Origin of the sequence: Nocardia sp. NBC_00508 (assembly GCF_036346875.1) — a bacterium.
Taxonomy (GTDB): domain Bacteria; phylum Actinomycetota; class Actinomycetes; order Mycobacteriales; family Mycobacteriaceae; genus Nocardia.
In genome coordinates this window covers 4,007,299-4,121,882 of record NZ_CP107852.1, presented here as the reverse complement: position 1 = coordinate 4,121,882, position 114,584 = coordinate 4,007,299, and the positions used below count along the sequence as shown (strand labels likewise).

At 68.3% G+C, this 114,584-nt stretch carries 107 protein-coding genes, 1 tRNA gene, 1 pseudogene and 2 riboswitches (1 of these 111 running past the window's edge); of the genes and pseudogenes, 39 read left to right on the top strand and 70 right to left on the bottom strand.

The annotated features are described in order from the left end of the window. Positions 1-48 precede the first annotated feature (48 nt). Positions 49-1,287 (top strand): XRE family transcriptional regulator, encoded by a 1,239-nt coding sequence (locus OHA40_RS18295; RefSeq protein ID WP_330228143.1) that lies wholly within the window; start codon positions 49-51, stop codon positions 1,285-1,287. Next, a complete protein-coding gene (locus OHA40_RS18290; protein WP_330228142.1) occupies positions 1,284-2,177 on the top strand; it encodes a phosphotransferase enzyme family protein in 894 nt (297 codons plus the stop codon). The genes OHA40_RS18295 and OHA40_RS18290 overlap by 4 nt, the downstream gene beginning before the upstream one ends. 97 nt (positions 2,178-2,274) lie before the next feature. On the opposite strand, the gene dmpG is transcribed toward OHA40_RS18290, so the two are convergent. From dmpG to OHA40_RS18270, 4 genes are read right to left on the bottom strand one after another with little or no spacing between them, the layout of a single operon-like run. Continuing rightward, positions 2,275-3,312 (bottom strand): 4-hydroxy-2-oxovalerate aldolase, encoded by a 1,038-nt coding sequence (gene dmpG, locus OHA40_RS18285; protein WP_330228141.1) that lies wholly within the window; start codon positions 3,310-3,312, stop codon positions 2,275-2,277. A 12-nt stretch (positions 3,313-3,324) separates the two neighbouring features. Beyond that, positions 3,325-4,239 carry an acetaldehyde dehydrogenase (acetylating) gene (locus OHA40_RS18280; RefSeq protein ID WP_330228140.1) on the bottom strand — a complete coding sequence of 305 codons (915 nt, stop codon included), beginning with the start codon at positions 4,237-4,239 and terminating at the stop codon, positions 3,325-3,327. A 10-nt stretch (positions 4,240-4,249) separates the two neighbouring features. Continuing rightward, entirely contained in the window at positions 4,250-5,035 is a 786-nt protein-coding gene (locus tag OHA40_RS18275) for a 2-keto-4-pentenoate hydratase (RefSeq protein ID WP_330228139.1), read from the bottom strand. A 1-nt stretch (position 5,036) separates the two neighbouring features. Beyond that, entirely contained in the window at positions 5,037-6,662 is a 1,626-nt protein-coding gene (locus OHA40_RS18270) for an FAD-binding protein (protein ID WP_330234250.1), read from the bottom strand. Between the two features lie 114 nt (positions 6,663-6,776). Here OHA40_RS18270 and kstD point away from each other — a divergent pair, with 114 nt between their 5' ends. Together kstD and OHA40_RS18260 are read left to right on the top strand one after the other, a co-directional pair. After that, entirely contained in the window at positions 6,777-8,477 is a 1,701-nt protein-coding gene (kstD, locus tag OHA40_RS18265) for a 3-oxosteroid 1-dehydrogenase (protein WP_330228138.1), read from the top strand. Positions 8,478-8,672: 195 nt separating this feature from the next. After that, positions 8,673-9,539, top strand: coding sequence for a MaoC/PaaZ C-terminal domain-containing protein (locus tag OHA40_RS18260; protein ID WP_330228137.1), 867 nt, complete (start codon positions 8,673-8,675; stop codon positions 9,537-9,539). A 90-nt stretch (positions 9,540-9,629) separates the two neighbouring features. Here the strand turns inward: OHA40_RS18260 and OHA40_RS18255 are convergent, their stop codons facing one another. From OHA40_RS18255 to zapE, 6 genes are all read right to left on the bottom strand, one after another. Beyond that, a complete protein-coding gene (locus tag OHA40_RS18255; RefSeq protein ID WP_330228136.1) occupies positions 9,630-10,091 on the bottom strand; it encodes a hypothetical protein in 462 nt (153 codons plus the stop codon). Then, positions 10,088-11,362: a DUF58 domain-containing protein gene (locus OHA40_RS18250; protein ID WP_330228135.1), complete on the bottom strand. Its 1,275-nt coding sequence runs from the start codon at positions 11,360-11,362 to the stop codon at positions 10,088-10,090. Before OHA40_RS18250 ends, OHA40_RS18255 begins: the two co-directional genes overlap by 4 nt. After that, positions 11,359-12,321, bottom strand: a complete 963-nt coding sequence (locus OHA40_RS18245) for an AAA family ATPase (protein ID WP_330228134.1) — start codon at positions 12,319-12,321, stop codon at positions 11,359-11,361. The genes OHA40_RS18250 and OHA40_RS18245 overlap by 4 nt, the downstream gene beginning before the upstream one ends. Before the next feature lie 29 nt (positions 12,322-12,350). Further along, positions 12,351-12,848, bottom strand: a complete 498-nt coding sequence (locus tag OHA40_RS18240; protein ID WP_330228133.1) for a hypothetical protein — start codon at positions 12,846-12,848, stop codon at positions 12,351-12,353. A gap of 70 nt (positions 12,849-12,918) precedes the next feature. Further along, a complete protein-coding gene (locus OHA40_RS18235) occupies positions 12,919-13,866 on the bottom strand; it encodes a DUF4129 domain-containing protein (RefSeq protein ID WP_330228132.1) in 948 nt (315 codons plus the stop codon). Positions 13,867-14,015: 149 nt separating this feature from the next. Continuing rightward, positions 14,016-15,038 (bottom strand): cell division protein ZapE, encoded by a 1,023-nt coding sequence (gene zapE, locus OHA40_RS18230; RefSeq protein WP_330228131.1) that lies wholly within the window; start codon positions 15,036-15,038, stop codon positions 14,016-14,018. Between the two features lie 62 nt (positions 15,039-15,100). Between zapE and OHA40_RS18225 the strand changes: the two genes are divergently transcribed. Continuing rightward, positions 15,101-15,721 carry a TetR/AcrR family transcriptional regulator gene (locus OHA40_RS18225; RefSeq protein ID WP_330228130.1) on the top strand — a complete coding sequence of 207 codons (621 nt, stop codon included), beginning with the start codon at positions 15,101-15,103 and terminating at the stop codon, positions 15,719-15,721. 51 nt (positions 15,722-15,772) lie between these two features. Here the strand turns inward: OHA40_RS18225 and OHA40_RS18220 are convergent, their stop codons facing one another. From OHA40_RS18220 to OHA40_RS18190, 7 genes are all read right to left on the bottom strand, one after another. Beyond that, a complete protein-coding gene (locus OHA40_RS18220) occupies positions 15,773-16,207 on the bottom strand; it encodes an NUDIX hydrolase (protein WP_330228129.1) in 435 nt (144 codons plus the stop codon). A gap of 110 nt (positions 16,208-16,317) precedes the next feature. Then, positions 16,318-17,520 carry a lipid-transfer protein gene (locus OHA40_RS18215; protein ID WP_330234249.1) on the bottom strand — a complete coding sequence of 401 codons (1,203 nt, stop codon included), beginning with the start codon at positions 17,518-17,520 and terminating at the stop codon, positions 16,318-16,320. Between the two features lie 22 nt (positions 17,521-17,542). Then, positions 17,543-17,956 (bottom strand): MaoC family dehydratase, encoded by a 414-nt coding sequence (locus OHA40_RS18210; protein WP_330234248.1) that lies wholly within the window; start codon positions 17,954-17,956, stop codon positions 17,543-17,545. A gap of 8 nt (positions 17,957-17,964) precedes the next feature. Continuing rightward, positions 17,965-18,900 carry a bifunctional MaoC family dehydratase N-terminal/OB-fold nucleic acid binding domain-containing protein gene (locus tag OHA40_RS18205; protein ID WP_330228128.1) on the bottom strand — a complete coding sequence of 312 codons (936 nt, stop codon included), beginning with the start codon at positions 18,898-18,900 and terminating at the stop codon, positions 17,965-17,967. Between the two features lie 18 nt (positions 18,901-18,918). Next, on the bottom strand, positions 18,919-20,154 hold the full coding sequence (locus OHA40_RS18200) for an acyl-CoA dehydrogenase family protein (protein ID WP_330228127.1): 1,236 nt from the start codon (positions 20,152-20,154) through the stop codon (positions 18,919-18,921). After that, a complete protein-coding gene (locus OHA40_RS18195; protein WP_330228126.1) occupies positions 20,139-21,203 on the bottom strand; it encodes an acyl-CoA dehydrogenase family protein in 1,065 nt (354 codons plus the stop codon). Before OHA40_RS18195 ends, OHA40_RS18200 begins: the two co-directional genes overlap by 16 nt. A 25-nt stretch (positions 21,204-21,228) precedes the next feature. Next, positions 21,229-23,337 (bottom strand): acyl-CoA dehydrogenase, encoded by a 2,109-nt coding sequence (locus OHA40_RS18190; RefSeq protein ID WP_442944060.1) that lies wholly within the window; start codon positions 23,335-23,337, stop codon positions 21,229-21,231. A 189-nt stretch (positions 23,338-23,526) separates the two neighbouring features. Here OHA40_RS18190 and kstR point away from each other — a divergent pair, with 189 nt between their 5' ends. The 7 genes and pseudogenes from kstR (at position 23,527) to OHA40_RS18155 (ending at position 32,574) form a co-directional block, all read left to right on the top strand. After that, the gene (kstR, locus tag OHA40_RS18185; RefSeq protein WP_330228124.1) at positions 23,527-24,177 is read left to right on the top strand and encodes a cholesterol catabolism transcriptional regulator KstR; all 651 of its coding nucleotides are present in this window, start codon (positions 23,527-23,529) and stop codon (positions 24,175-24,177) included. Between the two features lie 256 nt (positions 24,178-24,433). Continuing rightward, positions 24,434-27,007 carry a trehalose-phosphatase gene (gene otsB, locus OHA40_RS18180; protein WP_330228123.1) on the top strand — a complete coding sequence of 858 codons (2,574 nt, stop codon included), beginning with the start codon at positions 24,434-24,436 and terminating at the stop codon, positions 27,005-27,007. A gap of 218 nt (positions 27,008-27,225) precedes the next feature. After that, on the top strand, positions 27,226-28,050 hold the full coding sequence (locus OHA40_RS18175; RefSeq protein ID WP_330228122.1) for a metal ABC transporter solute-binding protein, Zn/Mn family: 825 nt from the start codon (positions 27,226-27,228) through the stop codon (positions 28,048-28,050). Positions 28,051-28,054: 4 nt separating this feature from the next. Then, positions 28,055-28,939: pseudogene (locus tag OHA40_RS18170) on the top strand (metal ABC transporter ATP-binding protein); the annotation flags it as partial. 491 nt (positions 28,940-29,430) lie between these two features. Next, the gene (locus OHA40_RS18165) at positions 29,431-30,300 is read left to right on the top strand and encodes a metal ABC transporter permease (RefSeq protein WP_330228121.1); all 870 of its coding nucleotides are present in this window, start codon (positions 29,431-29,433) and stop codon (positions 30,298-30,300) included. 238 nt (positions 30,301-30,538) lie between these two features. Next, a complete protein-coding gene (locus OHA40_RS18160) occupies positions 30,539-31,711 on the top strand; it encodes an acyl-CoA dehydrogenase family protein (RefSeq protein WP_330228120.1) in 1,173 nt (390 codons plus the stop codon). Positions 31,712-31,764: 53 nt separating this feature from the next. Then, the gene (locus OHA40_RS18155; protein WP_330228119.1) at positions 31,765-32,574 is read left to right on the top strand and encodes an enoyl-CoA hydratase/isomerase family protein; all 810 of its coding nucleotides are present in this window, start codon (positions 31,765-31,767) and stop codon (positions 32,572-32,574) included. 200 nt (positions 32,575-32,774) lie between these two features. On the opposite strand, the gene OHA40_RS18150 is transcribed toward OHA40_RS18155, so the two are convergent. The 6 genes from OHA40_RS18150 to carD form a co-directional block, all read right to left on the bottom strand. After that, positions 32,775-33,083 (bottom strand): DUF4190 domain-containing protein, encoded by a 309-nt coding sequence (locus OHA40_RS18150; protein WP_330228118.1) that lies wholly within the window; start codon positions 33,081-33,083, stop codon positions 32,775-32,777. Between the two features lie 651 nt (positions 33,084-33,734). Next, positions 33,735-34,715, bottom strand: a complete 981-nt coding sequence (gene rlmB / locus OHA40_RS18145; protein ID WP_330228117.1) for a 23S rRNA (guanosine(2251)-2'-O)-methyltransferase RlmB — start codon at positions 34,713-34,715, stop codon at positions 33,735-33,737. Beyond that, positions 34,716-36,122, bottom strand: coding sequence for a cysteine--tRNA ligase (gene cysS, locus OHA40_RS18140; protein WP_330228116.1), 1,407 nt, complete (start codon positions 36,120-36,122; stop codon positions 34,716-34,718). A gap of 64 nt (positions 36,123-36,186) precedes the next feature. After that, positions 36,187-36,654, bottom strand: a complete 468-nt coding sequence (gene ispF, locus OHA40_RS18135; RefSeq protein ID WP_330234247.1) for a 2-C-methyl-D-erythritol 2,4-cyclodiphosphate synthase — start codon at positions 36,652-36,654, stop codon at positions 36,187-36,189. 2 nt (positions 36,655-36,656) lie between these two features. Beyond that, entirely contained in the window at positions 36,657-37,445 is a 789-nt protein-coding gene (gene ispD / locus OHA40_RS18130; RefSeq protein ID WP_330228115.1) for a 2-C-methyl-D-erythritol 4-phosphate cytidylyltransferase, read from the bottom strand. Positions 37,446-37,447: 2 nt separating this feature from the next. Then, complete coding sequence (gene carD / locus OHA40_RS18125; protein ID WP_011206964.1) at positions 37,448-37,936, bottom strand: RNA polymerase-binding transcription factor CarD; 489 nt, start codon at positions 37,934-37,936, stop codon at positions 37,448-37,450. Positions 37,937-38,350: 414 nt separating this feature from the next. Between carD and OHA40_RS18120 the strand changes: the two genes are divergently transcribed. Further along, positions 38,351-39,100 (top strand): hypothetical protein, encoded by a 750-nt coding sequence (locus OHA40_RS18120; RefSeq protein ID WP_442943747.1) that lies wholly within the window; start codon positions 38,351-38,353, stop codon positions 39,098-39,100. Positions 39,101-39,716: 616 nt separating this feature from the next. Continuing rightward, on the top strand, positions 39,717-41,114 hold the full coding sequence (gene radA / locus OHA40_RS18115) for a DNA repair protein RadA (RefSeq protein ID WP_330228114.1): 1,398 nt from the start codon (positions 39,717-39,719) through the stop codon (positions 41,112-41,114). Between the two features lie 16 nt (positions 41,115-41,130). Here the strand turns inward: radA and OHA40_RS18110 are convergent, their stop codons facing one another. After that, complete coding sequence (locus tag OHA40_RS18110; RefSeq protein ID WP_330228113.1) at positions 41,131-41,781, bottom strand: hypothetical protein; 651 nt, start codon at positions 41,779-41,781, stop codon at positions 41,131-41,133. 125 nt (positions 41,782-41,906) lie between these two features. After that, positions 41,907-42,530, bottom strand: a complete 624-nt coding sequence (locus OHA40_RS18105) for a carbonic anhydrase (protein WP_330228112.1) — start codon at positions 42,528-42,530, stop codon at positions 41,907-41,909. 99 nt (positions 42,531-42,629) lie between these two features. Here OHA40_RS18105 and OHA40_RS18100 point away from each other — a divergent pair, with 99 nt between their 5' ends. Next, positions 42,630-43,541, top strand: a complete 912-nt coding sequence (locus tag OHA40_RS18100; RefSeq protein WP_442943746.1) for an A/G-specific adenine glycosylase — start codon at positions 42,630-42,632, stop codon at positions 43,539-43,541. Between the two features lies 1 nt (position 43,542). On the opposite strand, the gene OHA40_RS18095 is transcribed toward OHA40_RS18100, so the two are convergent. After that, complete coding sequence (locus OHA40_RS18095; RefSeq protein ID WP_330228111.1) at positions 43,543-44,139, bottom strand: dihydrofolate reductase family protein; 597 nt, start codon at positions 44,137-44,139, stop codon at positions 43,543-43,545. A 60-nt stretch (positions 44,140-44,199) separates the two neighbouring features. Then, positions 44,200-44,949, bottom strand: coding sequence for an alpha/beta fold hydrolase (locus tag OHA40_RS18090; RefSeq protein WP_330228110.1), 750 nt, complete (start codon positions 44,947-44,949; stop codon positions 44,200-44,202). Between the two features lie 58 nt (positions 44,950-45,007). Between OHA40_RS18090 and mhuD the strand changes: the two genes are divergently transcribed. The 4 genes from mhuD to OHA40_RS18070 all read left to right on the top strand — a co-directional run bounded on the left by mhuD (position 45,008) and on the right by OHA40_RS18070 (position 47,150). Further along, the gene (mhuD, locus tag OHA40_RS18085) at positions 45,008-45,322 is read left to right on the top strand and encodes a mycobilin-forming heme oxygenase MhuD (protein ID WP_330228109.1); all 315 of its coding nucleotides are present in this window, start codon (positions 45,008-45,010) and stop codon (positions 45,320-45,322) included. 151 nt (positions 45,323-45,473) lie between these two features. After that, positions 45,474-45,624: riboswitch (cobalamin riboswitch) on the top strand. 30 nt (positions 45,625-45,654) lie between these two features. Continuing rightward, a complete protein-coding gene (locus OHA40_RS18080) occupies positions 45,655-45,849 on the top strand; it encodes a CbtB domain-containing protein (protein ID WP_043685997.1) in 195 nt (64 codons plus the stop codon). Continuing rightward, the gene (locus OHA40_RS18075) at positions 45,840-46,631 is read left to right on the top strand and encodes a CbtA family protein (RefSeq protein WP_330228108.1); all 792 of its coding nucleotides are present in this window, start codon (positions 45,840-45,842) and stop codon (positions 46,629-46,631) included. Before OHA40_RS18080 ends, OHA40_RS18075 begins: the two co-directional genes overlap by 10 nt. Positions 46,632-46,667: 36 nt before the next feature. After that, on the top strand, positions 46,668-47,150 hold the full coding sequence (locus OHA40_RS18070; RefSeq protein WP_330228107.1) for a hypothetical protein: 483 nt from the start codon (positions 46,668-46,670) through the stop codon (positions 47,148-47,150). A gap of 59 nt (positions 47,151-47,209) precedes the next feature. Here the strand turns inward: OHA40_RS18070 and OHA40_RS18065 are convergent, their stop codons facing one another. The 3 genes from OHA40_RS18065 to OHA40_RS18055 form a co-directional block, all read right to left on the bottom strand. Next, positions 47,210-47,650 carry an OsmC family peroxiredoxin gene (locus OHA40_RS18065; RefSeq protein ID WP_330228106.1) on the bottom strand — a complete coding sequence of 147 codons (441 nt, stop codon included), beginning with the start codon at positions 47,648-47,650 and terminating at the stop codon, positions 47,210-47,212. 346 nt (positions 47,651-47,996) lie between these two features. Further along, positions 47,997-48,317, bottom strand: a complete 321-nt coding sequence (locus tag OHA40_RS18060) for a DMT family transporter (protein ID WP_330228105.1) — start codon at positions 48,315-48,317, stop codon at positions 47,997-47,999. A gap of 1 nt (position 48,318) precedes the next feature. Continuing rightward, positions 48,319-48,966 (bottom strand): FMN-dependent NADH-azoreductase, encoded by a 648-nt coding sequence (locus tag OHA40_RS18055; RefSeq protein WP_330228104.1) that lies wholly within the window; start codon positions 48,964-48,966, stop codon positions 48,319-48,321. 106 nt (positions 48,967-49,072) lie between these two features. Here OHA40_RS18055 and OHA40_RS18050 point away from each other — a divergent pair, with 106 nt between their 5' ends. Beyond that, complete coding sequence (locus OHA40_RS18050; protein ID WP_330228103.1) at positions 49,073-49,702, top strand: TetR/AcrR family transcriptional regulator; 630 nt, start codon at positions 49,073-49,075, stop codon at positions 49,700-49,702. A gap of 69 nt (positions 49,703-49,771) precedes the next feature. On the opposite strand, the gene OHA40_RS18045 is transcribed toward OHA40_RS18050, so the two are convergent. Beyond that, positions 49,772-50,635, bottom strand: coding sequence for an ABC transporter permease (locus OHA40_RS18045; RefSeq protein ID WP_330228102.1), 864 nt, complete (start codon positions 50,633-50,635; stop codon positions 49,772-49,774). Then, positions 50,632-51,534, bottom strand: a complete 903-nt coding sequence (locus OHA40_RS18040) for an ABC transporter ATP-binding protein (protein WP_330228101.1) — start codon at positions 51,532-51,534, stop codon at positions 50,632-50,634. The genes OHA40_RS18045 and OHA40_RS18040 overlap by 4 nt, the downstream gene beginning before the upstream one ends. Positions 51,535-51,835: 301 nt before the next feature. Here OHA40_RS18040 and OHA40_RS18035 point away from each other — a divergent pair, with 301 nt between their 5' ends. Together OHA40_RS18035 and OHA40_RS18030 are read left to right on the top strand one after the other, a co-directional pair. Further along, on the top strand, positions 51,836-53,341 hold the full coding sequence (locus OHA40_RS18035; protein WP_330228100.1) for a sensor histidine kinase: 1,506 nt from the start codon (positions 51,836-51,838) through the stop codon (positions 53,339-53,341). A 205-nt stretch (positions 53,342-53,546) separates the two neighbouring features. Continuing rightward, the gene (locus OHA40_RS18030) at positions 53,547-54,254 is read left to right on the top strand and encodes a response regulator transcription factor (RefSeq protein ID WP_330228099.1); all 708 of its coding nucleotides are present in this window, start codon (positions 53,547-53,549) and stop codon (positions 54,252-54,254) included. Between the two features lie 96 nt (positions 54,255-54,350). On the opposite strand, the gene OHA40_RS18025 is transcribed toward OHA40_RS18030, so the two are convergent. From OHA40_RS18025 to ftsH, 20 genes are all read right to left on the bottom strand, one after another. After that, positions 54,351-54,995, bottom strand: a complete 645-nt coding sequence (locus tag OHA40_RS18025; protein ID WP_330228098.1) for a vWA domain-containing protein — start codon at positions 54,993-54,995, stop codon at positions 54,351-54,353. Positions 54,996-55,119: 124 nt separating this feature from the next. Next, positions 55,120-57,675 carry an ATP-dependent Clp protease ATP-binding subunit gene (locus OHA40_RS18020; RefSeq protein WP_330228097.1) on the bottom strand — a complete coding sequence of 852 codons (2,556 nt, stop codon included), beginning with the start codon at positions 57,673-57,675 and terminating at the stop codon, positions 55,120-55,122. A gap of 307 nt (positions 57,676-57,982) precedes the next feature. Further along, positions 57,983-58,906, bottom strand: a complete 924-nt coding sequence (locus OHA40_RS18015) for an esterase/lipase family protein (protein ID WP_442943745.1) — start codon at positions 58,904-58,906, stop codon at positions 57,983-57,985. Between the two features lie 88 nt (positions 58,907-58,994). Further along, a complete protein-coding gene (locus OHA40_RS18010) occupies positions 58,995-59,588 on the bottom strand; it encodes an anthrone oxygenase family protein (RefSeq protein ID WP_330228096.1) in 594 nt (197 codons plus the stop codon). A gap of 132 nt (positions 59,589-59,720) precedes the next feature. Next, positions 59,721-60,371: an FHA domain-containing protein gene (locus OHA40_RS18005; RefSeq protein ID WP_330228095.1), complete on the bottom strand. Its 651-nt coding sequence runs from the start codon at positions 60,369-60,371 to the stop codon at positions 59,721-59,723. Between the two features lie 180 nt (positions 60,372-60,551). Next, the gene (locus OHA40_RS18000) at positions 60,552-60,911 is read right to left on the bottom strand and encodes a histone-like nucleoid-structuring protein Lsr2 (RefSeq protein ID WP_330234243.1); all 360 of its coding nucleotides are present in this window, start codon (positions 60,909-60,911) and stop codon (positions 60,552-60,554) included. A 116-nt stretch (positions 60,912-61,027) separates the two neighbouring features. Further along, a complete protein-coding gene (gene lysS / locus OHA40_RS17995) occupies positions 61,028-62,527 on the bottom strand; it encodes a lysine--tRNA ligase (protein ID WP_330234242.1) in 1,500 nt (499 codons plus the stop codon). A 249-nt stretch (positions 62,528-62,776) separates the two neighbouring features. Continuing rightward, entirely contained in the window at positions 62,777-63,199 is a 423-nt protein-coding gene (locus OHA40_RS17990; protein ID WP_330234241.1) for a rhodanese-like domain-containing protein, read from the bottom strand. Positions 63,200-63,207: 8 nt separating this feature from the next. Beyond that, complete coding sequence (locus tag OHA40_RS17985) at positions 63,208-63,804, bottom strand: cysteine dioxygenase (RefSeq protein ID WP_330228094.1); 597 nt, start codon at positions 63,802-63,804, stop codon at positions 63,208-63,210. 181 nt (positions 63,805-63,985) lie between these two features. After that, positions 63,986-64,783 (bottom strand): type III pantothenate kinase, encoded by a 798-nt coding sequence (locus tag OHA40_RS17980; protein ID WP_330228093.1) that lies wholly within the window; start codon positions 64,781-64,783, stop codon positions 63,986-63,988. Between the two features lie 17 nt (positions 64,784-64,800). Next, entirely contained in the window at positions 64,801-65,220 is a 420-nt protein-coding gene (gene panD, locus OHA40_RS17975; protein ID WP_063022203.1) for an aspartate 1-decarboxylase, read from the bottom strand. 13 nt (positions 65,221-65,233) lie between these two features. After that, on the bottom strand, positions 65,234-66,217 hold the full coding sequence (gene panC / locus OHA40_RS17970; RefSeq protein ID WP_330228092.1) for a pantoate--beta-alanine ligase: 984 nt from the start codon (positions 66,215-66,217) through the stop codon (positions 65,234-65,236). Next, entirely contained in the window at positions 66,217-67,146 is a 930-nt protein-coding gene (locus OHA40_RS17965; RefSeq protein WP_330228091.1) for a Rossmann-like and DUF2520 domain-containing protein, read from the bottom strand. The genes panC and OHA40_RS17965 overlap by 1 nt, the downstream gene beginning before the upstream one ends. 155 nt (positions 67,147-67,301) lie before the next feature. Next, positions 67,302-68,234 carry a DUF6779 domain-containing protein gene (locus tag OHA40_RS17960; protein ID WP_330228090.1) on the bottom strand — a complete coding sequence of 311 codons (933 nt, stop codon included), beginning with the start codon at positions 68,232-68,234 and terminating at the stop codon, positions 67,302-67,304. A gap of 70 nt (positions 68,235-68,304) precedes the next feature. Next, entirely contained in the window at positions 68,305-68,781 is a 477-nt protein-coding gene (locus OHA40_RS17955) for a DUF3180 domain-containing protein (RefSeq protein ID WP_330228089.1), read from the bottom strand. Beyond that, positions 68,778-69,314: a 2-amino-4-hydroxy-6-hydroxymethyldihydropteridine diphosphokinase gene (gene folK, locus OHA40_RS17950; RefSeq protein WP_330228088.1), complete on the bottom strand. Its 537-nt coding sequence runs from the start codon at positions 69,312-69,314 to the stop codon at positions 68,778-68,780. Before folK ends, OHA40_RS17955 begins: the two co-directional genes overlap by 4 nt. A gap of 209 nt (positions 69,315-69,523) precedes the next feature. Continuing rightward, entirely contained in the window at positions 69,524-69,961 is a 438-nt protein-coding gene (gene folB, locus OHA40_RS17945) for a dihydroneopterin aldolase (protein WP_330228087.1), read from the bottom strand. After that, positions 69,958-70,866, bottom strand: coding sequence for a dihydropteroate synthase (gene folP / locus OHA40_RS17940; protein ID WP_330228086.1), 909 nt, complete (start codon positions 70,864-70,866; stop codon positions 69,958-69,960). The genes folB and folP overlap by 4 nt, the downstream gene beginning before the upstream one ends. A gap of 197 nt (positions 70,867-71,063) precedes the next feature. Beyond that, positions 71,064-71,675, bottom strand: a complete 612-nt coding sequence (folE, locus tag OHA40_RS17935; protein ID WP_330234240.1) for a GTP cyclohydrolase I FolE — start codon at positions 71,673-71,675, stop codon at positions 71,064-71,066. A gap of 280 nt (positions 71,676-71,955) precedes the next feature. Next, entirely contained in the window at positions 71,956-74,349 is a 2,394-nt protein-coding gene (ftsH, locus tag OHA40_RS17930; RefSeq protein ID WP_330228085.1) for an ATP-dependent zinc metalloprotease FtsH, read from the bottom strand. Between the two features lie 515 nt (positions 74,350-74,864). Between ftsH and OHA40_RS17925 the strand changes: the two genes are divergently transcribed. Next, positions 74,865-75,806, top strand: coding sequence for a hypothetical protein (locus OHA40_RS17925; RefSeq protein WP_330228084.1), 942 nt, complete (start codon positions 74,865-74,867; stop codon positions 75,804-75,806). 163 nt (positions 75,807-75,969) lie between these two features. Here OHA40_RS17925 and OHA40_RS17920 read toward each other — a convergent pair whose 3' ends face one another. After that, positions 75,970-76,839, bottom strand: coding sequence for a DUF1266 domain-containing protein (locus OHA40_RS17920; RefSeq protein WP_330228083.1), 870 nt, complete (start codon positions 76,837-76,839; stop codon positions 75,970-75,972). A 164-nt stretch (positions 76,840-77,003) separates the two neighbouring features. Between OHA40_RS17920 and OHA40_RS17915 the strand changes: the two genes are divergently transcribed. Continuing rightward, positions 77,004-77,267 (top strand): DUF2277 domain-containing protein, encoded by a 264-nt coding sequence (locus OHA40_RS17915; protein ID WP_067469180.1) that lies wholly within the window; start codon positions 77,004-77,006, stop codon positions 77,265-77,267. Between the two features lie 10 nt (positions 77,268-77,277). Here the strand turns inward: OHA40_RS17915 and OHA40_RS17910 are convergent, their stop codons facing one another. Continuing rightward, entirely contained in the window at positions 77,278-78,588 is a 1,311-nt protein-coding gene (locus tag OHA40_RS17910; RefSeq protein WP_330228082.1) for a PucR family transcriptional regulator, read from the bottom strand. 186 nt (positions 78,589-78,774) lie between these two features. Between OHA40_RS17910 and OHA40_RS17905 the strand changes: the two genes are divergently transcribed. From OHA40_RS17905 to OHA40_RS17895, 3 genes are all read left to right on the top strand, one after another. Beyond that, on the top strand, positions 78,775-80,400 hold the full coding sequence (locus OHA40_RS17905) for an aldehyde dehydrogenase family protein (RefSeq protein ID WP_330228081.1): 1,626 nt from the start codon (positions 78,775-78,777) through the stop codon (positions 80,398-80,400). Then, positions 80,397-81,230 carry an SDR family oxidoreductase gene (locus OHA40_RS17900; protein ID WP_330228080.1) on the top strand — a complete coding sequence of 278 codons (834 nt, stop codon included), beginning with the start codon at positions 80,397-80,399 and terminating at the stop codon, positions 81,228-81,230. The genes OHA40_RS17905 and OHA40_RS17900 overlap by 4 nt, the downstream gene beginning before the upstream one ends. 433 nt (positions 81,231-81,663) lie before the next feature. Continuing rightward, entirely contained in the window at positions 81,664-82,551 is an 888-nt protein-coding gene (locus tag OHA40_RS17895) for a LysR family transcriptional regulator (RefSeq protein WP_330228079.1), read from the top strand. A 15-nt stretch (positions 82,552-82,566) separates the two neighbouring features. On the opposite strand, the gene OHA40_RS17890 is transcribed toward OHA40_RS17895, so the two are convergent. Continuing rightward, complete coding sequence (locus OHA40_RS17890) at positions 82,567-83,994, bottom strand: amidase family protein (protein ID WP_330228078.1); 1,428 nt, start codon at positions 83,992-83,994, stop codon at positions 82,567-82,569. 260 nt (positions 83,995-84,254) lie between these two features. Between OHA40_RS17890 and OHA40_RS17885 the strand changes: the two genes are divergently transcribed. Genes OHA40_RS17885 through OHA40_RS17875 form a run of 3 tightly spaced genes read left to right on the top strand, consistent with a single transcriptional unit; the run spans position 84,255 to position 90,378 of the window. Further along, positions 84,255-86,804, top strand: coding sequence for a serine/threonine-protein kinase (locus OHA40_RS17885; protein ID WP_330228077.1), 2,550 nt, complete (start codon positions 84,255-84,257; stop codon positions 86,802-86,804). Further along, positions 86,801-89,665, top strand: coding sequence for a protein kinase domain-containing protein (locus OHA40_RS17880; RefSeq protein ID WP_330228076.1), 2,865 nt, complete (start codon positions 86,801-86,803; stop codon positions 89,663-89,665). The genes OHA40_RS17885 and OHA40_RS17880 overlap by 4 nt, the downstream gene beginning before the upstream one ends. Then, entirely contained in the window at positions 89,662-90,378 is a 717-nt protein-coding gene (locus tag OHA40_RS17875; RefSeq protein WP_330228075.1) for a cyclase family protein, read from the top strand. The genes OHA40_RS17880 and OHA40_RS17875 overlap by 4 nt, the downstream gene beginning before the upstream one ends. Before the next feature lie 2 nt (positions 90,379-90,380). Here the strand turns inward: OHA40_RS17875 and hpt are convergent, their stop codons facing one another. The 4 genes from hpt to dacB all read right to left on the bottom strand — a co-directional run bounded on the left by hpt (position 90,381) and on the right by dacB (position 94,860). After that, positions 90,381-90,935: a hypoxanthine phosphoribosyltransferase gene (gene hpt, locus OHA40_RS17870; protein ID WP_330228074.1), complete on the bottom strand. Its 555-nt coding sequence runs from the start codon at positions 90,933-90,935 to the stop codon at positions 90,381-90,383. A gap of 54 nt (positions 90,936-90,989) precedes the next feature. After that, positions 90,990-92,078, bottom strand: coding sequence for a tRNA lysidine(34) synthetase TilS (gene tilS, locus OHA40_RS17865; protein WP_330228073.1), 1,089 nt, complete (start codon positions 92,076-92,078; stop codon positions 90,990-90,992). 198 nt (positions 92,079-92,276) lie between these two features. Continuing rightward, entirely contained in the window at positions 92,277-93,386 is a 1,110-nt protein-coding gene (locus OHA40_RS17860) for a zinc-dependent metalloprotease (protein WP_330228072.1), read from the bottom strand. A 13-nt stretch (positions 93,387-93,399) separates the two neighbouring features. Continuing rightward, complete coding sequence (dacB, locus tag OHA40_RS17855; protein ID WP_442943744.1) at positions 93,400-94,860, bottom strand: D-alanyl-D-alanine carboxypeptidase/D-alanyl-D-alanine endopeptidase; 1,461 nt, start codon at positions 94,858-94,860, stop codon at positions 93,400-93,402. A gap of 197 nt (positions 94,861-95,057) precedes the next feature. Here dacB and OHA40_RS17850 point away from each other — a divergent pair, with 197 nt between their 5' ends. After that, a complete protein-coding gene (locus OHA40_RS17850) occupies positions 95,058-95,549 on the top strand; it encodes an inorganic diphosphatase (protein ID WP_330228071.1) in 492 nt (163 codons plus the stop codon). Positions 95,550-96,139: 590 nt separating this feature from the next. Here the strand turns inward: OHA40_RS17850 and OHA40_RS17845 are convergent. Next, positions 96,140-96,961: a crotonase/enoyl-CoA hydratase family protein gene (locus tag OHA40_RS17845; protein WP_330228070.1), complete on the bottom strand. Its 822-nt coding sequence runs from the start codon at positions 96,959-96,961 to the stop codon at positions 96,140-96,142. A 197-nt stretch (positions 96,962-97,158) separates the two neighbouring features. Here OHA40_RS17845 and OHA40_RS17840 point away from each other — a divergent pair, with 197 nt between their 5' ends. The 3 genes from OHA40_RS17840 to OHA40_RS17830 all read left to right on the top strand — a co-directional run bounded on the left by OHA40_RS17840 (position 97,159) and on the right by OHA40_RS17830 (position 98,621). Then, positions 97,159-97,473: a 2-oxo-4-hydroxy-4-carboxy-5-ureidoimidazoline decarboxylase gene (locus OHA40_RS17840; protein WP_330228069.1), complete on the top strand. Its 315-nt coding sequence runs from the start codon at positions 97,159-97,161 to the stop codon at positions 97,471-97,473. Between the two features lie 54 nt (positions 97,474-97,527). Beyond that, positions 97,528-98,004 (top strand): YbaK/EbsC family protein, encoded by a 477-nt coding sequence (locus OHA40_RS17835; protein ID WP_330228068.1) that lies wholly within the window; start codon positions 97,528-97,530, stop codon positions 98,002-98,004. A 65-nt stretch (positions 98,005-98,069) separates the two neighbouring features. After that, the gene (locus OHA40_RS17830; protein ID WP_330228067.1) at positions 98,070-98,621 is read left to right on the top strand and encodes a flavin reductase family protein; all 552 of its coding nucleotides are present in this window, start codon (positions 98,070-98,072) and stop codon (positions 98,619-98,621) included. A gap of 72 nt (positions 98,622-98,693) precedes the next feature. Here OHA40_RS17830 and OHA40_RS17825 read toward each other — a convergent pair whose 3' ends face one another. Next, positions 98,694-100,013 (bottom strand): aminotransferase class V-fold PLP-dependent enzyme, encoded by a 1,320-nt coding sequence (locus tag OHA40_RS17825; protein WP_330228066.1) that lies wholly within the window; start codon positions 100,011-100,013, stop codon positions 98,694-98,696. A gap of 47 nt (positions 100,014-100,060) precedes the next feature. Continuing rightward, positions 100,061-100,174: riboswitch (SAM riboswitch) on the bottom strand. A 442-nt stretch (positions 100,175-100,616) separates the two neighbouring features. Here OHA40_RS17825 and OHA40_RS17820 point away from each other — a divergent pair. Both OHA40_RS17820 and OHA40_RS17815 read left to right on the top strand, forming a co-directional pair. Next, a complete protein-coding gene (locus OHA40_RS17820) occupies positions 100,617-104,528 on the top strand; it encodes a Pls/PosA family non-ribosomal peptide synthetase (protein WP_330228065.1) in 3,912 nt (1,303 codons plus the stop codon). Then, positions 104,528-105,874: a M1 family metallopeptidase gene (locus OHA40_RS17815; RefSeq protein WP_330228064.1), complete on the top strand. Its 1,347-nt coding sequence runs from the start codon at positions 104,528-104,530 to the stop codon at positions 105,872-105,874. Before OHA40_RS17820 ends, OHA40_RS17815 begins: the two co-directional genes overlap by 1 nt. Here OHA40_RS17815 and OHA40_RS17810 read toward each other — a convergent pair whose 3' ends face one another. The 3 genes from OHA40_RS17810 to OHA40_RS17800 all read right to left on the bottom strand — a co-directional run bounded on the left by OHA40_RS17810 (position 105,875) and on the right by OHA40_RS17800 (position 107,107). Then, positions 105,875-106,063 (bottom strand): hypothetical protein, encoded by a 189-nt coding sequence (locus tag OHA40_RS17810; protein ID WP_330228063.1) that lies wholly within the window; start codon positions 106,061-106,063, stop codon positions 105,875-105,877. It abuts the gene before it with no gap. A 28-nt stretch (positions 106,064-106,091) separates the two neighbouring features. Further along, positions 106,092-106,568: a DUF2752 domain-containing protein gene (locus tag OHA40_RS17805; RefSeq protein WP_330228062.1), complete on the bottom strand. Its 477-nt coding sequence runs from the start codon at positions 106,566-106,568 to the stop codon at positions 106,092-106,094. Between the two features lie 152 nt (positions 106,569-106,720). Continuing rightward, positions 106,721-107,107 (bottom strand): glyoxalase superfamily protein, encoded by a 387-nt coding sequence (locus tag OHA40_RS17800; RefSeq protein ID WP_330228061.1) that lies wholly within the window; start codon positions 107,105-107,107, stop codon positions 106,721-106,723. A 153-nt stretch (positions 107,108-107,260) separates the two neighbouring features. On the opposite strand from OHA40_RS17800, the gene OHA40_RS17795 reads away from it, so the two are divergent. From OHA40_RS17795 to OHA40_RS17785, 3 genes are all read left to right on the top strand, one after another. After that, positions 107,261-108,313 (top strand): alpha/beta fold hydrolase, encoded by a 1,053-nt coding sequence (locus tag OHA40_RS17795; RefSeq protein ID WP_330228060.1) that lies wholly within the window; start codon positions 107,261-107,263, stop codon positions 108,311-108,313. Positions 108,314-108,513: 200 nt separating this feature from the next. Beyond that, on the top strand, positions 108,514-108,987 hold the full coding sequence (locus OHA40_RS17790) for a hypothetical protein (RefSeq protein ID WP_330228059.1): 474 nt from the start codon (positions 108,514-108,516) through the stop codon (positions 108,985-108,987). 121 nt (positions 108,988-109,108) lie between these two features. After that, positions 109,109-109,531, top strand: a complete 423-nt coding sequence (locus tag OHA40_RS17785) for a PPOX class F420-dependent oxidoreductase (protein ID WP_330228058.1) — start codon at positions 109,109-109,111, stop codon at positions 109,529-109,531. A gap of 643 nt (positions 109,532-110,174) precedes the next feature. Here OHA40_RS17785 and OHA40_RS17780 read toward each other — a convergent pair. The 6 genes from OHA40_RS17780 to OHA40_RS17755 form a co-directional block, all read right to left on the bottom strand. Further along, on the bottom strand, positions 110,175-110,606 hold the full coding sequence (locus OHA40_RS17780; protein ID WP_330228057.1) for an AMP-binding protein: 432 nt from the start codon (positions 110,604-110,606) through the stop codon (positions 110,175-110,177). Between the two features lie 52 nt (positions 110,607-110,658). Beyond that, positions 110,659-111,117, bottom strand: a complete 459-nt coding sequence (locus tag OHA40_RS17775; RefSeq protein WP_330228056.1) for a DUF6069 family protein — start codon at positions 111,115-111,117, stop codon at positions 110,659-110,661. Positions 111,118-111,276: 159 nt separating this feature from the next. Then, on the bottom strand, positions 111,277-112,995 hold the full coding sequence (locus OHA40_RS17770; RefSeq protein WP_330228055.1) for a CocE/NonD family hydrolase: 1,719 nt from the start codon (positions 112,993-112,995) through the stop codon (positions 111,277-111,279). Between the two features lie 282 nt (positions 112,996-113,277). Beyond that, entirely contained in the window at positions 113,278-113,895 is a 618-nt protein-coding gene (locus tag OHA40_RS17765; protein WP_330228054.1) for a TetR/AcrR family transcriptional regulator, read from the bottom strand. A gap of 504 nt (positions 113,896-114,399) precedes the next feature. Continuing rightward, positions 114,400-114,472: transfer RNA gene (locus OHA40_RS17760), tRNA-Thr, on the bottom strand. Between the two features lie 62 nt (positions 114,473-114,534). Continuing rightward, on the bottom strand, positions 114,535-114,584 hold the 3' end of the coding sequence (locus OHA40_RS17755) for a DNA polymerase III subunit delta' (RefSeq protein ID WP_330228053.1). The gene runs 1,156 nt beyond the window's last position; 50 of the gene's 1,206 nt are visible here — the last part of the coding sequence; the start codon falls outside the window, past its right edge; it ends in the stop codon at positions 114,535-114,537.

Sequence of the window (114,584 nt, the reverse complement as noted above, 5' to 3'; positions counted from 1 at the left end):
CAGCGGCGACGTGAGGCGATGCCGTCACAAATTGATCCCGGTCGACCGATGAGCCGTGCCGAGTTCGCCGAGGCGGTCAACAAATACCTGTGGCGAATGCATGGTCAACGGCGAGAGCTCGATTCGCACACCATCGCACGATACGAACGAGGCATCGTCCGATGGCCGAATGCGAACTATCGCGAGGCCTTTCGCGCGGTACTGCAGTCCACGGACGCCGAACTCGGCTTTGTACCGTCGCGGCGCCGACGCGCGTCCACAAGGCAGCCCGACAGCACTCTGGCCGTAGATCTGTTCAGCCCGTTCGATCCCAACGCCAACCCTTTCCTCTGTATCGACCGCAGGCCCTCGGACGGCAAACCCGTTGAGCGGGTCGGTTGGAGCGAAGTCAAGGCGATCGAGGACACCACCAGAGCAGTCGCATCGGCAGAGAATCTGCGTGGTGGCGGCTCAGTCAGTGTCGCCGCGGGTAAACAGCTCGGGCAGGTTCTCCGGCTGCTGGATGGACGAGCGGAGCCTGTTACCCGCCGCGCTCTGCTAGAAGCCATCGGCAACCTGAGCAGTGTCGCGGGGTACGCGGCTTTTGACGGCGGCGACATCCAACTGGCCGAGCGGCGCTTCCGACTCGCGCTGTGGTGCGCCGACGCCGCCGGATCATGGGAATTGCGTGCCAGCGTGTTAGCAGACCTCGCACGGAAGACTGCTTACGTCGGCAATGCCGACGGCGCTCTGTCGCTTATAGAACTCGCGCGGGTCCGTTCCGATCGCCTCTCCGCGACCGCTCGAGCGATGCTCAGCGCGCTCCGCGCCCAGTTCCTCGGCGCGATAGGTCGCATCGACGAAGCCCTCAGCGAAGTCCAACGGTCCGATGAGCATCTCGCGGAGCGCAGGCCAGAGACCGACGCGCCGTGGCTCTGCTACTACGACCGAGCCGAACACCTCGGCAGTACCGGCAAAGCTTTGATTTCTGTCGCGAGGGCTCGGAGGCGCATAGAACCAGCCGCACAACGCATTCGAGAAGCTGTGGCGCTTCAGGGACCGGACTACCCTCGTTCGCGCACTTTCTCTCTCACCCGGTTGGCGACGCTCACCATGGAACTCGACGACCCCAGAGAGGCATCGGCGATAGGGCTCCAAGCGGTCGAACATGCCTCGACCTTCAGCTCATCCCGCATCAGGAACGAACTCCGCGCACTGGCCGCCGCAACCGCGCCACGTCGGCGTATCAGCGCCGTAGCCGTGCTGCACGATGCCATCGCCAATTCGTCTGCGATGGAGTCACCATGAATTCGACACGCGCAACCATCTCCACGGACGAGATCTTGGCGGGGGCAGCGACAGCAAGCGGACTCGAACTTGCTGGCGCAGAACTGATCCGCGACGGCTCACATGCGATCTACCGTTTGGCCGGAGGGATCGTCGCCAGAATCGGCGCACCGAGCAGCCTCGAAGCGGCGATACGTGAGGTACGTATCGCTCAGTGGCTCAATGACTCTGGAATACCGGCAGTCGAACCGATGGCTTTCCTGCCACAAACGGTAGTGGTTCATGACCGCCCCGTCACCTGGTGGCACCGCATCCCAGACCACAGGCCTGCAACGCCAGAGGAACTCGGCTCGATGCTGCGCAACCTGCACGCCTTGTCACCACCGCCTGAACTCGAACTTCCCACATACGATCCGTTCACCGGTCTCTGCAACCGACTTGCACTGTCGAGCACACTCGACGAGGACGACAGGGAATGGCTACTCCACCATCACAATGAATTGCGCACGCGATACGACACACTGCCGAAGCCCGATCCACTCACTGTGATCCACGGCGACGCCTGGCAAGGCAACCTGGTAGTGCCCTCCTCCGGCGTCCCAAGAGTGCTGGACCTCGACAAGGTCTCGCTCGGCCTACGCGAATGGGATCTCATCCAACTCGCAGTCGACTACACAGACTTCAATCGCATCTTCGAGGACGATTACCGTTCCTTCGTCTCCGCTTACGGCGGATACGACGTCACCTCCTGGCCCCACTTCCGGCTGCTGGCCGACATCCAGGAGTTGCGCTGGCTGGGGTTTGCCGTGGCCCGAGCAGAGGACTCCCGCGCTGCCGCTCAGCATGCGAAGCACAGGATCGAATGCCTGCGAGGGCAAGTGCCTCGTCCCTGGACGTGGACTGCGCTGTGAGCCGCTGTGGTGCTGATCTCGTGACGCGGGCAGCCCGAGGTCAGACGTAAACCGGCCGCGAACGGTGGCTTCCGTTCGCGGCCATGCGGTTCGCCGGTCAGGCGGAGACTGTCGCCTTCTCCCGCTGCAGTTCCAGGGCGATGTCGATGAGCTGGTCTTCCTGGCCGCCGACGAGTTTGCGCTTGCCCGCGCGGACGAGCATTTCGGCGGCCGAGACGCCGTAGCGCTCGGCTTGGCGTTCGGCGTGCTTGAGGAAGCTGGAGTAGACGCCCGCGTAGCCCATCATCAGGGCTTGGCGGTCCAGCAGGCATTCCTGGGGCATCGCGGGCCGGACCACGTCTTCGGCGGCGTCGGCGATGGCGAAGAAGTCGATGCCGGTCGTGATGCCCAGCTTGTCGCACACGCCGACCAGCGCTTCGACCGGCGTATTGCCCGCGCCCGCACCGAAACGACGTGCGCTGCCGTCGATCTGGGTGGCGCCGGCGCGGATGGCGTAGACCGAGTTGGCGACGGCCAGATCGAGGTTCTCATGACCGTGGAAACCGACTCGAGCGTCCCCGCCGAGTTCGGCGACCAGCGCGGCGACCCGGTCGGAAACCTGCTCCAGGACCAATGCTCCGGCGGAGTCGACGATATAGACACACTGGCAACCCGCGTCGGCCATGATGCGCGCCTGCTCGGCCAGCACCTCCGGCGGCTGGGTATGCGACATCATCAGGAAGCCGACCGTCTCCAGCCCGAGTTCGCGTGCGAGGCCGAAGTGCTGGATCGACACGTCGGCTTCGGTGCAGTGGGTAGCGATGCGGCAGATGGACGCGCCGTTGTCCTGGGAGATCTTGATGTCTTCCTTCACGCCGACGCCCGGCAGCATCAGCACGGCGATCTTCGCCCGCTTGGCCGTCTCGGCGGCGATGGTGACCAGTTCCTGTTCCGGCGTCTTGGAGAAGCCGTAGTTGAACGAGGAGCCCCCGAGTCCGTCGCCGTGGGTCACCTCGATCACCGGCACGCCCGCGCCGTCCAGCGCGGCCACGATGTCGCGGACCTCGGTGGCGGTGAACTGGTGGCGCTTGTGATGCGATCCGTCGCGCAGCGAGGTATCGGTGACGCGGATGTCGAGTTCTGCTGAATAGGCCATGTCGAAAGCTCCTTACACCCGGGCCGAGACGATTTGTTCGGCGATGACCTCGCCCACCTGCGTCGCGGCGGCGGTCATGATGTCGAGGTTGCCCGCGTACGGCGGCAGGAAGTCGCCAGCGCCCTCCACTTCGACGAACACCGAGACCTTGGCCATGCCACTGGACACCACCGACGGCTTGTCGAACTGCGGCTCGTTGAGCAGCCGGTAGCCGGGCACGTACTGCTGGATGTCGGCGACCATCCGGTGGATGGAGTCGGCGATCGCGTCGGTGTCGGCGTCCTCGGGGATGGCGCAGAAGATGGTGTCGCGCATGATCATCGGCGGCTCGGCCGGGTTCAGGATGATGATCGCCTTGCCGCGCTGCGCCCCGCCGATGGTTTCCACGCCGCGGCTGGTGGTCTTGGTGAACTCATCGATATTCGCGCGGGTGCCCGGTCCCGCGGAGACCGATGACACCGACGCGACGATCTCCGCATACGGCACCGGGACGACCCGCGACACCGCGGCGACGATGGGGATGGTCGCCTGTCCGCCGCAGGTGATCATGTTGACGTTCGGCGCCTCGAGGTTGGCGCCGACGAGGTTCACCGGCGGCACGACGGCGGGCCCGACGGCGGCGGGTGTGAGATCGACGGCGCGGATGCCCGCTTCGGCATAGCGCGGTGCGGCGGCGCGGTGCACGTACGCCGAGGTGGCCTCGAAGATCAGGTCCGGCAGTTCGGACTGTCCGAGCAGCCAGTCGACGCCCTCGTGCGAGGTCTCCAGCCCCAGCCCGCGGGCCCGCTTCAGACCTTCGCTGTCCGGGTCGATCCCGATCATCCAGCGTGGCTGGATCTTCGCCGAGCGCAGCAGTTTGTAGAGCAGATCGGTACTGATATTGCCGGACCCGACGATCGCGGCGGTGACGGTCCCGTTGGCGGACACGACAGCCTCCCTAGGTGAATTGCAGACGGACAGAACCGAGTCCGGCGAACTCGGCGTTGAATGCGTCGCCCGGACGGGCGTCGATAGCGCGGGTGCACGAGCCGGGCAACACGATGTCACCGGCTTTCAGCCGGACACCGAAGCTCGCGACCTTGCGCGCCAGCCAGGCGACCGCTATCACGGGATCGCCGAGCACGGCGTCGCTGCGGCCCTCGGCGACCACCTCGCCGTTGCGGGTGAGCACCGCGTCGATCGCCTTGACGTCGACGTCCGCAGGCGCGACGCGCTGGGCGCCGAGCACGAAACCGGCGGAAGACGCGTTGTCGGAGATGGTGTCGGCCAGGCCGATGTTCCAGTCCTTGATCCGCGAGTCGATCAGCTCGATCGCGGGTGCGAAGGCGACCGTGGCGGCGAGCACGTCCTCTTCGGTGCACTTCGCGCCGGGCAGGTCGGCGCCGAGCACGAAGCCGACCTCCACCTCGACCCGGGGGAACAGATAGCGGCCCGCTTCGACCGGAACGTCCTCGTAGACTTCCATTTCCGCGAGCAGATGCCCGTAGTCGGGCTCGTCGACGCCCATCATCCGCTGCATGGCCTTCGAGGACAGACCCACCTTGTGCCCGACCACGCGGGCTCCGCTGTCGAGCCTGCGCCGGATGTTGATCAGCTGGATCTCGTAGGCGTCCACCACGTCGATATCGGGATATCTGGCGATCAGCGGATCGATCGGCACCCGTTCGCGCTCGGCGCGCTCGAGTTCGTCGGCCAGTTCGGTTCGTACCGCGTCGGACAGCACGCTAGTTTCCTTCCACAGTTGCTTGATCGAGCGCCGAGACCTGCTCGCCAGCCGCGGACCGGCCGGCCCTGCGGCCGGAGAAGACGCAGTCGGCCAGCGACAGACCGCTGACGTAGGACTCGGAGCAGATGCCGATCGCGGTGCGCCCTGCCGCGAAAAGGCCCGGAATGTCCTCACCCTCGGTCGATTCGACCGCGCCGGTGCGCTCGTCCACGACGACGCCGCCGAGGGTGAGCATGGGGCACGGATTGGTCAGGCTCGGTTTGATGCCCACATCCAACAGCCAGAACGGGCCGGTGCGGACCGGTTCGGTGAACTCGGCGGGCTTGCCCACCGGATCGGGCGCGCCGGTCTCGATCGCGGTGTTGTGCGCCTCGACCGTCGCGCGCAGCCCGGCGGGATCGATGCCCGCCCTGGTCGCGGCTTGCTCCAACGTGGCGCCGCGAATCGCGGTGCGCCGCATGGTCTCGAACTGCCCGCGCTGGAACCAAGCGCCCTGCTTGCCGATCTGCCCGATCGCGGAGCGCATCAACGCGTTGTCGGCCAGCAGCCAACCCTTGCCGCCGTGTTCGGTGATCAGCGCGTGGCCGACCGCGGCGCCGTAGCGTGTCTCGTCGATGACCCGGCGACCGGAGGCGTCCACCAACAGCGCACCGGTGAAAGAGCTCGGTGGCAGGAGGAACCGCCATGCGGAGACATTGTCCATGCGGTCGACAGCCGCGCCCGCCTGCTGTGCCATCAGGATGCCGCTGCCGTCGTCACCGGTGGTGCCGAGCGCGAGACCGCCGCGGTAGGCGGGCGCGTATTGCCGCACCATGTCCCGATTGGCGATGAACCCTCCGGCGCTGACCACCACCCCGCGCCTGGCCATGACACGAATCGTGCTGCCGTACCGGCGTTCCAGCCGAGCCAACCGCTGTTCCATCGCCCGCCGCAGCGGCGGGTAGTAGATGCCCGGCTTGGCCGCGATATTCGCCATGCGGGTGTAGCGGTCGCGCACGCGGCCGGGGGCGTCACGCAACGTCCGGCATTCCACGCCGATCACCGCACCGGTGCCGTCGGTGATCAACCGGGTTACCCGCGTGAGTGTTTCGACGCGCACGCCGAGCCGCGACGCTGCGGCGGCGAGCGGCCCGGTGAGCTTCTTGCCCGAGGTGCCCCTGCCCTTCACCCGATGTCCGCGCTGAGCGGCCGGGATATCCCGGAACGCGCCGGAGATCTCGCTGCCGGAGTAGTACAGGTAGTAGCGATCGTTCGGATAGGAGGTCTTGTACGGGCACAGCGAGGCTTCGAACGGAACGCCGTGTCCCTTCAGCCACTCGATCAGTGCCGGGCTTTCATCGACGAACCGGCGCAGCGTCTCGGGCGTCACCGCGGCGCCGACCTCGCGCTCCAGATACGCGTACATCGCCTCCGGAGTGTCCTCGACTCCCGCCTCCCGCTGCACCGACGTGCCGCCGCCCGCGTAGATGATGCCGCCGGACAGCGCCGACGCACCGCCTCCCGCGAACCGCTCCAGCACGAGCACCTGCGCGCCCGCCGCGGTCGCCTCCAGCGCGGCAGCCGCACCCGCGGCGCCGTATCCGACCACGACAACGTCGGTGGCCAGGTCCCATTCGAGGCCCATGTCCTTATCTCCGGTCTGAAACTGAAACAAGTTTCCTCGACAAATAGCACGTCGAGCAAGACTTCTGCCACACAACATAGACCAATGGCGCGTCTATTCTATAACGTGTTCTACATGAATGATCGGGAATACGACGTGGTGGTGGTCGGCAGCGGCGCCGCCGGCATGACCGCCGCCCTCACCGCCGCCCAGCACGGGCTGAGCGTGGTGGTCATCGAAAAGGCCGCGCACTACGGCGGGTCGACCGCCCGCTCCGGCGGCGGCGTGTGGATCCCGGGCAACAAGGCGCTGCGCGCGTCCGGTCGGCCCGACGACCGCGAGGACGCACGGACCTACCTGCACAGCATCATCGGTGACGTCGTACCCAAGGAGCGGATCGACACCTACATCGACCGCGGCGCCGAAGCCTTCGACTTCGTGCTCGACCACACGCCGCTGAAGATGCGCTGGGTGCCGGACTACTCCGACTACTACCCCGAGGCACCCGGCGGCCGTGCTGCGGGACGCTCGTGCGAACCGAAGCCGTTCAACGCCAAAGTGCTCGGCGCGGAGCGCTTCAATCTGGAGCCGCCCTACAGCAAGACGCCGCTGAACGTCGTGGTCACCCAGGCCGATTTCAAGCAACTCAACCTCATCCGGCGGCATCCGCGTGGCATGCTGCGCGCCATGCGGGTCGGCGCGCGCACCACCTGGGCTCGGCTCACCGGCAAGCATCTGCTCGGCATGGGACAGGCGCTGGCCGCCGCGCTGCGAAAGGGTCTGCTGGACGCGGACGTGCCGCTGCTGCTGAACACCCCGCTGACCCGGCTGATCGTCGAGGCCGATCGAGTCACCGGCGTCGAGGCCGAACACGAGGGCGAGACCGTCCGCTTCACCGCCCGCTACGGCGTGGTGCTGGCCAGCGGCGGCTTCGAGCACAACGCGGAGATGCGGCACGCCTACCAGCGCGAGCCCATCACCACCGAGTGGACCACCGGCGCGCCCGCCAACACCGGCGACGGCATCAATGCCGGTCTCGAACTCGGCGCGGCCGTCGACATCATGGCCGACGCCTGGTGGGGGCCGACCATCTTCAAGGGCGGCAGGCCCTGGTTCTGCCTGGCGGAGCGCAATCTGCCCGGCTGCGTCATCGTGAATGCCGACGGCGAGCGTTTCGGAAATGAGTCCGCTCCTTACGTCGAGGCCGTGCACACCATGTACGGCGGCGAATACGGCCAAGGTGATGGTCCCGGCGAGAACGTGCCCGCCTGGCTGGTGTTCGACCAGCGCTACCGCGACCGGTACATCTTCGCGGGGCTGCAGCCCGGCCAGCGGTTTCCGTCCCGCTGGATGGAAAACGACCTCATCGTGCAGGCGCCGACGCTGGCCGCACTGGCCACCCGGATCGGTGTGCCGGAGCAGAAGCTGGCCGCGACCGTCGCACGTTTCAACGGCTTCGCGGCCACCGGCGTGGACGAGGACTTCCACCGCGGCGACAGCGCCTATGACAGGTACTACGGCGACCCCACCGTCAAGCCGAACCCGTGCTTGGCGGCGCTGGTGCAGGGACCGTTCTACGCGGCCCGCATGGTGCCGGGCGATCTCGGCACCAAGGGCGGCCTGGTCACCGATACCGCGGGCCGGGTGCTGCGGGAGGACGAGACCGTCATCGAGGGCCTGTACGCCTCCGGCAATGTCAGCGCCCCGGTGATGGGCCACACCTACGCAGGTCCCGGCGCCACCATCGGCCCCGCCATCGCCTTCGGCTATCTGGCGGTGCTGGACATCGCCGAGCGCAAGAAGGAACAGCCCGCCGCGGCCACCGCCGGGGCGTGAGGTGATGCCGAGTCGACGGCCAGCCAGATCTGGCCGTGGCGAAATCGTCCCGTGGAGCGGACCGAGCAGAGCAGAGCCGATGTCATGGCTCGCAGGATTGATCGGTGGCGGCAGGTCCTCGACCCGAAGATCCGGTGCCTCCGCGCGCTGCACAGGCGACCCGGATTCGTCCACAATCATGCACAAGGAGTTCTGATGCCCATCGACCCGAAGATCGCGCTCGGCGCGCAACTGCCCAGCCGGGAATTCGCCTGGACGCCGTCGGACGTACAGCTCTATCAGCTCGGCCTCGGTGCGGGTTCGCGCTGGACCGACCCTGCTGAACTGCGCTACCTCGACGATCGGGAACCGCAGGTGCTGCCGACCTTCGCGACCGTCGCACCGACGCTGCACGAGACCGAGCCGCCGAAGGTGAGCTTTCCTGGCATCGATATCGATCTGGCGAAGGTGGTGCACGGCCACCAGGAGATCGAGGTGCACCGTCCGATCCCGGCCGCGGGCAAAGCGACCAGCACCGGCCGGATCGCGGAGATCTGGGACAAGGGCTCGGCGGCGGTGGTTGTCCAGGAGCACACCGTCACCGGTTCCGACGGAGCGCCGCTGTGGACGGCGCGGTCATCGATCTTCGCCAAGGGCGAGGGCGGCTTCGGCGGCGAGCGCGGACCCAGCAGCAAGTCCGAGTTGCCCGACCGCGCACCGGATTTCGACGTCACCACGCCCACGCTGCCGCAGCAGGCGCTGCTCTACCGGATGTGCGGGGACCGCAACCCGCTGCATTCCGATCCCGAATTCGCCCGCGCGGCCGGCTTTCCCGCGCCCATCCTGCATGGGCTGTGCACCTACGGCATCGTCTGCAAGACCGCGACCGACAGCGTGCTGGACGCCGACGCGAGCCGGGTCACCGGTTTCCGCGCCCGATTCGCGGGCGTGCTCTACCCGGGCGAAACGATCCGCACCCGAATCTGGCGCGAGGACGACGCACTGACCATCGCGGCCACCGTCGCCGACCGCGACGACGCACCGGTCCTCAGCGACGTCACCCTGCGATTCCGGGCCGCCTGACCGGCTCCCACGGAACGCGGGGCAACCACGCGGACGATCTACCCGCGGACCGCCTCGCGACCCGGCAGAATTGCGCAGATTCGGCGGGCGTCAGGCTCCGCCGGACGGCCGGAGGTCGCGGTCGCCGGGTCCGCGACGGGCTGCCGCACCCTGGATCACCAGGGCGAACAGCACCACGATCAGGATCGGCGCCACCAGGGGCACCCAGGAGAGGTGCAGTGGAATCAGCCCGGCGCCGACCGCCACCACCGCGAAGCCGACCGCGCCGACCACGGATGGGATGGTCGTGGGCACCACCCCGTGCGGCGCGGTCACCGTCGCGGCATTGAGCAGATAGGTCGTGGCCACCAATCCCGTTGCGGCGGAGGCGAGTATCCCCGCGTCGTCGAACGCGAGCACGCCGAGCGCCAACAACACCGCGCACACCGCCAGCGGCCGGTACCACCAGCCGAGCGCGACGAGGATCAGGGCGGGAACGCCGACCCATGGCTCCAACAGCGCCACCGACGCCACCAGCAGCAGCCCGGCGAGTACGGCGAGAAATCTGGTCATCGGCGCACCCGCACGCTTCTGCGGTGCTCCGGGAGCACCCGCATGATCTGGTCCAGGCGGGCGTCCAGCGGCCACGCCACGATGTCGACGCCGACGGTGCCCATGTCCCGGTACATCGCGGCGCGCTCGAGCTGCCACATCTTGGCCAGGATCGGGTCGAGATCCTCGCGGAACGGGGTGCCGCGCAGGACATCCACCACGACCACCACGTGCCCGCGCTTGCGCAGATCGATCAGCGCGAGCGCGAACTGGGTGTCCAGCAGCGTGGAGAACGCCACCACGATCGCACCGATCGGCACGGCCGCGTGCGGCGCCAGGGTGCCGGTGGTCGAAATGTGCTCATCGCCGACGCCGAGCACGGTGTCGACGATGCGGTAGAACTGGCGGCGTCCGATATCCGGCCGAAGCCAGCGTGGTGCCTGGCCCAGGCACACCACCGCGGTCCGGTCGCCCGCCTGCAACGTCGACTGCACTACCTGCGCCGCGCCGCGCACCGACAACTCCAGCGAGTCGGTGGCCGGCCCTGGCGCCTGCTGCGAGGTGTCCACCAGCACGACGACATCCGCGGAACGATTGGTCAATCGCTCGGTGACGTAGAGCCGACCGCGCCGCGCACTCACCGGCCAGTTCACGATGCGCAACTGGTCGCCGGGCGCATAGGCGCGGATGTCGGCGTACTCGACGCCAGGGCCGTGCCTGCGGGTCAGGTGGGTGCCGAGCCGCTCGGGAAGCTCGGTGCGCGGCAAGCGCATTCGCTGCGGATCGGTGATCGGGTAGACGAACAGCTGCCCTGCGGGCAACACTGCCGTCGCGATCGCGAGTCCCGCCGGGCTCAGCGCCGACACTCGCACCGAGACCGGGTAGCGGCCCCACCGATCCGCCGTGAGCGCCAGGCGCAGCCCGGCGGGCGCGACCCCGGAATCGACGGCCTCCTCGATTCGGAGACCGAGCCCGGGCAGGCTCTCCGGCTTCAGTCGCAGCAGCGCATGCCCCTTCTCGACGAAGGCGGCGACGGTGAGCTCCACCTCCTCGGATTCGAAACAGCGCAGCGTGCCGCCGCCATCGATCTGAATCCTGGTCGAGGACTGCTGCCACCGCGCGGTGGCCAGCACGCCGAGCAGCGGCGCGGCGAACACGACCAGCTGCCACCTGCCGAGGATGACCGCGAGCACCAGGGCCGCCGCCGCGCACACCGCCAGCATGAAGACCAGCGGTGCGGGCCGCCACCGCAATTCGGCGTCGACCGCGGAGCTGGCGTCGCGATGTCTCATGTCACGCTGGCGCGCGGGACCGGCAGACGGCGCAACAGTTCGGTGATCACATCCTCGCCCCGAATCCGGCGTACCCACATCTCCGGGCGCAGCGTGATCCGGTGCGCCATGGCCGGAACGGCCAGCGCCTTCACGTCTTCGGGGACCACATAGTCGCGGCCGAGCAGCAGCGCCCGCGCCCTGGACATCTGCACGAGGTCGAGTTCGGCGCGCGGGCTCGCGCCGACCTCGACCTGGGGATGTCCCCTGGTCGCCGTGGCCAGCGCGACGACGTAGCCGACCACGTCGGGGTGCACTGTCACGTATTCGACCGACTGCCGCATCTCCATCAGGCCGTTCGCGTCCACGACCTGGTTGACCTGCGGCTGCTGCGCGCCGCGCTCCAGCCTGCGCCGGATCATCCGGGTCTCGTCCTTTTCGGACAGGTAGCCCAGCCGCAGCTGGATGGCGAACCGGTCCAGCTGAGCCTCCGGCAGCGGGTAGGTGCCCTCGTATTCGATCGGGTTGTCGGTGGCCAGCACGACGAATGGCTGCGGCAGCACGAAGGTCTCGCCGTCGATGCTGACCTGCCCCTCCGCCATCGCCTCCAGCAGTGCGGCCTGCGTCTTCGGCGGCGTGCGGTTCACCTCGTCGGCGAGCAGCACGTTGGTGAACACCGGCCCGCGCCGGAAGGTGAACCGGCCGGAGGACATGTCGTAGATGGTCGACCCGAGCAGGTCGGCGGGCAGCAGGTCGGGGGTGAACTGTACGCGGGTGAACTGCAACCCGAGTGCTGATGCGAACGACCTCGCGATGAGCGTCTTGCCGAGTCCGGGCAGGTCCTCGATCAGCACATGTCCGCCGGACAGCACCGCGATCATGATCAGCTGCATCTCGTCCTGCTTGCCGACCACGACCCGGGACAGCTCCCGGAGCACGGCCTCGCTGCGCTGGACGGTCACATCCATCGGCATCGTCATTTGTGTACTCGCACTTGCCTCAACCCATTTCACATTCTCTGCAGGCGGCTCAGGATCTCGTCCAGCGCCGCGCGTCCCGGTGCCCTGCTGGTCTGATCACGTAACGCCGAATTGGCCGGATCCACCCATCGCCACAGTTCGGGGCCGAATTGGTGGATACCCGCCGCCTCGACCGCCCTGCGGTTCTTCGCCATCCGCTGACCGGTGGACAGCTCGAACTCCTTGGCCAGCAACGGACGCAAGTGGCGGTCCCACTCGGCGCGGGTGCCGTCCGCGCGGTCGGCGAGCATCTGCGCCCTGGCGTGCCAGCGCCGCAGCATTTCCGCCGGACCGTTGTCCATATCCTCGATCTCGGGTTCGTCCCAGCCGTCGAAGCGGTCGAGTAGTGACCAGACCAGCCAGGCCATCGCCATCGCCATCGGGATACCCGCGGCGATCAACAGCAACCCGCGTGCTCGCTCCACGGCCACCAGCTCGACAACCGCGACGGCGAACACGCAGGTGATCACGGCCGCCCACCGGATCATGCGGTGTCCTCTCGTGCACGACCGGGTGCCCTGCGTCTGGACGCGAGCTGCCGGCTCCTGGCCCGATCGATCACGCAGGCACCTCCCCTTGCAGGTCGGCGAGCACGATGCGCAGCAGCTGCTGAGCCCGCATGCGCTGCCATTCGAGCATGGCGTGCGGGCTGAACCTGGCCTCCTCGAAGAGCGCGACCAGCTCGCGCGCGGACGCGTCGTGCAGCGCGCCTCGTTCGAACGCGCGGGCCAGCACCTCCATCGGGGTGTCCGAGATCAGCGGAGCGGCGGACCGGTCGGTGGCGAGGCCGCGCTCCATCGCGACATAGCAGGCGATGATCGCGGTGCGGGGGTCCTGGCCGGGCGCGTTCATCGCGGCAAGACCCATCTCGGCCGCGCGTGCCAGCGAGTCCACCACGGTGGGCGACGCCTGGGCGCCGGACCCCGGTGCGGGCACGGGTTTGCGCCGGGCAGCCATCGTTACCACGACCAGACCGGTCAGGGCGACCGTCACCAGCCCTGCCGCGGCTATGCCGGTCAGCACCAGCGCCATCCCGGTCAGTTCCGACGAACTCTGGCCGGGGTCGGTCGGCGCCGGTGTCCCGAACTCCGGCGGGGCTCCGGTGGTGGTGGCCGGCGCCGCCGGAGGCGCGGGTGCGGTCGAGCTGCCCGCGCCGATGAAGTAGATCGCGGACGCGGCGGCGACCAGCAGGGCGAACATCGCCAGCGCCCCCAGCACCGCCGAGCCAACGCGACCGAGACGCCACTGCTGGCGCTCGGCCTCGCGTTCCGGCTCGGGCATGGCAAGCGGTAGGCGGTGCTGGCTGGCGATCACACCCGCCAGCAGGATCACCATCGATACGGTGAGCAAGACCGGCATGAGCGCGACCGACACCGCGGACGGAGCACGCCGTTGCGGCTCCGCTTCGGTAATTCCTGGGATGTATCCGTGCAGGGCAATGACGGCAAGAGCCAGCAGCGTGATCAGCACGATCACGCGCGATATCGGCGCTCGCGCCCGGGTCACTGCGTTACCACCACATCTGAGTACTGCACAAAGCAGCCACATAGTTACATGCCGGGCGGTTCGCTCGGGATGGAATCGAATACTTCGGAGTTCCTCCTCTTAAACCGCGCCTGCAGTGGGGACATCGCAGTGCGTCGCGGGAATGGCGACTACCCGGCCACGGCTGGCGCAAGTTGGGACAATTCACAAAGTCGGCTCTCTAAACGTGAGATATCCGGCAATCCATGCACGTCCCGAACCAACTCGTGCAGCGGCGCGGACGCGACCACGGTGAGTTCACAATCGGCGTCATAGAGAACATCGATCACGTTCACCAACCGCATCGCCTGATCCGGCGGAACTTCGTTCAGCAGTGGCACATCTCGGATTTCCCAGCACCGATAACGTTGGGCAAGTTCAACATAATCGGCCGCGGACGTTGGGACACCGCACAGGTCGGCGAAGTCGATGACAAGGCCGTCATCGGCGGCAATGGCGCGTAATCTCCGTGCGCCGATGAATATCTCGACCGCATGGTCGTTCTTCCGCACCGCATCAGAATTATCTGCGCCGCCGGAGAGCGCAGCCTGGTCACCGCGCGGCGTGCACCGGCCTGGGTCCAGGATGTATCGCCCGGCTGCGAATCCCGCTCGGGAATCCTTGCGGGAGCTCAGAGCGCGATAGTCGATCGGACCATCGACCGACACCACGTCCATGTGCGCCAGAATGCGTTCGATCGTCGGCACGAACCGGTCGTGGAACAGCGGATTGGGCAGCAGCTGATGCGGGGGGTAGTTCGAGGTCACCACCAAGACGATGCGACGGGCGAGCAAGGTGTCCAGCAGCCGCGCGATCAGCATCGCGTCGCCGACGTCGTGCACGTGGAACTCGTCGAAGCAGATCAGCAGGGCATCGCCGAGCAGCGCGTCCAACGCGGCATCGATCGAGCCGGATTCGTGTGCCGCGGCGTGCAGTCGGGCGAAGAACTGGTGAAAGTGATAGCGCCGCTTACGTTCCGAGGTCACCTCGGCGAAGAATCGGTTCATCAGCATCGTCTTGCCGCGCCCCGGCCTGCCGTGCAGGTAAACGCCGCGATGGCGCCGGATCGGCTTGCCGCGCCGATCGAGCAACTCCTGCAACCGCGTCGCCGTACGCGCCTGGTCGGCATCGCATTCGATCACCTCGGGTTCCATGACACCTCCTCGTCCTCTACATTTGTAGAGGGCCGGTCGAGTGGCGGCCAGGAAAGGTGATCATGTCCACAAGCGACCGGCGCGTGCTCCTCGTCGACACCGCCATCGACCTCATCGCGACCAAAGGAATCCGTGCACTCACCCACCGCGCGCTGGACACCGCACTCGACCTGCCCGCCGGTTCGTGCTCCTACTACTTCCGCACCAGACGCGCACTGCTCGAAGCCATCGCTGACCGCATCGCCGAACGCTCACGCGCCGACTTCACCGCCGCCCGGCTCGGCACCCCCACCCCGGAGGCATCCGGCACGGACGGCCTGGACTCCCGCGGCGCATTCGATCCCGACCTCGTCGCGCGGGCAATCGCCGTGTGGGTCGATCGGCTCCTCGCCGACCGCTGCAACCACCTGCTCGCCCGCCACGCGCTGCTCGCGGAACTACGCTCGGACCCCGAGCTGCGCGCCCGGCTCGCGCACGGCTTGTTCTCGGTCGAGCACGCACGAGAACTGTTCCGCACCACGGCTTCCGCCGATCCGCAGACCGCCGCCGCCGACTTCGTGGCTGTGCTGGAGGGCGCGGTCTTCGACCGTTTCACCGGCAACCGCACCCATCTCACACCCGGCAGCCAGGCCAGCGTGGATCAGCTCACGAACCTGCTGGTGGTGTACCTGCGCGCCCGTTGAGCGATTCGGCAGCGCTCGCCCGGCACAGCAATGCCGCCGGCTCGATCCTCGTCACCGCCAACCGCGTTCGGAATACCTCGCTCCGCGGGCGCGCCCACGAATCGCCGTCAGCGGGTACTCGATGATGTCGTCCGGCAGCTCGTCCAGCGGAAACCAGCGCAGCTCGTAGCAGTTGTCCGGCTCCCGGTTGACCGGCTCGCCGCCCCACCGCGACGTCTCGAAGAACAACCCGAGCCGTGCTTCCCGACCGGCCGCGATCACATGGGCGACGTGCAGGAATCTCAGGTCGTCCGGATCGATATCGACCCCGGTCTCCTCACGCGCCTCCCGCACCGCCCCAGCCGTCGCCGACTCTCCCGCCTCCAGCCTGCCCGCCGGGAGATGCCACCGTCCGTCGAACTCGTCCGCGCTGCGCCGCCTGCTCAGCAGCAGCTCCTCGCCGCGCAGCAACAGAACGTGCACATCCACCAGATGCCGATCCGTCACCGCCTCAACCTAACGCTCGGTGCTGCCCTCCCGACGCACGTGACACCTCCACTGCGCCGCCTCGCACCCGCCGTGACAAGCGATCCGGCTCAGGTGCGCGAGGACGGCGACTACTCGGCGTGGGCGGACAGGACCAGGCCGGAGGTCGGTACGCCGGTGCCGGCGGTGACCAGGATGTTCTCCAGGTTCTCGACCGGGTTGACCGAGGTGCCGCGGATCTGCCGGACGGCTTCGGCGATGCCGTTCATGCCGTGGATGTAGGCCTCGCCGAGTTGTCCGCCGTGGGTGTTCAGCGGCAGCCGTCCGCCGATCTCGATGGCGCCGCCGGCGATGAAGTCCTTCGCCTCGCCGCGTGCGCAGAAGCCGAGTTCCTCCAGCTGCATGAGGACGAACGGGGTGAAGTGGTCGTAGAGGATAGCGGCCTGCATGTCCTCGGGACGCAACCCGCTCTGCGCCCACAGCTGGTCGCCGACCAGGCCCATCTCCGGCAGACCGGTCATGGCGTCCCGGTAGTAGCTGGTCATCACGTATTGGTCGGCACCGGAGCCCTGCGCGGCCGCGGCGATCACGGCGGGCCGCTGCGGCAGGTCGCGGGCGCGCTCGACGCTGGTGACCACGATCGCGACGCCACCATCGGACTCCTGGCAGCAGTCCAGCAGATGCAGCGGCTCGGCGATCCAGCGGGAATTCTGGTGATCCTCGAGCGTGATCGGTTTGCCGTAGAAGAAGGCGGCCGGGTTCACCGCGGCGTGCTTGCGGTCGGCGACCGCGACGCGTCCGAAATCCGCGCTGGTGGCCCCGTAGACGTGCATGTAGCGCCGAGCGACCATCGCCACCTGCGCCGCAGGTGTGCCCAGCCCCTGCGGATAGGCCCAGCCCGCGTCGATGCCCGACGAGGTGGGCGCGGCGGCCAGCGCCGTGGAGAACTGCCCGAACCGCGACACCGAACGCTCGTTGAACGCGCGATAGGCCACCACTACGTCCGCGATGCCGGTGGCCACCGCCATGGCGGCCTGCTGAACGGTGGCGCAGGCCGCGCCGCCGCCGTAGCCGATATGGCTGAAGAAGGTCAGCCGCGGAATCCCGGCCGCCCTTGCCACCGCGGCCTGGGTATTGGTGTCCATGGTGAACGTGGTCAGGCCGTCCACGTCGGCCGCGGTCAGGCCCGCGTCCGCCAGCGCCGCGCTGACCGCCTCGGCGGCCAAGCGCAGTTCGCTGCGACCGGAATCCTTGGAGAAATCGGTGGCGCCGATGCCGACGATGGCCGCGCGGCCGGAAATATGCCCACCCGTCGCCCGGCCGCCACCCCTCATCGAATCGCTGCGCGATGCCGCCTCAGTCATCATCAGCCCTCCGCAACGCGATGACGGCCGTGGCCGTGATGTGATCGCCGAGGCTGTCCTTGCCGACCACGTCGATGTGAATGTCGTCGTCTTCCAGCGCGGTCACCGTGCCGGTGAGGGTCAGCGTGTCCCCCGCGTACAGCGGCACACCCAGGCGCAGCGCGAGCGACTTCACGATCGCGCGCGGACCGGCCCAGTCGGTGACGAAGCGCTGCACCAGGCCGGTGTCGGTGAGGATGTTGACGAAGATGTCCGTGGAGCCGCGCGCGACGGCCTTGTCCCGGTCGTGGTGCACGTCCTGGAAATCCCTGGTGGCCAGGGCGGTACTGATCACGAAGGTCGGATCGGCGGTGATCACCAGTTCGGGCAGCACGGTGCCGACCCGCACGTCGACCGGAGCGGTCATGCTGTCTGTCATCGGACCGCCTGCCAGATCGGTAGCGTCGCCTCGTCGTCCAGCTTCTCGAAGCCCACCTCGACCGGCAGGCCGACCCGCACCTCGGCGGGGTCGATACCGCGCAGTTCCCCGAGCATGCGCACGCCCTCCTCCAATTCGACCAGCGCGACCACGAACGGCAGCTGCCGCCCTGGCACCTTCGGCGCATGGTGCACGACGTAACTGAACACGGTGCCACGCCCGGAGGCGACCACGTAATCGGTCGGCTTCGACTTGTCCTGCCAGATGGCCGGAATCGGCGGATGCCGCAGCGATCCGTCCGGCAGCCGCTGAATCCGCAGCTCGCCGACCTTTGTGCCCTCCCAGAAGAATTCGGTATCCAGGGAAACCAGGGGCTTGACCCGCTCACCTGGGGCAGGTTTCGGCGCCGCGGTGCCGGGCGCGAACTTCAGCAGCCGGAACAGCATCTCGGCGACCACTTCGTCACCGACGCGCCAGGTGGTCTGGAAGGTGACGAACCAACCCTCTCCCAGCGCGGTCCGCTTCGGGCCGCGGATGTCCGAAAGCCTGCTGGTGACCGAAACCTGTTCGCCGACATTGAGATAGCGCTGGTAGGTCTGCTGACAGTCGGTGGCGACCACGGAGGTGTAGCCCGCGGCGTCGAGCAGCTCGGTGGCCGCGCCCATGGGGTCGTCGGCGGGCCGGGAACCCGCGAGCCCGAACATGGTCCACACCTGCGCCATGGCGGGCGGGGCGACGACGCCGGCATGTCCCGCGGCGCGAGCCGCCGCCTCGTCGACATAGATGGGATTGGCGTCCCCCAGGGCCTCGACCCAGTTGCTGATCATCGGCTGGTTCACCGGATCGCGCCCGAAACGGGGCGTGCACTCGCCCGCCGCCCTGATGGCCTCGGCCGCGGCGATAATCGCTTCCGGAGTAGTGGTTTCCGGCACGCGCGACTCCTTCACTGATTATCGGGGTACTCGCGGCAACCGCAGTCCGGACGAGGCGACCAGCTCGCGCATCACCTCGTTGACGCCGCCGCCGAAGGTCACCACGAGGTTCTGCTTGGTCCTGCGGTCGAGCCAGGTGGATAGCTCCGCGGTGTCCGGTTCGGCTGGATCGCCGTAGCGGCCGACGATCTCCTCGGCGAGCCTGCCCGCCTCCTGCAGCGACTCGGTGGAGAAGACCTTGGTGGCCGACGCGTCGGCGATCACCTGCGCCTGGTCGCCGTCCGCAGCGGCGGTCGCGACGGGCCCGGAGGCGGTAGCGGAGCGTGACCACGCAGGGCCCCGCGAACGCCGCCCATCGGACGCAGCGGCCACCTGCCAGTTCAGCAGTTCGTTCAGCCGGACCATGGCGTGTATGCGTCCGAGGGAGCGCCGCACGTCGAGCTCGCCGAGCACGCCGCGCGACTGCGCCCAGTCGCGGACCCGGTCGTAGAGCTGCTCGATCTTGCCGGACGGACCCAGGCTCACCCGCTCGTGGTTGAGCTGGGTCGTGATCAGCTTCCAACCCTCGTTCTCCGCACCGACCAGCATGTTCGCCGGCACTCGCACGTTGTCGAAATAGGTCGCGTTGGTGTGGTGAGCGCCGTCGCAGGTGATGATCGGCGTCCACGCGTAGCCGGGATCGGTGGTGTCCACGATCAGGATGGTGATGCCGCGGTGCCGCGACTCCGCGGTGCCGGTGCGGCAGGCCAGCCAGACGTAATCCGCCTCGTGCGCGCCAGTGGTGAAGATCTTCTGCCCGTTGACGATCCAGTCCCCGGACTCGTCGCGCACCGCGGATGTGCGCAGCGACGCCAGGTCGGTGCCTGCCTCGGGTTCGGAGTAGCCGATCGCGAAATGGATATCACCGGTGAGGATTCCGGGCAGGAACTTCTGCTTCTGTTCCTCGGTGCCGAACTGCTGCAGCGTCGGGCCGACCGTCAGCAGGGTGACCAGCGGAAGCGGGACATCGGCCCGGACCGCCTCGTTGAAGAAGATCTGTTGCTCGACCGGCCCGAAGCCCTGGCCGCCGTACTCCTTCGGCCAGCCGACGCCGAGCCAGCCGTCGCGTCCCATCCGCCGCACCACCGCGCGGTAGGCGTCGCCGTGCCGGTTCACCGCCATCTCGGCTTCCTCCTCGGGAGTCACGAGATCGGCGAAATACGCGCGCAAATCGTCGCGTAGCCGGCGCTGCTCGGCGGTCAGGTCGATGTACATCTTGTCCCCAAACGATCGAGTCGGAACGACGCGCCGCCGAGCCAGCGGGCGATGTCCTTGGCCTGCGAGTAGTAGCGATGCATCGGGTGGGTCACGTCGACGCCGAGACCGCCGTGCAGGTGATGACACTTCTGCATGGCCGTCGGCAGTTCCGCGGCCACGGTGTAGGCCAGGATCTCCAGATCGTCGTCGGTGCGCTCGCGGTGCAGCTGACTCGAATCGTTCTGGGCAAGCGCCCAGTTCGCCGACGCCGCGGCGACGTGCAGGGTGCGCGAGACCACGTACAGGTCGGCGATCTGCTGGGCCACCGCCTGGAACTGCGCCAACGGCCTGCCGAACTGGTTGCGGGTACGCAAGTGCTCGGCGGTCAGGACGATCGCGCCCTTGAGCAGTCCGTCGGCCACCGAGCCGATCGAGGCCAGCGCCAGCCGGTGCAGATCGCCCAGTCCGGTCGACCACAGCTGGCCGACGGGAATCTCCACCTGGTCCAGCACCACGGTGCATTCGGGGACACCGCCCGAGACCGGTGTCGGCGTCATGGTGAGGCCCTCCGCATCCGCGTCGACAAGCGCGATACCGGAGTTGGTCGGCACGAGCAGCCAGCGGGCCTGCTCGGCGTAGGGCACGGCGATCTTGCACCCGGTTACGCGCACCGTCTTGCCGCTGGTGACCGCGATGGTCTCCGGCTTGTCGATGAACGGCCCCGACGGTTCGCTCAGCGCCGCCGTGAGCACCGTGCCCTTGGCGACCTCGGGCAGCACCTGCTCCTGGACGGTCTCCGGCGCGGAGGCCACCAAGGGCAGCACGCCGAAGCCGAGCGTCGGAAGGGCGGGCACCGCGACCGCGTCCATAGCCAGCTCGGTGAGCAGCACCGACACCTCGAGCAAACCCATACCGTCGCCACCGTGGCGCTCCGGTAACGGAACGGCAAGCAGGCCGGAGTCGACCAATCTCGGCCACAGCTCCATATCGCGTGCGGGTTCGTGCTCCATCAAGCTCACGACGACTTCGGCCACCGCATCTTGGCCCTCGTCCCTGGTGAAATCCACGCTTTTCTCCCAGTTGTCTCGATGACTAGTTATCCGCGTCACGAGGCAGCCCCAGAATCCGCTCACCGGCCACGGTGAGCAGAATCTGCTCGGTTCCACCAGCGATCGATAGACAACGCGTGAGCAGGAATTCCTTCGCCACATCGGCATCCTGCGCGCCGATGGGCCCTGCCGTCTCGACAGCGAATTCCGCGACCGCCTGGCGGTGGCGCACCCCGACCAACTTCCGTACGCTACTCTGCGCGCCGGGATCCGCGCCCACCAGCACCTTCAGCGTGGCGCGTTGCTCGAGCAAAAGTCCGGCTATCGCCTCCGCGACGAATCCGCCGAGCCGGTCGTTCACCAGTTCCGCGCCGGGACCCGTTGCGGGCGATTTCGCGATCAGCTCCTCGAGTACCGGTCCGATGCCATTGCCGCTCATCGCGACCCGCTCGGTCGACAAGGTCGAGCGGGCGATTTTCCATCCGTTGTTCACGGCGCCGACCACGCAGTCGTCCGGTACGAATACGTCGTCGAGAAAGACCTCGCTGAATCGAGCCTCGCCGGTGATCTGCACCAGCGGGCGGATCTCGAGTCCGGCGCTGTGCATGTCGACCAGGAAATAGGTGATTCCGCGATGCTTCGGGGCGTCTGGATCAGTGCGAGCCAAACAAATTCCCCAATTCGCTTTGTCGCCCAGCGAAGTCCATACCTTTTGCCCGCGCAACAGCCAACCGCCGTCCACCTTTTTCGCGGTGGTGCGCAGTGCGGCCAGGTCCGAACCCGCCTCGGGTTCGCTGAACAACTGGCACCAGACCACATCGCCGCGCAGGGTCGGCCAGGCGAACCGGTCGATCTGCTCCGGTGCGCCGTGCTGCAGCAGCGTGGGGATCGCCCAGCCGCCGATGGCCAGGTCCGGCGCGGCGACCCCGGCGCGGCGCAGTTCCTCGGAGATCGTCAGGCCGGTCATGGGATCGGCGGCGCGTCCATAGGGCCGCGGCCAATGCGGCATGACCAGTCCGGCCTCCACCAGCGCCGCACGCTGCCGATCGGCGGGCAGCGCCGCGATCCGCGCGACCTCCGCGGCCAGTTCGTGCGCGTTGTCGCCGTCCATGGCGGCCGTGGTTTCAGCGGCGAAGACCCGGTCGGCGCCGGTGGTGCGCCGCACACCCTGACGGGTCAACTCGGTGACCCGGGCCCGCCAGCGCGCCGAACCCCCGAGCAGCTGGCGCAGCGCCACGGCCCGGCGCAGGTAGAGGTGCGCGTCGTGTTCCCAGGTGAAGCCGATCCCGCCGAGCACCTGGATGCAGTCCTCGGCGGTCTCGACCGCCGCGTCCAACGCGATCGCGGCCGCGATGGCGGCGGCGATCGGCAGTTCCTCGCCGCCCTCGTCCACGGCCGCGGCGGTGTCGCCGGCGACAGCGCGGATGAGTTCGGTGCGGCACAGCATCCACGCGCAGATGTGCTTGACCGCCTGGAACGATCCGATCTTGCGGCCGAACTGCTCCCGCACCTTGGCGTACTCGACCGCGGTTTCCAGGCACCAGCCCGCGAGACCGGCCAGCTCGGCGACGACCAGCGCGACGAGCAGATCCCTGGCCGGATGCGGCGCGACGAACACCCGCTCGGCGGGCACGCGCAGGTCCACGCAATGCACCCGCGCCAGCGGCGTGCTCGGATCCAGCGGCGCGAGCGGTTCCACCCGGAGACCCTCGGCGTCGGGCGGTACCAGGCACCAGCGCTGCCCGTGCGGGAGCTCGACCGAGAGCAGTACCGCGGTGCCCGGCGCGGCCCCGAGCACCGAATCCCAGGTACCCGTGAGCAACAACGCGTCGCTTGCGGCGGGTACGCTCACCGTCGAACCGACAACGAAGTCGAGCGCGACACCGCAGGGCTGGTCCTCGTCGAGGTGCCCCGCGGTGATCAGATTGGCCAAAGCGGTTGCGAGCACAGGGCCGCCGACCAGATCGTGCGCCGCCTGCTCCATCAGCACGGCGAGATCGGCGACCGAGCCGCCCGCGCCGCCCGCATCCTCGTCCACCGCGACGCGGAAGATTCCGAGCTCGGCGAGCGCGGGCCAGTAGGCACGCCAGAAGTCGGCCGAGCCGGTCCGCATTGTTGCAATTGGACGGACCGACGCCGCCCATCCGCGCATCGACTCCTGAACGGCTTTATGCTCGTCAGTGGTGGCGATGGTCACACTCCATACCGCCTTTCCGGCGTGACTCCCACACCTAGAACATGTTCTAATATCCTAGCCGGGCGGAAGTCAAGAGACCATCGCCGCAGCGGCAGATCGCGTACGCAGCCGACGAAACGACGTTTCCGGAAAGGACTTTCATCGATGGCCAGTCCGTCCCGTTCGCAGCCAGCCGACCCGAGCGAGGCACGGCCCGCCGCAACGGTCACCACGCTCAGTGAGGACGAACTGAGCTCGGCGGCGCAGCGCGAGCGGCGCAAGCGGATTCTGGACGCGACCTTGGCACTCGCCTCCAAAGGCGGCTACGACGCGGTCCAGATGCGGGCGGTGGCCGAGCGCGCCGACGTCGCGGTCGGAACGCTGTACCGGTATTTCCCGTCGAAAGTGCACCTGCTGGTCTCGGCGCTCTCACGCGAATTCGAGCAGATCGAGGGCAAACGCAAGCCGCTTGCCGGACAGACTCCGCAGGAGCGCATGCACCTGCTGCTGACCCAGATCACCCGGATGATGCAGCGCGACCCGCTGCTCACCGAGGCCATGACCCGCGCCTTCATGTTCGCCGACGCCTCGGCCGCCGCCGAGGTGGATCGCGTCGGCAAGGTGATGGACCGCGTGTTCGCGCGCGCCATGAACGATGGCGAGCCCACCGAACGGCAGCTGGCCATCGCACGGGTGATCAGCGATGTGTGGTTGTCGAATCTGGTCGCCTGGCTGACCCGCCGCGCCTCGGCGACCGACGTCACCGAACGCCTCGAACTGACCGTCGACCTCCTGCTCGGTGAACGCAACCAGTAAAGGACGGCGCGCAACGTCAGCGCATATCGAGCGAATTCGACGCCCGGTCGCCACGCCGGGCTCGAATTGCCCCTGTAGTGCGACGAAGCTCACCCGCCCGGTTACCGTTGCCGTTAGCTGGGCGGATCTCTTGGACGCGAGTTCAGCAGGTATGTTGGCGTGCGCACGCGGACCGGCGTGCTTCTGTGCGGCGAATTCAACCCAGTATTGTTTTGGCCGCCCCCTGAAAAAATCCTCCGATCACTAGGTTGGATGCGTGAGCGCACAGGATCTGCCACTGGAACTTCGCCGTGCACTGTCGACGGTCGCGCGCGTGCCACGGCTGCTGGTCGCATCGGACTACGACGGGACACTCGCGCCCATCGTGTCCGACCCGACCAAAGCCTTTCCCCATCGGGAATCGGTGAGCGCGTTACGGGCACTCGCCGGCCTCACCGGAACTACTGCCGCCGTGATCTCCGGGCGCGCGCTGCGAGATCTCGCGGCCCTGTCCCGTCTGCCCGTCGAAGTGCAACTGATCGGCAGCCACGGCTCGGAATTCGACGTGGGCTTCGTCCACGCGATCGACAACGACGCCAAGCACCTGCTCCAAGAACTGCAGACGGCCCTCAATCAAATCGCCTCGGACAATCCCGGGGTCACGGTCGAGATCAAACCGGCCAGCGTGGCGCTGCATGTGCGCAACGCGAGCCCCGAGATCGGGCATCGCGCGCTGTCGCAGGTCCGGCTGGGCGCGGCCTGCTGGTTCGGCGTGCAGGTCACCGAGGGCAAGGCCGTCATCGAGCTGGCCGTGGTGCAGACCGACAAGGGCACCGCGCTGGACACCGTGCGACACCAGGCGGGCGCGTCGGCCGCGGTGTTCTTCGGTGACGACGTCACAGACGAAAAGGCGTTCCGGGTGCTGTCAGGCCCGGACGTCGGCATCAAGGTCGGCGACGGCGAGAGCCTGGCGAAGTTCCGGGTGGACAGCACCGAGGCCGTGTCCTACGCGCTGGCCTACCTGCTCGAGGAGCGGCGCACCTGGCTGGCCGGTGCGAGCGCGCCGCGCATCGAGCGGCTGACCATGCTGGCCAGCCCACGTTCGGTCGCGCTGCTCACCCCGGACGCGACGGTGACCTGGTTCTGCCACCCGGAACCGGATTCGGCCGGGGTGTTCGCACACCTGCTCGGCGGTCCACAGGGCGGTCACTTCACCATCGAGCCGGAGCGGCCAGGGCTTCCGCTCTCGCAGCGCTACGTCGACGGCACCATGACCGTCGAAACCCGGTGGGCCAGTTTGCAAGTCACCGACTACCTGCCGCACGATGTCGCGCCCACCCGCACCGATCTGACCAGGGTGATCACCGGCGACGCGAAGGCTGTGGTCACCTTCGCCCCGCGGCCGGAGTTCGGTCAGGTTCCGGTGAACCTCGAAGCGCAGGAGGGCGGGTTGCGGGTGTACGGCACCAACGATCCGATCGTGCTGCGCTCGCCCGGCGTGCGGTGGGAGATCGTCTCCGACGGGACCCACGAGTCCGCACGAGCCGTGGTGGACCCCGCACGCGGCCCGATCGTGCTCGAATTGCGCTGCGGCACCCACGATCTCGAGCCCGCCCCGACCAATGAGCCGCAGCGGCGACGCCAGGCGGAGCGCTACTGGTCGGAATGGGCCGCGCAGCTCGCGCTGCCCCCGCTGAAGCCCGACCTGATGAAGCGCTCCGCGCTCACCCTGCGCGGTCTGGTGCACGCGCCCTCCGGCTCGATCCTCGCCGCCGCTACCACCTCGCTGCCCGAGGACATCGGCGGCGTGCGCAACTGGGATTACCGCTACTGCTGGCTGCGCGACGCGGCGCTGACCGCGCAGGCGCTGGTCTCGCTCGGCTCGCTGGCCGAAGCGGAGGATTTCCTCGGGTGGGTGCACCAGGTGCTGGAGACCATTCCCGGACCCGAGCGCCTGCACCCGCTGTACACGCTCTACGGCGAGACGCTGCCGCCGGAGGCATCGATCGACCAGCTCCCCGGCTACGCGGGCTCGCGCCCGGTGCGCGTCGGCAACGCGGCGAACATGCAGGTGCAGCTGGACGTCTTCGGTCCGATCGTCGACCTGATCGCGACTCTGGCGCACGCCAGGGAGCTGCGGGGTGTCACCGATCCGGCGGGCGTGCTGCCGGACGCCGACTGGGAACTGGTGTGCGCCATGGTCGCCGCCGTGCAGCGGCGCTGGCAGGAGCCCGACCACGGCATCTGGGAGATCCGCGGCAACCCCCGCCACCACGTGTATTCGAAGGTGATGGGCTGGCTGACCATCGACCGGGCACTGACCCTGGCACAGAAGTTCGATCGCGAGATCGACCCGGCCTGGGCGGTACTGCGCGACACCATCGCCGACGAGGTGAAGGCCAAGGGCTGGAACGACGAGGTGCAGTCCTACACCGCGGCCTACGACGGCACCGACCTGGACGCGGCGACCCTGCACATCGGGCTGAGCGGCCTGATCGATCCGTCCGACCCGCGCTTCGCGGCGACGGTCGTGGCGACCGAGGCCGAGCTGCGCAGCGGTTCGACCGTGTACCGCTACCACCACGACGACGGTCTCCCCGGCGGCGAGGGCGGGTTCCACCTCTGCGCGGCCTGGCTGGTCGAGGCGTACCTGCTGATCGGGAAGCGCTCGGACGCCGAGGCGCTGTTCGCCCAGCTGGTCGACGTCGCAGGCCCGACCGGACTGCTCAGCGAGGAGTACGACCCGGTGGCCGAACGCTCGCTCGGCAACCACCCGCAGGCCTACAGCCACCTCGGCCTGCTGCGTTGCGCGCAGCTGCTCGGACAGCCGGTCGAGGCCGCGCTGGTCTGAGGAAGCGAATCGCCCGAGGGCCCGCGAACGAGGAATCGTTCACGGGCCCTTCCTTTTTGGAATCCATGTGGGGCGTCGCATCCTACCGGTTGACGTGCTTGCTAGAGTTAAACGGTAACGATTTCCATTATGATCTGCCGGACTGCCAGGAGTACTCCCACGTGAACACCCCATTTGCCATGAGATGCGCAGGCCTCGCCGTGGGAGTCGCCTCAGCCATGACACTCGTCGCCTGCGCCGGCTCGACCGACCCGGACCGGCCCACCGTTGTCGCCTCCACCGACGTCTGGGGCGATATCGCCGCCGCCGTCGCCGGGCCCGACGCGACCGTCCGATCGCTGATCACCGATCCGTCCGCCGACCCGCACTCGCATGAGACCTCCGCCGTGGAGTCGGCCGAGCTCAGCGACGCCGACCTGGTGATCTACAACGGCGGCGGCTACGACGATTTCGCCGAGAAGGCGGTGGCCGGAACGAACAAGCGCACCGTGGACGCGTTCGCCGCCCGAGTCGACCAGAGTGACGACAACGAGCACGTCTGGTACGACGTGCGCACCGTCGGCGTGGTGGCCGATGGGATCGCGACCCAACTCGGCGAACTGGACCCGGACAAGGCCGGGGCCTACGCCGAGCGCGCGAAGGCCTTCAAGGACCGGCTCGCCGCGGTGACCGCCATCACCGGAAGGCTCGCCGCCGAGCGCCCGAAGACGCCGGTGTTGCAGACCGAACCGCTCGCGCACTACCTGCTGGTCGCCGCCGGACTCGAGGACGTGACCCCGGATGAATTCCAGGAGGCCGTCGAGCAGGAGACCGACCCGGCACCCGCGGCCGTCGCGGCAACCCAGGACCTGCTCGCCGGCAAGCGGGTGCGCGCGCTGATCTACAACGCGCAGACCCAGGACAAGATCACCAAGGACCTGCGTGGCACCGCGCAGAACGCGGGCATCGCCGTAGTCGAGCTGACCGAAACCTTGCCGGACGGCGTGGATTACATTCAGTGGCAAACGAAAAACGCGCAGGCGCTTGCCACCGCGTTGGGCTGAGTACATGAGCGAGCGAACAATAGGCACAGCCGAGGGAGCAGCCCTGACCGAGCACACCGACCGGGGGCAACGGCGGCGATCTGGTCGCGAGAACGGCTCGGCCGCTGTGCGGCTGGAAGCAGCCCAATTGTCGTTCGGCGATCGAACTCTCTGGCAGGGGCTGGATCTCACCGTCGCGCCGGGCGAATTCGTCGCCGTTCTCGGGCCGAACGGATCGGGCAAGACCTCCCTGCTGAAGGTGTTGCTCGGCCAGCTCGGGCTCAGCGCGGGTACGGCCCGGATCGCGGGCTCCCCTGCTCGCACCGGCAATCCCGACATCGGGTATGTGCCACAACAGAAGACGATCGACGCCGGGGTACAGCTGCGCGGCGTCGATCTCGTCGGTCTCGGCGTGGACGGGCACCGCTGGGGGCTGGGGCTGCGCTCCCGCGCCGAACGCAGACGCAAGGTGGCCGCGGCCATCGCCGACGTCGGCGCGCAGCATTTCGCGTACGCGCCACTGGAATCCATGTCCGGCGGCGAGCAGCAGCGCCTGCGGGTGGCGCAGGCGCTGGTCGGCGATCCGAAGGTGCTGCTGTGCGACGAGCCGCTGCTGAGCCTGGACCTGGCCAACCAGCGACTGGTCGCCGACCTGATCGATCGGCGGCGACGCACCCACGACACCGCGGTTCTTTTCGTGACGCACGAGATCAATCCGATTCTGCCGCTGGTCGATCGGGTGCTGTACCTGGTCGACGGGCAATTCCGGATCGGGACACCGGACGAGGTGATGACCTCGGCGGTCCTCTCCGAGCTGTACCGGACCGAGGTGGACGTGCTGCGGGTGCGGGGGCGTCTGGTAGTCGTCGGCACCGGCGACACGATGGACGCGCTGGGCACCGCGGGCGGGCATTGCCACGGTGCGGCGGGCGACGGGTTCGCGCCCGGTGTATCAGCATCGGAGGGCGCCTTGCCGTCCGGCGCCGCCGGTGCGAGCGATCCGGTGTCACCCAGTGCCACGTCCAGCCGCCCGGAACCTGGCGATCCGAGCACCGACGGCGCTACCCCGGCGACCGACGCCGAAAATTCGGCCACCCCGGCACCGAGCGACTCGGCGACGGATAACGCGCCTACGAGCGATTCGGCGACCGCCGGACGGACAGCCGCTTCCGCGAGCCCGGGCGATCCGGCAACCAACAACGCCACGTCCACACGACCGACGACGAGCGAGGCGGCATCAGCCAACGGGAAATCGGCGCGCCCGGCGCTCGATGACACCGCGACCGCCGGGACTGCTTCGGTTGGCACAGCGCTGCCGGTTTCCGCCACTAGGGCGGCCGATCTGATCGACGGCAGCGCCACCCCGTCGACGGCGCATCCCGACCCGAGCGGAGCGCGCTCGTGATCGACAAGCTTGCCAGCGTCCTCACGAAGATGCTGGACTTCGGCACCACGGCGAACCTGCTGTCCTATGGCTTCGTGCAGCAGGCACTGCTGGCCGCGGCGCTGCTCGGTCTGCTGTCCGGGGCGATCGGGCCGCTGATCATCAGCAGGCAGATGTCCTTCGCCGTGCACGGCACCAGCGAGCTGTCGCTGACCGGCGCCGCCGCGGCGCTGCTGGCCGGTATCGGGGTCGGCCTGGGGGCGATCGCGGGGTCCGTGGTTGCGGCGGTGCTCTTCGGTCTGCTTGGAGCCCGTGCGCGGGAACGCGATTCGGTGATCGCGGTGGTGCTCTCGTTCGGGCTCGGACTGTCGGTGCTGTTCCTGTGGCTGGGGCCCGACCGCGCGGGATCGAAGTTCTCGCTGCTGACCGGCCAGGTGGTCAGCGTCGGCAACAACGGCCTCGGGCTGCTGGCCATCTGCACAGCGGGGGTGCTCGCGGTGCTCGCGTTCGTCTACCGTCCGCTGCTGTTCGCCAGCTCCGATCCAGAGGTGGCGGTGGCGCGCGGGGTGCCGGTGCGGGCGCTGTCCATCGTGTTCGCCGTGCTGCTCGGGATCACGGCGGCGTTCGGCGTGCAGATCGTCGGGGCGCTGCTGGTGCTCGCGCTGCTGATCACTCCGGCCGCCGCCGCGGCCCAGCTCACCGCGAATCCGATGCGGGCCACCCTCCTCGCCGTGCTGTTCGCCGAAGTGGCCGCGGTCGGCGGCATCCTGCTGTCGCTGGCGCCCGGCGTCCCGGTCTCGACGTTCGTCACCACGATCTCGTTCCTGATCTACGTCGCTTGCCGCGTACTCGGGACCCGCAACCGCCGACTCGCGCGCGCCCGCTGACCGCCTTCGCGGCACAACACAGCGGCCCCGCAGCGTATCGGCGCGCCGCCGGGCGGGTGCGGAGGTATCAGCCCGCGGGCAGAGCGATCAAGACTCAGACCGGGTATCAGACGGCATCCCGCGCAGCTCAGATATCATGCAGCGCCCGAGGACAATTTTGATGGCAGCCGCCTTCAGTCCCTTGCCGCGGGTTTCGTATGCTCGACCCATCGCGCCCCCGAACGAATGGTGACCAACGATGATCGACTTCGCGATTCCCGCCGAACTCGCCGCCGAACGCGACCGAGTCCGCCGATTCGTCATCGACAAGATCGTCCCGTACGAGCGGGACGCACGCCTCACCGCGCACGGCCCGACCGACGATCTGCGCCAGGAACTCGTCGAACTCGCCCGGGCCGAGAAGCTGCTCACCGTGCAGGCGCCCGAATCACTCGGCGGACGCGGGCTGTCCCACCTCGAGCAGGCGGTGATCTACGAGGCTGCGGGCTGGTCCACGCTCGGCCCGATCGCCATGAACTGCGCGGCGCCGGACGAGGGCAACATGTTCCTGCTGTCCAAGGTCGCCGATCCCGAACAGGTGCGGCGCTACCTGGCTCCCGTGGTCGCCGGACAGCAACGCTCGGTGTTCGCCATGACCGAGCCCGACGGCGCCGGATCCGACCCGGCCCAGCTGGCCACCGAAGCCACCTTCGACGGCGAGAACTTCACCATCAACGGCCGCAAATGGCTGATCACCGGCGCCAACGGCGCGAAGACCTGGATCATCATGGCCCGGCTCGCATCCAACCCGCATCTGCCCGAGGGCCCCACGCTGTTCCTCACGGATGGCGACCAACCCGGCGTTGTCATCGAACGCACGATGAACACCATGGACCGCAACTACGTCGCCGGACACGGTGTGGTCCGCTTCGACAACCTGGTCCTGCCCAGGGAAGCGCTGCTCGGCGAGGCCGGCCAAGCGCTGCGCTACGCCCAGCTCCGGCTGGCGCCGGCTCGCCTGACCCATTGCATGCGCTGGCTCGGCGCGGCCGAGCGGGCACAGAGCATCGCGGTGGAACACGCGCGCACCCGTACCGCGTTCGGCAAGCCGATCGGCGAGCACGAGGGCGTGTCGTTCATGCTGGCGGACAACGAGATCGCGCTGCACCAGTGCAGGCTCACCATCTGGCACGCGTGCTGGCTGATGGACAACGGCGCGAAGGCGCGGCACGAGAGTTCGATCGCCAAGGCGTTCGTCTCCGAGGAATTGTTCAAGGTCGCCGATCGATGCGTGCAGGTACTCGGCGGCATCGGCATCAGCGACGAGACCGTCGTCGAGATGATCTTCCGGGACATGCGCGCATTCCGGCTCTACGACGGCCCCACCGAAGTGCACAAATACGCCATCGGGCGGAAGGTCCTGCGGGGATAGCAGAAGATTTCCGGCCTGGGGTCAACCGCCCCGGTCGGCTAACATCCTGTGGCATGAGTTCGGAACTGCACGTCGATGTCTCCAAGGGCGTCGCCGTGCTCACGCTCAACCGGCCCGCTCAGCAGAACGCCTTCACCCCCACGTTGGCCGCCGAATTGGGCGCCGCCCTGCAGCGCTGCGATGTGGAAGACGCCATCCGTGCGGTTGTCGTCACCGGCACTCCGCCCGCGTTCTGCGCGGGCGCGGACCTATCCAGTCGAGTCGGCGAGGTCAGCGCGACCATCGATCCGCCGCCGTGGCGGGTCCGCAAACCCGTCATCGCGGCGGTGAATGGGCACGCGGTCGGCATCGGCCTAGCCCTCGCCCTGCAGTGCGACCTGCGGTATATGGCGCGCGACGCGGTCTACGGGCTCAACCAAGTCCGCCGCGGCGTCCTAGCCGACGGCTACGCGCACTGGACCCTGCCCCGCCTGATCGGTATGGCCAACGCCGCCGACATCATGCTGACCGGGCGCACCTTCGACGGCGACGAGGCGAAGGCGATGGGCTTGGCCAACAGCTGCTTGTCCGGTGGCGAAGTGCTACCGACAGCGCTCGCCGTCGCGCACGACATAGCCAATGGCTCGGCCCCGCTGCCGGTGGCGCTGTCCAAGCGGCTGCTGTGGGAGGGACTCAGGATGAACCCGACCGTGGTGGGCCAGCTGGAAACCGACCTCAACCAGCATGCCGCCAAGAGCATCGACGGCGGTGAGGCCATGGCCGCGTTCCGGGATCGCCGACAGCCCAGTTGGTCCGGCAGCGTCAGCAAGGAATGGCCCGCCTGGGACGCCGCCGGTGAGCGCGAACGGCCCAGTCTGGACTAGACGGCTGCCCCACCTCCGCTCAGCTCCGGCGCGGACTACGGACAGACGCCCGTCCGGCCGCGCCAATCCTTCGGCTGCCTCGGCCTTCGCTCGACCCGGCGCGGACTTGGGACGGACTCCATCCCGCTCCGTCGGTTTTGCGGCTGCCCCAGCCCTCGCTTCCCCGGCGCGGCTGTGAGCCGCCTCCTCCAGTTGCGCCCTCAGGCGTTGCCGCCGAGCACGATGAACAGGTACAGCAGCGCGAAGATGATCATCAGTACGGTGCCGACGATGCCGAGGATGTAGCCGACCAGCACCTGGGCACGACCGCCGTACGGCTGGGTATTACCGCCGGTTTTCGCGGCCGCGTCGAGGGAACCCTCGATGTCGTTGAGCGCCTTCCGACCCAGTGCCCATGCCACCGGCCCGAGCACGCCGCAGCAGAGGACACTTGCCGCGCCGAGAAACAACACCGCCGACGCGTTCGGATGCTCGATCGGCTGCCCGATGGGCTGATTGGGTATCACCACCAGCCGAATTCTAGTCCGCTGTTCCGCCTCTCCGGGACTTTAGGCCGCACGAGTCGGGTAACGGAGGATTCACGTTCAGGTCCTACGTTTGGGGCCGCCTCGGTTCTGGACGTACCCGGTGAGCTACCCACGTCCTAGCGAAATCACCTGTCGGGCATAGCCATCGGGCTCAACGTACCCAAAGCTGACATTCCGGCCGACGCGCCTCGTCATTCGCAGGACTCTCCCGCGGCTCCGCGTCTTTCACCAGGCCACCACGTTTCCGTTATTCGCCGGGCTTACCGCGACTCAGCGCTCTTCCCAGGCTCCCCCGCGACATCGCAACTTTCGTCGAACTCCACTGCGATTGTGTGTCTTTCGCCAGGCTTCGCGCTGCTCCCGCTGCTTTTGCCAGTCGTTTCGGTATCGCCGGACTTACTCCTCGGACCGCCCAGAGGCGTGCGGGCCGAGTTCTGGGGCGCTCCGGGCGGGTTACTCACGTCGCGGCGAAAGCAGTTGTCGCGCACTGTTATCAGCCAGCCGGAACTACCGCATGCCAAGCCACTGCGTGCGTGCGGAGATATCCGCTCCCCCCGCCGGTCATTGCGCAGACCTTTGGCCTGGTTGGAGCCGAGCTCGTGAAGCGCAGTTCCTTCGGAGCACTTCGCGCGATCAGATCCGGCGCTGTCTGGCGACTTCCGAGAGCACCACACCGGCGGCGACCGAGGCGTTGAGCGACTCTACCGGGCCTGCCATCGGGATGGACAGGATCGCGTCGCAGGTCTCCCGGACCAGGCGAGACAGGCCTCTGCCCTCCGAGCCCACCACGATCACGGTCGGCTCGCGGCCGTCGAACTCGTCCAGGGTGGTGTCGCCGCCCGCGTCCAAGCCGACGATCTGAACGCCCTGTGCGGCCCAATCCTTCAGCGTACGAGTCAGATTCGTCGCGCGGGCGACCGGAAGCCGAGCCGCGGCGCCCGCGCTGGTGCGCCAGGCCACCGCGGTGACGCTCGCGCTGCGCCGCTGCGGGATCAGCACTCCGTGGCCGCCGAAGGCCGCCACCGAACGGATCACCGCGCCGAGGTTGCGCGGGTCCGAGATGTTGTCCAGCGCGACGAGCAGCACGGGGGCCACCGAGCCGCGGGCGCGGTCCAGCAGATCGTCCGGATGGGCGTAGCGGTACGGCGGCACCTGCAGGGCGACGCCTTGGTGCAAACCATTGGCGCTCAACCGATCCAGGTCGGTGCGCGGCACCTCCAAGATGGAGATGCCCGCGTCGGCGGCGATCCGAACGCTCTCGGTCAACCTGTCGTCGTTCTCCGTGCCGACCGCGACGTACAGCGCCGTCGCGGGCACGCCCGCGCGCAGACACTCCACGACCGGGTTACGGCCGAGTACCAGCTCTGGACCGTCATCGGTCTTGCGGCCCGCCGGGCGCGCGGCCGCCCCGCCGCGCGCGGGCACACGACCTTGGGCGGCTTTGGTTTTCGCCGCCGCGCGCTTGGCGGCCGGATGCTTGGTGCGCTGCTCCGCGGGCGGCGTCGCGCCACGCCCCTCCAGCCCGCGCCTGCGCTTGCCGCCGGAGCCGACCACCGCGCCTTTCTTGGTGCCGCCCTTGCGGACCGCACCTCGGCGCTGCGAGTTGCCTGCCATTTACTTGGCCTTTCCGGATTGCGGTGCGCCGAGCGCCCATTCGGGACCGTCGACGGTGTCGGTGACCTCGATGCCCGCGGACTGCAGCCGATCACGCACAGCGTCGGCGGTTGACCAGTCCTTGGTGGCACGCGCCTCCTGGCGGCGGTCGAGTTCCGCGCCGACCAGCACGTCCAGGGCACCGAGCGCCGCCGAGGAATCACTCGGCGCGTACCAGTGCGGGTCGAGCGGATCGACGCCGAGGATGCCGAGCATGGCGCGTACCTGGCTCGCCGAGTCGCAAGCCGAGTCGACCGCGCCGACCTCCAACGCCTTGTTGCCTTCGTGCACCACACGATGGATCTCGGCCAGCGCTTTCGGCACCGCGAGATCGTCATCGATGGCGGCGGCGAACGCGTCGGTCCACTTGCCCACCGGAATCTCACCGGCCCGGTCGAACACTCGGTTCACGAACGCCTCGATGCGCTGATAGGACTGCACCGCGTCGTTCAGTGCCTTGTCCGAGTATTCCAGCATCGAGCGGTAGTGTGCGCTGCCCAGGTAGAACCGGAGTTCGACGGCGCGAACCCGAGTGAGCATGTTCGGCACGGACAGCACGTTGCCCAGCGACTTGGCCATCTTCTCCCCGCCCAGGGTCACCCAGCCGTTGTGCAGCCAATACCTGGCGAAGCCGTCGCCTGCCGCTTTCGACTGGGCGATCTCGTTCTCGTGGTGCGGGAACACCAAATCCATACCGCCGCAATGAATGTCGAACTCCGGGCCGAGGTAGAACCCGGCCATCGCCGAGCACTCCAGATGCCAGCCCGGTCGGCCGGGACCCCAAGGCGACGGCCAGGTCGGCTCGCCCGGCTTGGCGGCTTTCCACAGGGTGAAGTCGCGCGGGTCGCGCTTGCCCTCACCAGCGCTCTCGCCTTGGTGCACGTCATCGAGCCGGTGACCGGACAGCTTTCCGTACTCGGGGTAGCTGACCACGTCGAAGTAGACATTGCCCGCCGAGGCGTAGGCGTGGCCTCGGTCGATCAGCCGCTGCATCATCTCGATCATTTGGGTGATGTGGCCGGTGGCGCGGGGCTCCGCGGACGGTGGTAGCACGCCGAGTTGCTCGTAGGCGCGGTCGAAGGCGCGCTCATGCGTGGCGGCCCACTCCCACCACGGCCTGCCCGCCTCGGCGGCCTTGGTCAGGATCTTGTCCTCGATATCGGTGACGTTGCGGATGAACCACACGTCGCAGTCGTGCGCGAGCAGCCAGCGCCGCAGTACGTCGAACGCGACTCCGCTGCGCATATGGCCGATGTGCGGCTCACCTTGCACGGTGGCGCCACAGAGGTACACCGAAGCACGGCCGGGGACCAAGGGCGCGAAATCGCGCATGGTCCGCGTGTCGGTGTCAAAGAGGCGCAGCGTCACGGCAGTCGATCCTAGCTGGTGTATAAGGGCGTTCACGGACCGGCTCTGGTCCGCCGGAGCTGGATCAACGACAGGCTTGCAGCAGGGCCGTCGCCACAGCGGCGACGCCCTCGCCGCGACCGGTCAGCCCTAGACCGTCGGTGGTGGTGCCGGACACCGAAACCGGTGCGCCGAGCAGCTCGCCGAGCACTTGTTGCGCCTCGGCGCGCCGGGGCCCGATCTTGGGTCGATTGCCGATCACCTGGACGGCCGCGTTGACCACTTCGAAGCCCGCTTCGTCCAGCAGCCTGCGCACTTCCTTCAGCATGGCCGCTCCGGAGACGCCTTCCCATTCCGGGCGTCCGGTGCCGAACACCGCGCCGACATCGCCCAGTGCCGCCGCGGACAGCAACGCGTCGCAGAGCGCGTGCGCGGCGACGTCACCGTCGGAGTGACCCGCGCAGCCGTCGTCGCCGTCGAACAGCAGACCAGCCATCCAGCAGGGACGCCCGGCCTCGATGGGGTGGACGTCACTGCCGATGCCGACACGCATGGTCACGGCGCCACCTCGCTGGCGCTCGGCGCCGCCATGGCGCGCTGTGTCGATGGTTCGCTCGCAAGCTCCCTCACCGCCCGGCCGATACCCGCGCCGTCCAGCACCGCGTTGGCGAGCAGCAGATCGAGCGGAGTAGTGATCTTGAAAGCCAGCGGATCGCCGGGAATGGTGCTGACGGTGGCGCCGAGCCGCTCGACCAGCCCCGCGTCATCGGTGGCCTGGATGTCTTCGGTCGCGTAGGCGGAGCGCAGCAGATCTGCCGCGAAACCCTGCGGTGTCTGAATGGCACGCAATTGGGCGCGGTCAGGAGTGCCGGTCACCGACCCTGCCGCATCGACCGACTTGATCGTGTCGGCGACCAGGAGCCCGGGAACCACGGCAGACCGCCCCGCCCGCAGCTCCGCGGCAACCCGGGCGATCAGCTCGGGCGGTGTGAGAGCTCGGGCGGCGTCGTGTACGAGGAAATAGTCCGCGTCGGGCGCCGCGGCGATACCCGCCCGCACCGAGTCGATGCGTTCGGCGCCGCCGACGACCACGTGGACCGAACCCGAGGGCGGCAGCAGGGCAACGGCGCTGTCCACCAGCTCGGTGGGAACCATCACGATGATCCGGTCGACCACGCCGGAGGCGATCAGGCCTTCGACGGCGAGCCGGACCATGGGCGTGCCGCCGACCGTGACGAACGCCTTGGGCGTCGATTCACCCAGACGCACGCCACGACCGGCGGCAGGCACCAGAGCAACGACGGGTCCGCTGGTGGAACGGACACCGTTGTCAGGTGTGTTCACGGTCAGGAAGCCGCGGCGAGAACCTCATCGAGCAGAGTCTCGGCCTTGCCGTCATCGGTGCCTTCGGCCAGCGCGAGTTCACCGACCAGGATCTGCCGAGCCTTGGCGAGCATGCGCTTCTCACCTGCGGAAAGGCCGCGGTCCTGCTCCCGGCGCCACAGGTCGCGAACAACCTCGGCCACCTTGTTCACATCGCCGGAGGCGAGCTTCTCCAGGTTGGCCTTGTAGCGGCGAGACCAGTTGGTCGGCTCCTCCGTATGCGGCGCGCGCAGAACCTGGAAGACCCGATCGAGACCCTCCTGGCCGACGACGTCACGCACGCCGACGTATTCGGCGTTCTCCGCGGGAACCCGAACAGTGAGATCGCCTTGGGCGACCTTCAGGACCAGATACTCTTTTTGCTCACCCTTGATGGTGCGAGTCTCGATTGCTTCGATCAGCGCCGCTCCGTGGTGGGGGTAAACGACGGTGTCTCCGACCTTAAAAATCATGTGTCCCGTGCCCCTTTCGATGTTCACAGTTTAACATGCGACTCGATAACGGCGCGATCAACTGTGCAGGTCAGGGCCACAACGAGGCAACCGTGGGGCTTGACAGAAGCCGGGCGGTGTGCATTACGTTGTGCCAGAACGGGTTATCGCCCGGCTCCGTCGCCCCGCTGGCCCGCCCGTGACCCGGCACCTTCTCCGCAACCTCTGAAGCTCGACCGAACTGTTACCCACGCGCGGGGTGTCGGCACGGGCGCGCCGCGCTCGACTCGACACCGCCGCGCTCCGGAGCGGGTCGCTCGGCGTCGGGGCAAGTTAGCACAGCCCCCACGCCTGGGCCGCCGAGTGAACTACTACGCTGCCTAGTTACTACGCTCCCGCGCGGAGCAGAGCCCGGTCGACATGGAGGGACAACCCGTGACTGCCCTGAAAGCTGTGACCGCCCCGAAGGGGGCGCGACGTCGCATGGTGACGGTTGCCGCACTCGCCGCCGGAGCGGCGATCGCGCTGTCCGGCTGCTCCGCGGGTCAGAACTCGCAGACCGCGGAGCAGGTCGCGGCCGTGAACGGCAACTCCGCCGACGTCGGCGACATCGCGCTGCGCAACGTGCACATCGTCTACCCGGCCGAAGGCACCCCGTACACCAACGCCAAGGGCGGCAAGGCAGTCATCGCGCTGTCCGCCATCAACAACAGCGAGTCCGTCGCCGACGAGCTGACCAGCATCACCACCGACCTGGGCACCGTCAAGATCACCCCGTCCGCCGGGAAGCCCGCCGTCCGGCTCGCCCCGCAGCAGACCGTCGTCGCGGGTACCCACCCGGTCAAGCACGAGGCGCCAACCACCACGACCGCCGCACCGACGACAACCGGGGCACCGACCACCACCGCCCGGACGACCGCGCCGACCACCACGGCGGCCGATTCGCACGGTACCGACGACCACGGCGCCCAGCCCGCCGCCGCCCCCGAGGCCGAGCCGATCCTCATCGAGATCACCGGCCTGACCAAGGACATCACCCCGGGCCTGACCTACAACGTCTCGTTCAACTTCAAGCAGAACGGCACCGTCCAGGTCCAGGTCCCCGTCGATGCGGGCCTGCACACCGAGCGGCACGAGTCCGACAAGTCCGGACCCGCCGAAGCCGAACACAAGGGCGGCCACTGAGTTTTTGGCCGCGCGGGCGCGGCGGGTTCGCGGCCCCCTTGTGGCTCGCGTCCGAGCGGCCGCCGCTGGCGACTTCGTCGCGGACGCGGCGGCCGCTCGGACGCGAGCCGGGCCGCGAACGGGGCAATGCTCGGTCTCGCTGCGCTCGAAATCGGGGGTTGGGCCGAGTAGTTGCGTGGGTCGGCGACTGCGGCGTCAAGGGTGTGCCGCACTTCATCGCTAGCGACTGGGTGTCTGCCGCTGGTCCATTTCGTCGCGGACGCGGCGGCCGCTCGGACGCGAGCCGGGCCGCGAACGGGGCAATGCTTGATCTCGCTGCGCTCGAAATCGGGGGTGGGGCCGAGTAGTGCGACTGCGGCGTCAAGGGTGTGCCGCATTTCATCGCTAGCGACTGGGTGTCTGCCGCTGGTCACTTCGTCGCGGACGCGGCGGCCGCTCGGACGCGAGCCGGGCCGCGAACGGGGCAATGCTCGGTCTCGCTTCGCGAGAAATACCGGGTTGGGCCGGTGAAGTTGCGTTGATAGCAATCGCTGGACATTAGTCGGCTTCCAGAGTTGTTGCGGCGGGCGCTGACAAGTTTCCGACTTGTGTCGGTGCTGGTGCGTAAGGTGCGCGTGTGGCAAAGACCAAGCCGATCTTTCGGTGTTCCGCCTGTTCGCATGAAGTCGCCAAATGGGTGGGCAAGTGTCCCGAATGCGGGGCCTGGGGCAGCGTCGACGAGGTAGTCGTCGGGGCGGGTGCGGTCGGGGCCCAGGGACGTAAGGCGATGCTGCCCAGTACCGCGGCCGCACCGATCTCGCAGATCGATGCCAAGACCACCAAGGCCAGGCCGACGGGTGTCAGTGAGCTGGACCGGGTGCTCGGCGGCGGGGTGGTCCCCGGTTCCGTCGTGCTGCTCTCCGGCGAGCCGGGGGTGGGCAAGTCGACCCTGCTACTCGAGGTCGCCCATCGCTGGGCCACGCAGCGCGACGAGAAGTCGCTGTATGTCACGGCGGAGGAGTCGGCGGGGCAGGTCCGGCTGCGCGCCGATCGCACCGGTGCGGTGCACGACCGGGTCTATCTGGCGTCGGAATCGGATCTGTCGATCGTGCTGGGGCACGTGGAGCAGGTGCGCCCGACGCTACTCGTGGTCGACTCGGTGCAGACCATGCTCGCCCCGGATGTGGACGGCGTGATCGGCGGCGTCACCCAGGTGCGCGCGGTCACCGCCGCGTTGACTTCGCTGGCGAAGGTGAGCGGGATCGCGGTGCTGCTGGTCGGCCACGTCACCAAAGACGGCAATGTCGCCGGTCCGCGCACGCTCGAGCACCTGGTCGATGTGGTGTTGCAGTTCGAGGGCGACAAGAACTCCACGCTGCGGATGGTGCGCGGCATCAAGAACCGCTTCGGCAGCGCCGACGAAGTGGGCTGCTTCGAATTGCACGAGGACGGCATCACCGGTGTCGACGATCCGTCCGGCCTGTTCTTGCACCACCGGACCGATTCGGTGCCGGGCACCGCGGTGACCGTCGCGATGGACGGCAAACGACCGCTGGTCGGCGAGGTGCAGGGCCTGACCGTGAAGACCGAGATCCCGCAGCCGCGGCGCGCCGTGAGCGGGCTGGACTACAACCGGGTCGCCATGGTGCTGGCCGTCCTGCAGAGCCGTGGCCGGATATTCCTCGGCAAGAGCGATGTCTACGCCGCGACGGTCGGCGGCATGCGTCTGGTCGAGCCTGCGGCCGACCTGGCCATCGCGCTGGCCATCGCCAGCGCGGAATCCGATGTGTCGATCCCGCCGGGCTGGGTGATCCTCGGCGAGGTCGGACTCGCGGGCGAGGTCCGCAAGGTGACCGGCGTGACCCGCAGACTGGCCGAAGCCGAACGCCTCGGCTTCACCACCGCCCTGGTACCCCCCGGCCTGGCCCCGGCGAAGACCACCATGAAAATCCACGAGGTCACCGACCTGCGCTCCGCCATCCGCATAGCGGGCCTCCGCAAACTACGCGCTGCCCCAGCAGAGGCAGTCGGCTGAGTCGGCGCGCGCTCTATTACGCGATATTGAACGGCTCTGCCGCGCTGCGCACCGAACCGAGTTGCGCCACAACGTTGTATGCACCCGGTGGCACCTGAACGCGTTCGCCCGCGCAGTTGGGCTGCGAGGTGGAGCCCGACCAGGTCACCGTGAACGCCGCCTGCTCACCGCGATTCATCGTGCGGACGTCGGGCTGGCCGTCCGGGTAGCAATCGGTGCTCGACCACAGCCGCCGCTGGCCGTCGAGCGTGTGCACCGATACTTGCTGCAGACCGGAGCCCGTATCGCGGGTGCAGGCTACCGACGAGATGTTGGTGATGACGATCCCGAACACCGGCTGCTCGCCGCTCTTGTAGGTGGGCTGCTCGACCGTCACTTTGATCGCGAGCGACTGGTCCGGGCACGGACCTGCCGCCACGAGGCTGGTGCTCGGCTTCGGCGCGCCGGAATCACCGGCGCCGGATGGCTTGGCCGGTGCGGATTCGGCCGGCTTGGCCACGACCGAACTGGACGCGGCGGACTTGGTGTCGCCGGGCGAGTCGCCGCCGCGCACGACCGCGAGCACGACCCACATCACCAGCGCCAGCGCGACCACCAGGATGCCGATGGCGAATGCGCGTCGACGCCAGTAGATCTCCGGTGGCAGTGGTCCGTTCGGTTCCAGCACGCCTCAACGGTAAGGGCATGATCGGGCCCAGCGTCTCAGGGGCACGGCGTGTCGGCCGCCCCGCACCCGTTTGCGGCGGGTAGATTCCGCCGGCACGCTGGGCGGATCCCGGGTGTGCCGTGGCTTCAGACCACCTCGCCGATGTTGCCGACGACGCGGTGCAGTCGCACTTTGCCTTCGGCCAGCTTGTAGGTCACGCACGCGATCGCGCACGCACCGGTCGCGACCCGCTGCGAGATGATCATCGACCGCTGCATGAGCAGGCGGCTGGTCTCCACCACGTGCCTGGACTCCATCTCGTCGACGGTGGACAGACCTTCCCGCCGTCCGATCAGAATGGACGGCGTGACCCGCTCCACCACGCTGCGGATGAACCCGCCGGGGACCTCGCCGCCGTCGAGCGCGTCGATGGTCGCCTTCACGGCGCCGCAGCTGTCGTGCCCGAGCACTACGATGAGCGGCACGTTGAGCACCTGCACCCCGTACTCGATCGAGCCGAGTACCGAGCTGTCGACCACATGGCCCGCGGTGCGCACGACGAACATGTCGCCGAGGCCCTGGTCGAAGATCAACTCGGCTGCGACCCTGGAGTCGCCGCAACCGAACAGGATCGCGTGCGGGTGCTGGCCGCTGACGAGCTTGGCCCGGTCTGCGGCGCCCTGGCTAGGATGCAGCAGCGCACCACTGACGAAGCGCTCGTTGCCTTCTCGCAGGGACTTCCAGGCACTGATCGGGTTGGAATCCGGCATACCGACCATTGTGCACAAGCCTTGCGTTACCAGCGAGTTCGGATGGTTACAGGTGGGCAAACACCGCCTAGCGGCGGCAGGACAGGGATAGTGAGGGCAGTGCGGAACGGCGCACCGAAGGGCATCGACGCGGACACGTTGCTGGACTGGTACCGGGAGACCGCGCGCGATCTGCCGTGGCGTAGGCCGGGCGTCACCGCGTGGCAGATCCTGATGAGCGAGATCATGCTGCAGCAGACCCCCGTCGTACGCGTCGAACCGGTCTGGCGCGAGTGGGTTGCGCGTTGGCCGGTTCCCTCGGCGATGGCGGCGTCCTCGCCGGCCGAAGTGCTGCGGGCCTGGGGCAAGCTCGGCTATCCGCGGCGCGCGCTGCGCCTGCACGAGTGCGCGAGAGTGCTGGCGGCCGAGCACGGCGACGAGGTGCCCGCCGACGTCGACGTCCTGCTCGGCCTGCCCGGTATCGGCGCTTACACCGCGCGCGCCGTCGCGTGTTTCGCCTACGGCCAACGGGTTCCGGTGGTGGACACCAACGTCCGCCGCGTGGTTGCCAGGGCGGTGCACGGGCGCGCGGAAGCGGGTAACCCGTCCTCGCGCGACCTCGCCGAGACCGAAGCCCTCCTGCCACACCGGATCGACCGCGCCGCCGTGTTCTCCGCAGCCCTGATGGAACTCGGCGCGACCGTGTGTACCGCGCGCACCCCTGATTGCTCGCAGTGTCCACTGCCGAGCTGCGCATGGGTCACCGCCGGAAGACCGGTGACCGACGTGGTCCGCCGCACCCAGAAGTACGACGGCACCGACCGGCAGGCCCGCGGTCGGCTGCTGGACGTCCTGCGGGACGCCAGCGGACCGGTCGAGCGGATACGCCTCGATCTCGCCTGGACTCGCGACCCCGGACAACGTGACCGGGCGCTCGACTCGCTGCTGGTGGACGGCCTGATCGAACAAACCGCCGACGGCTTGTTCGCGCTCGCGGGCGAAGGCGGCCACAACGCGGCAGGGCCGGCCTGATTCAGGAGCGAGCGAGCTCCGTGACTGTCACACCGTTGTCGAAAATCTGCCGGTCCACGACGGTGAAGAACGCCGGGTCGAATCCGCCGTCGATGAGCGGCACGCCCGCTCCCGCCAGCACGGGGTAGGTCTTGAGCACCAGCCGGTCGATCTCCGGCATCAGTTCGCCGGCCAGACGTCCACCCCCGCACAGCCAGATGTCTTTATCGCCCCCTTCCTTTTTGAGGGCGCGGATCAGGCCGAGCGGGTCGCGGTCCACGACGGTCACGTCCGGGTCGGCGACCTCGCCGAGAGTGCTGGACACCACGTACTGGCGCAGGTGCGCGTACGGGCTCTCGATACCCGCGTCGTAAGCGGGCCGGTAGCTGCCCAACCCCAGGATCACAGTGTCGAAGCGGACATTGGGCACGTCGGTGAGCCCAGCGGCCGCACGGACGACCGTGGGAGTGACCTCTGGATAATGCGTGTCGACCCACGCGTTGTATGCGGCGGAACGCTCCTCGTCGGCCAGTGGGGCGAAGAAGAAGTCGAATTCCCCCTTCGGCCCCGCGATCCGGCCGTCGAGGCTGATGGCGACGTAGTAGACGAGTTCTCGCATTAAAATCACTCCATTTGAAGTACTCCACTTGCAGTGGTTAAGAAGATAGCACGTCCGCGGTCACCCACCGCCGAGCACGCGCCTGAGGAAGCGTTCGACCTCCGCCCGGTAACGCTGTGGCTGGTCATCGTGCACGAGATGTCCCGTACCGGGAACCAAGGCGTAATCGGCTTCCGGATGCGCGGCGGCCATCCGCCGCATCTGTCCCGGCGGGGTGATGCTGTGCTCGCCCTCCAGCAGCAGGGCAGGCACGCGCACGGCATGCCATTGCCACCAGAAGTCGCGCGTCCCCCATTCCTCGGAGATGTCACGGAACGTGGTGACCGAACCATGCAGCCGGTATCCCTCCGGTCCGCGCTGGAACGAGTTCAGGAAGTACTGTCCGGCCACCGGTCCGAAGAAGGAAAGCACGGCTTCGTCGTCGGGAAACGGCTCGGGCCATGCCTCGATCATCGCGGCCCAGTGCGCGGCGGTGCGGCCGGTGAAATCCGGCGCGATGTCCTCGATCACCAGTGCTCGGACCCGCTCGGGGTGGGTCGCGGCGAACACCCACCCGTGCAGCGCGCCCATCGAATGTCCGATCACCACCATCGGCTCGGTGATCTCCGCCGTGCCGGTGGCAAGGTCGTCGACGAATGCCTCGGTGGTCAATTCCGCCGGCGCGGGCCTGCCATGCCCCGCGGCGTCGAAGGTGTAGACGTGGCCGTGTTCGCGCAGCCAGTCCAGCTGATCGCGCCACGTGCGCGCGCTGCCCATCAGTCCGTGCAGCAGCAGGATCGGCGCGCCCGCTCCGCCTTCGTCGTGCAACATCGGTTCGACAATACGAGGCACCGAGCGCCTGCTCGGTGGCAACCGCTAGCTTGGACGCATGGCTGTTGTGAAGATCAACGCGATCGAGGTTCCCGAGGGCGCGGGCCCCGAGCTGGAGAAGCGATTCGCCCACCGTGCGCACGCGGTCGAGAACTCGCCCGGCTTCCTCGGCTTCCAGTTGCTGCGCCCCGTCGCCGGAGAGAACCGGTATTTCGTTGTCACCCAGTGGGATTCAGAAGAGTCCTTCGCCGCCTGGCGGGACGGGCCCGCACGCGAAGCGCATGCGGGCGAGCGCCAGAAGCCGGTCGCGACCGGGGCTTCGCTGCTCGAGTTCGAAGTCGTCCTCGACGTCGCGGGGAAGCCCGCGAACTGAGTCCGATGGGCAGCGCTCCCGGGGCCCTTGCGCACACTGCTGCCTCCGGGCGCGTCGCTCGCGTCGCGGTCCTGGGTGCCTTCGCCGGGCAGGTTCCTGCCTGCCCGGCGACTTGCCCGAGGCCGTGGTACCGCCGCGCAGGACATAGTTGACGCCGGGTGTGTGCGGGTGTCACAGTTCGAAGGACAAACGCGAGGGTGACGCGGTAATCCGGTGAGATTCCGGAGCGGTCGCGCCACTGTGTTCCATGCACCGAGTCCGGTGCCGGACAGCCAGACACCGGCACCGTCGCGTCACTACCCGACGGGACGCGTATCCCAAGGAGGACTCGAATGGCTATCGCGCATTCACCCAGCCGGGCAACCGATTCCCTGGCCACCGTGCTCGTCACGGTTGGTGTCGTTCTTCTCGCACTACTCACCCTCTACCTGGTCGGATTCGATCAGGGCGCCATCTCGCGCAGCGGGATGTACCTGCACGAGTTGATGCACGACGGACGCCACCTGCTAGGGCTCCCGTGCCACTGATCGGTTCACTCGGAACACTGCTGCTACGCGGCCTGCTGGCCGGTCTCATCGCCGGGCTGCTGGCCGCGACGGTCGGTTACTTCGTCGGCGAACCCAAGGTGGACGCCGCGATCGCCATCGAAGAAGCGGGCTCCGCCGCCGAACACACGCACGGCGAACCCGCCGAACCGTCGGGCGGGCATTCGCACGGCGACGAGGAAGAACCACTGGTGAGCCGCACCGGCCAGAAGTTCGGGCAGTTCCTCGCGCTCGGGCTGGCCGGGCTCGCGCTCGGCGCCATCTACGCCTCGGTCGCGCATGTCGCGCGGCGCTACACCACGCTGTCCGGGCCGCGGCTCGCGCTGGCGCTGGGCGCGGCGGGCTGGGCCGCGATCGTCGCGGTGCCGTTCTTCAAGTACCCGGCCAATCCGCCCGCGGTGGGTGATCCCGAAACCATCGACGAGCGCACCCTGCTGTGGCTGGCGGCGGTGCTGCTCGGCATCGTGGCGGTCGGCGCCGCGGTGGCGGTGTTCACCGTGTTGCGTGCACAACTGTCCACGGTCCGGCTGATCGGCGGTGTGGCCGCGTTCGTCTTGGTGACCGGGCTCGGCTACATCCTGCTGCCCGGTGTGAACGAGGTGAATGCGGATTTCCCGGCCAGCCTGCTGTGGGAGTTCCGGGTGGCGTCACTGGCCGAGACCGCGACGCTGTGGGTGTGCCTGGCCCTGGGCTTCGCGGCACTCACCGAATTCGCGACGCGAACCGATACTCCGGTACGGGTAACGGCCGCTACCGCGGACTGATTCGCGTCCGGAATTAGCTGAGGCAGTGTCGGTCACATGACCGGCACTGCCTTTTCTTCCCGGCCCGCCCCTCTGCACGCCCCTGTCTCCGCGCCACCACGCCCGGTTCGCGTCGCGTTCTCCGCGCTGGTCGTCGCTTTGCTCGCGGGCATCGCCGAAGCGATCGTGCGGGCAGCGCTCGCGTTCGACGAGGCCGACCCGGCGGACTTGGCGACCGGATTCGGCATGCGGTTGGCGATCTACCTGGCGGTACTGGCCGTCGCGGTGCGCGTGACCCGCGGCGACCGTTGGGCGCGTCTGGTGATCACCGTGGGCATCGGCGGGTTCGGTCTGCTCTCGCTGATCATCGAGCCGCTGGCCGAGGCCATCTCGGCGAAGGAACTCCGCGACCTGTTCGCCGACCTGACCCCCGCATCCGTATCGCTCGGTGTCTTCCGCGCAGTTCACGTAGCCGCCGTTCTCATCGCGATTCCCGCGCTCTACACCCGCCCCGCCCGCCGCTACTTCCACAAGCGCTGATTTGTCGCAAGCTCCCCGCACACGTCACCGAGTGTGCGGGGAGCAAGCGTTTGCGCGAACTACGCGAGGGCCGCGTCGAGGGTGATGTGGTCGACGCCCGCCAGTGCTTTGCTGACCGGGCAGCCCGCCTTGGCGGCCTCGGCGGCGGCCTGGAAGCCGTCGGCGTCGATGCCGGAGACGCGACCGCGGACGGTCAGCTTGATTCCGGTGATCCGGAAGCCGCCCGCCGGGTCGGGGCCGAGGGTCACGTCGGCGGTGACGTCCAGGCTCTCCGGCGCACCGCCCGCGTTGCCGATCTGCGCCGAGAGCGCCATCGCGTAGCAGGAGGAATGCGCGGCCGCGATCAGTTCCTCCGGGCTGGTGGTGCCGTCGGCCTCCTCGGCGGAACGCTTGGGGAACGACACGTCGTACTTGCCGACCCCCGAACTGGCCAGCTCGACCTGTCCCGAACCCTCCTGCAGGGTGCCGGTCCAGGCGGTACGCGCGGTACGTGTGGGCATCACGGTCCTTTCGCCGATGATCGTTTGACGATTCAGCAAAAAACCTACCCCGGCCGCTTCGCTCCGGCCCACCAGTTCGCCGATCACTTTCGTCCCGGCGGCCTATTCACACGCGCGCCGCGACGGCAGGGCGGCGCACCGGAAACCCATACGCACCAAGCACATCGAGGTATGCCGCCCAACGCCCGACCAGGTACGCACCACACGCGGCCGAAGATCCACTCACCTCTGGGCAATCCGTGGCGCGCCGAAACGCCCACCTGGACCGACAGAAGGTCCCGGCGGCGACGGGAGACATCCCGCCGGGCACCAATCCAGCGCCTGAACCGTCCGCCGAACCGTTCGCTCACTCCGGGTTCGTAATCCGGGCCAGCACGATGCCGCCGAGGATCAACGCGAGCGCGAGTATGCGCCCCGCGCTGAACGGGTCCTTGTGCAGGACGATGCCGAGGACGATCGCGCCGAGCGCCCCGATGCCGGTGAACACCGCGTAGGCGGTCCCCACCGGTAGCGTCTGCATAGCGCGGGACAGCAGGTACACCGCGGTGACGCCGAGCGCGAAGCAGATCAGCGTGGGCACGAGTCTGGTGAAGTTCTCGGTCGGTTTGATGCTCTGCGACCAGACGATCTCTACCAGCCCGGCGATGCCGAGGACTACCCAGTTCATCTCAGTACTCCGCGGCCAGATCGCGCGCTGTCACCAGCGCCCGGGCGTAGGACTCGTCGTGCTCGGCCCGCCGATCCGCGAGTGCCGGATCCTCGCGGGAATTGGCTAGTTCCGCGTGGACGAAAACCGTGTCGATGACGGCGAAATGGCCTGCGAAGAAATCGCGCAGAAAACGTTCCTGATAGTCATAGGCTGCTTTGGGCGCGCCGGGCGAGTATGCGCCGCCGCGTGCCGACGTCACGACGAAGCGCCGGTGTCCCAACGACATTCGCGGGAAGGTCACCTGATCCAGCCACGCTTTGAGCGAGGCCGGGATCGAATAGTTGTACATCGGCGTCCCGATCAGGACGACGTCCGCCGCCAGCAGTTCGGTGAGCAGCGGCGCGACGATCTCCCACGCGGCGGCCTGCGCGGAGGTGCGGACCAATTCGCCGAGCCGCTCCGGATCCGTGCGTGGCAGGGCCAGCACCGCGGCACACAATTCGGTCCACGCCTCTCCGATGAAGGGCACGGGGTCGGCCGCGAGATCACGGTAGCGGTAGCCGCCCTCCGGGTGTCGCTCGCGCCAGGCATCGGCGAACGCGGCGCTCAACTCCCGGCTGATCGACCGCCGCCGGGCGGTGGCATCGAGGTGCAACAGGGTGGTCATGGTCAAACCTCCGATTAAATGGACATGGTGTCCGATTCAGCTGAAGCGACCCTAGGACTAAATGGACGTATTGTCCAGTTAATTCGAAGTCGGCTACAGTCGCGGCATGGAACCCCGATCCGATCTGCTCGCCGGCACCGGCTCCGGCCGGCAGGCAGGCCCGCACGAACGCGCGGACGCGGCACGCAACCGGGCCAAAGTGCTGACGGCGGCGGCCGAACTGTTCGCCACCCGGGACCCACGCGCGGTGACGATGGACGACATAGCGAAGGCTGCGGGCGTTGGGCGCGGCACCCTGTATCGCCGCTATCCGGATACCAACTCGATCGCCGTTGCCCTGCTCGACGAGCACGAGCGCGCCCTACAGGAGAAATTGCTCGCCGGACCTCCCCCGCTCGGCCCCGGAGCATCACCGGCAGAGCGACTGGCCGCGTTCTACGCCGCGATGGTCGAATTGCTGGACGCGCACGCGCATCTGGTGCTCGGCGCGGAAATCGGCGGAGCACGGTTCGCGACCGGCGCGTACGGGTTCTGGTACGCGCATGTGCGAGCGCTATTGGTGGCGGCGGAAATTCGCGAGCCGGACGCTATGGTCGACCCACTGCTCGCGCTGCTGGCAGCGGAGGTCTATCGAAAGCAGCGCGAGCGCGGGCTCGACTCCGAACAGATCACCGACGCGCTCCGCACCATCGCGGAAGCTGTGCTCGGTGATGCGCAACCGGCGAAGCGAGAGTGACCCGAGACGCGGACATGACCGAAAGCCGTTGACGGACGCTCTCCGCCAACGGCTTCGACACCCTCTTGATCACACCAGATCGCGTCCGCGCATCAGCCAGATCGTGCCACCCGCGAAAAGCACCAGGTAGCTCACCAGCACGACCAGAGATTCGTTTCGCGAAAGCACTTCGAGCACACCCGGCGTAGCCGGTCCGTCGACCGTGCGCATCGCCCCGGCCAGCGACCCCGCCGCCGTGCCGGGTAGATGATCGGTGATGACCTCGATCGGCGGGAAAATGCCCGCCACGCCGCGCAGCAGGTTCTCCACCACGAGCACCCAGACCAAGCCGAGCCCGACGGCGAGCGCGGGACCACGAGCGATCGCGCCGATGAGCGCACCCGCCAGCGTCCACATTCCCAGAATCACTATTCCGGTGAGGATTCCGAGCAGCGCCCGGTCCAGCGAAGGCGGCGTGAGCGGCTGTGACTCCGATACCGCGACCAGTCCGGCGATCGCGATATCCGCAACGAACGCCACGCACACCAGCCCCACCACCACGACCGCGAGACTCACCACTACCGCGGCGACCGTGGACACCCGCGAAGGGCGCTGTGTGAACACGGTTTTCCAGGTCCCCCAGCCATATCCGCTGCCGACGGTCAGCGCGCCGAGGATGAGCATCAGCGCGCCGCCGAACATCGCCATCCCCTGCGTGAACACTTCGGGGACCGCGACGGGCAACATCTGCTGCAGCAGCGCCTGGCGAGGCAGCCCATTGGACATTCGGCCGGATTCGCCCGAGGTATACGCCAAGTAGTTGAACAGGTATGCGAACGTGAGATTCAGCAGAATCCACGTGCCCAGGAGTATCCAGAACGCGGGCCACTTGCGCAGCCGCAGCATTTCCGCTTTCGTGCTCGCCACCAGATCACGCAGCACCAACCGGTTCATCGCACCGCCTCCAGTCGTGTCATCTCGAAGAACACTTCCTCCAGGGATTTCTCGTCGACCCGCAGTTCCAGCAGATCCGCGCCCGACGCCACAACGGCACGCGCCACCGCGGGCGCGGAGACGGCGTCCGACTCGATCCTGATACCGCTCGCGGTCGGTAACGCCGAACGCTCGCCGACCAGCCGACGCACTACGGGCAACGCCACCTCCAGCGGCTCGGCCCGCAGCAGCAGCGACGAGGCCCCGCGCAACTCCGCGACCGTCGCTTCGGCGAGCAGCGTGCCGTGCGAGATCACGCCGACGCGGTCGCAGATCTCCTGCACCTCGCTGAGCATGTGGCTGGACAGCAGCACAGTGTGGCCCTCGGCGGCCAGATCCGTGATCAGCTCCCGCATTTCGGCCATACCCGCCGGATCCAGGCCGTTGGTCGGCTCGTCCAGGATGAGCAGATCAGGACTGCCCAGCAGCGCGGCGCCCACACCGAGCCGCTGTTTCATGCCCAGCGAGTAGGTGCGGAATTTGTCGTCGGCGCGGGACGCCAGGCCGATCCGGTGTAGTGCATCCGCCACTTCGGTTCGGCCGAGTCCGCGGTACTTCGCCAGGACCCGCAGGTTGTCCCGGCCGGAGAGGTAGGGATAGAAACCGGGGCCCTCGATGAGTACACCGATCCGGCGGACCACCGCCGGATCACCCGGACTGCGCCCCGCCACCGTGGCCGCGCCCGCGCTGGGACGGATCAGCCCGACCAGCATGCGCAGCGTGGTGGTCTTGCCCGCGCCGTTCGGGCCGAGGAACCCGTAGATCTCGCCCGACGCGACGCTCATGCTGACACCGGAGACCGCGGTGTGGTCGCCGTAGCGTTTGGTCAACCCTCGGGTGACCACGATCGAATCTGTCATGCACCGAGAATCCGCCGCAGACCCTGGCCTTGGCATCCGTCGCCGAGCGATGTTCGGCGTACGTATCGAGAACTATCGCGGCGCCGCCGCGGAATTCCGTCCGCGCCCAGCGCGCATTCCGGATGCCGATGGCGCGATATCCGTGAAATACGTTCCCAGGCGGACGTCGAATCCCGGCCCAGCCGCATAGGCTACGTGCGTGCGGGTGGCAGGGATTACAGATCGGAGCTCGGTCGGCTTGGACTGGGGGGTCGCGCTCGTCGTGGCCGCGGTTCAAGTGGTCGGGGGCACCTTCGCGAACATGCGGCAGACGGGGGTGCACTCCCTCGATATGCTCGGGTATCTGCTGCTGCTCGCCGGGCCGGTGGCGCTCATCTGGCGGCGGGCGCAGCCGGTGCCGGTGCTGTTCGTCGTCCTGGCCGTATGCCTGGCGTATTTCGTGCGCGGCTACGGATACGGGCCGATCTTCGTCTCGCTGGTCGTCGCCTTTCTGACCGCCGCGAGCAGCGGATCTCGTTGGTGGACTTACCCGCTCGTCCCGCTCGGCTATCTCACCCTGGTCTGGCCGGTGCCCGCGCCGCTCGGCCGGCCCGCCAACCTGTGGCAGATCTTCGCGCTGATGGCTTGGCTGGCCGTGCTGCTGTCGGTAGCCGAAGGGATCAGGCAGCGCAAGGCCGTGCTCGTCGCGCGCCGACAGCGCGCCGAGGCCGCGCGCCGGGACGAGCAAGCGCAGCGCGAGCGGCAAGCCAGCGACGAGCGCCTGGCCATCGCCCGCGAATTGCACGATGTGCTGGCGCACAGCCTGTCGATGATCAACGTGCAGTCCTCGGTGGCGCTGGAGATACTCGACAAGCGACCCGAGCAGGCGCAGACCGCGCTGACCGCGATCAAGGCCGCTAGCCGCGACGCACTGGCCGATGTGCACGCGCTGCTGCACACGATCCGCTCCGGAACGGTCGCAGCGTCCGGGGACCAACCGGCCGACGACGCCCCCGCGAGCACGGACGAGGACAACGACCGTCGGCGCCGCCGTAGCTCGCGAACCGGCCGCAACCTGTCTGCCGCCGAGGGTGCTTCGAGCGACAGCGACAGTCGCGCACACGCCACGGCGAACACCGATGCCGCCGGGCCACCGCCCGCCCCCCGCGCTCCCGCACCGAGCATCAGCGACTTGGACGAGCTGTTGCAGCTCCCGCGCGCGACCGGCTTGACGGTCGACACCCGAGTGCTCGGCACCGCCCAGCAGTTGCCCAGCGTCATGGACGCGGCGGCGGTGCGGATCATCCAGGAATCGTTGACCAACGTGCTCCGGCACGCGCCCGGCGCCGACGCCACGGTGACCGTGCGCTACACGTCGGACTCGGTCGACATCACCGTCGACAACACGCGCCCGACCAGCGCCCCATCCCGTTCCGGCAGCGGCGGCAACGGCATCATCGGCATGCGCGAGCGGGCGCACGCACTCGGCGGCGCGCTCACGGCAGGCCCCCGTCCCAGCGGCGGATTCCGGGTCGCGGCACGGCTGCCCACCCGGACACCCGACCCAGGAGCGGCCGAACCGAATGCGACATCCCCGGGTACAACGCCGACCGGCGCCACACCGGGCACGATCACCCCGAGCAAAGCGGCAACGAGCACGCCCGATCAGGAAGCGGCTGGACTCACTACGGCGACATCGGGGACGACACCGAACAGCACCACACCGAGCATGACCGCTCCGAAAGAGCCGGGTACGGCCGCACCTCATGGTCCGCAGGACGAGCCCGCCGAGCGGCCGAGCACATCCGCCGGACGAGTGAAGCACTAGCTCCGGCAGAGGGCACAGGAAACTCCGATGCACGACCACCACGACAACACCCGGACGGGCGACACGGCATCGCGCACCGCGCAACCCAGCGCGACGGCGCCGGGCAGCGCGCGGGTACAGCCCGCAGACGTCTGGCAACCGAGTAGCTCCGCTGGAAAGCAATAGCGCCCACCGGAACGACCCGGGCGACGCAGAGGAGGCTCCGATGCATGACCACGACGGCGCGCAGGCCGGTGGCGCAGCCGGGCAGGCGAGCATCCAGGTCTTGGTGGCCGACGACCAGGCGCTGGTGCGCGGCGGTTTCGTCGCACTGCTGGAGGCCCAGGACGGTATCGAGGTGGTCGGCGAGGCGGACAACGGTGAGCAGGCGGTGCGCATGACCCGCAGCCTTCACCCGGACGTGGTGCTGATGGACATCCGCATGCCGATCCTGGACGGCCTGGCCGCCACTCGCATGATCGCCGAGGACGCGAAACTCGCCGAGGTGCGAGTGGTCGTGCTGACCACCTTCGAGCTCGACGAGTACGTCTTCGAGGCGATGCGCTCCGGGGCGACGGGATTTCTCGTCAAACACACCGAGCCGGCCGATCTGGTGCGCGCCGTTCGCGTCGTCGCGGCCGGCGATGCCCTGCTGTCCCCCGGCGTCACCCGCAGGCTGATCGCGGAGTTCTCCGCGCGCGCGAAGACGCCACCGCCCGCGACCCTCGCCGAACTCACCGAGCGCGAGCGCGAGGTGATGGCCCTGGTCGCCGAGGGCCTCACCAACGCCGAAATCGGCGAACGTCTCTTCATGAGCCCCGCCACGGCACGCACCCACGTCAGCCGTATCCTCACCAAACTGAACGCAAGAGACCGAACCCAACTCGTGGTCATGGCCTACGAATCCGGCCTGGTCCGCCCAGGCTGGCAATAGTGGTCTCCCGCCACCACGAGACCGCTGGTGAGCGAACCGTAGCCGATGATCGACCCCGGTTCGGTCCGGACGACTCCGCAAGGGACCGGTCCGTTGTCAGCTTTCCGGATTCGCCTGTCGGCGTTCGGCTTCGGTGAAGACGGGGCGCGGGGCCCCCACCGGTGCGGACTGCGCGCGCGTGGAGTACGCGGCGGCAGCGCCGAATGCACCGCTCACGCCACCCGGCGCCGCGGCGTAGGTGATCGACTGCCCTGGGGCGAAGCCCATCTCGGTGCCGATCGCCACCGCGTCCATGTTTGCGCCGAGGAAGAGGAAAGTCCAGTTGTAGACATCCTGCTGCTGGGTGATGAGCGATTTCACCGCAGCGTGCGACCATTCCTTACTGGAGTTCTCGTGCCCATCGGTGAGCACGACGACGATGACAGTTCCCGGTCGCTCCTGCTCGGGCCGCTTCGCGAGGTCCGCGCCCACGTCGGTGACCAGTTTGCCGACCGCGTCGTACAGGGCGGTCATCCCGCGCGGCTGTAGGCTCGGCGGCGGCACCTCGGCGATCGGCCGATTCGCGTAGAGGCATTCGTATTCGGTGTCGAATTGCGCCAGCGTCACCTCGATGCTCTTCGGCACCTCGCGCTGCTGCTCGATATAGGCGGCGAACCCGCCTTCGGTGTCGGACTTGATCGACTGCATGGAGCCGGAACGGTCCAGCAGAACAGCGATCAGGGTCGAATCCGGATTGGTCATTGCACACCCCCGTGTCGGTTTCACGAACCCCACCCAAGGTACTCGCTCCGCCGCCGGGCATCGTGCGACGAATAAGGGCTCGTACCACCGACTACAGGTGGTACGAGCCCCTTTGATTCGCGACTTACTCGCCGGAAGCTGCCTCCGCGGAGCCTTCCGCCGCGCCGGTCAGCACGACTTCGGGCTTCTCCTCGGCGGCGGCCTTGGTCAACTTCGCCTTGCCGGTGAAGGTGAACTTGGCGTCCTCGCCGGAGCCCTCGCCGTCCCAGCCCTCGACATCGACCGCGATGGTCTGGCCAGGGCCGATCTCGCCGAAGAGGATCTTCTCCGACAGCTGGTCCTCGATCTCGCGCTGGATGGTGCGGCGCAGTGGCCGGGCACCGAGCACGGGATCGAAGCCACGCTTGGCCAGCAGGTTCTTGGCGTTATCGGTGAGCTCGATCGCCATGTCCTTGTTCTTCAGCTGCGTGGCGACGCGGTTGATCATCAGGTCCACCATCTCGACGATCTGGTCGGTGGTGAGCTGGTGGAAGACGATCACATCGTCGATGCGGTTGAGGAACTCGGGCCGGAAGTGCTTCTTCAGCTCGTCGTTGACCTTGAGCTTCATCCGCTCGTAGTTCGAGCCCTCGCTGTTGGACTGCGTGAAGCCCAGGCCGACGGCCTTCGAGATGTCCGAGGTGCCGAGGTTCGAGGTGAAGATCAGCACCGTGTTCTTGAAGTCCACGGTCCGGCCCTGGCCGTCGGTGAGGCGGCCGTCCTCCAGGACCTGCAACAGGGTGTTGTAGATCTCCTGATGGGCCTTCTCGATCTCGTCGAACAGCACGACCGAGAACGGCTTGCGACGCACCTTCTCGGTGAGCTGGCCGCCCTCCTCGTAGCCGACGTAGCCCGGAGGGGCACCGAACAGCCGCGAGGCGGTGAAGCGGTCGTGGAACTCGCCCATGTCGATCTGAATGAGCGCGTCGTCGTCGCCGAACAGGAAGTTCGCCAGCGCCTTGGACAGCTCGGTCTTACCGACACCGGACGGACCGGCGAAGATGAACGAGCCGGACGGGCGCTTCGGATCCTTCAGGCCGGCGCGGGTGCGGCGAATCGCCTTGGAGACGGCCTTGACCGCGTCCTCCTGGCCGATGATCCGCTTGTGCAGCTCGTCCTCCATGCGGAGCAGACGGGTGGTCTCCTCCTCGGTGAGCTTGAACACCGGGATACCGGTCCAGTTCGCCAGCACCTCGGCGATCTGCTCGTCGTCGACCTCGGCCACGACGTCCAGATCACCCGAGCGCCACTGCTTCTCCCGCTCGGCCCGCTTGGCGACGAGCTGCTTCTCCTTGTCGCGCAGCCGCGCGGCCTTCTCGAAGTCCTGCGCGTCGATCGCGGACTCCTTCTCCCGGCGCGCCTCGGCGATCTTGTCGTCGAACTCGCGCAGGTCCGGCGGAGCGGTCATGCGACGGATGCGCATGCGCGCACCGGCCTCGTCGATCAGGTCGATCGCCTTGTCCGGCAGGAACCGGTCGTTGATGTAGCGGTCGGCCAGGGTCGCGGCGGCCACCAGTGCGCCGTCGGTGATGGAGACCCGGTGGTGCGCCTCGTAGCGGTCGCGCAGACCCTTGAGGATGTTGATGGTGTGCTCGACCGTCGGCTCGCCCACCTGCACCGGCTGGAACCGGCGCTCGAGGGCGGCGTCCTTCTCGATGTACTTGCGGTACTCGTCGAGGGTGGTCGCGCCGATGGTCTGTAGCTCGCCGCGGGCCAGCTTCGGCTTCAGGATCGAGGCCGCGTCGATGGCGCCCTCGGCGGCGCCCGCGCCGACCAGCGTGTGCAGCTCGTCGATGAACAGGATGATGTCGCCGCGGGTATTGATCTCCTTGAGCACCTTCTTCAGGCGCTCTTCGAAATCACCGCGGTAGCGGCTGCCCGCGACCAGGGAGCCCAGATCGAGCGTGTAGAGCTGCTTGTCCTTCAGCGTCTCGGGAACCTCGCCGTTGACGATGGCCTGCGCGAGACCCTCCACCACGGCGGTCTTACCGACGCCGGGCTCGCCGATCAGCACCGGGTTGTTCTTGGTACGGCGGCTGAGCACCTGCATGACGCGCTCGATCTCCTTCGAGCGGCCGATGACCGGGTCGAGCTTGCCCTCCAGCGCGGCCTGGGTCAGATTGCGGCCGAACTGGTCGAGCACCAGCGAGGTGGACGGGGTGCCCGCCTCACCGCGCGAGCCGGACTCGACCGGCTCCTTGCCCTGGTACCCGGACAGCAGTTGGATGACCTGCTGACGCACGCGGTTGAGATCGGCGCCCAGCTTCACCAGCACCTGCGCCGCCACGCCCTCGCCCTCGCGGATGAGGCCGAGCAGGATGTGCTCGGTGCCGATGTAGTTGTGGCCGAGTTGCAGCGCCTCGCGAAGGCTCAGCTCCAGTACCTTCTTGGCGCGCGGGGTGAACGGGATGTGCCCGGACGGGGCCTGCTGGCCCTGACCGATGATCTCCTCCACCTGGCTGCGCACGCCTTCCAGCGAAATGCCGAGCGACTCCAGCGACTTGGCCGCGACGCCCTCACCCTCGTGGATCAGCCCCAGCAGGATGTGCTCGGTGCCGATGTAGTTGTGGTTGAGCATCCGGGCCTCTTCCTGGGCCAGGACAACGACACGCCTCGCGCGGTCGGTGAACCTCTCGAACATCGCTCCCTCACTCTCCTGCTCCGACATTCTGGCAACAGACGTCGCAGTGTGCTGTGTACAACCGTGGGCGTCAGCCTGCCATGAAGCCCGGGGGTTGCGGCCCCCGCGTCTCCACTCTAGTTGGCGGGGGATGCCGCCGTCGCCAGTCCACCCTATTGCCGACCGGCGACAGCACGGTCATTCACTCACAACGTGGGCGTCGCGGGATTCGTTTCCGGCCAGGTTTTGCCCTCAGCGAACAGGCTGCCCGACGACCGAATCTGCGACGCGCACGGAGAACCCCGGTTGCCTACCCGGTGTAGAGCGTCTAACCGCAGGGCACCGGGCGAGGATGGGCGGGATCGAGCGCGTTGAGCACGTAGGTCGCGGCCCTCGGACTGCCCGCTATGCCCGTATGCCCAGAGTAGTCCGTCGCGCATCCCTGCTGAACCACGATGTTCGTGACGCCGGGCCCGGCGACCAGCCCCGCGGTGTAGGGCACGACCATCTCGTCCAGCACGGTGGCGATATTCGTATAAGTCACGTCGGGGTGGTAGACGCCGTCCTTGTTGAGCGCGCGCACGAACTCCGATCCTTGCAACACCTGGCGGCATGCCTGGCATGGCGATCCGGCCACCGCGTCGAAGACCGGGCCGAGGCCGAGCCGCGTGCCCCAGTCGTTGAGTTCCGCCATGCCGCCCGCGTTCGAGCCGAGCCAGGGCGGGGCCAGTCCGACCAGCTTGTCCACCTTCGCCGCGCCGCCGAGCCGCTTGACGAAGTAGTTGCCGATGAAATTGCCCTGGGAGTGGCCGATGAGGTCGACCTGGGCCGCGCCGGTCGCGGCGAGCACCCGGCCCACGAACGTGGCGAGCTGTGCCGCGCTCTGCTCGATCGGGAGCATGCCGCCGATGGCCGAGGCGGGCCAGGGCAGGTTGTAGTTGCCGAAGGTGCCCGCGTACACGCAGTAGCCCTCGTTGGCCAGCAGCGGCGCGTACACGCCCCAATTCGTCTGTGGACCACCACCTGTGCCGTGCACGAGAACAACGGGGTTCGGGTGCGCAGCGCTGGGCCGGCAGGACCAGTTGTTGGCGCCGGGCGGGGAACCGCCCGGGTTCGCCAGCTCAGCTGGGATGCCCGCGAAGAAGTTGTAGTCGACCGGATATCGCTCCTGCGCGTGCGCCGAGCCTGCCGTGGCGGCGCACATCACGGCGAGCAGAACGACGAGCAAGGAAAAGCCTGAGACACGTCGCACGATAGCCTCCAGGTATCGACCGTGTTCCGGGGAAGCTACCGCATGGAGTGTCCCAGGCGGGGGAGATTCCGGTGGATTTCCGGAGAAACTACCGCTGACCGAAAGCAGGCGCTCCGGGCTGGTTCGGCGCCGCGTACTGGCCTGCGACCACGGAACCCGCCGGTCCCACCGCGACGGTCGACTTCCCCTGCTGGACGCCCGCGACGAACAGCGCGCCGCACAGCGCCAGGAAGGCCAGCGTGTGGAAGACCCCGCGGACGATGTTCCAACGAACCCATGCGGCTTCGTAGTCGGCGCGGACCGCGGCGAGGTCGGTGATCGAGGCGGGATCGCCCGCGGCGGCCAACTGGTCGTTGAGCGGGACGTTCAACCCGGAGGTCACCGCGAACGCGATCACGTTGAGCACCAGCGCGAGCACGATCCAGATCAGCGTGCTCCGGTGTTCCCGCCCCAGGTGCAGCGCCGCCGCCAGGATGGTGAATCCGACCGTGCCGAGGAACCCGATCATGAACCAGGGGTTGATGATCACCACGTTGATCTTCTGCATCACGTCGATCATCGCGCGGTCGTCGGTGCGGGCCAGCGCGGGCATCACCGAATTGGCGTACGCGTAGAAGAGGCCCGCGATCAGGCCCGTCGCCAGCGTGGCCAGCACCAGTGCGGCGAGACGTGTGGCGGTCATGACTTCCTCCTGCTTGAAAACCCGCCGGAGCGGAATCGCTCCGGCTGTGTGTATCCAAGTCAAGCCGTCGACGCAGGCACTCTCCATGGCCGAGAAGCTCGATCGGCTAAGCGAGCGTCTACGGTGGAGGCCTCACAGATCCCGATCGGAAATGAGCCCACTCTGCATGGCCAGTCCAGCCAGCCGCACCCGCTTCTGGTTCTGCGGCAGATCCTCCACGCCGAACTTGGCGAACAGCGCGCGAAGATGGGTCTTGATCGCATCGACGCTGAGGAACAGCTCCTCCGCGATCTGCTGATTGGAGGCGGGCGTAGCGAAACCGGCGCCATGTTTGTATGGGCGGCACAGCGCGATCAGCACCGAGCGCTGCGTGTCGGTCAGCGACCGCGCGCTGGGAATCGCGCCGGCCGTCGAGGTGCGGGTGATGTCGTCGGCCACAGCGCCGAAATCGTGGAAGGAAACCTTCGAGGTGCCGACCCGAATGACGTCGCCCGCCATCAGCCTGCGCCGACCGACCAGCCGGTCGCCGTTTACGAAAGTGCCGTTGCGGGAAAGCCCGTCGTCGACGATCGTCCAGTGCGCGCCCAGGTATTCGACCGCCGCGTGCAGCCGGGAGACCTCCGCGTCCCAGCTCAGGGACAGATCGGCATGCGGAGAACGGCCGATGGTGACACGGCCGCGGTCAGGTGTGAGCGTGAACTCCTGTTGGCGACCGGCGTCATCGGTGAACCGTAAGAATGATCCGATGAATCCTGTCACTGCGCCGATACCTCGCCTTTCCATACCGCCAGTGACCGTCGCACGTTTCCATGGTGCCCCGTTCGGGAACCTCGAGCAAGATCGATTCGCCCGCCGTCATGGGCCACCGCGTGATCTGGCCTTGCTGCTATATCGAAGCCCTATCACAAACAAGACCGCCGCCCCGACGTCGCACGATTCGCCGGGACGGCGGCCGAAATAGAACTATCCCTTCGCGGCCTTGTTGTACGCGTCGGTGATGTCGGCGGAGATACGGCCCCGCGCGGACACCTTGTGCCCATTCCGACGCGCCCACTCGCGAATTGCGGCGCTTTGTTCCCGGTCGATGGAGACCCGGCTCTTGGGCGCACCCGCCGCCGTCGCGGCGGCCTTGACCCGGCGCCGACCGCTGACCCGGCGCGCATTCGAAACCCACTCTTCCAAACCGTCGCGCAGCTTCGAAGCATTTGCCGACGACAGATCGATCTCGTACGACACACCGTCGATCGCAAACTCGATGGTCTCGTCTGCGATGGACTCACCGTCGACATCGTCGATCAGGCTAACGGTGACCTTCTTTGCCATGAGATGAACGTCCTCTCGAAATCGTGCGACCCGCATACTAGGCCGATTACCCGAGGCAAGAATACCTCGAATTCCGGAAATTCCAAGACGGAGTCGCTGCTTTGCAATCTGAGTGGTCACCTGGTGACCGGACGCACAATTGGGAACAGTATCGTTTCTCGGATTCCCAATCCTGTCAGCGCCATCAACAAGCGATCGATTCCCATACCGGTTCCGGTGGTCGGCGGCATGCCGTGCTCCATCGCCGCGAGGAAGTCCTCGTCCAGTGCCATCGCTTCGTCGTCACCCTGCGCGGCCAGCCGAGCCTGGTCGACGAACCGCTCGCGCTGGATCACCGGGTCGACCAACTCCGAATAGCCAGTAGCCAACTCGAAGCCGCGCACATAGAGGTCCCACTTCTCGGTGACGCCTGCTCGACTGCGATGCTGCCTGGTCAGCGGGGATGTCTCGACCGGGAAGTCGCGCACGAAAGTCGGTGCGTACAGCTTGTCGCCATACTGGTGTTCCCACAGTTCCTCGACGAGTTTCCCGTGGCCATAGCCCTTGTCCTCCGGAATTTCCAGACCAACCCGATCCGCGAGTGCGCGCAATTCGGCAACGGACGTTTCCGGCGAGACCGAGACACCCAGCGCATCCGAGAGCGACGGGTACATCTCGACGGTCGCCCACTCGCCGCGCAGATCGTATTCGGTACCGTCGGCCAGGGTCACCACCTGGGTGCCGAACACCTCTTGGGCCACTTCCTGCACCAATTCCCGAGTCATCCGCGCCGAGTCATCATAGGTGCCGTATGCCTGGTATGTCTCCAGCATCGCGAACTCCGGGGAATGTGTGGAGTCCGCACCTTCGTTCCGGAAGTTCCGGTTGATCTCGAAGACCCGCTCCAAGCCACCGACGACGCAGCGCTTCAGGAACAGCTCGGGCGCGATGCGCAGGTAGAGGTCCATATCGAGGGCATTCGAATGGGTCATGAACGGCCGGGCTGCCGCTCCGCCGTGCAGCGTTTGCAGCATCGGCGTCTCCACCTCGAGGAATCCTCTGCGCTCGAGTGCGTTGCGCAGCGCGCGCACCACGGCGATACGAGTACGCGCCATTTCCCTGGCTTCCGGACGCACGATCAGGTCGACATAACGCTGCCGGACCCGCGACTCCTCGTTCATCTCCTTGTGCGCGACCGGCAGCGGGCGCAGCGCCTTGGCCGCCATGAACCAGGTATCGGCCATGACGCTCAGCTCGCCGGTCCGTGAGGCGATGACCTCCCCGTGCACGAAAACGAAGTCGCCTAGGTCGACGTCGGCCTTCCACGCGGCAAGCGAATCCGCACCCACCCCGTTGAGGCTGATCATCGCCTGCAGCTTGGTGCCGTCGCCCTCCTGCAGGGTCGCGAAACACAACTTGCCGGTATTACGCATGAAAATGACGCGTCCGGCGACACCGGCCTCATGGCCGGTCGCCGTGTCAGCGGCCAGGTCGGGATATGCGGCCCGAATTTCGGCGAGGGTATGCGTACGCGGCACGACGACCGGATAGGCCTCGCCACCGGCCGCGAGCAACCGCTCTCGCTTCTCCCGGCGAATCCGTATCTGCTCCGGGGCATCGTCGGCGTCGGGCGCCACGGCAGGCCGCGAATCCGATGTCGATGCGCTGGAGGATGCAGAGTTCGGGGTGCTCACATCGAACAACCCTAGCGTGCACCGGAAATCGTTTTGCGGGCCGCCCAGGGTCTACCCGGCAGTAACGAATCGGTATCGGCCCTGCGACCTACCCGCGGACACTACGAGACCCCGAAATAGCCGGTCCGCATCACAGTGTGTCCGAAAACACCTGCGCGACCGGCTAATTCGAGATGGAAGTGATCGGGGAAATTACAGCGAGGCCAGCGCGTCGAGCTCGCGCGCGAAGTGCGGCGCCCGCACGGCGACGTTCAGCAGCCCCGCGGCCTTCAGTGCCTGGTAGCCGCCGACCAGGTCGGTCGCCCGATGTAATCCGAGTTCTTGCAGCGCGGCAGCAGCCAGGCTGGAGGTAAAGCCCTCGGAGCAGACGACGATCCACTCCACGTCGTGGTCGGCGGCCAAGGCCAACCGAGCGGAACTGGAGGGATCCAGCCGCCATTCCAGCACATTGCGCTCGATCACCAAGGCGCCGGGCAAGGTGCCCTCGCGCCCGCGCTGCGCCTGCGGCCGGATATCCACCAGAATGGCGCCCCGCTCGACCGCTTCCGGCAATTCGAAGGCGTAGATCCGGTTCAGCTGGGCCCGCGCGTTCTCGAGCACCTGATCGATGGTCAAACGGGTCATTACATATCACCTTCGGGCTGGTCGGTGAGGACGGTTCGGGTGCGCCGCAGGGTGCCGTGGCCGGTCACCTCGTAATACGACATGGCGGTCAGCGGCGGGGAATAGGCGTGCACGCTCAGCGTCGGATCGAGCGGGCCCGCGGATTCGGTGGCGGCGGGCGCGCGCATCACGTCGTGCACCCAGCCGATCGGAAACGACGCCTGATCGCCCGCCGTGAGCGTGCGGCAGCGCAGTTCCGTTCCATTCCAACGATATTCGGACAGCGCGCCGCTGAGCACGGTCAGCGCGCCGAGCGACCCGGCATGGTCGTGCAGCTCGGTGGACTTGTCCGGCGTCCAGCTGATCAGCCAGACGTCTACCTCGTCGTCGGCCAGCAATCTGGCCGCCCAGCACTCGTCAGCAGGCCAGAGGCCATTCGCGGGAAGCAGATGGTCATAGCGACCGGCCAGCACATCTTCGGCGCCTTCGTCGGTCAACCGCAGCAGATCGGCCGGACGCAGCCGGGTCGGCAGCGCGGGAGCCACCGAACGATCCAGCGGCGGGGTGGCCGACAACGCGGTACGCGCGGACGAAAGGGAAAGTACGGAAGAACGCATGAGCGAATCTCCAGGAGGATGGTATCGGTCGAGGGCGGGTAGGCAGCCTCGATCGGTCGAGGCAAGTCAGCCTCGACAACACTCCTGGGTGCTCACGCTAAAAGACACGAGAGCGAGCTTAACAGAACGCGGCGCGGTGTCGGCAAGTGCCGCTCCTGCGACGAATCCAACACCGCGCAAATCAGACACTTCCCTTGCGCCGCTGGTTGCGTTCGTATACAAGCCGCAGGCCGGTCAGAGTGAGATGCGGATCATGGTCCTCGATGGTCTCGGATTCCGGGACGATCAGCGGCGCGGTCGCGCCGGTCGCCACCACCGCGACATCCTCGCCGGCGAAGGCGTCGAATTCGTCGCGAATCCGATCGATCAGTCCGTCCACCAGGCCGGCGAATCCGAATACCGCGCCGGACTGCATGCATTCCATGCTGTTCTTCCCCAGCACCGACCGTGGCCTGGCCAACTCGGCCCGCCGCAGCGCGCTGCGTTCCACCAGGGCCTCGGTGGAGATCTCCACGCCGGGCGCGATGATCCCGCCGAGGAACTCCCCTTTCTTGGACACCAGATCGACACAGATCGCCGTGCCGAAATCGACGACGATCGCGGGCGAGGAATACCGCTGGTAGGCGGCCAGACAATTGACGATGCGGTCCGCGCCCACTTCTTTCGGATTGTCGACCAGCAGCGGAATGCCCGTGCGCACACCGGGCTCCACCAGAACGTGCGGAACGTGTCCCCAGTACTGACCGAGCATGCCGCGCAGCTCGCGCAGCACGGGCGGCACGGTCGACAGCGCGGAGACGCCGATCACCTCGTCCAGTTGCGCGCCGACCAGCCCGCGCACCTGCATGGCGAATTCGTCGGCGGTCAGCAGCGGATTGGTGTGCATCCGCCAGTGCCGCACCAGTTTCGAATGCGCCCCCGTCCCCGAGAACAGACCGAGTTCGATACTGGTGTTTCGGACATCGATGGTCAGCAGCATGTCCCGGTCGCCGACTCTCAGACGAACGACAGGGAGCGCGGCGAGGTCAGGCCCGAGCCCTCCGGCGCGTGCGCCGGGTCCGAGCCCAGCTCGACCGGGCGGTTGCGCTCGTCGACGAACACGACCTTGGGGTCGTACTCCGCGAGCTCCTGCTCGTTCAGCTGACCGTAGGCGATCAGGATGACCAGGTCACCGGGGTGTACCAGGTGGGCGGCGGCGCCGTTGATCCCGATCACGCCGGAACCCCGCTCACCAGCGATGACGTAGGTCTCCAGCCGGGCGCCGTTGTCGATGTCCACGATGCAGACCTGCTCGCCTTCCAGCAGATCGGCGGCGTCGAGCAGGTCCTGGTCCACCGTGACCGAGCCGACGTAGTGCAGGTCGGCATGCGTCACGGTGGCACGGTGGATCTTCGACTTCATCATGGTGCGCAGCATTGCGTCGCCCTTTCTAGTTCGCGGGAGGGAGCAGGGCGGGATCTGACACCGCCTGGGCAGGCTGGGAGGAGGAGTCCGCGGCGGGCCGCGAACCGGAGACATTGGGGTGGCCGTCGATCGGAGCGCCGAGGGTGACCGCGATGTTGTCGATGAGCCGGGTGGCGCCGACCTTGGCCGCGATCAGCAACCTGGCGTTGCCGGTGACCGGGGCAGGACCCAGGTTGGACGAGCGCAGCTCCAGGTAGTCGAGGTCGACGCCGGTCGTGGCGTCGAGTACCTGGCGGGCCGCGGCCAGTACCGCGCCGCCGCCGAGACCACCCGCATGCTTGCCCGCCGACAGCGCGGCCGAGAGCGCGAGCGCCGATTCGCGCTGCGCCGCATCGAGATAGCGATTGCGCGAGGACAGGGCCAGGCCGTCGGCCTCGCGAACGGTGACCACCGGGGTGATCTTCACGTCGAAATCGAGGTCGCGAACCATCTGCCGGATCAGCGTGAGCTGCTGGTAGTCTTTCTCCCCGAAAAACGCCTCGGTAGGGCGCGCAATCTGCAGCAATTTGGCGACCACGGTGAGCATGCCCGCGAAATGGGTCGGGCGGCTTGCCCCCTCGAGCTCGGCACCGAGCGGCCCCGGGTGCACGGTGGTGCGTGGACCGTCCGGGTATATATCGGACACGCTCGGCGCGAACACCAGCTCGACGCCCTCCGCGTGCAGCACCTCGACATCGGCGTCCAGGGTGCGCGGGTAGGCGTCCAAATCCTCGTTCGCGCCGAACTGCAAGGGGTTGACGAAGATCGAGACGAGGACGACCTGATTGGTCCGCTTGGCCAGCCGCACGATCTCCAAGTGCCCCTCGTGCAGGGCGCCCATGGTCGGCACCAACGCGACAGTGCGGCCGACGCCGCGCAGGGCGCCGGACACCGCACTGAGCACCGCGGGATCGTGGTGCACGGTCAGCTCGCCGGGCCGGTAAGCGCCGCGCAATTTCGGATCGAACATCAGCGTCCTTCCAGCAGCTCGATAACGGCGGGCGCGGTGCCAGCCCGCTCCGCGGTGCGAAGCGACAACGCGCGATACCCCTCGGCCAGCCGCGGGTCGACCGCTGTCAGCGCGGCCAGATGCGCGGCCACCGCGTCCGCGTCGCCGCGGGCCACCGGACCCGTCAACGCGGACTGGCCGCGCCGCAAGGCGTTGTCCAGCGCGGCCGAGGCCAACGGGGCGAGCAGACGCTCGGCCAGACCGCCCGGCTGATCGTCGACCACCTGCTGGCCGAGCAGGCCGGGTCCCTCCAGCGCGACGCGCAGCGCGGCCAGCGCGTCGACGATCACCGTGACCAGGTGATTGCTGCCGTGCGCGAGCGCGGCGTGATACAGCGGCCGGTTCTCCTCCGGCACCCGCACCGGCTCGCCGCTCATCTCGATCACCAGCGACTGCGCGATGGCGTAACCGACCTCGTCGGCGGCGGTGATGCCGAAACAGGCGTTGCCGAGCCGGGTCACGTCTTCGTCGTGGCCGGTGAAGGTCATGGCGGGGTGGATGGCGAGCGGAAGAGCGCCGAGCTCGGCAAGCGGGGCCAGCACGCCGACACCGTTCGCGCCGGAGGTGTGCGCCACGATGGTGCTCGGCCGGACGACACCGGCTCCGGCCAGGCCGCGAACCAGACCGGCCAGTTCGGTGTCGGGCACGGCGAGCAGCAGCAGCTCGCTGCGCGCGGCCACCTGTTCGATCGGCAGAATCTCCGAGTCGGGCAGCCTGGTGCGGGCACGGCGCACCGACGCGTCGGAGATCGCGCAGACGCCGAACACCACGTGTCCGGCGCGCTCGAGCGCCGCGCCCAATGCCGATCCCACGCGTCCCGCCGAGACGATTCCCACCGTCAGGCGTGCGGGCGCGGGGTCGTAGCCCGAAGTAGGGCTGTCGGAATTCACGCTTCCCGAGGTCAACGTTGTCCTCTCGATGTCGTTCCAGTCCCGCCATGCGGGTACCGGACGGTACGTCACGAGAATATCGGCACGCGGTTTGCCGATGCCACGGGGTGCCCGAGTGATTTAGGCCGCAGTGCCGTGCCGGAGCGCGGTCCTGGTCAGCGCCGTTCGCGTTCCTCGGACTGCAAGTTGGCCATGATCTCCGCGACGGATAGACGGCGCGACGGCGTCTCACCGTCGTGCTCGGCCCTGCGCCGCCTGCGCGTGCTCGGCGTCCCCATCGTGGGCGCATCGGTCGGCCGCGACACCGGTTCCGGGCGGGGTTCGGGCCGGACGGCAGGCTGCGTCGGAGGTTCGTCGAGCGGTTCGTCGACCGTCTCGGTGAAAGCGTCGGCCCAGCCGCGCGGATCGGCGTACCGGGGTTCATCGTCGTCCTCGTCGAACGAGACGACCGCGGTCTCGGCGGTGACCGGCTCGTCATAGGGGCTGGCGAAGACCGGAGGCTCGGGATGATCCGGCTCGAAGATCGGCGTCATACTGCTACGTGGTTGCTGGTCGGCGAAGGCCGACCACATTCCGGCATTCGCGGAGCTATTGTCAGCCGATTCCGCGCTCGAGCTGGTCAGCTCCTGAACCCTGGTCGCGTCGGCGCGCAGGGCCGGGCGATCCATCGGCAGATCGCCGTCGAACAGCCGCTGCAAGCTCTGGCGCAGCACGGTGAGCTCGGCGCGCAGCGCCGCGAGTTCGGCCGCGTCGGCGCCCACTTCTTCGCGCACCCGAGCCTCGACGCCGAGTTCGTACTCGCGGCGCGCGGTGACCTCCCGCTCCAGCTGCAACTCGTAGACCGTCTGCAGATCGCGGACCTTCGCCTTGTCGATCGTGGCGTCTTTGCGGTACTTCGTCGCGGCCAGCGCGCCGATTGCGGCGGCCCACAGCGCCGCGACCAGACCTACCCGTACGAACTGCACGTTGTTACTGAAAACCAGGAAAACGCTGGCAACCAGACCCAACAGGATCAGGCCGCCGATGAACAGTTTTCCCGCGTCATCCCGCCGTCGACGGGAAGTGCTGCTACGGGAGGGTGAAACCATGCCAGTCAGGGTAGCCAATACGGCGAGCACCGCCCAGATTCCGGTTTTGTGATCCCCTTCGGAAAAATAGCTATGTTGTTGCCGCATCGTCGGTGGGATCCTCAGGGGCGCGGCAGGAGAATTCCAGCCAGAGTGCCGCAGCAACCAAAGCCACCCCCGCCAGCATTCCGACGATCGCGCCCGGGCTGTCGGCAGCCGCCGCCCGCAACGTGCCACGCTGCGGGAAGACCCAGCACAGGAAGCCGAGCCAGATGCCGGCGGCGATCGAACCCACCTGCACCGACGCCTTCGCCAACGCAACGGCGCGGGCGGCTGTGATCGGATGCAGCTGGTGGCGGCCGTCGCCGATCTGATGGTCGCTGACCCTGGCCCGGATCACAAAAGCGAGCACGGCTTCGATGGCGGCCACCGGGTAGAGCGAGGCGCCCGCGAAGATCGAGATCGGCGGGAAGTTGTCGTAGGCCACCCTGGTGGCGATCCACGCGACGATCGCGGCGATGAGCACGTTCGCCACGAGGTCGAGGACACGGGTCGGCTTGAGTTTCACGACACCGTGCCCGTCAGCGAGAACTCGGTGCGGCACACACCGGCGCGCTCGGCCGGATCGAGCCGCTCCAGCAGGTCCGCCACGGCGTGCGGCACACCGTCGACCTCGAGCACCGCGTTCGGCACGACGTCCAGCCACGGCACCAGCACGAAGGCGCGGCGGTATGCCTGCGGATGCGGCAGGATCAGATCCGGGTCGGTGCTGCGACAAGCCACCGGCTCTCCATCGCGTAGTTCCGCGCACCACACCACGTCCACGTCGAGCGTGCGCGCGCCCCAGCGCACGTCGCGGACCCGCCCAGCGGCCTGCTCCAGCTCTTGGCCGCGGCGCAGCCAGTCCGCGCAGCCGAAGGCCGGATCCTCCACCAGCACAGCGGCATTGAGGTAGTCCCCCTGCGGGACACCACCCCACGGCGCGGTGGAATACACCGCGGACACGGCCAGCACCCGGTGGCCGAACCCGTCGAGTACGCTGCGCAGATGCGCGAGCCGGTCGCCTAGATTCGAGCCGATGGACAGCACCGCGCGCGTCATCGGCACGCCTCTGTCGCGCTCGGCTCGGTCCGCGATAGGACCGCGCCGGAATCTCGCTCGCTCATGCCGTGCCCACTAACCGCAGGAGCGGGCTCTCGGTGGTCACGCTGCGCTCCCCCTCCGGGCCTGACCGCCCACGCGGTGTCCATTTCCAGTATGAGCGGGAGCCTGCGTGGTTACGCAGCGCTGGCTCCTCCGGCCCTGACGGCTCATCTGGTGGGCTCCCCGCGGTGGCGCGAGGTGACCACCCGGACATCGGCGAAGGTGTGCGGGATGGGCGCGGACGGCTTGTGCAAAACGACCTCGACCGATTTGATCCGCGGATCGGTCATCACGTCGTCGGCGATCTCCGACACCACCGACTCGATGAGATTGCGCGGCGGGCCCTGGATGATCCGCACCGCGCGCTCGGCCAGCGCGCCGTAGTCCACGGTGGCCGCTAAGTCGTCGGATGCCGCGGCGACGGCGAAATCCACCCACACCGTCAGATCGACCAGGAACTCCTGGCCGTCGCGGCGCTCGTGATCGAACACCCCGTGATGCCCGTAGGCACGCAGGCCGCACAGCTCGATCCGGTCGGCGCCACGGCGGGTCGGCGCACTCCGCGACGCGGCACCGTCTTCGGCGTGGACCGGGGACTGGCTCATCGGTGAGCTCCTCGCACAGACGGGTGGGCGATGTCGTGTTCTGCGGCACGCTGCCGTGCGGCATTCTGCCACGCGCCGACGACGGCGATGGCGTCCAGCGAGGCGCGCACGTCATGCACCCGAACGCCCCAGGCGCCGTGCAGCGCGGCAAGCGCCGAGACGGTCGCGGTGGCCGTCTCCCGGCCGTCCGGCGGACGCGGTCCGGCGTCGTCGGCGAGCAGCGCGCCCAGGAAACGCTTGCGTGATGCGCCGATCAGGATCGGCAAGCCGTGCGCGACGAGTTCGGGCAGCGCGCCGAGCAGGGCCCAGTTGTGTTCGGCGTTCTTCGCGAAGCCCAGACCTGGGTCGAGGATCAGCCGGGATGGGTCGACCCCTGCGGTGACGGCCACATCCACCTGCGCGCTCAACTCGGCCAGCACCTCGGCGACCACGTCGTCGTAATGATCGGCCGGGCCGGTATGCCGGTAGTCGGCGCCCGCCCGCCAGTGCATGAGAATCCATGGGGCCCCCGCGGAGGCGACCACCCGCACCATGTCCGGGTCGGCACGGCCACCGGAGACATCGTTCACCACCGAGACCCCGGCTTCGATCGCCGCCTCGGCTACCGCGGCGCGCATGGTATCCACGCTGGTCGGCACGCCGGCCGCGACCAGCCCACGGATTACGGGAGTGACACGGGCCGCCTCGGTCGTCGCGTCGATGCGGATGGCGCCCGGCCTGGTGGACTCGCCGCCGACATCGATGATGTCCGCGCCCGCGGCATACAGCCGCACACCGTGCGCGACGGCCAGTTCAGGATCGAGATACTTGCCGCCGTCGGAGAACGAGTCGCTGGTGACGTTCACCACACCCATCACCACACAGGACCGACCGCCGCGCGCATTGATGGCTCCGAGACCGTTCATCGGGGCGTCCGTGACCGTCGCACCGGCCGGCGCGCTCTCGGCGCTGCTCGGCCCAGGCACCGCCGCCGGGCTACTCACGGTGTCCGAGCGCCCTGGCTCAGCCTGACCCGCACCGGGACTCCCCGTGGCGGTGTCCTTCCTTGTCGCTCCAGTCGCTGCGCTCTGTTCGCTCCTCGGCCCGGACACCGCCGACCCGCTCACTTGCGCAGAATGAGATCGAGCGCCTCGGAGCGCGAGGCGGCGTTGGACTGGAGCAGTCCGCGCACCGCGGAGGTGGTGGTACTCGCGCCCGGCTTGCGAATGCCGCGCATCGCCATGCACAGGTGCTCGGCCTCGATCACCACGATCGCGCCGCGCGGGTCCAGTTTGCGCATCACCGCGTCGGCGATCTGGCTGGTCAGGCGCTCCTGCACCTGGGGCCGCTTGGCATACAGGTCGACCAGCCTGGCCAGCTTGGACAGGCCGGTGACGCGGCCGTGCGGGCCGGGGATGTAGCCGACGTGGGCGACGCCATGGAACGACACGAGGTGGTGCTCGCAGGTGGAGTACATCGGGATATCGCGGACCAGCACGAGTTCCTGGTGTCCCTCGTCGAATGTGGTGTTGAGCACCGAATCCGGCTCCACATAGAGCCCGGAGAAGGTCTCCCGGTACGCACGTGCGACACGGGCCGGCGTCTCCCGCAGACCGGGCCGGTCCGGGTCCTCGCCGACAGCGATCAACAACTCCCGCACCGCGGCTTCGGCGCGGGCCCGGTCGAACGACCTGCCGGTTTCCAGTGCGACCAGGCCGGGCTCGGTCAAGCCGATGTCGACACCGTCGTGTTCAGCAGCATTCGACTCGGCAAGGACGTAGCCGCCGCCATGGTTGTTGGCCGACAATCGAGGACACCTCCAAAATCTCGGGGTGCCGGCAATTACTCGGCACCCCCGATGATCGAGCCTAATCGTCACTGACAGCGGCGCGAGCGATGGGCCGCGTAACCACGAAGGCCCCCGGAGCGCCGCACATCAGATACCGCGGGAGCGAAGGCCCCGCGGACAGCAGCCCGGGTGATCACGAAGGACACCCGGGCGAACCGCCCTGGTTTCAGTGTCGACCGTTCGGTCCATCCCAATCGCCGTTCTCGCCATCGCCGGCCGGGTTACCTCGACGCGGCTCGTCGTAGCCGCCACGATCGCCGTACCCGTCCGGGCCGTAGCCGTCGTCGGACCCACCGTGTGCACCCCACGGCTGGTAGCCCTGCCGCGGCTGCTGCGGATCGCCCCACCCGCTGGGCTGGTCCTGCTGCTGCGGCTCGTCCCGCGGCGGCCACCCCGGAGCCGACCACCCCGCGGGAGCGCCGTAGTCCGGCCGCGAGCCGTGCGTCCCCTGCCGTGGGTAGCCCGGCGAGGGCGTCTGCGGCAGCGGGTAGCCGGGCGCTGCCGGGCGACCGTACTGCGGCGGCGCGCCATATCCGCCCTCGTGCGGCGGATAACCGTTGGCGCCCTGCGGCTCGCGCTGCGCGGACGCGGCGACCGGCTGCACCAAAGGCTCCGGCGGCCACGATTCGCCGCGCTCGGCGGCCAGTTCACCCGGGGTCTTCACCGGCGGCTTGTCCGATGGCACGCGATCGCCGAAATCGTTGAACGCGGTGATTCGCGGGCGCTTGTCCACCGAGGCGAGGATCTGCTCGAGATCCTTGCGGTGCAGGGTCTCCCGTTCCAGCAGCGCGGTGGCCAGTACGTCGAGCACGTCGCGGTATTCGTTGAGGATGGCCCACGCCTCGGTGTGCGCGGCCTCGATCAGGTTGCGCACCTCCTCGTCGATCGCGCCCGCCACCTCGTGCGAAAACTCCGAACCCATGCCCATCGAGCGGCCGAGGAACGGATCGCCCTGTTCCTGGCCGTAGCGGACCGCACCGAGCCGGGCGCTCATGCCGTACTCGGTGACCATCGCGCGAGCGATCTTGGTGGCCTGGTCGATGTCGGAGGACGCGCCGGTGGTCGGCTCGTGGAACACCAGTTCCTCGGCCGCGCGACCGCCCATCGCCATGACCAGGCGGGCGATCATCTCCGAGCGGGTCATCAGCCCCTTGTCGTCCTCGGGCACCGTCATCGCGTGACCACCGGTGCGGCCGCGGGCAAGGATGGTGACCTTGTACACCGGTTCGATGTCCGGCATCGCCCAGGCGGCGAGAGTGTGGCCGCCCTCGTGGTAGGCGGTGATCTTCTTCTCGTGCTCGCTGATGATCCGGCTCTTGCGGCGCGGGCCGCCGATCACGCGGTCGACCGATTCCTCCAGCGATTCGCCGGTGATCATCGCGCCGTTCTCGCGTGCGGTGAGCAGCGCGGCCTCGTTGATCACGTTGGCCAGGTCCGCGCCGGACATGCCGACGGTGCGCTTGGCGAGACCGTCCAGGTCGGCATCCGGCGAGATCGGCTTGCCCTGCGAATGCACCCGCAGGATGGAGCGGCGACCCGCGAGATCGGGGTTGCCGACCGGGATCTGCCGGTCGAACCGGCCGGGGCGCAGCAGGGCGGGGTCGAGGATGTCGGGGCGGTTGGTCGCCGCGATCAGGATGATGCCGGTGCGGTCGCCGAAGCCGTCCATCTCGACCAGCAGCTGGTTGAGGGTCTGCTCGCGCTCGTCGTGACCACCACCGAGGCCGGCGCCGCGTTGGCGGCCGACCGCGTCGATCTCGTCCACGAAGATGATGCAGGGGCTGTTCTGCTTGGCCTGCTCGAACAGGTCACGCACCCGGGAGGCGCCGACACCGACGAACATCTCCACGAAGTCCGAACCCGAGATGGTGAAGAACGGCACACCCGCCTCGCCCGCGACGGCGCGGGCCAGCAGGGTCTTACCGGTACCGGGCGGGCCGTAGAGCAGCACGCCCTTGGGGATCTTGGCGCCGAGGGCCTGGTAGCGGACCGGGTTCTGCAGGAAGTCCTTGATCTCGTAGAGCTCTTCGACGGCCTCGTCGGCCCCGGCCACGTCGGCGAACGTGGTCTTGGGCATGTCCTTGGACAGCTGCTTGGCCTTCGACTTGCCGAAGCCCATCATGCCGCCGCGGCCGCCGCCCTGCATACGGGCCATCACGAAGATGAACAGCCCGAGCAGGATCACCATCGGCAACACGAACAGCAGGATCTGGGTGAACCAGCTCTCCTGCTTGACCACGGTGTTGTAGTTGGCGCCGGAGTTCTTCACGGCGTCGAAGATCTGCGCGGAGGTCTCGCTGCCGCCCGGATACTTCGCGATGATCTTGGCCTGACCACCGGTGGCGTCGTTGCCGTTCTTCAGCTCGATGCGCAGCTGCTGCTCACGGTCATCGATCTGCACGTTCTGAACGTTGCTCTTGTCGTCCAGCTGGCTCAGGGCAACCGATGTATCGACGCTCTTCCAGCCCCGCGTGTCGTTGCCGAAGTAGCTGAACGCATAGATCACGAGCAGGATGCCCGAGACTATGGCCAGGGTGCGAAACACAGTCTTGCGGTTCATATAGAGCGTCGGCCGGGGGCGGCCAGTCCTTTCCGGTGTCTCCGGTTCTTGCCTAGCGATGCGTCTGGCGCGTCCGGTTCCGCGGGGGTTCGGATGCGGACAAGCCACGTTACCGCGTACGGTCTACTCGATACATCGCGCAGTTCGGCTGCAGGTGCAGCTAAAGAGGTAAACGGCCGGGGACCGACGGTGGTTCCCGATGTCTCCGGTTCGGCTTCCTCCAAGTGGCAACAATCATGGCATGTTCGGCCTATCGTGAGCGACGACACAACACGCGGCGCGAGCGACGGGCACGGAGGCGGTAGCTTGCGTAACCACGAAGGGCCCCGGCAGCGCTGCCCAGCAGACACAGCGGCGCGAACGAGAGGTGCGGCGGCGGTAGCCCGCGTAACCACCCTGGGCCCGGGCGCGCCGTATCAGACAGAGCGGCGCGAAACGACGGGCACGGAAGCGGGCAGCTTGCGTAACCACGAAGGGCCCCGGGAGTGCCGCGAATCAGACAGAGCGCAGGGGGTATGGACATAGTCGAGCTACGGACACCCACAGCGATACTGCGTCACGGCCGCGGCAGGCTGATCGTTCTACGGCCTGGGTCCGACGGCGAGCGCGTACTCGACGTTCCGGTCTCGGACCTGCTCAAGGTCCGGTTGAACCGGCGCGCGGACGACGCGGTGGTCATCGAGATCTATCTGCGGTACCCGACGCCCGTGCTGACCGGCGTGCCCGCGGACCGGACGCCGCTGCCGGTCCTGATCGCCGAGCACGACGTCCCCGCGGCCACCGAGATCATCGACCGGATCAACGCGCACATCCTGGCCACCCAGCGCGTCGACGTGGCCGCGCCCGATCTGCGGCCACCGACACCCACCTGGGGCAGAAGCGGCCCCACCCGTGCGGACGTGGACCGGGCGGCCGGCCGGATGACGCAGCGCCGCGAAGCCAAGCCGGCGATAGCGGCTCTGCATCGTTACGTGACGCCTGACGAATATGTCTTGGAGACCGGCGTCGCGGTCGCGCATCCCCCCGCTGGCACGGGCCCCGGCCTGCTCGCCGCGACAACGGGACGGCTGCTGTTCATCTCGATCGGCGAGCCCCGGTACGCGTACGAACTGCCCATTCCCGCGGTCATCTGGGCGCGAACCACCGACACTCCCGCGGTCGGCCCCGGCGAGATCGGCCCGGTGCGCGGCACGACGGGCATGGACGTGTACGACGGCAACCGGACGCTGCATTTCGCGGGCGCCGACCGCGCCGACACCGAGCGGGTCACCTGCGCGGTGAACTTCGCGATGCGCCGCGAATCCGCGGACGGCGCCGCTGGCTCCGCGGATCCCGGTGTGGCCCAGCTGTATTCGGAGTGGGAGCTGCTGGTCGAGCGGCACTCCCTCGGCATGGTGGACGACGCGCAGTTCCAGCGCTACGGCCGCGGCATCCTGCGCTCACTCCCCGGTGTTTGATTTGCTGTGTTTGATTTGCCGCGCCTGCGGCGCGGCGTGTTCGCGGCCCCTTTGTGGCTTGCGTTCGAGCGGTCGCTGCTCGCCCTACGGCGCATGCGCATCGACCACTCGGACGCAAGCCGGTCCGCGAACGCGCTCGTAAGACTCGCGCCGTGCGTCGTTGCTAGTCGTGCGTCGTTACTGGTCGTGCGTCGTTGCTAGGCGGGGTGGGTGACGGTTCGGTCAGTGATACTCGCCGCCACGGGCTGGTCGGGCGCAGCCATAGCCGCAGCAGCTCCATCCGGCGGTCGACGCCGCCGTTCTTGAGCTCCGCCAGGTCCTCGCAGGCCTGCCAGTAGGTCCAACCAGTGAGGTAGGCGTCCCCGAACTGGCGCCAGTTGCGGTACTTGCTCTGCGCGAGCGGCAGGGCGCGACCGAGATAACTCCAGGCCACGTCGGCGTCGAGGTAGCCGGCGGTGTAGGCCATTCTGGCCACCGCGACCACCCTGGCCAGGTCCCACGCATGGATGTCGCTGGGCAGCGGCCTGGCCAGATGGTCGGTGAAACCGATCTTGATCGCCTGCGACCAGATGTCGTAGTCGCGGACCAGCGCCTCGGGGTTGTCCATGCCGCGGAACGCGCCCACCTGCCGCAGGAATGTCCGGTGCCGGTCGGCCCGCTCGCCGAAGCGGTCGCGCTCACTGGCGTTGATCGAGGCCGTCACGAGCGGATGCACGAGCGCGTAGAGCGGGGCGTGCATACCGTTCAGCAACTGTTCCATCGATGCCTGCGCCTCGGTTGCGTCGGTGATGCCCCACGCGCCGGTGAGCGTGTCGATGGCCAGCTCGCGCCGGTCGCCGAGCGGATGCGCGCGCTCCGGCCCGAGCAGCAGCGCGTCGTGGAAGGCGTCCCAGCGCGCGGAGTAGAAGGCGCCGAGCGCCAGCGCCCGCAGCTCGTCGTCGGAGATCGCGGCGCCGGACCAATGGTCTTCCTCCCGCTCGTCCAGCTCCGCATACGGAAACGTCGTCAAGGTGGGTACGCCGCGCGAAGACATGACCCGATTGTTCCCCATCCGTCGCGGCGCGGTCCGGGTATTCGTGGATGGCTTCGCGGGTTCGTCCACCCGCCTGCCGCCGCGGCGCGTCCGTCGAGCGACATCGATCGCCGCTCGTGTCTACTTGCCTGACGCAGGTCGCGCTGTGGAGCTAGTGTTCTCACATGTGTAGAAACATCACCGTCCTGCGTGGTCTGGAACCTGCCGCAACCGAGCAGGAAATCTATGCCGCCGCACTGCAGTACGTGCGCAAGGTCGGTGGCGTGTCCGGCCTGAGCTCGACCACCAAACCGGCCGTCGACAAGGCCGTCGCGGCCATCGCAGCGGCGACCACCACCTTGCTCGCCGAACTGCCCGACCGCAGGGTCGCGCCGACCACCGAGCCACCACTACGCCGCATCGCGGCACGCGAGGCCGCGGGCGAGTAGTCCGGCCGGTTCAGGGCAGGACATCGACGCCGTAGATCGCGACGCAGACCAGCGCGATCTCCAGTGGCAAACGCCGCTCCTCGATCGCGAAGCCCAGGAGGTGTTCGATCCGCTGCATGCGGTAGCGGACCGTGTTCTTGTGTACGCCGAGCAGTTTCGCCGTAGCCTCCGGGCTGCGGTGGCTGCGCAAGTAGGCATGCAGCGTCTCGCGCAGACGTGCGGCGTTCGCGTCCCGGGCCGCCAGCGCGCCCAGCTCACGCCCCACCAGCCCGCGCATGGCCGCGTCGTCGGCGCCGGCCAGATAGGCGATCTCGACCGCGCGATACCCCGTCACGCGCCCGTCCGTGGGCGCGCGCTCGGCGACATTCCGCGCCGCGACCGCCTCACGATGACTCTGCCGAAAGCCCGCGATCCCCCCGGCGGGCACCCCGAAAGCCACGCGTACCGGCGCCTCGACCTCAGTCACTGCCAGCCGCTCCACCTCGCCCGCCGCCGCCGGTTCCGCGCCGCGTTCCGGGTCGTCCAAACCCGCCCAGGCCCACATCCCGCTGGCGCCGGACGGGACGGTGAGCACGCGTCCGCTGCCGAGGATGGCCGCCAGCCGGGCCGCGACCCGGTCCAGCATGCCGGTCGCCTCGGCATCCGCGCCGCCCGGTTCTCCGGTGGGCTCGTCGGTCCACAGCACGAAGGCCAGATGCTGCTGCGACAGCCGGTATCCCAGCCGCACCGAGGCCTGCTCGATGTCCACGTCGTCGCCACCGAGCACGGCGCGGACGGTCTCGGCGCGCCGGTTGAGCGCGGCGCGCAGAACCTGCTCGCGCTCTTCCATGTAGGTATCGGTGAGCAATTCGACGGAAGTGCCCATCCACTTGGTGGAGCGCTCGAACAGCCGCAACAGCACCACGCGCTCGATCTCCGGGGGCGCCTGCCGCTGCTCGATCACCTCGGTCATGTAGTCCAGCACCGCCTCCATGCCCACGTGATAGACGCGCAGCAGCAACCGCAACTCGAAACCACGCCTCGCCACGCTGCGCGCGAACGCGTGCGCCTCCTCCGGCAGCGAGAACTCGAAGGTGTCGCTGGTCAGGCGGCTGAGCACGATCCTGGCGTGGGCCCTGGTGCTCGCCGCGAGATCGCGGCGCATATCGCGATCGGCGAGTTCGGGGATGCGCGCGACGATGACCTCGTCGAGCCGGGTGACGATCCGGTCGAGCGTCTCGGCGCGCATCGTCTCGTAGACGTAGTCGGCCAGCCAGTCCCGCACCTCGTCCGGCGCCGGCCCAACCCGGGTCGCCGCGCTCGGCGACGGCGGAATGGTCATCACCAGCTCCTTCGGTTGGGCGGAAATCTCGCCACTATTTGTTTTTTGAGCACAAAGTTTCCTGTCAGCATTGACAAATTGGGCCAAGAAAGTCCTAGCTGATTGTGTCACCATCATAGTTCAGTGGCCTGTTTCACAGCAGTCAGCAGACCGCGGTTCAACACAACGTCAGTGGGAGAACAGCTAGTGACCAATTCCGAACCAGCGCCCGGCGCGACCAAGAAGGCGGCAGCCAGGAAGACGCAGGCACGCACGAAGACCGCGAAGACCGGCGACGTCCCGGCCGTCATCGAGGTACGCAACCCCGGCACCGGCGAGGTCGTGGGCACGGTGCCGGAGGAGACCGCGGACGCGGTCGCGGCCAAAGTCCGCGAGCTGCGGCTGTACCAGCCGGAATGGGAGGCGATCGGTCCCGACGGCCGCAAGGCATGGCTGCTGAAGTTGCAGGACTGGTTGATCGACAACACCGACCGCCTGGCCACCGTGCTGCAGTCGGAGACCGCGAAGCCGCGGGTCGACGCCCTGATCGACCCGGGCTTCGCGACCGACCTGATCGGCTACTACGCGCGCCGCGCGGCGAAATTCCTCGCCGACGACCACCCCTCGCCGCACAGTCCGCTCGCCAGGGTCAAGCGACTGACCACGGTCTACCGGCCTTATCCGGTGGTCGGCGTGATCACCCCGTGGAACTTCCCGCTCGCCATGCCGGTGATGGACGTGATTCCCGCGCTCGCCGCCGGGGCGGCCGTCATCCTCAAGCCGTCCGAGGTGACGCCGCTGTCGGCGCTCGAATTGGCCAAGGGCTGGGCGGAAATCGGCGCTCCGCCGGTCTTCGCGGTGGTCACCGGCTCGGGCGCGACCGGGGCGGCCGTGGTCGGCAACGCGGACTACATCCAGTTCACCGGTTCCACCGCGACCGGCCGCAAGATCGCCGCCGCCTGCGTGGAGCGGATGATTCCGTACAGCCTCGAGCTCGGCGGCAAGGACCCGGCCATCGTCTTGGCCGACGCCGACCTCGATCGCGCGGCGCACGGCATCGCCTTCGGCGGCATGTTCAACTCCGGACAGGTCTGCATCTCGGTGGAGCGGGTGTACGTCGAGGCGCCGGTCTACGACGAGTTCGTCGCCAAGTTGACCAGCAACGTCAAGGCGCTGCGCCAGGGACTCGACGGCCGCGACTCGCAGTTCGACGTGGGCGCGCTGGCCAACGAGAATCAGGTGGCAATCGTGCAGCGCCACGTCGACGAGGCCGTCGCGGCGGGTGCGAAGGTGCTGACCGGCGGCAAGCGGGCCGGGTTCGGCTCCGCGTTCGAGCCGACCGTGCTCGTGGACGTCGACCACACCATGTCCTGCGTCAGCGAGGAGACCTTCGGCCCGACCCTGCCGGTGATGAAGGTGGCCGACGAGGCGGAGGCGATCCGGCTGGCCAACGACTCGGTATACGGGCTGTCGGCGTCGGTGTGGACGGGCGACAAGGAACGCGGCGCGCGGATCGCGCGGCAACTGAACGCGGGCGCGGTCAATATCAACGACGTCTTCGCCAACCTGTTCAGCTACGCACTGCCGATGGGCGGCTGGGGCCTGTCCGGCGTCGGCGCCCGCTGGGGCGGCGCGAACGGTGTGCGCAAATACTGCCGTCAGCAGGCGATCACCACGCCGATCCTGCCGACACAGCAGAAGGAGCTGTTCTGGTACCCGTATTCGATGCCGAAACTCCTGTTCGCACTAGGCGCCATGCGTGCGGCGGGAGCGCGGGGTCTGCGCCGCCTCGACCTGCCCGCGCTGTTGAAGTTGAGGGGTGACGACAAGTGATCGATGCGAAGCAGATCCGCGGCAAGGTCGTCGTCGTCACCGGCGGCGCTCGCGGCATCGGACTGGCCACGGCTACCACGCTGCAAGCCCTCGGCGCGCAGATCGCCATCGGCGATATCGACGAGGCTACGGTCAAGGAGGTCGGCACGGCGCGTGGATTCGAGCTCTACGGCAAGCTCGACGTGACCGATCAGAACTCCTTCGAGAGTTTCCTCGACGACGTGGAGCGCACCATCGGCCCGATCGATGTGCTGATCAACAACGCGGGCATCATGCCGACCGGCAAACTGGTGGACGAGCCGGACCAGGTCACCCGCCGCATCCTGGACATCAACGTCTACGGCGTGATCCTCGGCTCCAAGCTCGGCCTGCGCCGGATGCTGCCGCGCGGGCGCGGGCACATCATCAACATCGCCTCACTGGCGGGCGAGACGCACATCCCTGGCCTGGCGACATACAACGCGAGCAAACACGCGGTGCTGGGGTTCACCGACACGTTGCGCGAGGAATATCGCGGCACCGGCCTCAGCTTCTCCTCGGTCCTGCCCACGCTGACCAACACCGATCTGGGTTCCGGCGTCACGGCGCCGAGCCTGCTGCGCCCGGCCGAGCCGGAGGAGATCGCCGACGCCGTGGCCAAGCTGATCGTCGCGCCGAAGTCCAAGGTCAGGGTGACTGCGCTGGCCGGATTCGTCGCCCAAGTGGTCGGACTGCTGCCCGAGGCGCTCGGAGACAGCATCGGCCGTGCGCTCGGCTCCGGTCGTGCGTTCCTCGACGACGTCGACGCCGAGAAGCGCAAGACGTATGAGGAGCGCGCCCGCGGCGTGTGAATCGTCGCGCCGGGCCCGCGGCGCCGCCCGTCTGATTCGTGCAGAGGGCGGTGCCGCTGTGCGTCCGGCCCCCCACAACCGGTAGGGACCAGCACCACAGACGATTTGTGATGAAAATCACGCGAGCTATCGATTACACCTGATCGGCGCTCGGCAGCGAACTCACAGCCGATCGTCGGCAACCATCCATGTGTCCACAACCCGCCATCGATACTGCCGACATCGTCCCATCTATGCTGGTCAAGCGCCCAACTATGCGGCTTCGACCAGGAAGATCGGTGCATGCCGAGAATTCGCCGATCGGTTAGTGCGGAGCACCATGGTAGGCAATATGCTGTCTCTAACAAACCTGCCGACTGTTTCGGCACCAGTATCCGAACTTTTCGGCCTGATAAGGCTGGAAATTCAGGACCGATTCTGATAGCAAGGGGCTATGGACCCGCATTTGCGCGACCTGCGGTATTTCGTCGCCGTCGCTGAGGAACTGCACTTCACCAACGCCGCTCAGCGGCTGCACATCGCTCAACCCACCCTGTCGCGTCAGATCCGTCAGCTGGAACGCCAGCTCGACGTGGTCCTGTTCGACCGCAACCAGCGCAGCGTCGCGCTGACCGTCGCGGGCAAGGAACTGCTCGAAGGCGCCCGCAAGATCCTCGAGCTGTGGGAGGTCACCAACGTCTCGCTGCAGGAGGCCGGTGAGGTGCTGCGCGTCGGGATTCAGTCCGCGCTCGGCCGCGGCCTGCTCAGCGATCTGGAGAGCGCGAGCGGACACCGCCTCGCATTGCACGCGGCCTCGTGGACCGATCCGTCCAGCGGCCTCGCCGGCCGTCAGGCCGACCTCGCCTTGGTCTGGCTTCCGCTGCCGGACCCGAGCCGCTACCGCTGGCAGGTGCTGCGCACGGAGCCGCGCTGGGTGCTGCTCCCGGAGAACCACCCGCTCGCCGCCTCGGAGACCATCGAATTCGGCGATCTGCTCGACGAGCCGTTCGTCGCGCTACCCACCGAAGCCGGTGCGGTGCGCGACTTCTGGCTGGGTAACGAAGGGCGTGGCGGCCGCGCGGCGAAGATCGGCGCCGAAGCCGCGACGCCCGAGGACCGGCTGGAGGCGGTGAGCCTCGGGCTCGGTATCTGCCTGCTCGCCGAGAACAACGTGCCGATGTACCGCTGGCCCGGCCTGACCGCCCGGCCCGTGTCCGGACTGGCGCCATGCGAACTCGCGGTGGCGTGGCGGGCCGACGACACCCGGCCGACCATCCTGGAGTTCGCCAGCCGCACCGTCGAGGGCGGATTCGCCGCGCAGCAGTCCCCGGTCACCGTCTGACCCGGGGCGCCGCGCTCAGGGCGCGGTGCGCTGCCAAGGGTGGCGGGTCTCCAGCTGCGCGGCCAATCGCAACAGGGTGGATTCACTGCCGGGCGGGCCCGCGAGCTGCGCGGCCACGGGCGTCCCCGACGACGGATGCATGCCCATCGGCACGGAGGCGGCGGGCCAGCCGACCAGATTCCACAGGGAAGTGAAGGGTGCGAACCGCGCGCCGCCGAGCAGAGGGGCCGGTCGATTGCGGGAGTGCCAGGCCCGCGCCGTCGGTGGCGGGGCGGCAAGCGTGGGAGTGATCACCACGTCGTAGCGGTCGAAGAATTCCAGTAGTCGCGCCTCGACCCGGTCGATCTGGGCTGGGCATATGAGCTGCGACTGGTGCACCATCCTGCCGAGGGCCAGCTGGAGCCGGGTGCGACGCGATAGTCGAGCGGACTGCGGTAGGGCCGGGGCCTCGCGCGCACCCACGGCCAGCCAGCGTAGGAAGACCTCGAACAAGGCGTTGCCGTAGGGCAGTGTGGTCGTTTCCACGAGATGGCCTGCCGCCGCGGCGACCGAGGCGGCCCTGCGGGCGGCGGCGGTCCAATGCCGGTCCACGTGCACCAGTCGCGAAGGTGGATCCACGGCCAGTGCGATGCGTAGTCGGCCCGGTGGGTCCACCTCGGCTAGGTTCGGCCGGGCTGCCAGGACCGACAGCGCCAGCGCCGCGTCCTGCACCGTTGTCGCGAGCACGCCGTTTTCCACCAGGGCCGGCGACGCGGCCGCACCGGTGTAGCACCCGGGCTTGATCCCGAAAACCCCGCAGCAGGCCGCCGCCACGCGCACCGAGCCGAGGCCGTCGCTGCCGTGCGCCACCGGAACCAGCCCGGCCGCGACCGCCGCCGCGGCTGGTCCGCCCGCATTACGCGTGCTATTCCACGGGTTGCGAACGACTGGCCCCGCACCGTCGTTCGTGCCCCATCGGCCGAACTCGCCTCCGGCGACCAGCCCGACGACCACGGCGCCCGCGCCGCGCAGCCGTGCCACCACCGGGTGATCCGCGGCAGCCACCGACCCCCATGGCACCGGCTCGCCCGCGAACAACGCGCCGTGTTCGACCGCGATCGGCACACCGGCCAACGGCAGCACGTCGAGGTCGTCCCGTTCCTCCAGTGCGGCGGCCTCGGCCATGGCCCGCTCGGCGCGAACGACGCGGAACGCGTCCGAATCCCGCTCCGCCACCGAGATCCGCGTCGCGGCCTCCGCCACCACTCGGCTGGGGAGTAGCACGCCATCCCGTACGCCCACCGCGATCGTCACGGCCGGGCCGCGCCCTGGATCGGGCTCGGCGTCCCGGCCTCGGCCGGAGCGCGGGTCGGCAGCGATCCTGCCATTTCGAATCGTTGTCAGCGGCACGGCCTTTTTCGTCGAGATCGAACCGTCCGCCACCACCGCGGCATCATCAGACATGCTGGTCATCCCCCGTCGCATCGTTGTCGAAATCGGGTGATCCGCTGTTGAGCCGCAAGTTATCATTTCGAATACGGCGCGGGGGATGATGGTGTTGGGTGTGGCGGAAATTTTTGCGGCACATCCGCCCGAGCGACCAAGGCGGATTCCGCGGCGTCCGCAGAGCCACAAGGTCCGAGCATGAGTGAGCGAAGCGAGCACACAATGGACACAGCTACGTTCGCAGTCATGCCGGAGCCGAGCGCCAGCGAGGTGTAGGCATGAGTACGAACTCCGAGAGAACGTCCGATTCCGATGCGGGCCTGGCCCCCGGCGCGGGTTACGGCCACCTGTCGCATGCCGAATTCACCGCGGTAGCGGCCTTCTCTGCGGCCTGGGAATCCACCCGACGCCCGCCTGCGATCGGCGAGTACCTGCCCGACGCGACTACCCTGCGCCGCGAGGCATTGGTCGAGCTGATCCGCGTCGACCTGCGCCATCGCTGGCTGCGGCGTCCGTCGGCGACAGTGGGCGCGGCGCCGGAACCGGCCACACGCAAACGCCTGGTGGATTACTGCGCCGAATTTCCCGAACTCACTCCCGAAGAAATCCCGGCCGGTCTCGTGTATGAGGAGTTCGTCATCCGCAGGCACAGCGGAGCACGGATCGATCCGCGCGACTGCCTGCGCGAATATCCGCATCAGGCGACGGAACTGCGCGCCTTGTTGAATGCCGACGAGATAGACCAGAGCACCCGCCGCGCGGTACTGGAAGATTCCACTCAGACCGCGTTCGCACATACCGACGCCACGCTCGCCGACTCCGGATTGAACCAAACCGTCGCGTCCGCTCGTGGTTCTGAAGTGACCAGAACGACCGCCGCCGATCTGATGGGCACGGCCACCGCCGTTCCCACCACGATCGGGACCGGGCCGGGCGGGAAGAACGCGCTCGACCGCATCGAGATCGGTCAGCAGATCGATGATTTCGATCTGCTGACCGGTTTGGGCAGCGGTGCGTTCGCCCGGGTCTTCCTCGCCCGGCAGCGCTCGCTGCAACGACTGGTCGCGGTCAAGATCTCCGCCGATCACGGCACCGAGCCGCAGACGCTGGCCCAGCTGGACCACGACTACATCGTGCGAGTCTTCGACCAGCGGCTGCTCGATGACGCCGAAGGGCCCGGGCGTCGGCTCCGGCTGCTCTACATGCAGTTCCTGCCCGGTGGCACGCTGCTCAGCGTCCTGCGCCGGCTGCGGGACACCCCACCCGCCCAGCGCAGCGGACAGCTACTGCTCGACGCCGTCGACGCCGCCATGGAGGAGAAGGGTGAGATCCGGCCGACCGACTCCAGCGTGCGGGCCCGGATCGCGTCGCTGAGCTGGCCGGAGACGGTGGCCTGGCTCGGGCGCAGGCTGGCCGAGGCGCTGGACTACGCCTCCTCGCACGGCGTGCTGCACCGCGACGTGAAACCGGCCAACGTGCTGCTCACCGCCGAGGGAGTGCCGAAGCTGGCCGACTTCAACATCAGCTTCAGCCGCAATGTCGAGGGCACCAGCCCGGTCGCCTACTTCGGCGGCTCGCTGGCCTACATGTCGCCGGAACAGCTGGAAGCCTGCCATCCCGGCTTCGACCGCGGCGCCGCCGACCTGGACACCCGTGCCGACATCTATTCGCTCGGCGTCGTGCTCTGGGAGCTGCTCACCGGGGCCAAACCGTTCGACGACAGCACAGCCGGCGCGGGGGGCCACGGCGACGACACCACTTTGGAGGCCATGCTGGAGCGCCGCAGCATCGGCGTGGACGCCGCTGCGCTGGACCGAGTTCCACCCGACTGTCCGGCGGCGCTGCGCCGCGTGCTGCTGACCTGCCTCGCGCCGGAGCGGGGGATGCGCTGGTCCAGCGGCACGGTCCTGGCCAGGCAGCTGGAGATGTGCCAGGACGCGCGCGCACGGGAGCTGGTCGACCCCGCGCCGAACAGCTGGCGGCGGCGGCTGCGCCCGTACTTCGTGCTGATCGCGCTGCTGTCGGTGGCACTGCCGAATGTGCTCGCGTCGCTGTACAACATCCAGCACAACCAGCACCTGATCATCAGCAGAATGACCGAGGACGCCCAGCAGACCTTCCTCATCATCACGAGCGTGGTGAACGCGATCTTCTTCCCGGCCGGCATCGCGCTCGTGCTGTATATGTCCAGATATGTGCTGAAAGTGCCGCGTGGTCTGCGCAAAGGACGACGATACGATCCGGAGACACTGCGGCGAACCAGACGGGACGCGCTGCTGATGGGCGACCGTGCTGTCGCCGTGGCGTTTTCGCTGTGGGTGTTGGCCGGCGCGGTCTTCCCGATCGCGCTACAACTGTCCACCGGGGACATATCGGCACCGGCCGTGGTGCACTTCTTCTCCTCGCTGGTGGTGTGTGGTGCGATCGCGGTCGCCTATCCGTTCTTCCTGCTGACCTTCTACATGGTGCGGTGCATTTATCCCCTGTTCCTCCGGCACGGGGACATCAGCCCCGAGGACGCGGTGTGGCTGCGCGGCCTGGACCGGCGCTGCAACTTGTACCTCGCGGTGGCCGCGTCGGTGCCGCTGCTCGCGGTCGCCGGGGTGACCTTCCTTCCCGCCGCCGACATCCCCTCGGTGATCTTCGCGGTCCGGCTGCTGTGCGTGGGCGGCATCATCGCGTTCGTGGGCACCTATCTGCTGTTCCGTGCGCTGGAGGCGGATCTGCGGGCCCTGGAGCGGGTGGTCGACCCCGAAGCCGGCGCGGAAAGCCCACTCCCTGGCAGGCAGACGCGAGTCGATACGGACGCGGCGGAGACCGTCGGGTGACCTCATCGCGCACGGACGCCGTCGCCCGGTTCGCCGCCGACTGGCAACACAGCCTCTATGCCGATCGGTTGCCGCCGCGGATCTCCGACTATGTGCCCGACGGCACGCAGGTGCGCCTGGCCGTGCTCACCGATCTGGTGCGCGTCGATCTGCGGCGCCGCTGGGAGCGGGAAGGGCTCGGCAAGCGAATCGCCGAGTACCGCAAGGAATTCCCCGAGGTGGACGACAGCCCCGAACTCGCCGACCTCGTGTGTGAGGAGTTCCTGGCGCGCCGCAGGCGCGCGCCGCTGCCGCTGCCGGACTTTCTCGCCGAGTACCCGGAGTTGGCCGACGCGGTCCGTGAACGGCTCGCCGATTTCGCCGCCGGCGACGCGGCGCGGGTCGACGCCGCCGAGTCGAGCGAAGCCGTCGCCGCGCTGGCCGATCTCGCACCCGGCCTGCGGATCGATGACTTCGACCTGCTCACGGACCTGGGCGCCGGCGTGCTCGGTCGTGTCTTCCTCGCCAGACAGCGATCCATGCAACGGCTCGTCGCCGTGCGGTTTTCGGCCGGGCGGTTGGGCGCGCCGCACACGATGGCCCAGCTCGACCACGCCCATATCGTGCGCATCTTCGACCAGCGGCTGCTCAGCGCCGACGCCACACGCGCCCGGACCGTCACAGGTAGCCCCACCCGTGACCAGTCGCCCGCAGTCCTACCCGACCCGGGTGCCGCCATTGCCGAGCGGCGGCCCGACCTCGACACCACTGTCGCCGAGCCTTTCGATCCGGACGCCACGATCGCCGGTCCGCCCGCCAGCTGGGCAGGAATCGGCCCTGCCGACCATGCGCGAGACGCGACCGTCGCCGAGCCGCACGTGCCCGACGGGGATGCCACCATCGCCGAGCCGCGCCCTGATCTCGACGCCACAGTCGCCGAGCCCCTCGGTCCGAAGGCGACCGCCGGCACGCGTGCGGGCCGGGCAGCAATCAGGTCTCCCGACGAGGAAGACGCGACCGTCGCCGAGCCCGGCACTACCGTTACCGAACGACCCAGCGCGGACGGCCGGGCTACCCGGCAAGCCGGTGGCGACGAAGCGACGGACGCCGCCCCGCCCACCAGCAACGACACGAACGTCACCGCACAACCCGGCACCGGCGCCGAAGGCACCGCAGTCCTCGACCACCCCGACGTGACGCTCGTCGACCGATCGATCGACGCCGAGGCCACGCTCGTCACCCCGCCGGACCGCGCCGCCACCGCAGCTCCTGCGCTCAGCTCCCCCGGCGCGGACGCCGAGACGGCCGCGACCGGCGCCCTCCCGCGCCTGGTCTACATGCAGTACCTCCCCGGCGGCACGGCGGTCGGCCTACTCGAGCAACGTCGTCGCGGCCCGGTGGCCGACGGCGGCGCACTGCTGCTGCGCGCGGTGGACAGCGCCATGGAGCTCAAAGGCGAGAGCAGGCCGCCGGATTCGAGCGTGCGGGCCCAGATCGGGCGGCTGAGCTGGCCGGAAACCGTGGCGTGGGTGGGCAGGCGGCTGGCCGACGCGCTGGACTACGCCGCACACCACGGCGTGCTGCACCAGGACATCAAACCGGCGAATGTCCTGTTCACCGCCGAGGGCATACCGAAACTCGCGGATTTCGCCCTCGGCGAGTCCGGCCCGACCGCGACCGCGGCGGCAGAGGCTGTCACGACGGATTCGCTGGCCTACCGCTCGCCCGAGCAGTTGGCGCGCTACCTCGATTCCGACGCGCCCCCACCGGGCGGCAGCGGCGACGTGTACTCCCTCGGTGTCCTGCTGTGGGAGATGCTCACGGGGGCGAGCCCGTTCGATGATCCGCCGATCGCCGAGTCCGGCCCGACCGCGGAAACGTACGCGGGGATGCTCGCGGTGCGCCGCGCGGGCGTCACAGCGGTAGCGCTGTCGCGCCTGCCCGAGGGGACACCGGCCACACTGCGCCGCGTGCTGCTGGAATGCCTGCACGTGGACCCGAACCGCCGCTGGCGCAGCGGCGCGGAACTCGCTGGCCAACTCGACCTGTGCCTCGACACCCGCGCACGCGACCTGGTCGATCCCCCGCCCGGCAGCCTCGCCTACCGAGCCCGCCGCTGGCTGCTTCCGATCGCGGCGTTCTGCATCGGCGTGCCGAATGTGCTGGCCAGCTTGTACAATATCCAGCTGAACCAGACCCTGATCATCGACCGGATGTCGACGGCCGACCAGGAGAAGTTCGCCGCCGTCGGATTGATCAACAATCTGATCGCGTTCCCGGTGGCCGCGCTTCTGCTGTTGTTCCTCACCCGGCGTCCCCTCTCCATCGCGTACCGTCTCGGCCGCGGCGAGTATTCCGCGCGCACGCTCGCGAAGGCGCGTCGCGACACGCTGCTGATGGGTGACTGGGCGGTGTGGGTGCCGTTCGGCTTCTGGTTGGTCGCGGGCATCATCTGGCCGCTGGGGCTGGCATTCTCCGGTGTCGATCTGCCGCCGAAGACCTTCCTGCATTTCTTCGCCGCGCAGGTGGTGTGCGCGGCGATCGCGCTGGCCTATCCGTTCTTCCCGATCATGGTCTACTCGCTGCGCTCGATCTATCCACATTTGCTGGTGCGCGGAGGGATCGGCCCTGACGACGAACGCCAGCTCCGGTCGTTGGCCAACCGCGGCAATTTCTACCTCGGCGTCGCGGCGTCGGTTCCCTTGCTCGGTGTGGCGAGCGCGACCTTCGTCGACCCCGCCGACCTCGGGTTGGTGATCGTTCCGGTGCGCGTGCTGAGCGTGGGTGGCATCCTGGCGTTCGTGCTCACCTACCGGTTGTTCCGGCTGCTCGAGGCCGATCTGCTCGCTGTCGCCAGGGCGATTCCGCAGCGGACTCGATGACCGCGCCGCGGCCGCTGGGGCGGTTGGTGAGTCTGTCGCACGTGCACGATCCGGCCACCACGCCGCTGTACCCGGGCGATCCGGAATTCCGCACCGACATCGTGGCCACGATCGCGAACGACGGCTACCACCTGCGTTACATCCAGCAGGGCGAACACACCGGGACCCACTGGGGCGCGCCGATCCACTTCCACACCGACGGCCTCGCCGCGGACGAGCTGGATCTGGACGACCTGCTGCTGCCCGCGGTGAAGATCGACCTCAGGCAGCGGTGCGCGAACGATCGCGATTACGCGATCTCGGTCGACGACCTGCGGCACTGGGAGACCGAGCACGGCCGGATCCCGGACGGCGCCGCGGTGCTCGCCTGGACCGGCTGGGACGCCAAATGGGGTACGCCGGAGTTCATCGGCAGCGGGGAATCGACCGGCCACCAACCGGGTTTCGCGGTGGAGACGGTGGAATGGCTGTTGCGCACCGGCAGGCTCGGCCGCCGCGGCGCGCTCGGCACCGACACGTTCGGACCGGACGTGGGCACCGATGACACCTATGCGGTGTCGAAGCTGCTCTACGGCGAGCGCCGGATCAGCTTGGAATGTCTGGCGAACCTCGCCCAACTGCCCGTCTCAGGGGCATGGGTTCTGGTGGGTGGTGCGCTCTATCGCGGCGGATCCGGTTCCCCCGCAACTATTTTCGGCATCCTGCCGAGATAGGGTCAGCCCCCGTAGACCTTCGGGTCCAGGGTGCCGATGTAGGGCAGGTCACGGTAGCGCTCGGCGTAGTCGAGACCGTAGCCGACGACGAATTCATTCGGGATGTCGAAGCCGACGTGCGCGACGTCCACGTGCGTGCGTAGCGCGTCGGGCTTGCGTAGCAAGGTGACCACCTCGAGCGAAGCAGGATTGCGAGTGGACAGGTTGCGCTTGAGCCAGGACAGGGTGAGTCCGGAGTCGATGATGTCCTCGACGATCAGGACGTTGCGGCCGGCGATGTCCTTGTCCAGGTCCTTCATGATGCGCACCACGCCGGAAGACGAGGTGGACGACCCGTAGGACGAGACGGCCATGAACTCCATCTGGGTCGGGATAGGCAGCGCTTTGGCCAGGTCGGTCATGAAGAAGATCGCACCCTTGAGTACGCCGACCAGCAGCAGATCGCCCTCGGGCGCACCGGCGGGATAGCGCTTGGCGATGAGTTCGGCCAGCTCCTGGGTCTTTGCGGCGATCTGTTCGGCGGTGATCAGCACCGACGCAATGTCGTCCCCGTACACGTCAGCTGGATTCCCTTCCGTGGTGGTGAGCCCGTTGCGCCGGTGGAGTCTGCGTCATCGCCTCCGATGCTCATCCTCGCCCAGCCGCAGTGTCAGCCTGCCATGTTCGCGCCCGGCGACCAACCTGCTCCCGGGCCTTCCTCCGCCGACCGCGACACCGCCCTGTCCACGCCAAGCGGTCACCAACTCGTCGACAGCCTGTAAATGCTTGTTGGTCAGGGCTTTCGCACCGTTGGCCAGCAGCCATGCCCGAATCGCCCGTTTACGCAAGGCCGCGGGCGCAGTGGCGAGGGTCTCGATCACGAGCGCCTGCCCATCACTCGCGGTGTGCAGAAGTTCAGCGGCGAGCGCGTCCAGCACCGCGCCGTCTTCGCGCAGCTGCTCTGCGGTGCGGGCCAGCGCCAGGGCCACCCCGCCGCCGAGGATCTGTTCCAGCAGCGGCAAGACCTCGGTGCGCAGGCGAACCCTGGTGAACTCCGGCGCCACGTTGTGCGGGTCGTCGTGCGGCGTCACACCCAGGTCGGCGCACAGCTGCCGGGTCGTCTCCCGGCGCACCTCGAGCAGCGGCCGGCCCCACGGCTCGGCACACGCGGCCATCCCCTGGATCGAACGCCCACCCGATCCGCGCGCGAGCCCGAGCAACACCGTTTCCGCTTGGTCGTCGAGCGTGTGACCGAGCAGCACCGGCAGCCCGTTGCGCGCCGCGTCCAGCGCGGCGTACCGAGCCCGGCGCGCCGCCGCCTCCACCCCTCCCTCGGTGCCGACCTCGACCGCGAGCACCCGCGCGGACCGGCAGCCGAGCGCGAGCGCCTGTGCCGCCGCCTCGGCGGCGACCGCGCCGGATCCGGGCTGCAATCGGTGATCGACCACCAGCGCGTCGACCGCGTTCGTCTCGACCACCGCCGCGGCGGTGAGGGCCAGCGAATCCGCGCCGCCGGACAACGCCACCGCGACCGCCTGCTCGGTCTCGCTCGACCCGAAACGGGTCAGCCAATCCCGCACCGCCCGGCGGACGGCGAGCACGGCCGCGGTCTCGGGCAGACGTCGAGCGCTCGCGGCGCCGGGCGCGGACGACCGCGCGGAACCCGTTGACCCGGCCTCCGATCCGAAGCGCCCGGGTGTCGTTCCTGGCGCACGCCCCATGCGCGCAGCCTACCTACTGTCGTCACTCGACGGCTCCGGCGCGGCGAACCCGTCGAAAGCTCCCTCGCCGACCCAGTCGGACCGCCCGGTCCGCTGGCAATCGCCGACATCCGTGATCGCCCTGCCGCGCCGGTCAGCGCGCCCGTAGGCGGCAGCGGGAAGCCACGCAGGGTGGGCAGTGCGCAGGAGCGCGCCGGCTCAGCCCAGCACCCGCTCGATCCAGCGGTGCGGGTTCTCGATCTCGTCGGTGCGGGGAAGGGCGTCCGCCTCGGTCCATACGGTGTTGAACCGCGCCATCCCGACGCTGCCGACCACCTCGTCCACGAACTTCTTGCCGCGCACGTACTGCGCGACCTTGGCGTCCACGCCGAGCAGAGCGCGCAGCAGGCGTTGCAGCGGGTTGGTGGGACGCCTGCGGCGCTGGTCGAAGGCGGTGCGGATCTGTTCGACCGACGGAACGACGGCGGGACCGACCGCGTCCATGACGTGATCGGCGTGCCCCTCCAGCAGGGTGCCGAGCATGAGCAGGCGGTCCAGCGCCTCGCGCTGCGGTGGCGCCTGGGTGGCGCGCAGCAGGCCGACCACCCCCCGCGCGGCCGGATCCTCGGAGACCGCGCCGCGACGGCGTTCACGCAGCTCCTCGACCAGCCGGGAGAGCATGTCGGCCAGCGGCTCGTCGCCGACCTCGCCGAGTACCTCGACATTGCTGCGCATGTACTCGGCGAGCCAGGGCGCGGAGGAGAACTGCACCCGATGCGTCACCTCGTGCAGGCAGACCCAGAGGCGAAAGTCGCTCGGCGACACCCCGAGCGCGCGCTCCACCGCCACGATGTTCGGCGCGACCAGCAACAAGGTGCCGTCCGGTCCGGTGAACGGGTCGTACTGGCCGAGGATCGCGGTGGACAGGAACGCGAGCATCGCGCCCGCCTGCACGCCCGCGGGCTTGCCCGCGAGCAGCTTGCCTCCGGCGGGCGCACCACCGGTGCCGGTGAGTTGGGCCATGGAGTCGGCGGCGGCCACGATCCAGCCCGGCCGGTCGACGATCCTGGCGGTGGGCACCGGACGGTCGTCCAGCAATCCGCTCACCTCACGGACCGGCGCTTCGGCGCGTTCGGACGCGTCGGCCAGCTCGGCGACGACCTGCTCGGCCGAGTAACGCGACGTGCGCGGCCCCGAGGGCACCAGGGCAGCGCCGGTTCTCGCGGCCAGGCGCCAATCGACCACGCCGGACAGACCCGTGCGCCCCTTCCGCCGCTCGACCGCGCCCACGGGGCGGGAACCGGCTGGGTCGGAATCTTGTTGGGTCATCGTCAACCACCCGTCACGAGCATCCACAATTTCGCAGCGTGCCTGCGATCGCGTCCAACGCGGGCCTGCTCGCCTCCGGCGGTCGATCGTTCGACATCAGAGCGAAGGTCAGCACCCGCCCATCGGCGTCCAGCACATACCCGACCAACGCGCTGGACACCGACAGAGTTCCGGTCTTGGCCCGCACCCAGCCGGCACCCTGCCGGTCCCGGGTGACGTAGCGGCTGGTCAACGAGCCGGTGGCGCCGGCGACCGGCAGATTGTCGAGCATCGGCGCCAAGGTCGCCGCGAGCTGGTCGTTCTCCGGCTTCGCCTTGGTGCCCGCCGGTTGCACCAGCGCGGCTCCGGTGGGCTTGGCCGCGGTCGCCACGACCCGGTCGAGCAATCGGGCGGGGATACGGTCGTCGACCGAAAGCCCGCTGCTGTCGTGCATCTCGAGGCCGGCCAGGTCGAAACCGGCCGTCCTCAGCGCCGCGCGCACCGCGCCGACCCCGCCGTTGAAGGAGGCCTCGCCGCCGGTCGCCGTCGCGATCTCCCGTCCGATCGCCTCGGCGAGCACGTTGTCGGAGTAGACCATCATGTCGCGCAGCCGATCGCGCAGCGGCGCCGACCGCACACCGGCGATCTCGGCCGCGCCCGGCGGCGCGACGCCCACCCGGACGAGGGCGGGGTCCAGCCCGAGGTCGGCGGCCAGGCGCCGCCCGGCGTCCAGTGCGGGCGTTGCGGTTCGCGGCGAGTACTCGACGAGCGGTTGCAGGCGGCCGCCGTCGATCATCACCGACTCGATGGGCGCGATCGACCCCTCGGGGATGTCGATCGGGTCCCAGCCCCGCGCCATGGTCGGACCCGCGTAGGCGGAGGTGTCGACGAGGATCGTGTCCACCGGCTGGCCCGCGGCCCTGACCTGCGCGACCAGGTCGGACAGCCGCGGCCCGTTCGGGTAGTAGCCTTTGCCGTCCGGCTGCGCGGTGAGCGTCGGATCGCCGCCGCCGACCAGCACCAGTTCGTTCGGCGTCGAACCGGCGACCACCCTGGTGGTCACCCGATGCTCGGCAGGCAGCGTGAGCAGGGCGGCCGCCGTGGTGAGGATCTTGGCGGTGGACGAGGGGATCATCGGCTTGCTAGCGTCGCCGCTCCACAGCACTACCGCGCTGTCGGCGTCGGTCACCTGGCCGGCGAACGCGCCGAGATCCGGATTGCCGATCACCGGGGCCAGCGCCGTGGCGATTCCGGCGGGACTCGGCGCGGGTGCGTTCGAGCGTGCCGGGCTGACCTGCGGCGACGGCTCGACCGGGGCGGGCGGGGCGGCGATGGTCAGCCTGCCGTGCCGGAACTCGTCGGTCCACGGCCGCACCGCGACCAGCGCGACGACAACGACCCCGAGCAACACGCCCAGCGTGACCGAGATCCCAATCGCTCTGTTGCGGCGTCGCCGGGCAGCCAGGCCACCGATGTTCTCATTGCCACCAAACACGTCGCCGCCGCTCTCCTGACCGATTCCCGCAGCAGCCGCCTGCCGCACCCATCTCCCCGCCGACCACACTATCCTCGTTTCGCAACCGTTCCCCCGAACAACCTGGCGAGTCGGCACACTCCGCAGCGGCCGAGTCGGCAGTCGCCGAAAAGAAGCCGAGCCGGCGGGCTCGGCACCGATGCAGTGAAGGAGATGGCGTGGAGTTCGACGTCACCATCGAGATCCCCAAGGGTTCCCGGAACAAGTACGAGGTCGATCACGAAACCGGCCGGGTCCGGCTCGACCGGTTCCTGTACACGTCCATGGTCTATCCCGCCGACTACGGCTACATCGAGGGCACCCTCGGCGAGGACGGTGACCCGCTGGACGCGCTGATCCTGCTGCCCGACTCGGTGTTCCCCGGCGTGATCGTCGAGGCCCGGCCGGTCGCGATGTACAAGATGGTCGACGAGGCGGGCGGCGACGACAAGGTCCTGTGCGTGCCGGCAGGCGACCCGCGCTGGGACCACATCCAGGATCTGAAGGACGTCCCGGAGTTCGAGCTGGCCGCGATCAAGCACTTCTTCGAGCGCTACAAGGACCTGGAGCCCGGCAAGTACGTCAAGGGGTCGGAGTGGGTCGGCCGCGCCGAGGCCGAAGCCGAGGTCGAGGCGTCCATCCAGCGCCTGAAGGAGCAGGGCTCGCACTGATGTGCTGTGTCTAATTTGCAGCGCCTGCGGCGCTGCGTGTTCGCGGCCCCTTTGTGGCTCGTGTCCGAGCGACCGCCGCTGGCGACTTCGTCGCGGACGCGGCGGCCGCTCGGACACGAGCCGGGCCACGAACGGGCAACGCTCAGTCTCGCTTCGCTCGAAACCGGGAGTGGGGCCGAGTGGTCACGCGGCGCAAAGACCGCAGCAGCTTGATGTTCACCGACCCTCGGTAGCTGTGGACCAGGCAACTGCCGCTGGCGACTTCGTCGCGGACGCGGCGGCCGCTCGGACACGAGCCGGGCCACGAACGGGCAATGCTCGGTCTCGCTTCGCTCGAAACCGGGGGTAGTGCCGTGTGGTTACGAGGAGCTGTACCCCAAGGCACCCGGGGCTTCGCCGTGCTCGGATGGGTCGGAAAAGGTGAAAAGGGGCACCCGGATACCGGATGCCCCTTCTCGGTGACAGGTGGCTCAGTGACGTCGCAAACGTTATGGGCAATCGTCGCCGCACACAGCCACCCCTAGGGTGACGGTAGGGCAACCCTGGGGCAAATCACCTTGCCTACCCGCCGCATCACGGGGCCGCCGCACTCACTTGCCGCGGAACTCGGGCGCGCGCTTCTCGAAGACGGCCTTGATCGCCTCGGTGAGATCCTCGGAGGGCAGGAACGCGGCATTCCACGCGGAGACGTAGCGCAGGCCAGCGGCGACCTCGTCCTTGCGCCGCTGATCCAGCACATCTTTGACACCCTGCACGACCAGCGGCGGGTTCGCGGCGATCTCGCGCGCGGTGGCGTGCGCCGCGTCCAGCACCGCCTCCTGATCCGGGAAGACCTCGTTGACCAGGCCGATCTTCTCCGCACGCGCGGCATCGATGTCCTTGCCGGTGTAGGCGAGCTCCCGCAGGTGTCCCTCGCCGATGATGCCGGGCAGCCGGTGCAGCGACCCGATGTCGGCGACTATCGCGACCTTGGCCTCACGCAGGCTGAACTTCGCCTCCGCGCTCGCGTAGCGGATATCGGCGGCCGCGATCAGGTCCAGCCCACCACCGATGCACCACCCGGACACGGCGGCGATCACCGGCTTACGGCAGTCCGCCACCGCGGTGACCGAAGCCTGCATCTTGCGCACCTCGGTGAGGAATTCGGTGCGCGGCGCGGCCATGGCCCGCTCGGCCAGCAGCGGGCCGAATGTGCCGCTCATCGCGGGGAGGTCGAGACCGTAGGAGAAGTGCTTTCCCGAACCGGTCAGCACGATCGCGCGGACCTCGGGGTCGGCGTCCAGCGCCTGGAAGATTTCGGGCAGCTCGCGCCAGAAATCCGGGCCCATCGCATTGCCCTTGCCTGGACCGGTCAGCGTCACCTGCGCGACGTTGTCCTCAGTTTCGACGGTGAAAGCCTGCCAATCTGTCATTTGTACAGCGTATCGAGACAATGCGAGACCGAAACCCCGGGCCGCGACATCGCGGCAGGCAGGACACACCGCGCAAACCTCGCGGCGTGTAAATCCTGTGCAAATTAGCAGCGACGCACTGGTTCCCGGTTCCGGGTAAGCCGGATCATGGTCGAGTCAGCAAACCTCGGTCATCGGGTTCGGAGGAGATCATGCTGATGCATCGCGGAATCGGTCTGGACCGGTTCAACGAAATGTCGCGTGGCCACGCGATTCACGCCCTGTACGAATGCTGCTGCAACGTCACGTGGGCAGCGAAGCTGACCGCCGCTCGCCCCTATCCCGACCAGGAGGCGCTGCTCACCAAGGCGGATGTCGAACTGCTCGCCCTCTCCCAGCGGGATATCGACCGCGCCTTCGAAGCGCTTGTGCACGAGCAGGTCTCGTCCCGCGACCTGACCCAGCTCGCTCGGATCACCCGGGCGCGGATCTCCGCGATGCTCGGCCCGCGCGAGGGATACCCGGAATACTGAGACAGCAGCGCGACTCGCCCGGCGTACCGCCCGCAATCGCTCTACCCTGGTGGGATGCGCAGGTCGTCATTGCCACCGGTCGCCTGCCGGGTCGCCGACACCCTCATCGCCCGAGGCCACCACGGCCTGATCATGGCCCAGCCGGAGCCGACGCACACCGCCGCGGACGCCGCCGAAGCACTGGGCGTCGACGTGGGCGCGATCACGAAATCGCTGGTGTTCCTGCTCGACGACGACCCGGTGCTGCTGCTGGTCTCCGGCGCGCATCAGGTCGACCTGGCGAACACCGGCGCGCGCCTGGAGGGAACGCTGACCCGCGCCCCCGCCAAGTTGGTGCGCGAAGTGACCGGCCAGCCGATCGGCGGTATCGCACCGGTCGGCCATCCGACCAACCTGCCGACCTGGGTGGACAACGCGCTGTCGCGGCATCGCGAGCTCTGGGCCGCGGGAGGGCACCCGAACACTATTTTCCGCACGTCGTTCCCGGAGCTGCTGCGGATCACCGCCGGCCTTCCGATCGACGTGGATTGACTCGCTGAGCAGCCTGGACACCACGCGCTCCGCACCGGCTCGGCCGCCGAGCGTAGTTTCGTCCTGTGACCGAAGCACCACGGCCCGAGACGGAAATCGCCATACCCGATGATCTGAGCGGCATCACCGCCGAGCAATATCGCGCCTCCATGCGCCACTATCCCGCGGGCGTCACCGTCGTCACGCTCAGTTCGCCGCAAGGGCCGGTCGGCTTCACCGCCACCTCTTTCGCGTCGCTGTCCCTGGACCCGCCGCTGGTCTCGTTCAACATCGCGCACACGTCCTCCAGCCTGGCGGCCATGCTGGACGCGGAATCCGCGGTCATCCATTTCCTCGGCGAACACCAGCAGCACCTGGCCCATCGGTTCTCGCGAACCGCCGAGGAGCGATTCACCGACCGCTCCTTGTGGACCACCTTGGACACCGGCGAGCCTGTCCTGCACGGCACCCCGATCTGGCTTCGCATAACCGTGCACCAGCTCATCCCCCTCGGCGACCACACCCTCGTCGTCGGCCTGGTCACCCGGGTCCACGACAGCACCGACGAAAAGCCCGCCGCGGCCCCGCTCCTCTACTACAACGGCCGCTATTACCGCCCGACCTCGCTGGGCGACTGAACGAATGCGCGGCTACGCCATGCCATACCGGCCACGATGCGGAGCTGCTGTTTCGAAGGACTGCGGCTAGGGCTAGCCGATCAGGCAGGGAGCCGCGCCGGTGGGGGCGGTCGAGGTGAACGGGCGAGTTTCGGGCGTGGGGTTCCACAGGCCGTTGGTGGCGGCGTAGTCCCAGGTGGGGCCGGTGCGCACGAGGGTGGACACGGCCTCGATCAGGCGGTCCACGTCGGCGGATGTGGTGCCGAGGCCGATGCTGGCGCGCAGGGCCCCGTCCAGGCCGAGGCGGGCGAGCAGCGGGTGGGCGCAGAAGCGGCCGTCGCGCACGCCGATGCCGTGTTCGGCGGAGAGATAGGCAGCGACATGGCCGGGAGCGAATCCATCGAGCGCGAAGGCGACGATACCCACCGAGTCGGTGCTGTCGGACCAGATACGCAGCAGACGCACGCCGGGGATCACGGCGAGGCCGTGGCGGAGGTGGTCGGCGAGCCGGTGTTCGTGGGCGGCAAGGGTTTCGGCGTTGATGGCACAGAGCGTGTCACAAGCGGCGGCCAGCGCGGCGGCGCCGAGCACGTTCGGCGACCCGGCCTCGTGCCGCTGCGGGGCGTTTGCCCACTCGGCCCCGGTGGTGGTGACCTCACGAACGGCACCGCCACCGGACAGATAGGGCTGTGCCGCATCGAGCCAATCGCGCTTGCCCACGAGCACACCCGCGCCGAACGGCGCGTACAGCTTGTGCCCGGAGCACGCCAGGTAGTCGATTCCGGTGTCCCGCAGGCTGATCCGACGGTGCGGCGCCAGCTGGGCCGCGTCCACCAGGATCCGGGCGCCGCACTGGTGCGCGATGGTGGCCAGCCGTTCCAGTGGCAGCACCTCGCCGGTCACGTTCGACGCGCCGGTCACCGCGAGCAACGCGGCGGGCTTGCTGCACAATTCGGCGACCAGCCTGCCGACGGTCTCCTCGACGGTGTCGGCCGCCTGCACGACGCGGCGGCCCTGCCTGGTCCAGGGCAGGAAGTTGGCGTGGTGCTCGATGTCGAGCACCACCGTGTCGCCGGGCACGCAGGACGCGAGCAGGTTCAGCGAGTCGGTGGTGTTGCGGGTGAACACCACCACCTGATCGTCGGCGGCGTCGAGGAACTTGGCCACCGACCCGCGGGCGGCCTCGTAGCACTCGGTGGAGATCCGCGAGGCGTAGCCCGCGCCGCGGTGCACACTCGCGTAGAACGGCAGCAGCTGCTGCACGCGGTCGGTGACCTGCGCCAACGCCGGCGCGCTCGCCGCATAGTCGAAATTGGCGTAGGTCGCTGTTCCGCCCTGCACGAGCGGCACCCGCAGTTCGTCACCGGAGACCCGGGCGAGTGGGGCACAGGCGTTGTCGACAGCAGCAGTCATCACGAGAATCCCGTCGGCTCGAGGACCCGCGATCGCATGATTCGTCGAGTCCGCGCTTGCCGCGCCCGGTCGGGCGTCGGCCTGGTCGTCACCCGGAGCACCCCACCGCGGAGGAGGGTTGCCGACCAGCAAGCCGGGGCTTAGCACTGGCACTCATGACCTGAGCCGAGATTGGCAGAAGCGCCCCGGCGCTGTCAACCACGTCCCAACCCGAGCCCACACACACCGATCGGGACATAACCACCACACGCGAGTCTTTACAAGCACCCCGATGACAACTCGCGAGCCGCACGCGCAGCCGAGCGAACACGCAGAACAGATACAGCGAGCGGAATCACATCCAGCAAATCAGCGAACTTTCGGCAAACTCTACGCGCTCCCCGCCGACCAGCGGCTGCCGGGGTTCGTACCGCGAAAATCGTCCCGACCTGCAACAACGCCCACAGCGCCAGGCGATCCGGTATCCAGTCGGGTGAACAACAAATGACGACGACCCCGGGTAACGTGGACGATTGGCCATCATGGCGTTTGCCCTTTGGTAACCCAGCTATGACACAACAACGGGAAGTGTGAGGCAGGTCGATGGGAGGTGCACCGAGCGCCATGCTCTGGACAGAGGTCCATGCGCCGGTGCGCCCGTTGTTGCGGGGCGATCGCGCGCCCGAGCCGAGAACACTCGTCGACATCCTGACCGCGACAGCGCTCACGCATCCCGACGCGCCCGCCATCGATGACGGCCACGTGGTGTTGTCCTACCTGGAACTGGTCGTCGAGGTAGAGAAGACCATGGCCCGCCTCGCCACGGCGGGCGTGCGCCCCGGCGACCGGGTCGGCGTGCGTATGCCGTCGGGGACCCGCGGGCTCTACGTGACCATTCTCGCGGTCCTCTACAGCGGCGCGGCCTACGTGCCGGTCGACGCCGACGATCCTGCGGAGCGCGCCCAGCTCGTCTTCGGCGAAGCCCAGGTCACCGCGATCGTGACCGCCGATGGCATCGAGACCACGGCCGCGGGTATCCGCGCCGCGGAGCGGCATGAAGGTGCCGACACCTGGTCGGCGCTCCCCACCCCCGGCGACGACGCTTGGATCATCTTCACCTCCGGGTCGACCGGAACCCCGAAAGGCGTTGCCGTCACGCACCGCAACGCTGCCGCGTTCGTCGACGCCGAAGCCGACCTGTTCCTCCGCGACGCCCCGATCGGTCCGGGTGACCGGGTCCTCGCCGGTCTCTCGGTCGCCTTCGACGCCTCCTGCGAGGAGATGTGGCTGGCCTGGCGTAACGGCGCCTGCCTGGTGCCCGCCCCCCGCGACCTGGTGCGCACCGGCGCCGACCTGGGCCCCTGGCTGGTGCGGCGCGAGATCAGCATCGTCTCGACGGTGCCAACCCTGGCGGCGACCTGGCCGGTCGAGGCGCTGGAGGCGGTGCGGCTGCTGATCTTCGGCGGCGAGGCCGTCCCGCCCGAACTCGCCGAACGCCTTGCCGGAACGGATGATTCGGCTCGCGAGGTATGGAACACCTACGGGCCCACCGAGGCGACGGTTGTCGCCTGTGCCGCGCGGCTGAACGGCCAGTGGCCGATCCGCATCGGACTTCCACTCAACGGCTGGGATCTCGTCGTGGTGGACCAGGCGGGAAATCCCGTGGCGGAGGGCGAATCCGGCGAATTGGTGATCGGCGGCGTCGGCCTGGCGCGCTATCTCGACCCGGCCAAGGACACCGAGAAGTACGCGCCGCTGCCCTCGGTCGGCTGGGACCGGGCCTACCGCAGCGGCGACCTGGTTCGCAACGACAGCGCGGGACTGGTCTTCCTCGGCCGGGCCGACGATCAGATCAAGCTGGGCGGCCGCCGCATCGAACTCGGCGAGATCGACAACGCGCTCCAGCATCTCCCGGGTGTCACCGGCGCCGCCGCCGCGATCCGAATCACAGCGGCGGGCAACAAGCTACTGATCGGCTACCTCACTGGGCCGGGACCGGACTTCGACGCCAAGGCGGCGCGAGCCAGTCTCACCGAACAACTTCCGGCTCCGCTGGTGCCCAGGCTCGCGGTGATCGACGAGCTACCGACCCGCACCTCCGGCAAGGTGGATCGCGACGCGCTGCCGTGGCCGCTGCCGGACGCCGCCGAGGACGACGACAACGACCTGACCGGCACGGCGCAATGGGTTGCCGGACTGTGGGATTCGATTCTCGGCGCGCAGGTCGGCGATCTCGACGCCGACTTCTTCGACCTGGGCGGCGGCTCGCTCGCGGCGGCGCAGCTGGTCACCGCCCTGCGCGAACGTTATCCGCAGATCACCGTCGCCGATCTCTACGATCATCCGCGCCTCGGCGCCCTGGTCGACCTGCTGGCGCAGACCACGCCCGCGGTCGCCGTCGCCGAACGGGTGGTGCGGCCGACGCCGCTGGCCGCCCAGGTGACGCAGGTGCTCGCCACCATCCCGTTGACCGCGCTCACCGGCCTGCAGTGGCTCACCTGGCTGGCGATCGTCGGCAATATCGCGGCGTGGTCCGGCTCGCTGCCGTGGCTGCCGCAGCTGTCCTGGTGGTGGACGCTGGCAGCGTTCCTGCTGTTCATCTCGCCGCCCGGTCGCATGGCGATCTGTGTAGCGGGCGTACGGCTGCTGTTGCGCGGCGTCCGGCCGGGCAGCTATCCGCGCGGCGGCGCGGTACATCTGCGCCTGTGGGCGGCCGTTCGCCTGTCCGAGGCCAGCGGCGCCGAGAACCTGTCCGGCGCACCGTGGATGGTGCCGTTCGCGCGGGCGCTCGGCGCGAAGATCGGCAAGGGCGTCGACCTGCATACCTTGCCGCCGGTGACCGGCATGCTCGAGCTCGGCGACGGATGCAGCGTCGAGCCGGAGGTCGACCTGTCCGGTTACTGGATCGACGGCGACGTGGTGCATCTCGGCCCGATCACCGTCGGCCCCGGCGCAGTGGTCGGCTCGCGCTCGATCCTGCTGCCCGGCACGAAGATAGGCAAGAACGCCGAGGTGGCGCCTGGTTCCGCGGTGTCGGGCAAGGTGAAGGCCGAACAGGAATGGGCGGGCTCACCCGCGGTGAAGATCGGCAAGGCCCAGCATCGCTGGCCGCCGCACACGCCCGACCGGGCCCGGCACTGGGTCGGGATCTTCGCCGTCACGTCGATGGCGTTGGCCGCCATGCCGATTCTCGGCCTCGGCGTCGGCGGCGCGTTCATCGCTTGGTTCGTCCGCGATACCCGCACGCTCGGTGACGGTGTCGTCCGCGCCTTCGCGATCCTTCCCGTCGCGACCCTGCTCAGCCTCGGCGTGTACGCGGCGGCGACCATCGTCTCGGTTCGGCTGCTGAGCATCGGCCTGACCGAGGGCTACCACCCGGTGCGCAGTCGCGTCGGGTGGCAGGCGTGGGCCACCGAGCGACTGCTGGATTCCGCACGCACGTTCCTGTTCCCGCTGTACGCGAGCCTCCTCACCCCGGTGTGGCTGCGCTTGCTCGGCGCGAAGGTCGGCAAGAGCGTCGAGGCGTCCACGGTGCTGTTGCTGCCGAAGTTCACCACCATCGCCGACGGTGCCTTCTTGGCCGACGACACCATGATCGCGGGTTATGAACTCGGTGGCGGCTGGCTGCGCATCGGCGAGGCCAAGGTGGGCAAGCGCGCTTTTCTCGGCAATTCCGGAATGACCGCGCCCGGCCGCCGCGTCCCGAAGAACGGCCTGGTAGCGGTGCTATCGGCGGCGCCATCCAAGGCGAAGGCGGGTTCGTCCTGGCTGGGGAGCCCGCCGGTCCGGCTGCGCCGCGCGGCGGAGAGCACCGACACCGCACGCACCTTCGACCCGCCCGCGCGTCTGCGCATCGCCCGCGCCATCGTCGAAACCTGCCGCCTCTTCCCAGTCCTGGTGACTTTCGCCATCGGACTCGGCGTGCTTTTCGCTCTGGCCTGGCTCGCGCAAACCTTCGGCCACCTGGCCGCCGGGCTGCTGAGCGGGCTGGTGCTGCTGACGGCCGGCGCTGTCGCGGGTGCGAGCGCGGTGGCCGCAAAATGGTTGCTGGTGGGGCGAATCGGCGCCGAGGAGCACCCGTTGTGGAGTTCGTTCGTGTGGCGTAACGAGGTCTCCGACACCTTTGTGGAAACAGTTGCCGCGCCGTGGTTCGCACGCGCCGCGACCGGGACGCCCGTACTGAATCTGTGGCTTCGCGGACTCGGCGCCAAGATCGGCCGCGGGGTATGGTGCGAGTCCTACTGGCTACCGGAGGCGGACCTGGTGACTCTCGGCAACGGCGCGACCGTGGAGCGCGGCTGCGTGGTGCAGACCCACCTGTTCCACGATCGGATCATGGCCATGGACACCGTCACCCTCGGCGCGGGCGCCACCCTCGGCCCGCACTGCGTCGCGCTCCCTGCCTCGGCACTCGGCGACGGCGCGACCATCGGCCCGGCCTCGCTGGTGATGCGTGGCGACACGGTGCCCGCATCGACGCGCTGGTGGGGCAACCCGATCGCACCCTGGTTCACGGGCGACCCCGGAGCACGCTGATGGCGGGCAAGTTCTACGAAGCCCCCATCGATGAGTACCTACCGCAGAATGGCAATCGGGGGTATCGGGTCTCCCGGTACGAACTGGAGCTGGCCTATCGGGTCGCGGGCAACCGGCTCACCGGACGGGCCACGATCACCGCGGTGACCACCGCTATGCAGCCGCGCTTCGCACTCGACCTCGCGCAAGCGCTCACCGTCTCGAAGGTGTTCGTCAACGGGACCAAGGCCGCGAAATACACCCATCAGCACGGCAAATTGGTGATCACGCCGCAGCAGCGGATTCCGGCGGGCGGCGTGCTGTCGGTGGTGGTGCAGTACGGCGGCATCCCCAAACCGGTGCGCGGACCGTGGGGCGAAGTCGGCTGGGAGGAACTCACCGAGGGCGCGCTCGTGGCCAGTCAGCCCAATGGCGCGGCATCTTGGTTCCCCTGTGACGACCATCCGAGTTCCAAAGCCAGCTACCGGATTTCGATCACCACCGATTCGCCGTATTACGCGCAGGCCAACGGCACCCTGCTGCGCAAGCAGACGAAGGCCAGCCAGACCACCTGGGTCTACGAGCAGGCGGAGCCGATGCCGAGCTACCTGGCGACCATCCAGATCGGCCACTATCGCAAGCATCGCATCGGTTCCGCACACTCCCCGGTACCGATGCAGGCCGTCATTCCGCCGCGGCTGCGCGCGAACTTCGACCACGATTTCGCCCGGCAGCCGGCCATGCTCGAGGTCTTCACCGAGAAGTTCGGCCCCTATCCGCTCGAGGGGTACACGGTGGTCGTCACCGACGACGAGTTGGAGATCCCGATCGAGGCGCAGGGCATCTCCATCTTCGGTGCCAACCACTGCGACGGTCGCCGCGGCGCCGAGCGGCTGATCGCGCACGAGCTGGCGCATCAGTGGTTCGGCAACAGCCTGACCATCCGCCAATGGCGCGACATCTGGCTGCACGAAGGTTTCGCCTGCTACGCGGAATGGATTTGGTCGGAAGCGGCGGGCGGTCCCACTGCCGACCAGCTGGCCCGCGCCGCGCGGCACAATCTTTCCCGCCAGCCCCAGGACATCATCGTCGGCGACCCAGGGCCGCGGCGCATGTTCGATGACCGCGTCTACAAACGTGGCGCGCTGGCCTTGCACGCCCTGCGCTTGGAACTCGGCGATTCGACGTTCTTCAACCTGCTGCGCGAATGGACGATCCGCTACCGGCACTCGTCGGTGACCACCGAGGAATTCACCGACCTCGCGGGACACTACAGCCTGGTGCCGCTGCGCCCGCTGTGGGACAGCTGGCTGCTCGCCGAACCGCTACCCCAGCTGCCGCCGCACGGCGGCATGTCGATTACCTGATCAGAACACCAGATAGCGCGTGGCGAGCTCTTCGATGAGCGGATCGTCCTCGGCGACGTTGGCCAGCGCGTCGAGATCGGTTTCCACAGCGATCAGCCGTGGGTCGTCGTGCTCGGTGTCCAGCGGGCCGTCCTCGGCGAGCTGGCGCAGCAACTTCTCCCGCACCCTTGACTTCAGCGAATCATTCATATTTGCAGCTAGCCTCCACGCCTGGCGGCTACACCGGTGTGAGCAGGGTCCCCCACGGCGTATTGCGCAGCACGGTGTAGACCGCCAGCAATCCGAAAAATGTCCACATGGTGATCCGGCTGATCGACGGCAGACGCATCTTCTGACCGCGCCAGGCCCGGATGGTCCAGTCCGTCACCCACACCGCGAACGCGAGCACCAGCGGAATCGCGAGTAGATTGCTCTGCACGGCATCGATGATCTGTCCCTCGGTGAGGTTGTGTACGGCGCGCATCCCGCCGCATCCCGGGCAGTACCAGCCGGTCAGGGCATAGACCGGGCAGGTGCCGTAGGAGCCTTCGACATGGGGATCCCGCAGGTGCAACAACACGCCGATACCTACGCCGATACCCGCCACCAGCAGCGGCAGACCCACCGCGCGCCAACCGGTCCTCTGCTCGGCATCCGTCCTCTGCTCGGCATCCGGAGCGGTCGCAAGTCCGGGGCCGATGCGCGCGATGTCCACAGCGTCAACCGTAGCCCTGTTCGTTCTGCAGCGCCTACGGCGTCCGTGTTCGCGGCCCGGCTCGGTCTCGCTGGGCTCGAAAGCGGGAGTGCGACCATAGGGTTGCGTACAACGCCGGATCCGTGCGGGCGTCCGCACCAGAGCGTGGGCCGCTACTCCGGCTGGGCGAAACGCAGCACGTTGCCGGATGGATCGACCAGCTCGAATCCCGGCCCACCCGGACCGTCCTCCGGACTGCCGGGTTCGGCGTAGCCATAGCTCTTGCCGGCCAGCTCGGCCTGCCAGGCGAACACATCCTCCACCGCGATCCACACGACCGTGCCCGGCGTGCCGTCGCCGTGGTGCTCGCTGAGATGAATCTTCGCTCCGGCCCGGGAGACCTGCGCGTACAGCGGGAACTCAGCGCCGAAGCGGTGCTCCCAGTCGACGGCGAAACCCAGGTAGTCGCGATAGAACTCGAAGGTCCGCGCGACATCGAACATGCGCAGCACGGGTATCGGCGGCTCGAAACGGATCTTGACCACGCCTGATTGTGGCATCGGACGCAGACAAGATTGGTCCAGAAATGATCTTTGACCGGACCGAATTCGGGGTACTCCTCGGTACAAGCCAGGAAATCCGTCATCGAGTGCTAGCACTAGCAAGCATCTTGCTAGCACTGTACGGTGACGGAGGACACAAAGGAGTGCTCGATGCTGGTGAAGTCGATGAGGACGCTGGCGGACGCGCGTAACGGCGCGCTCACTGCCGCTTACCGTGCCGGACTGCGGTCCCGCACCTTTCAGACCGCGTCTCTGAACGCCCCCACCGCACGCTGTGCGGTCATCCCGGTCACCACCAAGGACGGTGCCCGCCTGCGGGTGCATGCTTACGGTCCCGCCAAGGGCGACGCCATTGTTCTGATCCACGGCTGGAGTTGCAGTATCGAGTACTGGAACCCGCAGATCAACGCCTTCGCCGATCGCTATCGAGTGGTCTGTTACGACCAGCGCGGCCACGGTGCGAGCGAATTCGGCAAGTCCGCGCCGAGCAAGGAAACGCTGGCCGACGACCTGGCCGCCGTCCTGGCCGCCACCCTCCGCCCCGGCCAACGCGCGGTGCTCGTCGGCCACAGCATGGGCGGCATCACCGTGCAGGCGTGGGCTTCGGTCTACCCGGACCAGGTGCGGCGGTACGCCGCCGCGGCCGTGCTGCTGAACACCAGCTCGGGCAACATCCGGTACGACACCGATCTGCTCCCGCTGCTGAACAAGCCGCTGACCTTGGCCGACCGGCCGATTACCCTGCTCGGCGCCAACGTGCGGATACCGATGATCGTCGCCGAGACATTGCTCACCGCCCCGGTGCCACTGCCGGGTGGTTGGCCCGCAAGCGCGCTGCTCAAGGCACGGGTGATGACCGAGCAGGCCACCGCGGACCAGGTGGAGTTCGCCCTCGGCATCGTGCGTTCCTGCCGACCGCTCACCCGGGGCAAGCACGCAGCCGCGCTCGCCGACATCGATCTCGCCGAGGCCGCCGCCTCGCTCACGGTGCCGACCACGGTGATCGCGGGCGCGCAAGATCGGTTGCTGCCCGAGCGTATGTCGCGTCGTATCGCGGACGCGCTGCGCGACACTGGCCATTTGGCCGCATACCATGTGTGGCCCACTGGCCACCTGGGCAATATCGAAGCCGCCGACCGCTTCAACGCGGAATTGGCGAGCATCGCCGAGCGCGTCCACTTGCGCTCCGCAGCTGCCGGCTGAGCCCGGAAGACGTTCTCCTGGGCTGGTCAACGGCGCCCAGCCCAGGGTAACGGCTTGCGCCCTTCGACTTACCCGATCCGGCACCGCACCCGCTCGCGGTAGCCCTCCCCATGCACGGCAAGACGCGGATGCCGACAGCGCCAACGCTGGTTAACGTTCTGCGAATCTCGAGCGACACATGGGCAGACAGTTCGACCCCGATGAAGAGCGGAGCAGCCGTGCACGGCTATCGCGGTATGACGGCACTAACTCTGGCTGCCGGCGCATTGGCGCTGACCGCCCCCACCGCGTCCGCGATCCCCGTCGGCGTCCCACCGGCACGCACGGTATGCGGAGGCGGCGGTACCGGCATCGGAATGATCGCGGCCCAGTACGATCCCGACCGCAACTACTCCGGCAGTCCAACGCTGTGGATCCGTCCGGAGTTCGTCTTCACCCCCGACGTCCCGGGCGGCTCCTGCGGCGTAGAGGTCACGGTTTATTGGCGGAACTCCGATACCGGCGAGCTGGGCAGTCTTCCGCCGATCTGGGTCGACGACGATACGCCAACCGGCGAGAATGTCCACGGCCACTGGGTCCCCGTCACCATCCCCTCCGGTCTCGGCCGAGCCGAAGTGCTGATCGCGACCAACTATCCGCACATGCCGGGCAAGGGAACATTCGTCGTCACGTAGTCCGCAATAGCGTCGAGGGACGACTTACGCTGCGTCACGCCGCGGATTGTCGCGACGCGGTCGCTTTCTGCAGAGCTGGTGAGCCGGGAATGAAAGCGGCGGCCGAGCGGTAGAACAACACATGAAACTCGCCGACGACGCTTGCGCACTCATCGGTGCCGGTGCCGACGCAACGCTGGTCACCATCAACCCCGACGGCAGTCCCCAGGTATCCGTCGTCTGGGTGGCCTTGCAATCCACACCGGATGGCGACGAGCTCGTCACCGCCCACCTCGGCGTCTACCAGAAGATCCGCAACGTCCGCCGCGACCCGCGCGTCGCGGTCACCATCCTCTCCTCCGAACGCGGCGAAGTGATGCGCCCGTACTTGTCGATCACCGGCACCGCCCGCGTCGTCGAGGGCGGCGCCCCCGAACTGCTCACCGAACTCGCCAAGACCATGATCGGCCGCACAGCCCAGTTCCCGCCGGAAGACGCCCCGCCCGGTTACCTCACCCGCATCCGAATCGACAAGGTCGGCGGCATCGGCCCCTGGGCATCTTGACGACCCGTTCGACAACCGCACGGTCCGGGTCCGGACTTGACATTGTCGGCCGACACCTGTGTATCTCACTTAGCGCTGAGGCGCGCTGATATTCCGCGGTGGAGAGTCGGTCGGAGTGGTTCAGAAGGTTTAGCAGAGTATGCGGTTGGCTTGCCTGGACAAGCCGGCACTGAGGGCGGTGAGACGGGTGAACGCCCGCAGCGGTTGCGGAAACCGCGCGACTTCCGGCGCGCGCGGGTCAGCAGCTGTTCCGGTACTGCACCGACAGGCTCGCGACAGCGAGGCGTGTCGACCTGACACTGGCGGGATACCGGACAACATCCAGGGCACGGTTGGCGATCAGCATGTGGGGTGTTCGAGTCCGAGTCGAGTTCGGCTGGATCTCGAGCTGGTGGGCACGGCAAGGGATTCGGCTCCGACCGAGCCCATCAGATGCTGCAGCAGGCGGCATCAGTCATGTTTGTTCATCGCCAGAGCCGCTGATAAGGCATGGGCTGCAATGCTTCGCGCATATCCTGATCGATTTGAATTGTTGCCAGTCCCATTTCATACACTGCCTTCGCAAAGGTGTGCGCTGCTACGGAGTCGGCCTTGTAGTGCATCGGCGGCCAACCCGGGAAGCGGACTGTGACATGGCATTGCATTACTTTGGTCCTACGGCGCGGCCAGGTGCTGGCCTCTCTGTACTGCCATGATCGAGAAACCGGCATTTCGTCTGTCGCACACTGATATCCGGCCGTTGGCCGATGGAGTCTGTCCGGTGATCACCTGGCGATGGAACCGCCCAAGGTCGCGGATCGCGGATCGGGTGCCGGAGACCAGATTCGAGCCGAGCGCCGGCGCGCCGGATGCCGTAGTACGGGACGGCGAACGCGGGCAGGTTCGGCAGCATCAGGCCGACCCGGTCGCCCGCGTTCGCCCCGGCGCTGCGCAGGAGCGACGCGGCTCGGGCACTCGCCTCGTCGAGTTCGGCGTACCTGAGGGTGGCACCGTCGAGCCGGACGGCGGGGCGGTCGGGGTGGCGCGCCGCAGCGTCCACCAGGATCGCGGCGAGGTTGGCGTGATGGCTGGGCATGTGCATGGCTCCTTCGACGTCCGGGTCGGCGGCCGGATCACGCTCCGCACCTTCAACGGATCGATTGGTTGTTTCTGGCGTGCTGCTGCGTTCCGGGCCGATCGCCGCTTCCGCGGGCCAGGAGCGGCACGAGTACGGCGGCGACTGCCAGGTGCATCAGGGCGAGCGTCGCTTTGGCGCTGCCGGATGCCTGGACGTACGCCATAGGCGCGAGCGACACCAGCAACACGGTGACGGCCAGTCGGGTCCAGGCGGTCGGGGCCCGGTCGGTCAACCGGTCCAACCACTTCCGCGTCGCCGAGGCGAGCAGGGAGACGACGAGCGTGCTGCCTGCGACGAGGGGCAGGCCGACGACCTGGGCCGGCCGTCCGTTGCGGGCATCGACGCGAAGTTCGACGCCGAGGCTGTGGGCTGCGGCCCACAGCAGGGCTGTGACCAGGATGGCGCCGCCGACCGCGGATGTGTAGCGGAGGAGGCTCGGGCTGGCCGGGCGGGTGGACGTAGTGGTCATCAAGGGCACTCCATCAGAGGTTGGGACGGTCTTGCCTGGGCGGGGGCGCCGCGGCGAACAGGGGTATGTGGGGCCACGCTGGTTTCCGGCCGCGAGCTCACCGTGAGGGTGATCGAAACGAGCGGACCGCCGGGTCGTCGCGGCCGGAGGGCATCCCGTTCATTCGCCGTCCAGGATCGGAAGCAGCAGGCGTGAGCTGGAGTGCACCGTGTTGACGCCCGCCATGCTGACGGGGGCGTGACTGAACAGCAGCATGGGCTGGAACTCCTCGCGATTGTCGTCGCTGGTGAGGATCAGCCGGATGCGGTGCCCGCGCTGGAACCGGCGGGCGTTGGCGACCAGCGGGATGCGGTAGTCGACCGGCTCGCCTGGAGGGACGGCAATCCGCGCCTGCATCGGGAGGACGGGCCGGCCCGTCTCACTCGCGTCCTCGTCGACGTGGCGCATGCCGGCGCGCAGCCAGCCCTGGGTGATGTCGGCGGCCTTGCCATCCGGGCCGACGTCTTGCAGAAGCAGGATCCATGCCGTGTCGGTCGCACTGCTGGTGGCGGTGAGCCGTAGTTCGGGGTGGCCGACCATGTCGATATCGTCGGGAAGGGGGGCGCTGGTCCAACTCAGCTGGCCTGGCATGTGGTTCGCGCCATCGGTGGCGTAACTGCGCTCGCCCGGCCGCTCGTCGGCCGTAAGGGAGCCGTCAGCGCTGAGGGCCAGGGCGGTGTGGGTGGCCGACGGGGGCCAGGAGTCGGCGGTGCGCCACTGTTCGGCCCCGGGCAACCAGTAGCGGATGGCAGGGCCTTCGAGAATGCCGGTGTCCCGGCCCTTGAGCCAGTGGTCGAACCAGGCGAGTGCCTCGATGTGCATGCTTTCCCATGGCCAGGGCAGGCTGTGCTCCCCGAGCATGGCCATGCGCACGTGCGGGTTGTGCGCGAGGGCGTCCCGGGCTTGGAAGAGCCCGGTCAGGTGGAGGGGAACGTTGGACCATTCGCCGCCGAGGTAGACGGGTATGTCGACATCGGCGAGCAGTCCGGTCAGGTCACGCTCGTCCCACCACGCATCCCGGGTGGGGTGATCGGTGGTCACTGCCTCGAGCAGAGCGTTCCATGGGTGGGCGTCGTGGCGGAAGCGGCTGACCAGCCGCAGGCCGCGGGTTGCCTGGACGCCGTCGGTCTGGCTGAACCGCCGGTGGACGGCGGGGATGGCGAGGAACCGGCGCAGGAGACGGGACAGGCCCTTGCGGTAGAGGCGGTCGCCGTGGGCGGACAGGACGCCCAGCGCATGGATCCAGGGGGTAAGGAAGGCCTCGCTCAACAGGCCGTTGTGGTAAGCGGCTTCCCGGACCTGGACAGTGACGTTGAAAGGGAACAGGGCTTCGAGGTGTGGCGGGCGCTGGGTGGCTGCCTCCAGCTGGCTCATGGCGTAGTAGCTGATGCCGATCATGCCTACCTTTCCGTCGCACCAGGGCTGCCCGGCGGCCCACTCGACCAGGTCGAACAGGTCCTTGCGCTCCTGCTCGTCGAAAAAGGTGTAGACGCCGCCGGAGCCGACCGTGCCGCGGAGGTTGGCGATGACATGGGCGTAGCCGCGCGGCACCCAGAAGTCGCTGGCGCCGGCCTCGATGATGGCCGCGGGGGCGCCCAGGTCCTGGAGCTGGCGGGGGTAGGGGGCCGCCGCGATAAGGGCGGGGAACCTGCCCTCCGCGTCGGGCCGGTGAATGTCGGCCAGTAGCTGGGTGCCGTCGCGCACCGGGACGGACACATTGTCCTCGCGGGTCGTCCCGTGGAGGGCCGGGGACAGGTTGCGGTACTGACGACCGGTGGTCTGCGGTCCGTTGAGCTGACGCTGACCGGGCTCCACTCCGGCGGCCTTGAATCGGGCCATGGCACTCTCATTTCCACGTGTACTGAAATTAACTGTCCTCACCGTACGCGCGCAGACTCGCTACAGGCAAGGGGAATTTCCATATGGCGTGAAAATATGGTGGCGTCGTTCGCATCGGGGCCGTGAATGCCCGAGGGGAGCCGGGGGCCGCGGACCGGGACGGGCGCATCGTCCTCACAGGTCATCCCATGGAGGGGTGGAGGATTTTGGGATACTGGCGTCTGCGCTGGAATAGGCGGACTGGCGGGCGATGTCCGCTCCGCTCCGGACAGTCGCTTGCGGTCAGGCGTTCCCCGGGATGTCCCCGCCCAGGGCGCCCGTGAGGTAGTGCTGCACAGTCGGCGCGATCAGGCGGATGACCTGCTCTGAGGGGATGTCGGCGATGCGGTCGATCGCCCAGACGTAACGTGTCATCGCAAGGCCCACGATCTGCGTGGAGACCAGATTTGCGCGCACCTCGGCCTCGTCGTGGGGAAGGCTCGCCGACACGATCTGCAGGACGAGCGCGGAGAAGACGGAGCGGAGGCGCTCCATGGCGAAGGGCTCGTGACTTGCCGCGAGGATGATCGAGCGCAGGACCTCCGCGGTGGCCGGGTCGTCCCACATGCGCAGCGCCGCCTCCACGAAGGCTCGCCCGCGCTCCTCCAGCGGCACCTGGGCGGCCTCGGCAATGCCCGCACCGAAGGCGTCCGGCGGCTCCAGCGCCGCCTTCAGCAATCCCGTCTTGTTGGAGAAGTAGTAGTTCACCAGGGTGGGATCCACATCGGCGGCCTGAGCCACCGACCGCAATGAGGTCCCGTTGTAGCCCCGCTCAGCGAAGGACTTGCGGGCCGCCGCCAGAATGCGGTCCGCCTGCGCGCCACGTTCCCCACGCGGACCCCTTCCTGCCCGTGCCACCATGTCCCGCTGCCCCCTCCTGCCCGTTCCATGAGCGTGCGCGATTGCCTGCTACTGCTGTTCCAGCACCGGCTGAAACATATTTCAGCATACCGTGAAATTGCAGCCGAGCGGCGACGATGTCAATCCCGCTTCCGGAGTGCCTCGCGCCGCGCCGAAAAAGTCGCAAGTCACGTCGGATGCTCGAGGACGGATTAGACCTACTCCACTGGCAGAGGGGTCGGGAGTGCTTCCGAACCCGCTTCACCCCGCGTCCGAGTCCCCATCCACCCCGAACCTGCCACACCGGCCTGATACCAAAACATTGACGGACAGCCGAAGGGGGAGCCATCCTCCCCGGCGCCCAATCCCCAGCGCTCTCAGGTGAAAGAGCAGCTCAAATGGTCTAGCGAAGGACCGAACCGCGTTGCCCGTCATCAAATACCGATGACGCCGTCATCAGGAAATGAGACAAAATTAGCAGCCAGACTCCGCACTTCTACCTGCGCTTATAGCAAAAGGGAATTGAGCCGCCTGCGAGAATCGAACTCGCGACCTTTTCATTACGAGTGAAGCGCTCTACCGACTGAGCTAAGGCGGCGTGCCTTTCGGCCAAGCGAGTCTATCGTCTCGGGGGCCGATCGCGAAAACGGGTGGTCACGGTCACTGGGACTGGGCTGCGATCAGGGCTGCGGCCATGGCGGCGAGGGCGA

What these genes read in the sequence shown, in the direction of transcription:
- OHA40_RS18295 (WP_330228143.1), top strand. Translation starts at nt 49, where the DNA reads ATGAGCCGTGCCGAGTTCGCCGAGGCGGTCAACAAATACCTGTGGCGA.
- OHA40_RS18290 (WP_330228142.1), top strand. Translation starts at nt 1,284, where the DNA reads ATGAATTCGACACGCGCAACCATCTCCACGGACGAGATCTTGGCGGGG.
- dmpG (WP_330228141.1), bottom strand. Translation starts at nt 3,312, where the DNA reads ATGGCCTATTCAGCAGAACTCGACATCCGCGTCACCGATACCTCGCTG.
- OHA40_RS18270 (WP_330234250.1), bottom strand. Translation starts at nt 6,662, where the DNA reads ATGGGCCTCGAATGGGACCTGGCCACCGACGTTGTCGTGGTCGGATAC.
- kstD (WP_330228138.1), top strand. Translation starts at nt 6,777, where the DNA reads ATGAATGATCGGGAATACGACGTGGTGGTGGTCGGCAGCGGCGCCGCC.
- OHA40_RS18260 (WP_330228137.1), top strand. Translation starts at nt 8,673, where the DNA reads ATGCCCATCGACCCGAAGATCGCGCTCGGCGCGCAACTGCCCAGCCGG.
- OHA40_RS18255 (WP_330228136.1), bottom strand. Translation starts at nt 10,091, where the DNA reads ATGACCAGATTTCTCGCCGTACTCGCCGGGCTGCTGCTGGTGGCGTCG.
- OHA40_RS18250 (WP_330228135.1), bottom strand. Translation starts at nt 11,362, where the DNA reads ATGAGACATCGCGACGCCAGCTCCGCGGTCGACGCCGAATTGCGGTGG.
- OHA40_RS18245 (WP_330228134.1), bottom strand. Translation starts at nt 12,321, where the DNA reads ATGACGATGCCGATGGATGTGACCGTCCAGCGCAGCGAGGCCGTGCTC.
- OHA40_RS18240 (WP_330228133.1), bottom strand. Translation starts at nt 12,848, where the DNA reads ATGATCCGGTGGGCGGCCGTGATCACCTGCGTGTTCGCCGTCGCGGTT.
- zapE (WP_330228131.1), bottom strand. Translation starts at nt 15,038, where the DNA reads ATGGAACCCGAGGTGATCGAATGCGATGCCGACCAGGCGCGTACGGCG.
- OHA40_RS18225 (WP_330228130.1), top strand. Translation starts at nt 15,101, where the DNA reads ATGTCCACAAGCGACCGGCGCGTGCTCCTCGTCGACACCGCCATCGAC.
- OHA40_RS18215 (WP_330234249.1), bottom strand. Translation starts at nt 17,520, where the DNA reads ATGAGGGGTGGCGGCCGGGCGACGGGTGGGCATATTTCCGGCCGCGCG.
- OHA40_RS18210 (WP_330234248.1), bottom strand. Translation starts at nt 17,956, where the DNA reads ATGACCGCTCCGGTCGACGTGCGGGTCGGCACCGTGCTGCCCGAACTG.
- OHA40_RS18200 (WP_330228127.1), bottom strand. Translation starts at nt 20,154, where the DNA reads ATGTACATCGACCTGACCGCCGAGCAGCGCCGGCTACGCGACGATTTG.
- OHA40_RS18190 (WP_442944060.1), bottom strand. Translation starts at nt 23,337, where the DNA reads ATGCGCGGATGGGCGGCGTCGGTCCGTCCAATTGCAACAATGCGGACC.
- kstR (WP_330228124.1), top strand. Translation starts at nt 23,527, where the DNA reads ATGGCCAGTCCGTCCCGTTCGCAGCCAGCCGACCCGAGCGAGGCACGG.
- OHA40_RS18175 (WP_330228122.1), top strand. Translation starts at nt 27,226, where the DNA reads ATGACACTCGTCGCCTGCGCCGGCTCGACCGACCCGGACCGGCCCACC.
- OHA40_RS18160 (WP_330228120.1), top strand. Translation starts at nt 30,539, where the DNA reads ATGATCGACTTCGCGATTCCCGCCGAACTCGCCGCCGAACGCGACCGA.
- OHA40_RS18155 (WP_330228119.1), top strand. Translation starts at nt 31,765, where the DNA reads ATGAGTTCGGAACTGCACGTCGATGTCTCCAAGGGCGTCGCCGTGCTC.
- rlmB (WP_330228117.1), bottom strand. Translation starts at nt 34,715, where the DNA reads ATGGCAGGCAACTCGCAGCGCCGAGGTGCGGTCCGCAAGGGCGGCACC.
- ispF (WP_330234247.1), bottom strand. Translation starts at nt 36,654, where the DNA reads ATGCGTGTCGGCATCGGCAGTGACGTCCACCCCATCGAGGCCGGGCGT.
- carD (WP_011206964.1), bottom strand. Translation starts at nt 37,936, where the DNA reads ATGATTTTTAAGGTCGGAGACACCGTCGTTTACCCCCACCACGGAGCG.
- OHA40_RS18105 (WP_330228112.1), bottom strand. Translation starts at nt 42,530, where the DNA reads ATGCCGGATTCCAACCCGATCAGTGCCTGGAAGTCCCTGCGAGAAGGC.
- OHA40_RS18095 (WP_330228111.1), bottom strand. Translation starts at nt 44,139, where the DNA reads ATGCGAGAACTCGTCTACTACGTCGCCATCAGCCTCGACGGCCGGATC.
- OHA40_RS18090 (WP_330228110.1), bottom strand. Translation starts at nt 44,949, where the DNA reads ATGTTGCACGACGAAGGCGGAGCGGGCGCGCCGATCCTGCTGCTGCAC.
- mhuD (WP_330228109.1), top strand. Translation starts at nt 45,008, where the DNA reads ATGGCTGTTGTGAAGATCAACGCGATCGAGGTTCCCGAGGGCGCGGGC.
- OHA40_RS18080 (WP_043685997.1), top strand. Translation starts at nt 45,655, where the DNA reads ATGGCTATCGCGCATTCACCCAGCCGGGCAACCGATTCCCTGGCCACC.
- OHA40_RS18070 (WP_330228107.1), top strand. Translation starts at nt 46,668, where the DNA reads ATGACCGGCACTGCCTTTTCTTCCCGGCCCGCCCCTCTGCACGCCCCT.
- OHA40_RS18065 (WP_330228106.1), bottom strand. Translation starts at nt 47,650, where the DNA reads ATGCCCACACGTACCGCGCGTACCGCCTGGACCGGCACCCTGCAGGAG.
- OHA40_RS18060 (WP_330228105.1), bottom strand. Translation starts at nt 48,317, where the DNA reads ATGAACTGGGTAGTCCTCGGCATCGCCGGGCTGGTAGAGATCGTCTGG.
- OHA40_RS18055 (WP_330228104.1), bottom strand. Translation starts at nt 48,966, where the DNA reads ATGACCACCCTGTTGCACCTCGATGCCACCGCCCGGCGGCGGTCGATC.
- OHA40_RS18050 (WP_330228103.1), top strand. Translation starts at nt 49,073, where the DNA reads ATGGAACCCCGATCCGATCTGCTCGCCGGCACCGGCTCCGGCCGGCAG.
- OHA40_RS18045 (WP_330228102.1), bottom strand. Translation starts at nt 50,635, where the DNA reads ATGAACCGGTTGGTGCTGCGTGATCTGGTGGCGAGCACGAAAGCGGAA.
- OHA40_RS18040 (WP_330228101.1), bottom strand. Translation starts at nt 51,534, where the DNA reads ATGACAGATTCGATCGTGGTCACCCGAGGGTTGACCAAACGCTACGGC.
- OHA40_RS18035 (WP_330228100.1), top strand. Translation starts at nt 51,836, where the DNA reads ATGCGGCAGACGGGGGTGCACTCCCTCGATATGCTCGGGTATCTGCTG.
- OHA40_RS18030 (WP_330228099.1), top strand. Translation starts at nt 53,547, where the DNA reads ATGCATGACCACGACGGCGCGCAGGCCGGTGGCGCAGCCGGGCAGGCG.
- OHA40_RS18025 (WP_330228098.1), bottom strand. Translation starts at nt 54,995, where the DNA reads ATGACCAATCCGGATTCGACCCTGATCGCTGTTCTGCTGGACCGTTCC.
- OHA40_RS18020 (WP_330228097.1), bottom strand. Translation starts at nt 57,675, where the DNA reads ATGTTCGAGAGGTTCACCGACCGCGCGAGGCGTGTCGTTGTCCTGGCC.
- OHA40_RS18010 (WP_330228096.1), bottom strand. Translation starts at nt 59,588, where the DNA reads ATGACCGCCACACGTCTCGCCGCACTGGTGCTGGCCACGCTGGCGACG.
- OHA40_RS18005 (WP_330228095.1), bottom strand. Translation starts at nt 60,371, where the DNA reads ATGGAAAGGCGAGGTATCGGCGCAGTGACAGGATTCATCGGATCATTC.
- OHA40_RS18000 (WP_330234243.1), bottom strand. Translation starts at nt 60,911, where the DNA reads ATGGCAAAGAAGGTCACCGTTAGCCTGATCGACGATGTCGACGGTGAG.
- OHA40_RS17985 (WP_330228094.1), bottom strand. Translation starts at nt 63,804, where the DNA reads ATGCGTTCTTCCGTACTTTCCCTTTCGTCCGCGCGTACCGCGTTGTCG.
- OHA40_RS17980 (WP_330228093.1), bottom strand. Translation starts at nt 64,783, where the DNA reads ATGCTGCTGACCATCGATGTCCGAAACACCAGTATCGAACTCGGTCTG.
- panD (WP_063022203.1), bottom strand. Translation starts at nt 65,220, where the DNA reads ATGCTGCGCACCATGATGAAGTCGAAGATCCACCGTGCCACCGTGACG.
- panC (WP_330228092.1), bottom strand. Translation starts at nt 66,217, where the DNA reads ATGTTCGATCCGAAATTGCGCGGCGCTTACCGGCCCGGCGAGCTGACC.
- OHA40_RS17960 (WP_330228090.1), bottom strand. Translation starts at nt 68,234, where the DNA reads ATGGTTTCACCCTCCCGTAGCAGCACTTCCCGTCGACGGCGGGATGAC.
- folK (WP_330228088.1), bottom strand. Translation starts at nt 69,314, where the DNA reads ATGACGCGCGCGGTGCTGTCCATCGGCTCGAATCTAGGCGACCGGCTC.
- folB (WP_330228087.1), bottom strand. Translation starts at nt 69,961, where the DNA reads ATGAGCCAGTCCCCGGTCCACGCCGAAGACGGTGCCGCGTCGCGGAGT.
- folP (WP_330228086.1), bottom strand. Translation starts at nt 70,866, where the DNA reads ATGAACGGTCTCGGAGCCATCAATGCGCGCGGCGGTCGGTCCTGTGTG.
- ftsH (WP_330228085.1), bottom strand. Translation starts at nt 74,349, where the DNA reads ATGAACCGCAAGACTGTGTTTCGCACCCTGGCCATAGTCTCGGGCATC.
- OHA40_RS17925 (WP_330228084.1), top strand. Translation starts at nt 74,865, where the DNA reads ATGGACATAGTCGAGCTACGGACACCCACAGCGATACTGCGTCACGGC.
- OHA40_RS17920 (WP_330228083.1), bottom strand. Translation starts at nt 76,839, where the DNA reads ATGTCTTCGCGCGGCGTACCCACCTTGACGACGTTTCCGTATGCGGAG.
- OHA40_RS17915 (WP_067469180.1), top strand. Translation starts at nt 77,004, where the DNA reads ATGTGTAGAAACATCACCGTCCTGCGTGGTCTGGAACCTGCCGCAACC.
- OHA40_RS17910 (WP_330228082.1), bottom strand. Translation starts at nt 78,588, where the DNA reads ATGACCATTCCGCCGTCGCCGAGCGCGGCGACCCGGGTTGGGCCGGCG.
- OHA40_RS17895 (WP_330228079.1), top strand. Translation starts at nt 81,664, where the DNA reads ATGGACCCGCATTTGCGCGACCTGCGGTATTTCGTCGCCGTCGCTGAG.
- OHA40_RS17890 (WP_330228078.1), bottom strand. Translation starts at nt 83,994, where the DNA reads ATGTCTGATGATGCCGCGGTGGTGGCGGACGGTTCGATCTCGACGAAA.
- OHA40_RS17885 (WP_330228077.1), top strand. Translation starts at nt 84,255, where the DNA reads ATGAGTACGAACTCCGAGAGAACGTCCGATTCCGATGCGGGCCTGGCC.
- OHA40_RS17875 (WP_330228075.1), top strand. Translation starts at nt 89,662, where the DNA reads ATGACCGCGCCGCGGCCGCTGGGGCGGTTGGTGAGTCTGTCGCACGTG.
- tilS (WP_330228073.1), bottom strand. Translation starts at nt 92,078, where the DNA reads ATGGGGCGTGCGCCAGGAACGACACCCGGGCGCTTCGGATCGGAGGCC.
- OHA40_RS17860 (WP_330228072.1), bottom strand. Translation starts at nt 93,386, where the DNA reads ATGACCCAACAAGATTCCGACCCAGCCGGTTCCCGCCCCGTGGGCGCG.
- OHA40_RS17845 (WP_330228070.1), bottom strand. Translation starts at nt 96,961, where the DNA reads ATGACAGATTGGCAGGCTTTCACCGTCGAAACTGAGGACAACGTCGCG.
- OHA40_RS17840 (WP_330228069.1), top strand. Translation starts at nt 97,159, where the DNA reads ATGCATCGCGGAATCGGTCTGGACCGGTTCAACGAAATGTCGCGTGGC.
- OHA40_RS17835 (WP_330228068.1), top strand. Translation starts at nt 97,528, where the DNA reads ATGCGCAGGTCGTCATTGCCACCGGTCGCCTGCCGGGTCGCCGACACC.
- OHA40_RS17825 (WP_330228066.1), bottom strand. Translation starts at nt 100,013, where the DNA reads ATGACTGCTGCTGTCGACAACGCCTGTGCCCCACTCGCCCGGGTCTCC.
- OHA40_RS17820 (WP_330228065.1), top strand. Translation starts at nt 100,617, where the DNA reads ATGCTCTGGACAGAGGTCCATGCGCCGGTGCGCCCGTTGTTGCGGGGC.
- OHA40_RS17815 (WP_330228064.1), top strand. Translation starts at nt 104,528, where the DNA reads ATGGCGGGCAAGTTCTACGAAGCCCCCATCGATGAGTACCTACCGCAG.
- OHA40_RS17810 (WP_330228063.1), bottom strand. Translation starts at nt 106,063, where the DNA reads ATGAATGATTCGCTGAAGTCAAGGGTGCGGGAGAAGTTGCTGCGCCAG.
- OHA40_RS17800 (WP_330228061.1), bottom strand. Translation starts at nt 107,107, where the DNA reads ATGCCACAATCAGGCGTGGTCAAGATCCGTTTCGAGCCGCCGATACCC.
- OHA40_RS17795 (WP_330228060.1), top strand. Translation starts at nt 107,261, where the DNA reads ATGCTGGTGAAGTCGATGAGGACGCTGGCGGACGCGCGTAACGGCGCG.
- OHA40_RS17790 (WP_330228059.1), top strand. Translation starts at nt 108,514, where the DNA reads ATGAAGAGCGGAGCAGCCGTGCACGGCTATCGCGGTATGACGGCACTA.
- OHA40_RS17785 (WP_330228058.1), top strand. Translation starts at nt 109,109, where the DNA reads ATGAAACTCGCCGACGACGCTTGCGCACTCATCGGTGCCGGTGCCGAC.
- OHA40_RS17780 (WP_330228057.1), bottom strand. Translation starts at nt 110,606, where the DNA reads ATGCCCAGCCATCACGCCAACCTCGCCGCGATCCTGGTGGACGCTGCG.
- OHA40_RS17775 (WP_330228056.1), bottom strand. Translation starts at nt 111,117, where the DNA reads ATGACCACTACGTCCACCCGCCCGGCCAGCCCGAGCCTCCTCCGCTAC.
- OHA40_RS17770 (WP_330228055.1), bottom strand. Translation starts at nt 112,995, where the DNA reads ATGGCCCGATTCAAGGCCGCCGGAGTGGAGCCCGGTCAGCGTCAGCTC.
- OHA40_RS17765 (WP_330228054.1), bottom strand. Translation starts at nt 113,895, where the DNA reads ATGGTGGCACGGGCAGGAAGGGGTCCGCGTGGGGAACGTGGCGCGCAG.